Annotated in this window: 100 protein-coding genes and 1 pseudogene (2 of these 101 cut by a window edge); 40 read left to right on the top strand and 61 right to left on the bottom strand. The window is 60.2% G+C overall.

What is annotated here, in order from left to right:
- The 7 genes from htpG to V7747_RS10600 all read left to right on the top strand — a co-directional run.
- On the top strand, positions 1 to 247 hold the end of the coding sequence (htpG, locus tag V7747_RS10630; protein WP_335616011.1) for a molecular chaperone HtpG. 1,658 nt of this gene lie to the left of the window's left edge; 247 of the gene's 1,905 nt are visible here — the last part of the coding sequence; its start codon lies off the left edge, out of view; the stop codon is at positions 245 to 247.
- A 137-nt stretch (positions 248 to 384) separates the two neighbouring features.
- Positions 385 to 1,161, top strand: coding sequence for a dienelactone hydrolase family protein (locus V7747_RS10625; RefSeq protein ID WP_335616010.1), 777 nt, complete (start codon positions 385 to 387; stop codon positions 1,159 to 1,161).
- Between the two features lie 59 nt (positions 1,162 to 1,220).
- The gene (locus tag V7747_RS10620; protein ID WP_335616009.1) at positions 1,221 to 2,297 is read left to right on the top strand and encodes an efflux RND transporter periplasmic adaptor subunit; all 1,077 of its coding nucleotides are present in this window, start codon (positions 1,221 to 1,223) and stop codon (positions 2,295 to 2,297) included.
- A gap of 13 nt (positions 2,298 to 2,310) precedes the next feature.
- On the top strand, positions 2,311 to 5,418 hold the full coding sequence (locus tag V7747_RS10615) for an efflux RND transporter permease subunit (RefSeq protein WP_335616008.1): 3,108 nt from the start codon (positions 2,311 to 2,313) through the stop codon (positions 5,416 to 5,418).
- 177 nt (positions 5,419 to 5,595) lie between these two features.
- A complete protein-coding gene (locus V7747_RS10610; protein ID WP_335616007.1) occupies positions 5,596 to 6,951 on the top strand; it encodes a hypothetical protein in 1,356 nt (451 codons plus the stop codon).
- A 124-nt stretch (positions 6,952 to 7,075) separates the two neighbouring features.
- Entirely contained in the window at positions 7,076 to 8,887 is a 1,812-nt protein-coding gene (locus V7747_RS10605) for an ABCB family ABC transporter ATP-binding protein/permease (protein ID WP_335616006.1), read from the top strand.
- Positions 8,888 to 8,976: 89 nt separating this feature from the next.
- Positions 8,977 to 9,375, top strand: a complete 399-nt coding sequence (locus V7747_RS10600) for a nuclear transport factor 2 family protein (RefSeq protein ID WP_335616005.1) — start codon at positions 8,977 to 8,979, stop codon at positions 9,373 to 9,375.
- A 37-nt stretch (positions 9,376 to 9,412) separates the two neighbouring features.
- On the opposite strand, the gene cobA is transcribed toward V7747_RS10600, so the two are convergent.
- From cobA to pyrC, 13 genes and pseudogenes are all read right to left on the bottom strand, one after another.
- On the bottom strand, positions 9,413 to 10,195 hold the full coding sequence (cobA, locus tag V7747_RS10595; protein WP_335616004.1) for a uroporphyrinogen-III C-methyltransferase: 783 nt from the start codon (positions 10,193 to 10,195) through the stop codon (positions 9,413 to 9,415).
- A gap of 29 nt (positions 10,196 to 10,224) precedes the next feature.
- Complete coding sequence (locus V7747_RS10590; RefSeq protein ID WP_335616003.1) at positions 10,225 to 12,927, bottom strand: nitrate reductase; 2,703 nt, start codon at positions 12,925 to 12,927, stop codon at positions 10,225 to 10,227.
- Positions 12,924 to 13,253, bottom strand: coding sequence for a nitrite reductase small subunit NirD (nirD, locus tag V7747_RS10585; protein ID WP_335616002.1), 330 nt, complete (start codon positions 13,251 to 13,253; stop codon positions 12,924 to 12,926). The genes V7747_RS10590 and nirD (V7747_RS10585) overlap by 4 nt, the downstream gene beginning before the upstream one ends.
- A gap of 101 nt (positions 13,254 to 13,354) precedes the next feature.
- Positions 13,355 to 14,563, bottom strand: a pseudogene (locus V7747_RS10580) (NAD(P)/FAD-dependent oxidoreductase); the annotation flags it as partial.
- Positions 14,564 to 14,835: 272 nt separating this feature from the next.
- A complete protein-coding gene (locus V7747_RS10575) occupies positions 14,836 to 16,506 on the bottom strand; it encodes a bifunctional protein-serine/threonine kinase/phosphatase (protein ID WP_335616001.1) in 1,671 nt (556 codons plus the stop codon).
- 3 nt (positions 16,507 to 16,509) lie between these two features.
- Positions 16,510 to 17,721 carry a nitrate/nitrite transporter gene (locus V7747_RS10570; protein ID WP_335616000.1) on the bottom strand — a complete coding sequence of 404 codons (1,212 nt, stop codon included), beginning with the start codon at positions 17,719 to 17,721 and terminating at the stop codon, positions 16,510 to 16,512.
- Positions 17,722 to 17,907: 186 nt separating this feature from the next.
- Complete coding sequence (locus tag V7747_RS10565) at positions 17,908 to 18,486, bottom strand: ANTAR domain-containing response regulator (protein ID WP_335615999.1); 579 nt, start codon at positions 18,484 to 18,486, stop codon at positions 17,908 to 17,910.
- Positions 18,487 to 18,517: 31 nt separating this feature from the next.
- The gene (locus tag V7747_RS10560; protein WP_335615998.1) at positions 18,518 to 19,735 is read right to left on the bottom strand and encodes a CmpA/NrtA family ABC transporter substrate-binding protein; all 1,218 of its coding nucleotides are present in this window, start codon (positions 19,733 to 19,735) and stop codon (positions 18,518 to 18,520) included.
- 166 nt (positions 19,736 to 19,901) lie between these two features.
- Entirely contained in the window at positions 19,902 to 20,330 is a 429-nt protein-coding gene (locus tag V7747_RS10555; RefSeq protein ID WP_335615997.1) for a universal stress protein, read from the bottom strand.
- A 10-nt stretch (positions 20,331 to 20,340) separates the two neighbouring features.
- Positions 20,341 to 22,944 (bottom strand): TRAP transporter permease, encoded by a 2,604-nt coding sequence (locus tag V7747_RS10550; RefSeq protein ID WP_335615996.1) that lies wholly within the window; start codon positions 22,942 to 22,944, stop codon positions 20,341 to 20,343.
- 237 nt (positions 22,945 to 23,181) lie between these two features.
- Positions 23,182 to 24,153, bottom strand: coding sequence for a TAXI family TRAP transporter solute-binding subunit (locus V7747_RS10545; protein WP_335615995.1), 972 nt, complete (start codon positions 24,151 to 24,153; stop codon positions 23,182 to 23,184).
- A gap of 269 nt (positions 24,154 to 24,422) precedes the next feature.
- Entirely contained in the window at positions 24,423 to 25,103 is a 681-nt protein-coding gene (gene rnt, locus V7747_RS10540; protein ID WP_442909231.1) for a ribonuclease T, read from the bottom strand.
- 30 nt (positions 25,104 to 25,133) lie between these two features.
- Positions 25,134 to 26,168 carry a dihydroorotase gene (gene pyrC / locus V7747_RS10535; RefSeq protein ID WP_335615994.1) on the bottom strand — a complete coding sequence of 345 codons (1,035 nt, stop codon included), beginning with the start codon at positions 26,166 to 26,168 and terminating at the stop codon, positions 25,134 to 25,136.
- A 222-nt stretch (positions 26,169 to 26,390) separates the two neighbouring features.
- Here pyrC and V7747_RS10530 point away from each other — a divergent pair, with 222 nt between their 5' ends.
- The 8 genes from V7747_RS10530 (at position 26,391) to V7747_RS10495 (ending at position 36,128) form a co-directional block, all read left to right on the top strand.
- Positions 26,391 to 27,242: a flagellar protein MotY gene (locus V7747_RS10530; protein ID WP_335615993.1), complete on the top strand. Its 852-nt coding sequence runs from the start codon at positions 26,391 to 26,393 to the stop codon at positions 27,240 to 27,242.
- Positions 27,243 to 27,422: 180 nt separating this feature from the next.
- Complete coding sequence (locus V7747_RS10525) at positions 27,423 to 28,640, top strand: argininosuccinate synthase (RefSeq protein WP_335615992.1); 1,218 nt, start codon at positions 27,423 to 27,425, stop codon at positions 28,638 to 28,640.
- A 114-nt stretch (positions 28,641 to 28,754) separates the two neighbouring features.
- Complete coding sequence (gene gloA, locus V7747_RS10520) at positions 28,755 to 29,138, top strand: lactoylglutathione lyase (RefSeq protein WP_335615991.1); 384 nt, start codon at positions 28,755 to 28,757, stop codon at positions 29,136 to 29,138.
- Between the two features lie 39 nt (positions 29,139 to 29,177).
- Complete coding sequence (locus V7747_RS10515) at positions 29,178 to 30,056, top strand: hypothetical protein (protein ID WP_335615990.1); 879 nt, start codon at positions 29,178 to 29,180, stop codon at positions 30,054 to 30,056.
- Positions 30,057 to 30,500: 444 nt separating this feature from the next.
- Positions 30,501 to 33,059: a nitrite reductase large subunit NirB gene (nirB, locus tag V7747_RS10510; RefSeq protein WP_335615989.1), complete on the top strand. Its 2,559-nt coding sequence runs from the start codon at positions 30,501 to 30,503 to the stop codon at positions 33,057 to 33,059.
- Positions 33,059 to 33,448, top strand: coding sequence for a nitrite reductase small subunit NirD (nirD, locus tag V7747_RS10505; RefSeq protein ID WP_335615988.1), 390 nt, complete (start codon positions 33,059 to 33,061; stop codon positions 33,446 to 33,448). Before nirB ends, nirD (V7747_RS10505) begins: the two co-directional genes overlap by 1 nt.
- Positions 33,449 to 33,528: 80 nt before the next feature.
- Positions 33,529 to 34,338 carry a formate/nitrite transporter family protein gene (locus tag V7747_RS10500; RefSeq protein WP_335615987.1) on the top strand — a complete coding sequence of 270 codons (810 nt, stop codon included), beginning with the start codon at positions 33,529 to 33,531 and terminating at the stop codon, positions 34,336 to 34,338.
- Positions 34,339 to 34,400: 62 nt separating this feature from the next.
- Positions 34,401 to 36,128, top strand: a complete 1,728-nt coding sequence (locus tag V7747_RS10495; protein ID WP_335615986.1) for a bifunctional protein-serine/threonine kinase/phosphatase — start codon at positions 34,401 to 34,403, stop codon at positions 36,126 to 36,128.
- Positions 36,129 to 36,141: 13 nt separating this feature from the next.
- Here V7747_RS10495 and V7747_RS10490 read toward each other — a convergent pair whose 3' ends face one another.
- Positions 36,142 to 37,470 carry a deoxyguanosinetriphosphate triphosphohydrolase gene (locus V7747_RS10490; protein WP_335615985.1) on the bottom strand — a complete coding sequence of 443 codons (1,329 nt, stop codon included), beginning with the start codon at positions 37,468 to 37,470 and terminating at the stop codon, positions 36,142 to 36,144.
- Between the two features lie 157 nt (positions 37,471 to 37,627).
- Between V7747_RS10490 and V7747_RS10485 the strand changes: the two genes are divergently transcribed.
- Positions 37,628 to 37,882: a glutaredoxin family protein gene (locus V7747_RS10485; protein ID WP_335615984.1), complete on the top strand. Its 255-nt coding sequence runs from the start codon at positions 37,628 to 37,630 to the stop codon at positions 37,880 to 37,882.
- Between the two features lie 3 nt (positions 37,883 to 37,885).
- A complete protein-coding gene (locus V7747_RS10480; protein WP_335615983.1) occupies positions 37,886 to 38,338 on the top strand; it encodes a YcgN family cysteine cluster protein in 453 nt (150 codons plus the stop codon).
- Positions 38,339 to 38,401: 63 nt separating this feature from the next.
- Here the strand turns inward: V7747_RS10480 and V7747_RS10475 are convergent, their stop codons facing one another.
- From V7747_RS10475 to metG, 12 genes are all read right to left on the bottom strand, one after another.
- A complete protein-coding gene (locus V7747_RS10475; protein ID WP_335615982.1) occupies positions 38,402 to 39,211 on the bottom strand; it encodes an MlaA family lipoprotein in 810 nt (269 codons plus the stop codon).
- Positions 39,204 to 40,463 (bottom strand): serine/threonine protein kinase, encoded by a 1,260-nt coding sequence (locus V7747_RS10470; protein ID WP_335615981.1) that lies wholly within the window; start codon positions 40,461 to 40,463, stop codon positions 39,204 to 39,206. The genes V7747_RS10475 and V7747_RS10470 overlap by 8 nt, the downstream gene beginning before the upstream one ends.
- 170 nt (positions 40,464 to 40,633) lie before the next feature.
- The gene (locus V7747_RS10465) at positions 40,634 to 40,849 is read right to left on the bottom strand and encodes a DUF2061 domain-containing protein (protein WP_335615980.1); all 216 of its coding nucleotides are present in this window, start codon (positions 40,847 to 40,849) and stop codon (positions 40,634 to 40,636) included.
- Between the two features lie 160 nt (positions 40,850 to 41,009).
- Positions 41,010 to 41,189 carry a PA3496 family putative envelope integrity protein gene (locus tag V7747_RS10460; protein WP_335615979.1) on the bottom strand — a complete coding sequence of 60 codons (180 nt, stop codon included), beginning with the start codon at positions 41,187 to 41,189 and terminating at the stop codon, positions 41,010 to 41,012.
- 105 nt (positions 41,190 to 41,294) lie between these two features.
- Complete coding sequence (nth, locus tag V7747_RS10455) at positions 41,295 to 41,930, bottom strand: endonuclease III (RefSeq protein WP_335615978.1); 636 nt, start codon at positions 41,928 to 41,930, stop codon at positions 41,295 to 41,297.
- An 8-nt stretch (positions 41,931 to 41,938) separates the two neighbouring features.
- Entirely contained in the window at positions 41,939 to 42,652 is a 714-nt protein-coding gene (locus V7747_RS10450; RefSeq protein WP_335615977.1) for an electron transport complex subunit E, read from the bottom strand.
- Positions 42,642 to 43,295 (bottom strand): electron transport complex subunit RsxG, encoded by a 654-nt coding sequence (rsxG, locus tag V7747_RS10445; protein ID WP_335615976.1) that lies wholly within the window; start codon positions 43,293 to 43,295, stop codon positions 42,642 to 42,644. The genes V7747_RS10450 and rsxG overlap by 11 nt, the downstream gene beginning before the upstream one ends.
- A 2-nt stretch (positions 43,296 to 43,297) precedes the next feature.
- A complete protein-coding gene (gene rsxD, locus V7747_RS10440; protein WP_335615975.1) occupies positions 43,298 to 44,365 on the bottom strand; it encodes an electron transport complex subunit RsxD in 1,068 nt (355 codons plus the stop codon).
- On the bottom strand, positions 44,365 to 46,752 hold the full coding sequence (gene rsxC, locus V7747_RS10435; RefSeq protein WP_335615974.1) for an electron transport complex subunit RsxC: 2,388 nt from the start codon (positions 46,750 to 46,752) through the stop codon (positions 44,365 to 44,367). The genes rsxD and rsxC overlap by 1 nt, the downstream gene beginning before the upstream one ends.
- Positions 46,752 to 47,333, bottom strand: coding sequence for an electron transport complex subunit RsxB (rsxB, locus tag V7747_RS10430; RefSeq protein ID WP_335615973.1), 582 nt, complete (start codon positions 47,331 to 47,333; stop codon positions 46,752 to 46,754). Before rsxB ends, rsxC begins: the two co-directional genes overlap by 1 nt.
- Positions 47,334 to 47,335: 2 nt before the next feature.
- Positions 47,336 to 47,920 (bottom strand): electron transport complex subunit RsxA, encoded by a 585-nt coding sequence (gene rsxA, locus V7747_RS10425; RefSeq protein WP_335615972.1) that lies wholly within the window; start codon positions 47,918 to 47,920, stop codon positions 47,336 to 47,338.
- A gap of 111 nt (positions 47,921 to 48,031) precedes the next feature.
- Positions 48,032 to 50,086: a methionine--tRNA ligase gene (metG, locus tag V7747_RS10420; protein ID WP_335615971.1), complete on the bottom strand. Its 2,055-nt coding sequence runs from the start codon at positions 50,084 to 50,086 to the stop codon at positions 48,032 to 48,034.
- Positions 50,087 to 50,309: 223 nt separating this feature from the next.
- On the opposite strand from metG, the gene V7747_RS10415 reads away from it, so the two are divergent.
- Together V7747_RS10415 and V7747_RS10410 are read left to right on the top strand one after the other, a co-directional pair.
- Entirely contained in the window at positions 50,310 to 51,815 is a 1,506-nt protein-coding gene (locus tag V7747_RS10415) for an MFS transporter (protein WP_442909236.1), read from the top strand.
- Between the two features lie 75 nt (positions 51,816 to 51,890).
- Positions 51,891 to 53,027 (top strand): glutathione S-transferase family protein, encoded by a 1,137-nt coding sequence (locus tag V7747_RS10410; protein ID WP_335615969.1) that lies wholly within the window; start codon positions 51,891 to 51,893, stop codon positions 53,025 to 53,027.
- Between the two features lie 6 nt (positions 53,028 to 53,033).
- Here V7747_RS10410 and V7747_RS10405 read toward each other — a convergent pair whose 3' ends face one another.
- Positions 53,034 to 53,822 (bottom strand): substrate-binding periplasmic protein, encoded by a 789-nt coding sequence (locus V7747_RS10405; RefSeq protein ID WP_335615968.1) that lies wholly within the window; start codon positions 53,820 to 53,822, stop codon positions 53,034 to 53,036.
- Positions 53,823 to 54,103: 281 nt separating this feature from the next.
- On the opposite strand from V7747_RS10405, the gene V7747_RS10400 reads away from it, so the two are divergent.
- The gene (locus V7747_RS10400) at positions 54,104 to 54,982 is read left to right on the top strand and encodes a beta-1,6-N-acetylglucosaminyltransferase (RefSeq protein WP_092283193.1); all 879 of its coding nucleotides are present in this window, start codon (positions 54,104 to 54,106) and stop codon (positions 54,980 to 54,982) included.
- 12 nt (positions 54,983 to 54,994) lie between these two features.
- Here the strand turns inward: V7747_RS10400 and V7747_RS10395 are convergent, their stop codons facing one another.
- Positions 54,995 to 55,429 (bottom strand): SRPBCC family protein, encoded by a 435-nt coding sequence (locus tag V7747_RS10395; protein ID WP_335615967.1) that lies wholly within the window; start codon positions 55,427 to 55,429, stop codon positions 54,995 to 54,997.
- Positions 55,430 to 55,433: 4 nt separating this feature from the next.
- The gene (locus V7747_RS10390) at positions 55,434 to 56,042 is read right to left on the bottom strand and encodes a phosphoribosyltransferase (RefSeq protein WP_335615966.1); all 609 of its coding nucleotides are present in this window, start codon (positions 56,040 to 56,042) and stop codon (positions 55,434 to 55,436) included.
- A 62-nt stretch (positions 56,043 to 56,104) separates the two neighbouring features.
- Between V7747_RS10390 and V7747_RS10385 the strand changes: the two genes are divergently transcribed.
- Positions 56,105 to 56,668: a phosphoribosyltransferase gene (locus tag V7747_RS10385; RefSeq protein ID WP_335615965.1), complete on the top strand. Its 564-nt coding sequence runs from the start codon at positions 56,105 to 56,107 to the stop codon at positions 56,666 to 56,668.
- A gap of 177 nt (positions 56,669 to 56,845) precedes the next feature.
- Here V7747_RS10385 and V7747_RS10380 read toward each other — a convergent pair whose 3' ends face one another.
- Positions 56,846 to 58,528, bottom strand: coding sequence for a methyl-accepting chemotaxis protein (locus V7747_RS10380; RefSeq protein ID WP_335615964.1), 1,683 nt, complete (start codon positions 58,526 to 58,528; stop codon positions 56,846 to 56,848).
- A gap of 374 nt (positions 58,529 to 58,902) precedes the next feature.
- On the opposite strand from V7747_RS10380, the gene V7747_RS10375 reads away from it, so the two are divergent.
- Complete coding sequence (locus tag V7747_RS10375) at positions 58,903 to 60,207, top strand: methyl-accepting chemotaxis protein (RefSeq protein ID WP_335615963.1); 1,305 nt, start codon at positions 58,903 to 58,905, stop codon at positions 60,205 to 60,207.
- 63 nt (positions 60,208 to 60,270) lie between these two features.
- Here the strand turns inward: V7747_RS10375 and V7747_RS10370 are convergent, their stop codons facing one another.
- The gene (locus tag V7747_RS10370; protein ID WP_335615962.1) at positions 60,271 to 61,608 is read right to left on the bottom strand and encodes a DUF1329 domain-containing protein; all 1,338 of its coding nucleotides are present in this window, start codon (positions 61,606 to 61,608) and stop codon (positions 60,271 to 60,273) included.
- 300 nt (positions 61,609 to 61,908) lie between these two features.
- Entirely contained in the window at positions 61,909 to 63,165 is a 1,257-nt protein-coding gene (locus V7747_RS10365; protein ID WP_442909229.1) for a DEAD/DEAH box helicase, read from the bottom strand.
- 184 nt (positions 63,166 to 63,349) lie between these two features.
- Here V7747_RS10365 and V7747_RS10360 point away from each other — a divergent pair, with 184 nt between their 5' ends.
- From V7747_RS10360 to V7747_RS10345, 4 genes are all read left to right on the top strand, one after another.
- Entirely contained in the window at positions 63,350 to 63,958 is a 609-nt protein-coding gene (locus V7747_RS10360) for a LemA family protein (RefSeq protein ID WP_335615961.1), read from the top strand.
- Complete coding sequence (locus V7747_RS10355; RefSeq protein ID WP_335615960.1) at positions 63,955 to 64,707, top strand: TPM domain-containing protein; 753 nt, start codon at positions 63,955 to 63,957, stop codon at positions 64,705 to 64,707. The genes V7747_RS10360 and V7747_RS10355 overlap by 4 nt, the downstream gene beginning before the upstream one ends.
- A 19-nt stretch (positions 64,708 to 64,726) precedes the next feature.
- Entirely contained in the window at positions 64,727 to 65,344 is a 618-nt protein-coding gene (locus tag V7747_RS10350; protein WP_335615959.1) for a TPM domain-containing protein, read from the top strand.
- 175 nt (positions 65,345 to 65,519) lie between these two features.
- A complete protein-coding gene (locus V7747_RS10345) occupies positions 65,520 to 66,845 on the top strand; it encodes a glycerophosphodiester phosphodiesterase family protein (RefSeq protein WP_335615958.1) in 1,326 nt (441 codons plus the stop codon).
- Between the two features lie 77 nt (positions 66,846 to 66,922).
- Here the strand turns inward: V7747_RS10345 and V7747_RS10340 are convergent, their stop codons facing one another.
- Both V7747_RS10340 and V7747_RS10335 read right to left on the bottom strand, forming a co-directional pair.
- Positions 66,923 to 68,569, bottom strand: a complete 1,647-nt coding sequence (locus V7747_RS10340) for a methyl-accepting chemotaxis protein (protein WP_335615957.1) — start codon at positions 68,567 to 68,569, stop codon at positions 66,923 to 66,925.
- Positions 68,570 to 68,773: 204 nt separating this feature from the next.
- The gene (locus V7747_RS10335; RefSeq protein WP_335615956.1) at positions 68,774 to 70,678 is read right to left on the bottom strand and encodes an alpha/beta fold hydrolase; all 1,905 of its coding nucleotides are present in this window, start codon (positions 70,676 to 70,678) and stop codon (positions 68,774 to 68,776) included.
- A gap of 321 nt (positions 70,679 to 70,999) precedes the next feature.
- Between V7747_RS10335 and V7747_RS10330 the strand changes: the two genes are divergently transcribed.
- A complete protein-coding gene (locus tag V7747_RS10330; protein ID WP_335615955.1) occupies positions 71,000 to 71,545 on the top strand; it encodes a DUF411 domain-containing protein in 546 nt (181 codons plus the stop codon).
- A 310-nt stretch (positions 71,546 to 71,855) separates the two neighbouring features.
- On the opposite strand, the gene V7747_RS10325 is transcribed toward V7747_RS10330, so the two are convergent.
- A complete protein-coding gene (locus V7747_RS10325; protein WP_335615954.1) occupies positions 71,856 to 72,119 on the bottom strand; it encodes a YebG family protein in 264 nt (87 codons plus the stop codon).
- Positions 72,120 to 72,217: 98 nt separating this feature from the next.
- Positions 72,218 to 73,369, bottom strand: a complete 1,152-nt coding sequence (gene zapE, locus V7747_RS10320; protein WP_335615953.1) for a cell division protein ZapE — start codon at positions 73,367 to 73,369, stop codon at positions 72,218 to 72,220.
- A gap of 111 nt (positions 73,370 to 73,480) precedes the next feature.
- Here zapE and V7747_RS10315 point away from each other — a divergent pair, with 111 nt between their 5' ends.
- On the top strand, positions 73,481 to 73,744 hold the full coding sequence (locus V7747_RS10315) for a DksA/TraR family C4-type zinc finger protein (protein WP_335615952.1): 264 nt from the start codon (positions 73,481 to 73,483) through the stop codon (positions 73,742 to 73,744).
- A 6-nt stretch (positions 73,745 to 73,750) separates the two neighbouring features.
- Here V7747_RS10315 and V7747_RS10310 read toward each other — a convergent pair whose 3' ends face one another.
- Positions 73,751 to 74,356: an MliC family protein gene (locus V7747_RS10310; RefSeq protein WP_335615951.1), complete on the bottom strand. Its 606-nt coding sequence runs from the start codon at positions 74,354 to 74,356 to the stop codon at positions 73,751 to 73,753.
- Positions 74,357 to 74,543: 187 nt separating this feature from the next.
- Here V7747_RS10310 and V7747_RS10305 point away from each other — a divergent pair, with 187 nt between their 5' ends.
- Complete coding sequence (locus tag V7747_RS10305; RefSeq protein WP_335615950.1) at positions 74,544 to 75,410, top strand: MOSC domain-containing protein; 867 nt, start codon at positions 74,544 to 74,546, stop codon at positions 75,408 to 75,410.
- A 31-nt stretch (positions 75,411 to 75,441) separates the two neighbouring features.
- Here the strand turns inward: V7747_RS10305 and V7747_RS10300 are convergent, their stop codons facing one another.
- The 6 genes from V7747_RS10300 to V7747_RS10275 form a co-directional block, all read right to left on the bottom strand.
- Positions 75,442 to 75,888: a DUF3465 domain-containing protein gene (locus tag V7747_RS10300; protein WP_335615949.1), complete on the bottom strand. Its 447-nt coding sequence runs from the start codon at positions 75,886 to 75,888 to the stop codon at positions 75,442 to 75,444.
- A gap of 103 nt (positions 75,889 to 75,991) precedes the next feature.
- A complete protein-coding gene (locus V7747_RS10295) occupies positions 75,992 to 76,447 on the bottom strand; it encodes a hypothetical protein (RefSeq protein ID WP_335615948.1) in 456 nt (151 codons plus the stop codon).
- Positions 76,448 to 76,896: 449 nt separating this feature from the next.
- A complete protein-coding gene (gene dacB, locus V7747_RS10290; RefSeq protein ID WP_335615947.1) occupies positions 76,897 to 78,369 on the bottom strand; it encodes a D-alanyl-D-alanine carboxypeptidase/D-alanyl-D-alanine endopeptidase in 1,473 nt (490 codons plus the stop codon).
- A gap of 203 nt (positions 78,370 to 78,572) precedes the next feature.
- The gene (locus V7747_RS10285; RefSeq protein WP_335615946.1) at positions 78,573 to 79,697 is read right to left on the bottom strand and encodes a hypothetical protein; all 1,125 of its coding nucleotides are present in this window, start codon (positions 79,695 to 79,697) and stop codon (positions 78,573 to 78,575) included.
- Between the two features lie 46 nt (positions 79,698 to 79,743).
- Positions 79,744 to 80,541: a TatD family hydrolase gene (locus V7747_RS10280; protein WP_335615945.1), complete on the bottom strand. Its 798-nt coding sequence runs from the start codon at positions 80,539 to 80,541 to the stop codon at positions 79,744 to 79,746.
- Positions 80,542 to 80,552: 11 nt separating this feature from the next.
- Positions 80,553 to 82,256: a DEAD/DEAH box helicase gene (locus tag V7747_RS10275; RefSeq protein WP_335615944.1), complete on the bottom strand. Its 1,704-nt coding sequence runs from the start codon at positions 82,254 to 82,256 to the stop codon at positions 80,553 to 80,555.
- Between the two features lie 143 nt (positions 82,257 to 82,399).
- On the opposite strand from V7747_RS10275, the gene V7747_RS10270 reads away from it, so the two are divergent.
- Positions 82,400 to 83,350: a glutathione S-transferase family protein gene (locus V7747_RS10270; protein WP_335615943.1), complete on the top strand. Its 951-nt coding sequence runs from the start codon at positions 82,400 to 82,402 to the stop codon at positions 83,348 to 83,350.
- A gap of 116 nt (positions 83,351 to 83,466) precedes the next feature.
- Positions 83,467 to 85,368 carry a cation:proton antiporter gene (locus V7747_RS10265; RefSeq protein ID WP_335615942.1) on the top strand — a complete coding sequence of 634 codons (1,902 nt, stop codon included), beginning with the start codon at positions 83,467 to 83,469 and terminating at the stop codon, positions 85,366 to 85,368.
- Here the strand turns inward: V7747_RS10265 and greB are convergent.
- The 3 genes from greB to V7747_RS10250 are packed head-to-tail and all read right to left on the bottom strand — an operon-like array spanning position 85,362 to position 89,036.
- A complete protein-coding gene (gene greB / locus V7747_RS10260) occupies positions 85,362 to 85,856 on the bottom strand; it encodes a transcription elongation factor GreB (protein ID WP_335615941.1) in 495 nt (164 codons plus the stop codon). The genes V7747_RS10265 and greB overlap by 7 nt on opposite strands.
- 1 nt (position 85,857) lies before the next feature.
- Entirely contained in the window at positions 85,858 to 88,359 is a 2,502-nt protein-coding gene (locus V7747_RS10255) for an ABC transporter permease (protein WP_335615940.1), read from the bottom strand.
- On the bottom strand, positions 88,356 to 89,036 hold the full coding sequence (locus tag V7747_RS10250; RefSeq protein WP_335615939.1) for an ABC transporter ATP-binding protein: 681 nt from the start codon (positions 89,034 to 89,036) through the stop codon (positions 88,356 to 88,358). Before V7747_RS10250 ends, V7747_RS10255 begins: the two co-directional genes overlap by 4 nt.
- Positions 89,037 to 89,049: 13 nt before the next feature.
- On the opposite strand from V7747_RS10250, the gene V7747_RS10245 reads away from it, so the two are divergent.
- From V7747_RS10245 to V7747_RS10235, 3 genes are read left to right on the top strand one after another with little or no spacing between them, the layout of a single operon-like run.
- A complete protein-coding gene (locus V7747_RS10245) occupies positions 89,050 to 89,682 on the top strand; it encodes an arylesterase (protein ID WP_335615938.1) in 633 nt (210 codons plus the stop codon).
- 27 nt (positions 89,683 to 89,709) lie between these two features.
- On the top strand, positions 89,710 to 90,054 hold the full coding sequence (locus V7747_RS10240; protein WP_335615937.1) for a hypothetical protein: 345 nt from the start codon (positions 89,710 to 89,712) through the stop codon (positions 90,052 to 90,054).
- Positions 90,051 to 90,989 carry a L,D-transpeptidase family protein gene (locus V7747_RS10235; RefSeq protein WP_335615936.1) on the top strand — a complete coding sequence of 313 codons (939 nt, stop codon included), beginning with the start codon at positions 90,051 to 90,053 and terminating at the stop codon, positions 90,987 to 90,989. Before V7747_RS10240 ends, V7747_RS10235 begins: the two co-directional genes overlap by 4 nt.
- Before the next feature lie 25 nt (positions 90,990 to 91,014).
- On the opposite strand, the gene V7747_RS10230 is transcribed toward V7747_RS10235, so the two are convergent.
- On the bottom strand, positions 91,015 to 91,269 hold the full coding sequence (locus V7747_RS10230; RefSeq protein WP_092283259.1) for an Lpp/OprI family alanine-zipper lipoprotein: 255 nt from the start codon (positions 91,267 to 91,269) through the stop codon (positions 91,015 to 91,017).
- A gap of 262 nt (positions 91,270 to 91,531) precedes the next feature.
- Here V7747_RS10230 and V7747_RS10225 point away from each other — a divergent pair, with 262 nt between their 5' ends.
- A complete protein-coding gene (locus tag V7747_RS10225) occupies positions 91,532 to 92,929 on the top strand; it encodes a GntP family permease (protein ID WP_335615935.1) in 1,398 nt (465 codons plus the stop codon).
- 95 nt (positions 92,930 to 93,024) lie between these two features.
- Positions 93,025 to 93,300, top strand: coding sequence for a GNAT family N-acetyltransferase (locus V7747_RS10220; protein ID WP_335615934.1), 276 nt, complete (start codon positions 93,025 to 93,027; stop codon positions 93,298 to 93,300).
- A 66-nt stretch (positions 93,301 to 93,366) separates the two neighbouring features.
- Here V7747_RS10220 and V7747_RS10215 read toward each other — a convergent pair whose 3' ends face one another.
- On the bottom strand, positions 93,367 to 94,443 hold the full coding sequence (locus V7747_RS10215; protein WP_335615933.1) for a 3-deoxy-7-phosphoheptulonate synthase: 1,077 nt from the start codon (positions 94,441 to 94,443) through the stop codon (positions 93,367 to 93,369).
- A gap of 252 nt (positions 94,444 to 94,695) precedes the next feature.
- Here V7747_RS10215 and V7747_RS10210 point away from each other — a divergent pair, with 252 nt between their 5' ends.
- From V7747_RS10210 to cysB, 3 genes are all read left to right on the top strand, one after another.
- Positions 94,696 to 95,655: a putative 2-dehydropantoate 2-reductase gene (locus tag V7747_RS10210; protein WP_335615932.1), complete on the top strand. Its 960-nt coding sequence runs from the start codon at positions 94,696 to 94,698 to the stop codon at positions 95,653 to 95,655.
- Positions 95,656 to 95,666: 11 nt separating this feature from the next.
- Positions 95,667 to 96,584, top strand: coding sequence for a 5'-nucleotidase (locus V7747_RS10205; RefSeq protein WP_335615931.1), 918 nt, complete (start codon positions 95,667 to 95,669; stop codon positions 96,582 to 96,584).
- 251 nt (positions 96,585 to 96,835) lie between these two features.
- Positions 96,836 to 97,810 carry an HTH-type transcriptional regulator CysB gene (gene cysB, locus V7747_RS10200; protein WP_335615930.1) on the top strand — a complete coding sequence of 325 codons (975 nt, stop codon included), beginning with the start codon at positions 96,836 to 96,838 and terminating at the stop codon, positions 97,808 to 97,810.
- Positions 97,811 to 97,894: 84 nt separating this feature from the next.
- Here the strand turns inward: cysB and V7747_RS10195 are convergent, their stop codons facing one another.
- Complete coding sequence (locus V7747_RS10195; RefSeq protein WP_335616074.1) at positions 97,895 to 98,620, bottom strand: phosphoadenylyl-sulfate reductase; 726 nt, start codon at positions 98,618 to 98,620, stop codon at positions 97,895 to 97,897.
- Between the two features lie 215 nt (positions 98,621 to 98,835).
- On the opposite strand from V7747_RS10195, the gene thrH reads away from it, so the two are divergent.
- Complete coding sequence (thrH, locus tag V7747_RS10190; RefSeq protein ID WP_335615929.1) at positions 98,836 to 99,453, top strand: bifunctional phosphoserine phosphatase/homoserine phosphotransferase ThrH; 618 nt, start codon at positions 98,836 to 98,838, stop codon at positions 99,451 to 99,453.
- 80 nt (positions 99,454 to 99,533) lie between these two features.
- Here the strand turns inward: thrH and V7747_RS10185 are convergent, their stop codons facing one another.
- The 12 genes from V7747_RS10185 to tssF form a co-directional block, all read right to left on the bottom strand.
- On the bottom strand, positions 99,534 to 100,505 hold the full coding sequence (locus V7747_RS10185; protein WP_335615928.1) for a serine/threonine-protein kinase: 972 nt from the start codon (positions 100,503 to 100,505) through the stop codon (positions 99,534 to 99,536).
- Positions 100,506 to 100,522: 17 nt separating this feature from the next.
- Positions 100,523 to 101,254: a PP2C family protein-serine/threonine phosphatase gene (locus V7747_RS10180; RefSeq protein WP_335615927.1), complete on the bottom strand. Its 732-nt coding sequence runs from the start codon at positions 101,252 to 101,254 to the stop codon at positions 100,523 to 100,525.
- A complete protein-coding gene (gene tssM, locus V7747_RS10175) occupies positions 101,254 to 104,775 on the bottom strand; it encodes a type VI secretion system membrane subunit TssM (protein ID WP_335615926.1) in 3,522 nt (1,173 codons plus the stop codon). The genes V7747_RS10180 and tssM overlap by 1 nt, the downstream gene beginning before the upstream one ends.
- Positions 104,772 to 105,662 (bottom strand): type IVB secretion system protein IcmH/DotU, encoded by an 891-nt coding sequence (gene icmH, locus V7747_RS10170; protein WP_335615925.1) that lies wholly within the window; start codon positions 105,660 to 105,662, stop codon positions 104,772 to 104,774. Before icmH ends, tssM begins: the two co-directional genes overlap by 4 nt.
- A gap of 5 nt (positions 105,663 to 105,667) precedes the next feature.
- Positions 105,668 to 106,999 carry a type VI secretion system baseplate subunit TssK gene (gene tssK, locus V7747_RS10165; RefSeq protein WP_335615924.1) on the bottom strand — a complete coding sequence of 444 codons (1,332 nt, stop codon included), beginning with the start codon at positions 106,997 to 106,999 and terminating at the stop codon, positions 105,668 to 105,670.
- 3 nt (positions 107,000 to 107,002) lie between these two features.
- Positions 107,003 to 107,491 carry a type VI secretion system lipoprotein TssJ gene (tssJ, locus tag V7747_RS10160; RefSeq protein ID WP_335615923.1) on the bottom strand — a complete coding sequence of 163 codons (489 nt, stop codon included), beginning with the start codon at positions 107,489 to 107,491 and terminating at the stop codon, positions 107,003 to 107,005.
- A 5-nt stretch (positions 107,492 to 107,496) separates the two neighbouring features.
- Positions 107,497 to 108,675: a type VI secretion system-associated FHA domain protein TagH gene (gene tagH, locus V7747_RS10155; RefSeq protein WP_335615922.1), complete on the bottom strand. Its 1,179-nt coding sequence runs from the start codon at positions 108,673 to 108,675 to the stop codon at positions 107,497 to 107,499.
- Between the two features lie 20 nt (positions 108,676 to 108,695).
- Positions 108,696 to 108,806: a type VI secretion protein gene (locus V7747_RS10150; RefSeq protein WP_442909235.1), complete on the bottom strand. Its 111-nt coding sequence runs from the start codon at positions 108,804 to 108,806 to the stop codon at positions 108,696 to 108,698.
- Between the two features lie 88 nt (positions 108,807 to 108,894).
- The gene (locus tag V7747_RS10145; protein WP_335616073.1) at positions 108,895 to 110,439 is read right to left on the bottom strand and encodes a sigma-54 interaction domain-containing protein; all 1,545 of its coding nucleotides are present in this window, start codon (positions 110,437 to 110,439) and stop codon (positions 108,895 to 108,897) included.
- Positions 110,440 to 110,449: 10 nt separating this feature from the next.
- Entirely contained in the window at positions 110,450 to 113,008 is a 2,559-nt protein-coding gene (gene tssH / locus V7747_RS10140; protein WP_335615920.1) for a type VI secretion system ATPase TssH, read from the bottom strand.
- An 11-nt stretch (positions 113,009 to 113,019) separates the two neighbouring features.
- The gene (gene tssG / locus V7747_RS10135; RefSeq protein ID WP_335615919.1) at positions 113,020 to 114,027 is read right to left on the bottom strand and encodes a type VI secretion system baseplate subunit TssG; all 1,008 of its coding nucleotides are present in this window, start codon (positions 114,025 to 114,027) and stop codon (positions 113,020 to 113,022) included.
- Positions 113,991 to 114,796, bottom strand: partial view of a type VI secretion system baseplate subunit TssF gene (gene tssF, locus V7747_RS10130; protein ID WP_335615918.1) — the 3' end only. 985 nt of this gene lie beyond the right edge of the window; 806 of the gene's 1,791 nt are visible here — the last part of the coding sequence; its start codon lies off the right edge, out of view — the gene reads right to left on this strand; it ends in the stop codon at positions 113,991 to 113,993. Before tssF ends, tssG begins: the two co-directional genes overlap by 37 nt.

Below are 114,796 nucleotides of genomic sequence, written 5' to 3'. Positions count from 1 at the left end.
GGGCCTGCAGATGCGCAAGATTCTCGAGGCTACCGGCCAAAAGGCGCCAGAGAGCAAGCCGATTCTTGAGATCAACACCAGCCATCCTCTGCTCGACAAGCTGGATGCCGAGCAGGACGAGGCGCGCTTTGGCGATCTCAGCCGGATACTGTTCGACCAGGCGGCATTGGCCGCAGGTGAGTCCTTGCAGGACCCGGCCGCCTACGTGCGTCGTCTCAACAGCCTGCTGGTTGAACTCAGCCGTTAAGCCGCTGCAGGCTACTGGCGGACACCCCGCCAGTAGCCACAGACAATGTTACGAATGATGCCTGCGCAAGCAGGCATTTTTTATGCGTATAGGGTTATGCTTGGGCCTTTCTCGCAGATGCTGAAAGGAGATGGCAGATGAAAAAGACCCTGAGCACACTGGTAATGACCGGGCTGGCCAGCATGGCGCAGGCCGACATGACAGTGCAGGACGTGGCTTACGAGATCGATGGCGAGCCCTATGCAGGGCTGCTGGTGTTTGATGACAGCATCACCGAGCCGCGCCCGGGCGTGCTCATGGTACCGAACTGGATGGGCGTCACCGAGCAGGCGGCGGAGAAAGCCGCCAAGGTCGCGGGTTCCGATTACGTGGTTTTTGTCGCCGATATGTACGGCAAGGATATTCGCCCGGCCAATGCCGATGAGGCCGGCGCCGCTGCCACCAAGGTGCGCTCCGATCGCCTGTTGATGCGCCACCGCGTGAATGCTGCACTGAATGTGCTGCGTGAGCAGGCTGCCACTGTGCCGCTGCAGACTGATAACCTGGTCGCCATTGGCTTCTGCTTTGGCGGCGGTACCGTACTGGAGTTGGCGCGCTCGGGCACCGAGATCAAGGGCGTCGTTTCATTCCACGGTAACCTGGATACTCCCGAGCCAGCAGACGCCAAGGCCATCAAGATGCCTGTGCTGGTTCTGCATGGCGCCGACGACCCCTTTGTACCTCAGGAGCAGGTCCTGGCCTTCGAAGACGAAATGCGCAACGCCGGTGTGGATTGGCAGTTGGTCAGTTACGGTGGCGCAGTACACTCTTTTTCCGACCCCTACGCAAAAATGCCCGGCAAGGCCGAATATCATCCGCTCGTGGCAAAACGGGCCTTTGCGACGATGCGGCAATTCTTCAACGAGGTGCTCTAGTCAACTGGCCAGCCAGGCGGGTTAGTTCAAGCGATGTATGAGTAATCATGGGTAGCTCAATGTTTCAAAAGAATAAAATTGTTTTCATTGCGCTGCTCTTTACGCTCTTGCCCGCCCTGGCGGTGGCTCAGACGGCGCCCCTGCCGGTCATAGCGGCGGCGGTGGAGGAGCGAACGCTGAACAGCGATATTCAGGCGCTCGGCACTCTGCAGGCCAACGAGTCGGCGCAATTGACCAGTCCGATATCGGCGACCATTTCCCGCATTCACTTCGATGACGGCCAGCGCGTGACTGCCGGCGAAGTACTGGTCGAACTGACCAATCGCGAGCAGGTGGCAGAGCTGGAAGAGGCCAGGGTCGCGCTGGACGATGCGCGGCGGCAGCTGCAGCGCACCCGTCAGCTGGTGGATAACCGGTTTGTGTCGGCGCAGGAGCTGGATGGTCGGCAGCGCGAGTTTGAAGTTGCCCAGGCGCGTCTGGGCGCCGTGGAGGCACGGCTGGCCGACCGCCTGATCAAGGCGCCCTTTGCTGGCGTACTGGGTTTGCGGCAGATCAGTATCGGAACCTTGCTGTCGCCGGGCATGCCGGTCGCCACGCTGCTGGACGACAGCACCATGAAACTGGATTTCAGCATTCCGGAAACCCGTATGGCGCAGCTGCGGCCTGGCCTGGGCATCATTGCCGTGGCCAGCGCCTTTCCCGCTCGCCGCTTTACCGGCAGCATCGTTTCGCTGGATAACCGGGTAGACCCGATCACGCGGGCTATTCGCGTACGCGCCGAGCTGGATAACGAGGAACGTCTACTGCGCGCCGGCATGCTGATGAGCGTCAGCGTGGCCAGTGCGCCGCGGCAGGCGCTGGTGATCCCCGAGGAAGCCCTGCTACCGCTGGGCGACAAGCAGTTCGTGATGCGTATTGAAGGCACGCCGGAGGCACTGCATGCGCAGCGCGTGCGCGTGGACATTGGTGAGCGGCTGCCCGGCCTGGTGGAGATTACCTCCGGCCTGGCGCCGGGTGAGCAGGTAGTGACGCACGGGGGCTTTCGCCTGGTGTCCGGTCAGCCGGTGCTGATCAAGGCCGAACTGGCTGCGGGCGAGGCGGTACGACCGGCGCTTGGCGCGGCGGATCAACCCTGATGCAGCGACTGCCATGATTCTGTCCGATACTGCGGTGCTGCGGCCGGTCTTCGCCACCGTACTCTCCCTGTTGCTGGTGATCTTCGGCCTGGTGGCTTTCAGTGAACTGCCGCTGCGCGAGTACCCGGATATCGATCCGCCCGTGGTGACGATCGAAACCAATTATGTGGGTGCCAACGCCAGTGTGGTCGATTCGCAGATTACTCAGGTAATCGAGGAGCGTATCGCCGGCATCGAAGGCATCGAGTTTATCGAGGCGCGCAGCGAAGACGGCCGCTCGCAGATTACCGTGCGCTTCGCCATCGACAAGGATATCAACGAGGCGGCCAACGATATTCGCGACCGCGTCTCCAGCGCCGCCGGCAACCTGCCGGTCGAGGCCGACCCGCCGGAAGTACAGAAACTCGACGCCAACGAGGATGTGATCGTCTGGTGGAACCTGACCAGCGACCGCCTCAGCCTGCCCGAACTGACCGACTACGCAGAGCGCTATCTGGTAGACCGTTTCTCCACTCTTGATGGTGTTGCACGGGTGCGGGTTGGCGGGTCGCAGCGCTTTGCCATGCGTGTGTGGCTCGACGCCCAGGCGCTGGCGGCGCGCAATCTCACCACAGAAGATGTCGAGCAGGCGCTGCGCCGTGAAAACGTGGAGCTGCCGGCGGGCTCGGTGGAATCGATCAATCGACAGTTCACCGTGCGCGTCACGCGCGCGTTCAATGACGCCGAGCAATTCAGCCGGCTGGTGGTCGCCCGCGGTGAGGATAACTATCTGGTCCGCTTGGGCGAAGTGGCGCGGGTCGAGCGGGGTACCGAGGAAAGCCGCAACCTGTTTCGCGGCAACGGCGTACCCATGGTCGGCATTGGCCTGACGCGGCAGTCCACCGCCAACACGCTGGAAGTGTCGCGCAGTTCCAAGCAACTGGTCGATGAGCTAAACCCGACGCTACCTGAAGGCATGCAGATACTGCCCAGTTACGACAGCGCGATTTTTATCGAAGGCGCGGTAAAGGAGGTCTACAGCACCTTGCTGATTGCACTGGTGCTGGTGGTGATCGCGATTTTCATCTTCCTCGGCAGTCCGCGGGCGATTCTGGTACCAGCGGTGACCCTGCCGGTCTCCATCATGGCGACTTTTATTGCTCTGCTGCTGTTTGGCTTTACCGTCAATCTGCTGACCTTGCTGGCGCTGGTGCTGGCTATCGGGCTGGTGGTCGACGACGCCATTATCGTGCTCGAAAACGTGCGCAGACGCATCGACGAGCTGGATGAAACGCCTTTGGTAGCGGCCTTTTACGGCACGCGTCAGGTTGGCTTTGCGGTGGTGTCGACCACTCTGGTATTGATCGCCGTGTTTGTACCCATCGCTTTCTTGCAGGGTGATGTGGGGCGCCTGTTTTCCGAGTTTGCCCTGACCATGGCGGCGGCCGTGGCCTTCTCCAGTTTCGTTGCGCTCACGCTCTCGCCGGTGCTCGCCGCCAAGGTGCTCAAGCCCCACGATGAGGGGCGCCTGAGCCGCGTGGTAGAGCGTATATTGCACCACAGTCGCGCAGTCTATCGGCGTTTGCTGGTAGCGGTATTGCGGCTCCGTTGGCTGGCGCTCGCGGTGTTTGTGCTGTTGGCGGCTGGCACCGGCTGGCTATTCCAGACGCTGCCCAGCGAATACACCCCGCGCGAGGATCGTGGCACCTTTTTCATCATCGTCAACGGCCCTGAGGGCGCGACCTATGAGTACATGAACGATTACATGGGCGAGATCGAGGCGCGCATGTCGGAGTATGTCGACAGCGGCGAGGTTACGCGCATGCTGGTGCGGGCGCCGCGCTCCTTTGGCGGGGTCACCACCTTCAACACCGGTATGGTCATTGTGGTGCTGGATGACTGGGAGCGCCGCCGCTCCGGCTGGGAGGTCATGCAGCAGGTGCAACGCGACATGGCTGACCTGACCGGAGTACGGGTTTTTCCGATCATGCGCCAAGGCTTTGGTGGTCAGCAGTTGCAACCTTTCCAGCTGGTGATTGGCGGCGCCGGCAGCTACGACGAGTTGGCCGAGTGGCGTGATCTGCTGCTGGCAAAGATCCAGGAGAATAATCCTGGGTTGGAGAACATCGATACCGACTACAAGGAAAACCAGCCGCAGCTGCAGGTCGATATCGACTACGACCGGGCGGCTGACCTGGGGGTGAACATCAGCGTGGTGGGGCGTACGCTGGAGACCATGTTTGGCTCGCGGCGGGTGACCACTTATATCGATGATGGTGAAGAATACGATGTAATCCTGGAAGGTGAGCGCAGCCAGCAACGCAGTCCGGCAGCGCTGGAGAATATCTACGTTCGCTCCGATACCAGCGGGGAGCTGATCCCCTTGTCCAACCTGATCACGCTGCGCGATACGGCGGGCTCCACCACGCTCAATCGTTACAACCGCTCGCGCGCCATTACCCTCAGCGCCTCACTCGCCGAAGGGGTGCCGCTGGGGGTGGCCCTGACACAGGTAGAGCAGATGGCGCGCGAGCTGTTGCCGGAAACCCTGGTGCTGGATTACAAGGGCGACTCCCTGGATTTACGTAACGCCGGCAGCTCGATGGTGTTTATTTTCATCCTTGGGCTGCTGGTGGTGTTTCTGGTGCTGGCGGGACAATTCGAGAGCTTCGTGCACCCGCTGATCATCATGCTGGGCGTACCCATGGCGATTGGCGGCGCGCTACTGGGCCTGTGGCTGACCGGCAATACGCTGAACCTCTACAGCCAGATTGGCCTGGTCATGCTGATTGGCTTGGCGGCCAAGAATGGCATTCTCATTGTCGAGTTTGCCAACCAGCTGCGTGATCAGGGTATGGACTTTGATCAAGCGCTGACCGAGGCCAGTGTCCTGCGCTTGCGCCCAATTCTGATGACCGGTGTGACCACGGTGGCCGGCGCCGTGCCGCTGGTGCTGGCGTTTGGCGCCGGGGCGGAAACCCGCTCGGTAATCGGCATTGTGGTGATTTCCGGCGTGAGCATGTCGATGCTGCTGACGCTTTTTGTCATCCCGGTGCTCTACAGTTTTCTAGCCCGGGGCACCGGCTCGCCGGAGGCAACCGCCAAGCGGCTGGCGGCGGAGCAGGGCAGACCAAGCGAGTAGGGTGCGTGGCCAAGGCAACATAAGCGGGGTCAAGGTTGTGCCATAGGTCGGCGTGATATGCGCCGTAACCGCTGACGTAGAGCGTCTCGTCTGGGCATAATGGGTTAAGAAGTGCGGTAACAAAGGGCGGCTCGACTGTCCGCTACAAAAACAATAATCATCGACACGGAGAATGCAATGTCTCAACCCGAACAACCCGGCTGGCGCTGGGGCCCCTTTACCTTTCGTTTGCCGTTCTACCACACCCGATTCCACTGGCAGGAAGCACTGCAGGGCTTTTTTGTAGCAGCGGCCACCGGCCTGGCGCTGGTGCCCATCATGACCGGTGCCTTTGGTCTGAGCTTCGAAGAAGCCATTGCCGTATCGATGATTCACTCCATTCTGATCGGCTCGGCGCTGATCTTCTTCGGCGAACCCTACGCCCCCGGCTGGATCACGCCCGCGCTGCCGTTGGTACTCACCTTTGTGCTCACCGGTTATGAAGACCCGGTCAGTCGCTTCCAAGCCATGACAGCGCTATCACTCAATTTTGCGGTGTTGCTCATATTGCTGGGCATCACCGGGCTGGGGAAAAAGTTCGTCATCTGGCTACCGGATACGCTGAAGGCCGGCATCATTCTGGGCGCGGCGATTGCCGCGGTGTACCGGGTGTTTGTGGGTGATGAAAGCAGCCCCTCAATTCTTTCGCATCAGCCGGTCAGTATCATTCTGGCCTGTGGCGTGTGCCTGATCTTCTCGTTTTCGCTGCCGCTGCAGAAACTGCGTGAGAAGTCGCGCGCGATTGCCTTGATTGCTGCCCTGGGCCTGCTGCCGGGGTTCTTCGTGGCGGCGCTGGTTGGTCCCATGGTCGGCGAGATTGACTACAACCTGCAGTGGGGCATTCTGTTCCCGCCGGTGGCCGATGCCTTCGCCAAGATGTCGCCCTTTGCCATCGGCTGGCCGAGTGTCGAAATGTTTGTGCAGGCCATTCCGCTGGCGGTCATCACCTACGTTATCCTGTTTGGCGACATTGTCACCGGGAACGAGGTGATTCGTGACGGCATGACCAAGCGTAACGACGAGCATATCGACATCAACCCGACTCGCACGCACCTGTCGGTCGGTATTCGCAACGGCCTGCTGGGTCTGTTTGCACCTTTCTTCCCGACCCAGGGCGCCATGTGGACCGGTGTACAGGTGATCATCGTGCAACGTTGGGCGCAGGGCAAAGCCAGCATGGACAGCCTGCACAGCGGCCTGATCAGCTACTACATGATGGGCATCCCGCTGCTGTTCTTCCTCAAGCCGCTGCTCACAGGTCTGCAGCCGCTGCTGTACGTTGCCTTGGCGTTGACCTTGATGTTGACCGCCTTCGCCTGTGCCTATGTGGCTATGTCGATCCCGCGCAACAACACCTCACGCGGCACCGTATTGCTGATTGGCGCGGGGCTGGCATTTTTCGATCCCTGGACAGGCCTGGCGCTGGGCGTGCTGGCGACCGTGCTGATGGTTGGCTGGGATCGCAGCAGTGACCCGATTCCCCACGAGGATTGAGGTCGACGGCTAACCATGTCGACTGAGCCGGCAAGGGGCTTATTGCGTGGGCCAGGGTGCTTGACCCTGGCCCACGACATGACCACACTGCCGAGCTCCCCTTAATTCGCCCAGTGCGGTCATCATGCGCCCCCGTTCCGATAACCAATACGCCTCCGGCCCGACCAACTGGCGCATCATCCTCAGCCTGTTACCTTATCTGACCGAGTTTCGCGGCCGTGTGCTGCTGGCCATGCTGTGCATGCTGGTGGCCAAGCTCGCCGGTGTCACCGTTCCCTGGCTGTTGAAACTGATCGTGGATCACTTCGACTCCGCGGCCGATGCCCTGGTGCTGGTACCCGTGGCGCTGCTGGCAGCCTATGGTCTCGTTCGATTCTCCTCCGTCTTCTTTGGTGAACTGCGCGACGCGGTATTTGCTCGCGTGGCCGAACGTGCCATGCGGCGTATCTCGCTGCGGGTGTTCGAGCATCTGCACCGGCTTGATCTGAGCTTTCACCTGTCGCGGCGTACTGGCGGCCTGGCGCGAGACATTGAGCGCGGTACCACGGGCATCAGTTTTCTGCTGCGCTTTATGGTCTTCAATATTTTGCCCACGCTGATCGAGATTGGCCTGATCACGGTTATCTTGCTGATCAATTTCAGTGTCTGGTACGCGCTGGCGGTGCTGGGCGCCGTGGTGCTGTATTGCGGTTTCTCCATCTGGTGCACCGAGTGGCGCAACCGCTTCGTGCGTGAGAGCAACCAGCTCGACAACCTCTCCAATACCCGCGCCATCGACAGCCTGCTCAACTTCGAGACGGTCAAGTACTTCGGCAACGAAACCTTCGAGGCGCAGCAGTACGATCAGAACCTGCAGCGCTGGGAAGCGGCGCGCATGAAGAACCGTCTGTCGCTGGTGGCGCTCAACTCCGGTCAGGCGCTGATTATCGCAGCAGCGGTAATGCTGCTGATGTTCATGGCAGCCGGCGAGGTCAGTGCCGGCAGCATGACGGTAGGCGAGCTGGTGATGATCAACGCCTACATGATTCAGCTGTTTGTACCGCTGAATTTCCTCGGGTTCATTTATCGCGAGATCCGCGAAGCCCTGACCAATATCGAGCGCCTGTTCGGCCTGCTGGACGCCCCGGCCAAGGTAGTGGATGCAACGGATGCAGTGCCCTTGCAACTGCGTGGAGGCGAGGTAAGGTTCAAGCAGGTCGCCCATGCGTACGACCCGGCGCGGCCCATACTGGACGACGTCAGCTTTCACATCCCGGCTGGGCATACGCTGGCTATTGTGGGGCCAAGCGGCGCCGGCAAGTCGACCTTGGCGCGCTTGCTGTTCCGCTTTTATGACGTAGCGGCCGGCAGCATCGAGATCGATGGCCAGGATGTCCGCACCGTGACTCAGAACAGCCTGCGTCAGGCCATCGGCGTAGTGCCGCAGGACACCGTACTGTTCAACGCCAGTATCGGCTACAACGTGGCCTATGGCGCGCCGGGCGCGAGTGAAGAAGACATCTGGCGGGTACTGCGGCTGGCGCAGCTGGAAGACTTTGTGCGCGAGCTGCCACAACAGCTGGAGACGCCGGTCGGCGAGCGCGGCCTGAAACTCTCTGGTGGCGAGAAACAGCGTATCGCCATCGCCCGAGTGCTACTCAAGGACCCACCGATCCTGATTCTGGACGAAGCCACTTCATCGCTGGATAGCCACGCCGAACGGCGCATCCTCGATGCCCTGAATCTGGTTGCCAGCAAACGCACCACCTTGGCGATCGCCCATCGGCTCTCGACCATCGTACACGCCGAGCGCATTCTGGTGCTGGATCAGGGGAGCGTAGTCGAGCAGGGCACCCACGCCGAGCTGCTGGCACACCAGGGCGCCTATGCCCGCCTGTGGGCTGATCAGCAACGGGCGGAGCAACACGGCGAACAGACTGATCCGCGTGACGCCTGATTCAGCCGCTGAATCTCCCTTGCCGCGCCGCTAGATTGGCTCAAGAATGAGTCAACCCCAAAAACAACAAGGCGAGTCAGGAGCACAGCATGAGCAGCGTAATCGAACAATGGCACCACATCGTGGAAAATCTCGATGCCAACGGGCTAGATAAACTGCTGGCCGACGATGTGGTGTTTCACTCGCCAGTGGTGCATACCCCGCAAGCCGGCAAGCCCATCACCAAACTCTACCTGGCCGCCGCCATGCAGACGCTGAACGCGCCTGGCCACTTCAAGTACCTGCGCGAAGTGATTGATGGCAACAACGCGGTACTGGAATTTCAGACCGAGATCGACGGCATCACCATCAACGGTGTCGACATGATCCAGTGGAACGACGCCGGCCAGATCATCGACTTCAAGGTCATGGTGCGCCCGCTGAAAGCCGTCAACGCCATCCACGCAGCCATGGGCCGGATGCTGGAGGCGATGAAGCCGAAGGGTTGATGGTTGCAGCCCTGCCCGCGCGGGCAGGGCTGCAATGCTAGTTGGCTATAGGCAATATCTGCGCTGTTGCAGTCTGTGCGGCCAGCAGTTGTTCCAACTGACCACTTTGTATGGCGCTGGCCACTACCTCACCAATCACCAGCACCGCCGGGCTTTGCAGTTTAAAGGCCGCAGCCTGTTCGCAGAGCTTATCCAGGCGACAGGTATGCTGACGCTGCTGTGGTGAACTGGCCTGTTCGATCATGGCGATGGGTGTGCTGGCGGGCATACCGCCGTTGAGCAGGCCTTGCTGGATTTGCTGCAGGCGCGCGACGCCCATGTAAACCACCAGTGTGGTACCGCCCTGGGCCAGACCCTGCCAGTTCAGCTCGCTATCGTCCTTGGTATGGGCGGTGACCAGGGTGACGCCGCGGCTAACGCCGCGCAGCGTTAGCGGGATGCCGCACTGGGTGGCGCCGGCCAGGCCGGCGGTAATGCCGTTGATGATTTCCGACTCCACGCCGCGTGCGCGCAGCCATATGGCTTCTTCGCCGGCGCGGCCAAAAATGCAGGGGTCGCCGCCCTTGAGGCGCACCAGGCGCTTGCCTTGGCGGCCATAGCGCAGCATCAGGCAGTTGATGAATTCCTGCGGGGTAGAACGGCAGCCACCGCGCTTGCCCACGCGAATGATGCGTGCCTGCGGGCAGTGCTCGAGGATCTGCGGGTTTACCAGGTCATCGACCATGACGATCTCGGCCTGGCTCAGTACTCGCGCCGCTTTCAGCGTCAGCAGTTCCGGGTCGCCGGGACCGGCACCTACCAGCCATACAGTGGGGTTCATGGGCGCGTACTCCTTGGATTCGATGGTTTTCATGCCGGTACTGCCACGCTGCTGATCAATCGTTTGATTTCAGGGACGCAGGAACCGCATTGGGTGCCGCAACCGAGTTCCTGTTTCAGGCCATCCAGATTCAGCCCGCGTTCGATACCGGCGCAGATACGGCTCTGACTGACGTCCATGCAGTTGCAGAGCGTCTTGTCCTGCTGATTGCTGGCACCGCCGGGCGGCGCGCTGAGCGGCGCGAGGAACCAGCGGCGCAGCTCTGCATCGGCTTCGCCGCTTTGCCAGACGCTGCGCAGCCAGTTGCGTGCAGCGGTTTCGCCGCTCAGGCGGATGGCGGTAATGCGGCCGTCTTCGATTTTTACCCGTTTGCCAATGGCCCGGCCTGCGTCGTCGTAACGCAGTACCGGGCCGCTATCCAGACCGGTCAGTGCGTCTATCTGGGTCAGTAGGGTCGCATCGGGTGGCGTAGCGGCGGCAGCGCGTATCAGCAGCGCTGGGCGGTCACGCCCGATCAATCCCATGCCGAGGTAGTCGAGGCTTTCGCATAGCGGGCGAATCGCTTCAAAGCGTTGCTGTACCCGAGCTTCTACCAGAACGAACAACTCCCAGGGCAATTCTGCGCGGTGAATATTGACGCTGCTTTGTTTCAGCTCGGGCTGCTTGGATAGTGGATCGAAAGCGGGTTGGGTCAATACATTGCTGCCCAGTCCCTTGAGAAAGCGATCACCCCAGTGCATGGGCAGAAAGGCCTGGCCGGGGCGGACTTGCGCATCGCTTTCCAGCGGTAGAATCAGCTCGCCACGGCGGCTGGTGACGCGCACCAGATCGCCCTCGCTGAGGTTGCGGCTGCTCAACTCGTCAGGATGCAGGCTGAGTAGCGCTTGCTCCACGTGGCCGAACAATTGCGCTGCGGTACCGGTGCGGCTCATGCCGTGCCAGTGATCGCGCAGGCGGCCGGTATTGAGGATCAGCGGAAACTGCGCATCGCGCGTTTCCTGCGGGGCGCGGTAGGGTTCGGCGACAAACCGCGCATGGCCATTGTCGGTGGCAAAGATGCCATCACTGTACAGGCGTGCGGTGCCCTGGCCGGTCTCGGCGTTAAAGGGCCATTGTTGCGGGCCCAGGGTGTCGATCAATGCATGGCTTAAGCCGCTGTAGTCCAGATCGCGGCCTGCGGTGAGTGCCTTGTATTCGTCAAAGATCTGCGCGGGGCTGGTGAAATCGAACAGGCTGGGTTGCCCGGGGCGCAGCTGTTTTTCCAGCCGCCGGGCGAAGTCGCAGACGATCGCCCAGTCTGGCCGCGCGTCGCCGGGCGCCGGCACGGCTGAACGCACATGACTGATGCGCCGCTCGGAGTTGGTTACGGTGCCTTCCTTCTCGCCCCAGCTGGCGGCAGGCAGCAGCAGGTCGGCGTAACGGCAGGTTTCGGTGGTGAAGAAGGCTTCCTGCACTATGACAAAAGGGCAGGCGGCGAGGGCTTCGTGAATCAGCGTCTGGTTTGGCATTGACTGTGCAGGATTGGTACAGGCGATCCACAGCGCCTTGATGCGGCCGCTGCGTACGCCTTCAAACAGCTCAATAGCAGACAGGCCGACGTTGGCGGGCAAGGATTCCACCCCCCAGTAGTCAGCTACCTCGGCGCGGTGCTCGGCGTTGCCCGCCTCACGGTGTCCTGGCAACAGGTTCGACAGGCTGCCGGTTTCGCGGCCGCCCATGGCGTTGGGTTGGCCGGTGAGCGAGAAGGGACCGCTACCGACCTTGCCGATCTGACCGGTAGCCAGATGCAGGTTGATCAGCGCGTTGTTCTTGGCGCTGCCGGCGCTGGACTGGTTGAGTCCCATGCACCAGAGCGACAGAAAGCTGGGCGCGGTGCCGATCATTCGCGCGGCGCTGTGCAGGTCGTCTTCGCTGATGCCGCACAGCTGCGCAGTGATGGCCGGGCTGTAGTCACGCACCAGGGTTTTCAGTTGATCAAAGCCGTCGGTGTGAGCCTCGATAAAGTTGCGATCAATCCAGCCCTCCCAGAGCAGCAGATGCAATATGCCGTGGAACAGAGCCACATCGGTGCCGGGTTCGATGGCCAGATGCAGATCGGCGATCTCGCAGGTGTCGGTGCGGCGTGGGTCGATGACGATGACGCGTTTGCTCGGATCGGCCGCCTTGGCGGCTTCCAGCCGGCGGAACAGCACCGGGTGGGCGAATGCCATGTTGCTGCCAGCGATCAACAGGCAATCGCTCTGCTCAATGTCTTCGTAGGAGCAGGGCGGCGCGTCGGCTCCCAGGCTGCGCTTGTAACCCACCACAGCGCTGGACATGCACAGGCGCGAGTTGCTGTCGATGTTGTTGGTGCCGACCAGCGCGCGGGCCAGCTTGTTGAAACAGTAGTAATCCTCGGTCAGCAACTGACCGGAGATGTAGAAAGCGACGCTGTCGGGGCCGTGCTCGGCGATGGTGCGGCCGAATACCTCGGCGGCATGCCCCATGGCACTGTCCCAGTCGGTGCGGCTGCGGCTCAGGCCCTTGCCCAGGCGCAGCTCGGGGTATAACGCCCGGGCAGACAAATCGCCGGTCTTGTGCAGGGTGGCACCCTTGCTGCACAGGCGGCCGAGGTTGGCGGGGTGCGCCGGGTCGCCGGCCACATCCAGCACGCGCTCGCCGTCATGCTCAATCAGTACGCCACAGCCGACGCCGCAGTAGCAGCAGGTGGAGGCAGTGAACTGCGTGCTCATTGGCGGATGTCCTTGTGGTTGTTGATGGCTATCTGCACGCGCCCGGCTTCGATGCGGGCGGGGTACGTGTTGCTGCAACCGATGTCGGGCGTTAGGGCTCGGCCACTGTCGAGCTGGATTTGCCAGTTGTGCTGCGGGCACACCACGAGGTTTCCGATGACAACGCCTTGGGAAAGTGACGCGCCCTGGTGCGGACAGCGATCATCCAGGGCGAAGACCTGGTTGGCACTGGTGCGGAAGATGGCGATGTCGCCCTTGGGTGCCATAACCACGTGGACGCCTGATGGCGGGATCTCGTCGAGTGCGCAGATATCGACCCAGCTCATGCACTCACCCCTCTCAGGTCTGCTGAGACAGGGCGCTCGACGCCGAGCGTATGCTGATCCTCATGCTCGTTCTTGACGCTTGCATCGGTGCTGGTGGCCTCGATACAGGCCTGACCGAACATCATCTGGTCGCGAATCTGGCTGATATTCTGGTTGTCCCTGACCATACGGAAGTACCAGGCGCCGTCGCTGGTGTCGCCGTACAGGCAGGCGCCAACCAGCTTGTTATCCTTGACCACTAGTTTTTTGTACACGCCGCCGATGGGGTCGGACAGAGTGATGGTTTCGGTGCCCTCGGCGCCCATGAATTCGCCGGCGGAGAACAGGTCGATGCCGGTCACCTTGAGTTTGGTCGAGGTCACCGAGCCTTGATAGCGGTCATAACCGAGCATTGCCAGGTGGTTGGCGCAGACCTTGGCCTGCTCGAACAGGGGCGCGACCAGGCCGTAGGCGATACCCCGGTGGCTGGCACATTCGCCGATGGCATAAACGCGCGGGTCAAAAGTCTGCAGGGTGTCGTTGACCAGAATGCCGCGGTTGCAGGCCAGGCCTGCGCGCTCTGCGAGTTCGATATTGGGGCGTATGCCGGCGGCCATGACCACTAGATCGGCCGGGATGACGGTGCCGTCCTTGAACTTGACCGCGCAGACGCGGCCCTCGCCATTGTCGATGAGAGAGTCGGTAAATTGCGGCAGCAGAAACTTGAGGCCGCGTTCTTCCAGCGAACGCTGCAGCAGTTCGCCTGCGGTTGGGTCGAGCTGTCGGTCCAGCAGCCACTCGCCGATGTGCACTACGGTCACGTCCATGCCGCGCAATTTCAGGCCATTGGCCGCTTCCAGCCCGAGCAGACCACCGCCAATCACCACGGCGTGCTTGTGGGTGGTGGCGGTGTCCATCATCAGCTGGGTATCGGCAATGTCGCGGTAGCCGATCACGCCGTCCAGTTCATTGCCGGGGACCGGCAGCATGAACGGAGTGGAACCGGTGGCCAGCAGCAGGCGATCGTAGCTGGCTTCGGTACCGTCTTCGGCGATGACCTTGCGGGCACGGCGGTCGATCTTGCTCACGCGCTTGCCCAGGTGCAGGGTGATGCCGTTTTCCTGGTACCAGCTCAGATCGTTGAGCACGATCTCTTCAAAGGTCTGCTCGCCGGCCAGTACAGGCGAGAGCATGATGCGGTTGTAGTTCGGGTGCGGCTCGGCACCGAATACCGTTATGTCGTAAAGGTCTGGGGTCAGTTTGAGCAGCTCTTCCAGGGTGCGTACCCCGGCCATGCCGTTACCGATCAATACGAGTTTGAGCTTTTGCATTGTGCGTGCTCCGCCTGAAGCCAAAACAAAAAAAGGCGTCCCCCTGCTCACGCAGTAGGGACGCCTTTGTCCAGGTCCTGTTCGATCAGGAAGGCAGGGTCATCGCCGTTGACAGCCCCGCATTGTAGTCGTTGATTAACGATGCAGTAGTTAAAGCAGGTTCTGTGCCACTCCGGTCAACCCCGGTATTCAGGCGCCTGGCGCAAGCAGCAGAGGTCTGCTGCTGCGATTTTCTGCACTGTCATGCAGCGCTTCGCACCGGCTTGGGGCGGTTATTGATTCAGCAGCAGAATCGCCAGCAGCAGGTTCAGCGCCAGTGACGCCATAGCGAAGTAACGCCAGAAGCGCAGTGGGTCGCGCTGTAGCAGAGGCTGATGGCTGGTGTGCAACGGTCGGCTCTCGCCCTGGGCCAATTCCAGCAACCATTGCTCGGCGGTTTCAAAGCGCTCCCTGGGCTCAAGCGCGACGGCGCGCAGCAGCAGGTCATCAAGCCAGGGCGGCACGTCTGGGCGGTAGCGACTGGGGGGCACTGGCTTACCGAAACGCGGCCGCTGGAAGGCTTCGACTTCACCATAGGGATAGTGACCGGTCAGCAGAAAGTATAGCGTCACGCCGGTGCTGTAGATGTCCTGCTGGGCGTGCGGTTCGGCGCCGTTCAGTACCTCCGGCGCCATATAACTCGGGGTGCCCGGCGCCTTGCCGTTTTGCGCCTGGGTCAGCCCGGGGCAGAAGGTCAAACCGAAATCGAGCACACGCAACTGACCGTCATCACCCTGATGCAGGTTTTCCGGCTTGATATCGCGGTGAATCAGGTTGCGCTGATGCAGTTTGCCAACCGCCTTGATCAGTTGCGCTGCCAGTTCGCGCCAGGCTGGGATGCTCAGCAGCCCGTGCTTACGGCGCTGCTGCTCGAGTGTTACGCCAGCGTATTCACGCATCACGTAATACAGGTGGCGGCGCTGCGGCAACGGGTGCAGTTCCGGGATAAAGGCGCTGGCGACGCGGCGCATGAACCATTCTTCCAGCACCAGTGCCTGACGCGCCTGCTCGTCGTTGTGCAGTGCCGCGGGCAGGGTTTTCAGCAGCCAGGTCTGGTTGAGCTGATCCCGTACCCGGTAGAGCACGGATTGACGCGATTCCGCGCGTACGTTCACCACTTCCCAGCCTTCAAAATCCTGCCCGGTCTTCAGTAGCGGCGGCAGTGCGCGTTCATCCAGCGGTGCCAGGGCATCGCCCAGGGAAGCCTCGGGTAACGCATCGACACGCACCAGCAGGGCGCTAGCGTTGTCCTGGCTGCCGGCACGGTAGGCCCGTTCCAGCAGGTGGGTGCATACCTGCTCAAAGGGTTGCTCCTGCAGGCATTGTAGAATCTCGCTGTCCTTCAGTACCGCCCAGATGCCATCGCTGACGAGCAGCAGTTGGTCGTCGCCCCGCAGCTCACCCTCGCTGTAATCCATCAGCAGGTGTTCATCCAGGCCCAAGGCGCGTTTGAGTACGTGCTCCATGCCTGGCTGCTCCCACACGTGCTCGGTGGTCAGTGGCCGCAGTTTGCCGCTGCGCAGCAGATAGGCTCGGCAATCGCCGATATGCGCCAGGGTATAGCGGCAGCCGCGCAGCACCAGGGCGGTCAGTGTGGTGAGCAGGGGCTGGCCGCCGCCGTTTGCCCGCAGCCAGCGATTGTGAGCAGTCAGCAGCTTGTCCAGGGCCTGCGGTATGGCCCAGGTTTCTGGCGTGGAGTAGTAGTCCAGCGCCAATGCCTGCAGGGTCGCGTTGGCCGCCAGTCCGCCGTCCTTACATTGACTGACGCCATCGGCCAGCGCCAGCAAATGGCCTTTGCTGGCGGCCAGCCGTGGCGCTGGCGTGACCACCCGAATGGCATCCTGATTCTGCGCTCGTGGACCTTTGTCGCTGGCTTCGCTGATACTCAGTTGCAGCGCCGTCATGCGTCAGACCCGAGCAGCGGTGATGGACGAAGCGCCCCAGGTAGAGCGCCAGCGACGCTTGACATTGAACAGGCCAAACCAGGCGAGGATGCCCAGGCTGGCGAACAGCCACAGGCCGAGCTGATAGTCGCCGGTGTGCTGTTTGATCGCACCGAGACCGGCCGCCAGGATGAAGCCGCCCACACCGCCGGCCATACCAATCAAACCGGTCATTACACCGATTTCGCGGAAGAAACGCTGCGGCACCAGTTGGAATACCGCGCCATTGCCCGCGCCCAGGCCCAGCATGGCGCTTACGAAGAAAGTCAGTGCGGCGTACGAGCTGGACAGGTTGAAGCCGACGATGGCGATGCATACTGCGGCAATGCCGTACATGAACAGCAGTGAGCGAATGCCGCCGATACGGTCTGCCAACGCGCCACCGAGAGGGCGCATAAGGCTGCCGGCCATGACGCAAGCAGCGGTGTAATAACCGGCGGTGACCGGGCTAAGACCGTACTGGTCGCTGAAATAGCCGGGTAGGGCGCTGGCCAAGCCGATAAAGCCGCCAAAGGTCACGCTGTAGAAGAACATGAACCACCAGCTGTCGACATCCTTCAGCGCCATGGCGTAGTCCTTCAGGGCCTTGGGTGCCGGCCGGGTGGGTGAGTTTTTTGCCAGCGTGATAAACAGGATCAACGTGATGCCCAGCGGGATCAGCGCCAGGCCGAACACATTCTGCCAGCCGAACAGGTAAGCCAGGCCGGGCGCAAACACGGCGGCCATTACAGTGCCCGAGTTACCTGCACCGGCAATCCCCATCGCCTTGCCCTGGTGCTCCGGTGGGTACCACTGGGATGCCAGTGGCAAAGCTACCGCAAAGGAAGCACCCGCAAAACCCAGGCCCAGACCCAGCAGCAGGGTGTGCTCGTAGGTGTTAACGCCCAACTGCCAGGCTAGCAGTAGAGTAACGATGACAATAACCTGGCCGATGATGCCGGCCGTTTTCGGTGACAGGCGATCTGCCATGAAGCCGAGTACCAAGCGCAGCAGGGCGCCCGCCAGAATCGGCGTGGCGACCATGATGCCCCTTTCCTGTGCGCTTAGGCCCAGATCGGTCGCAATCTGCACCGCAAGTGGGCCGAGCAGGTACCAGACCATAAAGCTCAGGTCGAAGTACAGGAAGGCGGAAAACAGGGTCGGGGTGTGGCCGGCTTTCCAGAAGCTCGTGTTCATATGGCAGTCCTCTCAGCGCCGTCTGGCGCGTTTTGCAGCATGTACTACCCGCTACTTCGGGGCAAAAAAAACGCCATCCCCAACCCCAGAATAGCTCCGGGTTGAGGATGACGTCGTTGTCTGTGTAGGCAACCGCCGTTGGCTGCTTGTTACAGGCCAAGCAGGATACGTGCCAGTAACCCCGGTCTACTCTCCAAGCATCTCGTGCATGGCGATGATCTGCTCGGCCACCTGAATCAGCTTTTGCTGCCGGCTCATGGCCTGGCGGCGCATCAGTGTATGGGCTTCGGCTTCATCGCAGTTTTTCATTTTCATCAACAGGCCCTTGGCTTTTTCTACCCGCTTGCGCTCATTGAGCTGCTGCTCCCGGGCTTGCAGCTCGGCGCGCAGTTGCTGGTCGGTCTCGAAACGCGCCATGGCAACATCGAGTATCGCCTTGAGGCGCGAGCTTTCCACCCCCTCGACAATATAAGCGCTGACCCCTGATTGAATGGCCTGGCGCATGATCGCCGGGTCCTGCTCATCGGTGAACAGGGCGATGGGGTGGGGCAGGTCGCGGCTGAACAGGCAGACTTGCTCCATCACGTCTCGTCCGGGGGAGTCGCTGTCGATCAGGATGACGTCCGGTTTGGCACTTTGTACCCGTGCCGGCAGGTCGATGGTCAGGCCTGATTCGTCTATAACCTCAAAGCCTGCTTCCAGCAGGGCGCCCTTGAGCTTGCCGACTTTTTTTACGGTGTCGTTTATCAGCAGAATGCGCAGCATGATTTATCAAACAATCCTTGATGACAAAATGTCAGTTGGCCTGCTGCAGGGCAGCGGTATCGGTCATGGCGTGCAGTTCAAAGCTGCTGGCGTAGGCGGCGGGGTCACTGCCGTCCCAGATTTTGCCGTCCATCAGGGTACTGCTGCGTAACGGGCTTTCGGGCACCTTGATGCCCAGCGCGCTTGCAGCTTCACGGTAAAGCTGCAGTTGCTGAACCTGACGGGCGAGGCCCTGATAGTCGGGATCTTCGCGTAGCAGGCCCCAACGGCGGAACTGGGTCATGAACCAGGTTCCGTCCGAGAGGTAGGGCACGTTCACCTCGCCGTCGCCGTAAAAGCGCAGGCGGTGCTCATCGCGCCACTGGTTGCCTCGGCCATCCACGTACTCGCCAAGCATGCGCGGCTGCAGCGACTCCAGTGGCGCATTGACATAGTCGGCACCGCTGATCAGCTGTGCGGTGCTGCGGCGATTATCGTCGTTATCATCGATAAAGCGGCTGGCATCGAGGATTGACATGATCAGTGCACGCGCCGCGTTGGGGCACTCTTCGACGAAGCGTTGAGTGGCACAGAGCACCTTTTCCGGGTGGTTAGGCCAGACCGACTGACTGGTGGCCAGGGTGTAACCCATGCCGTCTTCAATCGCGTGGGCCCCCCAGGGCTCGCCGGCACAGAAGCCATCAATTCGCCGTGCGCGCAAATGCTCAACCATCAGCGAGGGGGGGACCACGCGGGTATCGACGTCGCGCAGCGGGTGAATGCCGTTGGCGGCCAGCCAGTAATACAACCACATGGCATGGGTGCCGGTGGGGAAGGTCTGGGCCAAGCAAAGGCGGGTATTGCCCAGCAGTGCGCGTTCAACCAGTGCCTGGCTGCTGTCGACGCCGGTCTCTAGCATGTTCTGCGACAGGTTGATGCTCTGTCCGTTCTGGTTCAGGCCCATCAGCACGGCCATGGGGGTTGCTGCGCTGCCGAGCCCCAGCTGAATGCCGTAGGCCAGACCATAAAGACCTTGCGCCGCATCTAGCTCGCCGCTGAGCAGACGGTCGCGCAGTGCAGACCAGGATTGCTGACGTTGCAGATTCAGGGTCAGCCCGTACGGCTGCGAGAAGCCCTGGGTTGCGGCGACGATCAGCGACGCCGAGTCGGTCAGCGGCATGAAGCCCAGATTCAGAGTGTGTTTTTCCGGGGCATCGCTGCCGTTGACCCAGGCGAGCACATCGTCGCGAGGCTGGTCTGTCTGCTTCATTTGTCGGTCCTGATGCTGCATGAAAAAAGCGCCGCACACCTGCCGGCAGCCGCGCATCTTATAGAGAGATGCTGCTTGCTGCCAGCCAGGGGTACGACGCCGTTGTCGTGGTCTATACCTCAATTAAGAGGCGATGGTTTCAAGATACCAGCAAAGGCTGTGCCAGTCAGCGCACTATCATCACCGAGCGCTTGGACTGCTGCACTACGCGCAGTGCGTTGGTCCCCAACAGGTAGTCTTCCAGACGCTTGCGTTTATGCGAGGCCATGATGATCAGGTCAACGTCGATTTTCTTGGCAACCCGCAAAATAGCCTCGTAGGCCTTGCCGTCGGCGACAATGCGCTGCACTTTCACATCCTTGGGTACGTGCTCCTTGACGAAGGCACGGAGGTTATCGGTCATGGTCTTCTTGGCCTGATCGGCGTATTCCTTGGGAAAGAAACCGCCGACCAGCGGCATGCCAAAATCCGGCAATACGGTAATCACGTGCAGCGAGGCATTGTAGGTCTGGCAGAAGTTCAGCGCGGTCGGCAGCGCCTTGTTCCAGGACTGTTTATGGTTCAGATCAATCGGCAGCAGAATCTTGTTGTACATGGCCGTTACCTCACGCAGTTTTGGCGGTGGCTTTGCTGGTGTCGGCGGGGCGCCGACGCCATTGCAGGCCGATAACCAGCAGGAACACCGCGAGACCTGGCAGCCACATCCATTCCTTGGCCCAGCGGTCTACCGGCGCAAGAATCTCGACGATCTCCTGGTCGAACTGGAAGCCAAGGTCAGCGGCTACGCTGCCGTAGGTGACCATGTCGACAATGGTGCGGTCGCCGTCTTCCATCAGCATCAGCCCCAGGTTGTCCATGCGCTCCTGCGCTGTCTCGCCCTCAGGCACGGGTACCAGTACGAAGAAGGTGCGCGGCTGACCAATATCGTCCTCGCCATTTACCTGTACGCGCAGGTTGCTGCCCTTGTCGACGTTGCCCAGCGCCTGTTCCAGCTGCGCTGGCGGAATGCTGCGATAGGGGTCATGCAGCATGTCCATCCAGAAGCCGGGGCGGAACAGGGTGAAGGCCACCAGCAGCAACAGCAGGCTTTCATACCAGCGACTCTTGACCAGCATCCAACCCTGGGTGCCGGCGGCAAAGATTAGCATGGCGATGGTGGCGACGATGAAGATCAGTATGCCTTGAGCCCAGCTCACATCGATCAACAAAAGATCAGTGTTGAAGATGAACAGGAACGGCAGCGCGGCGGTGCGTAAACTGTAGTAGAAGGCCTGAAAACCGGTGCGTATCGGGTCGCCCCCAGATACCGCGGCGGCCGCGAACGAGGCCAGCCCCACCGGCGGGGTGACGTCGGCCATGATGCCGAAGTAGAACACGAACAGATGCACGGCAATCAGTGGCACCAGCAGTCCGCTTTCCTGACCCAGGGTAACGATCACCGGCGCCAACAGCGCTGATACCACGATGTAGTTGGCGGTGGTCGGCAGGCCCATGCCGAGAATCAGGCTGAGTACTGCGGTCAGCGCGAGCATCAGCAGCAGGTTGCCCATCGACAGGATTTCGACCAGATCCGCCAATACCAGACCCACGCCGGTCTGCGATACCGCACCGACGATGATGCCGGCGGTGGCGGTGGCAATGCCGATGCCGATCATGTTGCGCGCGCCAGCAACCAGGCCTTGCCATAAATCGTCAGCACCGTGCAGCAGATCGGCCTTCATGCTCGACTGCTTACGGAACAGGGCCATCAGCGGTCGCTGGGTAAGAATGATCACGATCATGAACACCGTGGCCCAAAAAGCCGAGAGGCCGGGTGAGAGGCGCTCTACCATCAGACACCAGATCAGCACTATGACCGGCAGAATGTAATGCAGGCCCGACATCACCGTGGGCTTGGTCTGGGGCAGGTGCACCACGGGCGAGTCGGGGTCATCGAGCTCCAGCTCAGGGTAGCGCGAGCCGATCTTCAGCAGGCCCACGTAGACCGCCGCGAGGCCGCCGGCGATCACCCAACTGGCAGCGTCTCCCAGCACGGGTTTCAGCCAGCCCAGGCCGTAGTAGACGCCGAACGACAAAGCCATCAACAGCAGCAGGCCGGTCAGAAAACCGATGATCTTGCGCAGTAAGGGTTTGGGCGGGTTGCTGCTTTGCAGCCCCTGCATACCGGCTTTGACGGCCTCAAGGTGCACGATGTAAATCAGTGCAATGTAGGAAATAAGCGCTGGCAGGAAGGCGTGCTTGATTACCTCGACATAGGATATACCTACGTACTCGACCATCAAAAAGGCCGCGGCGCCCATGACCGGCGGCATGATCTGCCCATTGACCGAGGAGGCCACCTCAACCGCGCCGGCTTTCTCGGAGGAAAAGCCCACCCGTTTCATCATCGGGATGGTAAAGGTACCGGTGGTCACGGTATTGGCAATGGAGGAGCCCGAAATCAAACCGGTCATGCCGGAAGCCACTACTGCTGCCTTGGCTGGGCCGCCACGATAGTGACCCAGCAGCGAAAAGGCCACCTTGATGAAGTAGTTACCGGCACCGGCCTTGTCGAGCAGTGAGCCGAACAGCACGAACAGAAACACGAAGCTGGTGGAAACGCCCAGCGCGATGCCGAACACCCCCTGAGTGGTTAGCCACTGGTGATTGGCCAGCGATTCAAGGCTGACGCCGCGGTGGGCCAGAATGCCGGGCATATAGGGGCCGGCCACCGAGTAAATGATGAAAATGAGCGCCACTATCATCAAGGGCGGCCCGAGCGCGCGCCGGGTGGCCTCCAGCAGCGTCAACAGGCCGATTACCGCAATGACTACATCCTGGGTAATGGGCTTGCCCGGCCTGGTAGCCAGTTCGGCGTAGAAAAAGTACAGGTAGGACGCACAGAACGCGGCCACCAGGGCCAGTACCCAATCGATCACCGGGATATAGTCACGCGGAGAGCGCTTGAAAGCCGGGTAGGCCATGAAGCCGAGAAACACCGCAAAGGTGAGATGGATAGAGCGTGACTCGGTGCTGTTGAACACGCCAAAGCCGAGCATGAAGGGCAGCGGCGAAGCGATCCAGAGTTGGAACAGCGACCAGAGGGCGGCTATCGAGAGCAGGAGTTTGCGTGCCAGTCCTGTGGGTTTTCGCGCACCGGTGTCGCTGGTGGCGACCAGGTCTTCGAGGTCGGTTGAGGTATTGCCTGCTGCGTCGCTTGGTTGGCTCATGGCTGCGCGCTACTCCTGTTCTTTTATCTTATGGTGTCACGGTTGACTGATTTGGCAGACCCGGTCGGGATGGCTGCCACGCACACCGGATAGCCCTTGTGGAGCACCGGTTACTGCAATAATTCGTCGGCAAGAGGCCAACGAAACGAAAATCTGCGCTGCAAGCGCCAGTGATACTGAAAATGCCGTTTCTGAAACAAGCGAGCCGCCCCAGAGGGCGGCTCGCAGGTGCGTGGCTTACATCCAGCCACGTTCCTTGTAGTAGCGCACCGCGCCGTCATGTAGTGGCGCGGACAGGCCTTCCTTGATCATCTGCTCCTCCTTCAGGGTGGCGAAGGCGGGGTGCAGGCGCTTGAAGCGATCGAAGTTTTCGAACACGGCCTTGACGGTCTGGTATACGGTTTCGTCGCTGACCTGATCAGAGGCAACCAGGGTGGCGCGTACGCCGAAGGTGTTTACGTCTTCGTCGTTGCCGCGATACAGGCCACCGGGAATAACGGCCTTGGCGTAGTAGGAGCGATCACCGACCAGTTTGTCGATCTCCGGGCCATCAACCGAGACCAGTACCGAGTCGACTGTGGTGGTGGCTTCCTGAATGGAACCATTCGGGTGACCGGCCACGTAGACCATGGCATCAACGTTATTGTCACCCAGAGCAGCGGCTTGTTCGGCAGCGCCCAGTTCTGACGCCAGTGAGAAGTCCTTCACGCTCCAGCCGAGGGCTTCAAGTACCACGTCCATGGTGTCGCGCTGGCCGGAACCGGGGTTGCCGATGTTGACGCGCTTGCCTTTCAGGTCCTTGACGCCGGTGATCTCGGCATCGCGGCGGGCAACGATGGTCAGCGGCTCGCCATGCAGGGCAAAGAGCGCACGCATGCCTTCAAAGGGGCCATCCGCCTGAAAGTTCTGTACACCCTCAAACGCCTTGTACTGCACGTCGGACTGCACCACGCCCATGTCCATCTCGCCGCCACGAATGGCATTCACGTTGGCAACCGAGCCACCGCTGGAGGGGGCGTTGCAACGAATGCCGTGCTCTTCGCTGTTGCGGTTGAGCAGACGGCACACGGACTGGCCGACGACGTAGTACACGCCAGTCTGGCCACCGGTACCTATGGTGACAAACTCTTCAGCGACAGCAGGGGTGGCAGCGAGGGAGGCGTATCCAATGGTGGCCGAAAACAGCATGGCTAGGGATTTGCGCTTCATGTGAAATGACTCCTTTTTCTTTTCTGATTATTCATGACTGCAGACTAATGGACCGCAAGCCAAGGGGTTGATTCAATGCCGTTGTGCAGCAAAGGAAGCAATTGATCCTGTTCATTTTTGGTTGAATGAACAGTGTAGTGGATGATTTCACTTTCATCCGAACATACCCGCCCATGGCGGCATGGGCAAGCACGGAGGCGGTGTGGTGCCGTGACGGGCGTCTGCCGCGAGCCAGCGGCAGGCAATAACGGGGTTGCCGGCAAGGGTAGTCAGTCTACTGGTGGCCAGCCGCCCATCTCACGCCAGCGATTGACGATGGTGCAGAACAGCTCAGCGGTTTTTTCCGTGTCATACCGCGCGGAATGGGCCTCCCTGCCATCAAAGTCCATACCGGCTGCGTTACAAGCTTTGGCCAATACGGTCTGCCCGTAGGCGAGGCCGCCCAGCGTGGCGGTGTCGAAGCAGGAAAAGGGGTGGAATGGGTTGCGCTTGATCTGGATACGCTCGACTGCGGCATTGACGAAGCCGAGATCAAAAAAGGCATTGTGGCCCACTAGTACGGCGCGCTTGCAGCCGGCCGACTTCACTGCCTTACGTACATGCTTGAAAATTTCCGTGATCGCGTGTTCTTCGCTCACTGCCTGGCGCAAGGGGTGATCCAGCTTGATGCCGGTGAACTCGAGTGCGGCAGCTTCTATATTGGCGCCCTCGAAGGGCTCAACGCGGAAGAAGTGGGTCTGGTCGGGATAGACCATGCCGTCCTCATCCATGCTGATGGTGGTGGCTGCAATTTCCAGCAGCGCGTCTGTAGCGGCATTGAAACCGCCGGTTTCGACGTCGATGACGACCGGCAGAAACCCCCTGAAACGATAGGCCATCGGCGATTTTGGTTTGCCGGAAGCCGGGGCGTCCATGCTATCGCTGTCATTGTCAAAGTCGAACTCACTCACGCGTAATCCTTAGCATCGCAAAGAGGGGTATCAGGCCAGGCGCCATTGCAGGGTTTCGCCTGCGCGCAGCGGAATCACATTCTGATCACCGAAGGGTAGCTGTTCTGGCGCCTGCCAGCTATCGCGCAGCAGGGTTATCTGCTCGCTATTGCGGGGCAAACCGTAGAAATCCGGGCCGTGGAAACTGGCAAAGCCTTCCAGCTTGTCGAGTGCTCCCAGGCTGTCGAAGGCTTCTGCGTAGAGTTCAATGGCCGCATAGGCGGTGTAGCAGCCGGCACAGCCACAGGCCGCTTCCTTGGCGTGGCGCGCATGGGGCGCAGAATCGGTACCGAGAAAGAACTTGCTGGAGCCGGAAGCGACTATGTCACACAGGGCCTGCTGGTGCTTCTCGCGCTTGAGGATCGGCAGACAGAACAGGTGCGGACGAATGCCGCCGACCAGCATGTGATTGCGGTTGAACAACAGGTGATGTGCCGTGATAGTGGCGCCGACGTTGGCCGGCGCCTGCTTGACGAACTCGACGGCGTCGGCGGTGGTGATGTGCTCAAACACGACTTTAAGAGTAGGGAAACGCTCTACCACTTTGACCAGTTGCTGATCGATAAAGGCCTTTTCACGATCGAAAATATCGACCTCGGCGTGGGTTACCTCACCGTGTACCAGCAGCGGCATACCGACCTCGGCCATGGCTTCCAGTGCGGGGTAGATATTCTCCAGTGCGGTCACGCCGGACTGCGAGTTGGTGGTCGCGCCTGCGGGGTAGAGTTTTGCGGCAATCGCCTGACCGCTGAGCTTGGCTTCACGGACAATCTCGGGGCTGGTCTGGTCGGTCAGATAGAGCACCATCAATGGCTCAAACTGCGAGCCGGTCGGACGAGCGGCGAGGATGCGCGCCTTGTAACCCGCAGCTTCCTGGGCGTCACGCACTGGCGGTACCAGGTTCGGCATGATGATGGCACGGCCAAAGGTGCGTGCAGCATCGGCAACGGTGTGGCCCAGAACCTCCCCATCGCGAAGGTGAATATGCCAGTCGTCTGGCCGGGTGAGCGTGAGGCGGTCAGTCATGCAGGGGCTTCCAGAGCAGGGTAGTGCTGCAATGCTACCGTAAACGCGGTGTGTTTCACACAGCCTCGCAGTGCGCTATCTGTGGTTGCTGAACCGCTGGGCGCCTGAATTTCAGAATTTATCGGTTTTGCATGGTAAAGAATTGCCGCGCGCCGCCGATGAGACTGGCAAGAGAGATTAGCGACGCCGGGTCCAATCCGGCGTCAGACGAGGTGAACCAGCGTGATAACGCGATCCTGTCCGGCCCTGTTGTTGGTGCTGGCGCTTCCAGTCCAGGCATTGACCTTCCAGACCCGCATGGAGGATGTGCAGTGGCAGGTGGCGGGCGACCAATTTGCCTGCCGGCTGAGCCAGTCGGTAGCGGGTTATGGCGAGGCCAGCTTTGTGCGTCACGCAGGCGAGCCTGCGGCGTTCGAGCTCAAAGCTTGGGATAGCACCATGAGTCCGGGTGCGGCGCAGCTCTACAATGAGGCGCCGCCTTGGCGGCCGGGTACGGCGAGTATGCCGGTCGGGCAGGTAACGGTGAAGCAGGGCACTGGTGTCATGCTGGTGCCCTATCAGCAGGCGAATCGCATGCTCGCCGGTCTGGCCTCCGGGTTGCAGCCGACCATTCAGCGGAGCGGGTACGCGGGAAGCGCGCCGGTGAGAGTGGTGGTCTCCAGCGTCGGTTATCAGCAGGCCTGGCTGGATTTTCAAAAATGCATCAGCGGCCTGCTGCCTGTCAGTTACGCGCAGATCTCCGAGAGCCTGATCAGCTTCGCCTCAGGCGGCGATAGCCTGAGCCCGCAGGCCAAATCCATGCTGGATGCGGCGGTGCTGTACATAAAGGCGGATGAGGATATCAAGGAAATCCTGCTCGACGGTCACTCCGACAATCAGGGGAACCGCCTGGATAACCGCGAACTGTCGCGTCAGCGCGTGCTGGCAGTGAAAGACTATCTGGTCGAGCAGGGCGTGAACGAAGACCTGTTTGCCATGCGCTTTCATGGCGACCGCTATCCGGTGGCAAGCAATCGAACCGAACAGGGCCGCGCCGCCAACCGTCGGGTGATGCTGCGCCTGGAAAAGGACTGACCTGACATCGGCCGGCATTGCGCGGTTTTCCGCCGCGGCCCTGTGATCGGCAGATCAGGGCTGCAGAAGCTATAAACTAGCGGCCACTCCCCTGTGATTCCTTGTGCCTAGGCGCTAGAATAGCTGCCTTTCGTCCGCTCCTGCGTGAGTGGCGGTACAGTCTTGTTAAGGGAGCTCCTCATGGCAGAAGTTAATAAAGTCGTCCTCGCCTATTCTGGCGGCCTGGATACCTCGGTCATCCTCAAGTGGCTGCAGGAAACCTACAACTGCGAAGTGGTGACCTTCACCGCCGACCTGGGTCAGGGCGAGGAAGTGGAACCGGCGCGTGCCAAGGCTCAGGCCATGGGCGTAAAGGAAATCTACATCGACGATCTGCGTGAAGAGTTCGTACGTGACTTCGTGTTCCCGATGTTCCGTGCCAACACCGTCTACGAAGGTGAGTACCTGCTGGGTACTTCTATCGCTCGTCCGCTGATTGCCAAGCGCCTGATCGAAATCGCCAACGAGACCGGCGCTGATGCTATTTCCCACGGTGCCACCGGCAAGGGTAACGACCAAGTACGCTTTGAACTGGGTGCCTACGCGCTCAAGCCCGGCGTTAAGGTTATTGCCCCGTGGCGTGAATGGGATCTGTTGTCGCGTGAGAAGCTGATGGACTACGCCGCCAAGCACGATATTCCGATCGAGCGCCACGGCAAGAAGAAGTCGCCTTACTCCATGGATGCGAACCTGCTGCACATCTCCTATGAAGGTGGCGTGCTGGAAGACACTTGGGCCGAACACGAAGAAGATATGTGGCGCTGGTCGGTTTCGCCGGAAAATGCCCCGGATCAAGCGACCTACATCGAACTCAGCTACCAGAATGGCGATATCGTTGCCATCGATGGCAAAGAGATGAGCCCGGCCACTGTGCTGGCTTACCTGAACAAGGTAGGTGGCGATAACGGCATCGGCCGTCTCGACATCGTCGAGAACCGCTTTGTCGGCATGAAGTCGCGCGGCTGCTACGAAACCCCCGGCGGCACCATTATGCTCAAGGGGCACCGCGCCATCGAGTCCATTACTCTGGACCGTGAAGTTGCCCACCTGAAAGACAGCCTGATGCCCAAGTACGCCGAGCTGATCTACAACGGCTTCTGGTGGAGCCCTGAGCGCGTCATGCTGCAACAGATGATTGATGCCTCACAGGCTCAGGTAAACGGTGTAGTGCGCCTGAAACTCTACAAGGGCAACGTGATTGTGGTCGGCCGCAAGTCGGATGACTCGCTGTTTGATGCCAATATCGCGACGTTTGAAGATGACGCCGGTGCCTATGACCAGGCGGATGCGGCCGGTTTCATCAAGTTGAATGCGCTGCGCATGCGCATTGCTGCCAACAAGGGCCGCAAGCTGCTTTAAGCGGCTACTGCCCCAAGCAAAACGCCCGGCTTGCCGGGCGTTTTGCTGTCAGGCTGGCAGAACTTTCAGGAAGCTTGTAGCTTTACTCTTATCCTTCAAGCAAAGGCTGCGAACATGCGAATTCTTCACACCATGCTGCGTGTCGGTAATCTGGAAAAATCCATCGCCTTCTATACCGAGGTGCTGGGGATGACTCTGCTACGCCGCAAGGATTATCCGGAAGGGCGATTTACCCTGGCCTTTGTCGGTTACGGTAACGAGGCTGAGCATACGGCGCTGGAACTGACCCATAACTGGGATACCAGTGAGTATGATCTGGGCACCGGATACGGCCATATCGCGATTGAAGTGCTGGATGTATACAAGGCTTGCGAGCAGATAACATCGGCGGGCGGCAATGTCGTGCGCGCGCCGGGGCCGATGAAGCACGGTCAAAGTGTGCTGGCCTTCGTTGAAGATCCGGACGGTTATCGCATCGAGCTGCTGTGCAAAAAATGATGTAAACATTGCCCCCAGGGCACTCAGGGAAGCACTGGCATGATATGGATGCTGTTCATCGCCATAGTCGCACTGTCGGCCATTGGCCTATATCGACTGCGGCTCGTACGTCAGCGTGCCAGGCATGAAAGGCGCTTGCAGGCCATTGTGCTGATCGGCCTGTTACGCCAGTTGCTGGAGCAGGTACAGCGCCATCGCGGCTTGTCGTTTGGTGCCATGTCGGGCGAGCACGCACTGGAGGCGCGGCGCTGGTCGGTACACCAGCAATTGTTGCAATTGCTCAAGGTAATCGCAGAGCACGAGGCCACGCTGTACTGGTATGACAGCTGGCACCAGACACGTGATCTATGGCAGCAGATAGAGGCCGGTTTCGAGCACGAAAGCGCTGAGCATCTGCTGACATTGCACAACCGCATGACCGCCAGTCTACTGGACACCATCGCCGCCTTGGCCAATCGCTTCGATCTGGTCTGCCTCGGCAGGTTGGCACCGCAGGCTGAGGGCCTGTGGCTGGAGTTATTAGAGAATATCGAGTTAATCGGGCAGAGTCGTGCTGTGGGCACCGGCATTGCAGCGAACCGTCAGAACCTCCCGGTATGGCGCGAGCTGCTGCAATCATTGAGTGAACAGATCAACGAACAAGCCTATTCCGTGCTCGCGCGCCTGATCTCCGACCCCGATCTGCGTGTGTTGGTCAGCCAACCGGTCCGCGACGCCGAAGACGCGCTGGATGTGCTGCTGGAAAATATCCGTGCGTTGCTGGAGCGACAGCATGCACAGCGTGTGCATTCGGTTGAATTCTTTCAGTTGGCTACCCGCGCGATCAGTGCGCAGTTGCTACTGGTAGACCTTTTGCTGGAACGCCTCGCGTTAGCCAGCGGCGCTGTCAGGTCGTCGTCTTCTGAGGCTGCAGACTGAAAAAGTCTGCACCAAAACAGTGTTTATAAAGGGTTTCGCACTTTTCTGGGTCACTCTTGAGCTGTCTTTTTTTGGCCAATGCGTCGTCTGCCAACCTCGTTTCGATTTTTCTTTCTGCGCTTTAGCTCTTTGTAATAATTGATTTTTATTGCTGCCTATCAGTGCGGCGGTCGCCGCCTTTTTTCTCCTTTCCTCGCGCTGGCATGCCTATTGCTTTTGCCTGACCAACGGCTGTTTCTTCTCAGCTAATACTTCCCGTGGTCATCGTCGACCAGAGGCTTATGCCGGGAAGCGGGCGAACCGAGCAACGAAGCTCAGGCTAACGTCCATCACAATCCAGTGAATACCAGGCAACGGCGCCTGGAGTCCCGAAAGGGACTCCAGGCGTTTTTTTTTGTTTTTTTGCCGGCCCGTGCCGGCTACGGCTTCGACTGAGGAAAGGCGATGAACTCGAATGTGACCCCGATCAAGAACGAAACACTGGTCATCATCGGTAACGGGATGGTCGGCCATCATTGCGTCGAGCAATTGACCGAGCAAGGCGCGCTTGCCCATTTTCAAGTGCACGTGTTTGGTGAGGAGCGTCAGCGGGCATACGATCGTGTACACCTGTCCGAGTACTTCGGTGGGCGTGATGCCGAGTCTCTAGCCATGTGCGAAGCCGGTTTCTATGCGCAGCACGGCGTGCATCTGCATCTGGGCGTGGCGGTGCTGGAGATTGACCGTGAGCGCAAGGAAGTGGTTACCAGCGAGGGCCGTCAGCCCTATGACCGACTTGTGCTGGCAACCGGTTCCTATCCCTTTGTTCCACCCATTGCCGGCGCAGAAGGCAACTCGCGGCTGGTTTACCGCACGTTGGACGACTTGGACTCGATTCGTGCGGCCGCCAAGGGGGGGCGTCGCGGGGTGGTGGTCGGTGGCGGCCTGCTGGGGCTGGAAGCGGCCAACGCGCTCAAGTCTCTGGGCCTGGAGGCGCACGTCGTTGAGTTTGCACCACGGCTGATGCCGGTGCAGCTGGATCCCGACGGCGGCGCGGCGCTCAAGGCGCGTATTGAAGAGTTGGGTGTACGTGTACACCTCAATCGCGCCACCAGCGAAATCGTTGCCGGCGATGATTATGCCTACCGTATGAATTTCAGCGACGGCGAGTCGCTGGAAACCGATCTGATTGTATTTTCTGCCGGTATCCGCCCACAGGACGCGTTGGGGCGCAATGCCGGCCTGGCGATTGCCGACCGCGGTGGCGTGGTGATTGACAGCGATTACCGCACCAGCGATCCAGACATCTTCGCTATCGGCGAGTGTGCCTCCTGGAATGGCAGCATCTTCGGCCTGGTCGCACCGGGCTACACCATGGCGCGCAACCTGGCGGCGCTCCTGGTAGGCAAGCCGCATGAGAGCTTCATCGGCGCCGACATGTCCACCAAGCTGAAGTTGCTGGGTGTAGATGTGGGTTCCATTGGTGATGCCCACGCGGCAACACCGGGGGCCAAGAGCTACCGCTTCAACGATGAGGTCAACTCCAGCTACCGCCGTCTTGTCGTGTCGCCGGATGGCAGCCAGGTGATTGGCGCCGTGCTGGTGGGTGACAACAGCTACTACGACACACTGCTGCAGTACGCGCAGAACGGCATCAAGCTGCCGGCTGATCCCGCCAGTCTCATTTTGCCTGCCGGGGAGGGCGCACCTGCGTTGGGCGCCGATGCGCTGCCGGATACCGCGACTATCTGTTCCTGCCACAACGTCAGCAAGGGCACGGTGTGCTGCCAGGTGGATGCCGGTTGTACCGACCTTGGCGATCTGAAGGCAGCGACCAAGGCCGGCACGGGTTGTGGTGGCTGCAGTGCGTTGCTCAAACAAGTGTTCGAGCACGAGCTGAGCGCCCGCGGGGTCGAGGTCGACAAGAGCCTGTGTGAGCACTTTGCCCACACGCGTCAGGAGCTGTACGGCATTGTCCGCGTGGAAGGCATCGACAGCTTCGAGGAGCTGCTGGCCAAGCACGGCCGTGGCCATACCGGTTGTGACATCTGCAAACCGGCGGTGGGATCTATTCTGGCCTCCTGCTGGAACCAGCCGATTACCGATCCTGGGCTGATTCCGCTGCAGGACACCAACGATACCTTCATGGCCAACATGCAGAAGAACGGTACCTACTCGATCGTGCCGCGCATCGCCGGCGGCGAGATCACACCCGAGAAGCTGATTGTGCTTGGCCAGGTAGCCCAAAAATACGACCTGTACACCAAGATCACCGGCGGGCAGCGTATCGATCTGTTTGGCGCCGAGTTGCACCAGTTGCCGGACATCTGGGGCGAGTTGATCGCCGCGGGCTTCGAGACTGGTCACGCCTACGGCAAGTCGCTGCGCACGGTCAAATCCTGCGTCGGCAGCACCTGGTGCCGGTACGGCGTACAGGACAGTGTCGGCATGGCGCTGATTCTGGAGAACCGCTACAAGGGCCTGCGCTCGCCGCACAAGATCAAGTTCGCCGTTTCCGGTTGTACCCGTGAATGCGCCGAGGCGCAGAGCAAGGACGTGGGCGTGATTGCCACGGAAAAGGGCTGGAACCTTTACGTTGCGGGCAACGGTGGCATGCGCCCACGCCACGCCGAGCTGTTTGCGACTGACCTCGATGATGAGACGCTGATTCGCTACATCGACCGCTTCCTGATGTTTTATGTGCGTACCGCCGACCGGCTGCAGCGCACCTCGGTGTGGCGCGAAAGCCTGGAGGGCGGTCTGGATTATCTCAAGGAAGTCATCATTGATGACAGTCTGAGCCTGGGCGCGGAGCTGGAGTCGCAGATGCAGCTGGTGGTGGATCGCTACGAGTGCGAGTGGGCCAACGCCATCGGTGATCCGGAAAAGCTCAAGCGTTTCCGCACCTTCGTTAACGCAAGCGGTGGCGACCCGGATATTCAATTTGTCACCGAGCGTGACCAACGTCGCCCCATACAGGCGCATGAACTGAGCCTGATTCCCGTTGCTGAGGAGGTAGTCTGATGAGTCAGTCCAATACCCAAAATACCGCGTCCGGCACGGCTACCAACCTGGCCTGGCGTGCACTCTGCTCGCGTGACGATCTGGTGGCCAACTCGGGGGTGGTGGCCCTGTTGGATGACGCTCAAGTCGCGTTGTTTCATCTGCCCCATACCAGCAACGGTGAGCAGGTTTTTGCGATTGAAAATCGCGACCCGCAATCCGGCGCCAACGTGATTGGGCGCGGCATTATTGGGCACCTCAAGGGTGACCTGGTGATTGCATCGCCCTTGTACAAACAGCACTTTCGCCTGGCCGATGGCAGCTGCGTCGAGTACCCCGAGCAGCGCTTGCGGATCTGGCCGGTGCGCTTGAACGGAGACCTGGTTGAGGTGGCCTTGCAGGTGGAATAAAACGGCAATGCTGGCGGGCCGCCGCCTGCCACGCACTGCGGCGGCCACCTTTAACGAATGCATCGAGAGAGAATCACACCATGTCCTATCTAGTTCCTTCAGAGTTTGTCACCAAGATGGTGGATGCCGGCGAGTCCAAGGTGTTCATGTCGACCCGCGATACCCTGATTCGCGCTTTCATGGCGGGCGCCATCCTGGCCCTGGCCGCGGTCTTTGCCATTGCGATCACCATACAAACCGGCAACCCGCTGGTGGGTGCCATGCTGTTTCCGGTCGGTTTCGTCATGCTTTACCTGATGGGATTTGACCTTCTCACCGGAGTTTTCATGCTGGTGCCGCTGGCGTTGCTCGACAAGCGCCCCGGTGTCACCATGAATGGTTTGCTGCGCAACTGGGGCCTGGTTTTTGTCGGCAACTTTGCCGGTGCCTTGACCGTCGCCTTCATGATGGCGTTCATGTACACCTATGGCTTCTCGACCGAGCCGGGTGCCATTGGCGAGAAGATTTCACATATTGGTGAAGCCCGGACCCTGGGTTATGCAGAATACGGTGTGGCAGGCTGGGGAACCATTTTTCTGCGCGGCATGTTGTGCAACTGGATGGTGTCGATGGGCGTGGTAGGGGCGATGATTTCCACCTCGGTCAGCGGCAAGGTGATCGCCATGTGGATGCCGATCATGCTGTTCTTCTACATGGGCTTCGAGCACTCGGTGGTCAACATGTTCCTGTTCCCTTCCGGGATCATCATGGGCGGCGACTTTTCGATCATGGATTACATGATCTGGAACGAAATCCCCACGGCCCTGGGTAACCTGGTTGGCGGTCTGGCCTTCACCGGCCTGACGCTTTACACCACCCACGTGCGTACCGCACCGAAGCGCGCTATCTAAGTCGCGCTGTTCCGGCAACCACCCCGGCACCGCAAGGGCCGGGGTTTTTGGGTTGATAAGGCATGACAAAGCAACTGGTAGTGCGGGTTGGGCAATACTCGGATAAAGGCCGCAAGGCGATCAATCAGGACTTTCATGGCGCCTGGCTACCTGCGGAGCCGCAGCTCAGTGCCAAGGGCGTGGCGGTGGCGCTGGCCGATGGTATCAGTAGCAGCAGCGTCAGTCAGATTGCCAGCGAGTCGGCCGTGTCAGGCTTTCTGGCCGATTATTACTGTACATCAGAGGCCTGGACGGTGAAGAAATCGGCCCAGCGCGTGCTCATGGCCACCAACTCCTGGCTGCACGCCCAGACCCGCCAGAGCCAATACCGCTACGACCGTGATCGCGGTTACGTGTGCACGTTCAGCGCTTTGATCATCAAGGCGGCAACGGCCTATCTGTTTCATATAGGGGATGCACGCATCTACCGTGCGGCAGGCCAGCAGCTGGAGCAACTTACCCAGGATCACCGGCTGTGGATTTCTCAGAATCAAAGCCACCTGTCCCGAGCGCTGGGCGTTAACCAACAGCTGGAGATCGACTATCAGGCCTTGTCGGTAGAGCAGGGCGATACCTTTGTACTGGCCACCGACGGTGTCTACGAGTTTGCCAGCCCGGCCTTTATCAGCCAGACCATCGCAGCGCAGCAATCTGATCTGGATAACGCCGCGCGCCTCATCGCCGCCGAGGCCTTGGCCCAGGGCAGTGACGATAACCTTACGGTGCAGATCGTGCGGGTGGAGCAGCTGCCAGCCGCCGATGCGCAGCCTCACCGCATGGCCGATCAGCTGGCAGCGTTGCATCTGCCGCCACTACTGGAGCCGCGCATGCAGTTTGACGGCTATCGTATTCTGCGTGAAGTGCATAACAGCAGCCGTAGTCACGTATATCTGGCTGTGGATGAGCACAGCGGCGAGCAGGTGATCCTGAAAACACCGTCTATTGATCTGGGTAATGATCCGGTCTACCTCGAGCGCTTTCTGATGGAGGAGTGGATTGCGCGGCGGTTGAACAGCCCGCACGTGCTTAAACCCTGCGCTGCAGAGCGTCGCCGCGAGTATCTGTATGTCGCCACCGAGTACGTTGAAGGGCAGACCCTGCGGCAATGGATGGTCGACCACCCCAAGCCGTCGCTGGAACAGGTACGCAATATTGTCGAGCAGATCGCCAAGGGGCTGCAGGCCTTTCATCGCATGGAGATGCTGCATCAGGACCTGCGACCCGACAACGTCATGATCGATAGCTCCGGCACGGTGAAGATCATTGATTTTGGCTCCACTCGTGTGGCGGGACTGATGGAGATGGGCACGCCTCAGCTGCAGGAGCAAATGCTGGGCACCGTGCAGTACTCGGCGCCGGAATATTTCTTGGGCGAGAGCGGCACGCCGCGCTCGGATCTGTTCTCGTTGGCCAGCATCACCTACCAGATGCTGACGGGACGGTTACCCTACGGCACTCAGTTGGCCCGAGCACGTACTCGTGCGGCGCAGAACAAGCTGGTTTATCAGACTGCCTTGCACGCGGAGCGGGACATTCCAAGCTGGATCGACGATGTGCTCAAACGAGCGTTGCAGCCCAACCCGTTGAAGCGCTACGAGGCGCTGTCGGAGTTTGTTTTTGATTTGCGGCAACCCAATGCTGCCTTTCTCAGCCGCACCCGGCCGCCGTTGTTGGAGCGTAACCCTTTGCTGTTCTGGAAGAGCCTCAGTTTTGTGCTGGTGATGATCATTGCCGCGCTGCTGGCCTGGTAAGCGCGGCACACAGTCAGGTGGGGCCAATGCCGCGAATACGTGTGGCCAGGTCGGCGGCGTAGAGGTCGGTCATGCCGGCGATAAAGTCCACTACCCTCAGGTAGCTGCGGTAAGGGTCCCAGTCGGGCTGCGGAATGGTGTGGCCGAGCAGGTCGAGGATGCGCTGGTGCTTGAAGCTCAGGTTCTGCCCCGCATGCAGTTCGGTCACCGCGCCACAGAAAGCATCCAACAGGGTTTCCAGTGTGCTGTAGGCGCCGATCTCGACCACCGTCTTGCGTTTGTCCTGGAAGATGCGCTTGCGCGCCATCTGTTTGGCATCCAGTACGCAGCGTCGTGCAGCGCCGTGCATATGCTCCACCAGATCGCCCTGCAGTTCGCCGGCCAGCAGCGCGGGCTGTTGCTCGATAAAGGCTTCGGCAGCGGCGTTGACCAAATGCTCGATGGCCTTGCCGCGCAGAATCGCCAGGCGGCGGCGTTGCGAGTCCTGAGGGCCCAACTGGCGGTAAGTTTCGGGCAGGTCGTCGCCCACCAGATCAAGTAATACTCGTTCGACCTCGGCGTAGGCCAGCAGGTCCATTTCCAGGCCGTCTTCCAGATCAATCAGGCCGTAGCAGATGTCGTCAGCCGCCTCAACCAGATACACCAGCGGGTGACGGCTCCAGCTTTGCTCACCTTGGGCGGGCAGGCCCAGTTTTTCGGCAATCTGCTGCAGTAGCGGATACTCGGCCTGATAGCAGCCAAATTTGTGTTTTTTGTAGCCCTGGCTGTCAGCATGCTGCGCGGTCCAGGGGTACTTCAGATAAGCACCCAGAGTCGCGTAAGTCAGGCGCATGCCGCCCTCGGCCTGGTGATACTCAATTTGCGTCAGGACGCGAAAGCCCTGCGCGTTGCCTTCAAAGTGCAGAAAATCCTGCCGCTGGGCCTCGCTGAGGTTGTCGAGCAGGCCGCCTGCGGCCGCCTGGCGAAACCAGTGGCGAATGGCGTCTTCACCCGAGTGGCCGTAGGGCGGGTTGCCGATGTCGTGCGCCAGACAAGCGGCCTGCACGATAACGCCCAGATCGGCAGGCTCGCACCAGTCCGGCAGTTCGCTGCGCAGCATTGAGCCCACGCGCATCCCCAGCGAACGTCCGACACAGCCGACTTCCAGGCTATGGGTCAGGCGGGTGTGGATGTGATCGTTGCTGGAGACTGGGTGTACTTGGGTTTTTTTGCCCAGCCGGCGGAAGGCGCCGGAGAAAATGACGCGGTCGTGGTCCTTGTGGAAGGGGGTACGCCCCAACTCGTCGGCACTGGCCAGCGGTTTGCCCAAGCGTTCGCGGCACAGCAGTGTTTCCCAATCCATAGTGGTCTCCGTGATGATGCCCTGAGTATGTGGGATGCGGCAGTCGCTGCCAAGGCTGAAGACAGTGCGGTTTCGCGCCGGAAGGTGGTCGGCAGCGGCGGCGCAAAGAGGTAGAATGACGGCCCATTTCAGCTATATGCGAGCAGCCTGGTCCGGCATGACACTTCTTACTCTCTACGGCACCAGTGCCTGTCATCTGTGTGACGCGGCCTTGGCCGAACTGTCGCCGCTGCAGGCCAGCGGCGTGCAGGTGCGCGAGCAGGATATTACCGAGTCGGATGAACTGATGCAGCGTTACCAGCTGCGTATTCCGGTGCTGCGCCGTGAAGACACCGGCGCCGAGCTGGACTATCCCTTTGACCTCAACCGTCTGCTCGATTGGTTGCGAGATGTACTGGTAGAGGAGGGCTGAGCCATGGCCATGCGCGTAGTGCCGTTCTGGCAACGCAAGACCCTGACGGAGATGGATCAGCAAGAGTGGGAATCGCTGTGCGACGGTTGCGGGCTGTGCTGCCTGCAGAAGCTGGAAGATGAAGACGAGCCGCAGGTGTTCTACTACACCCGTATTGCCTGCAAGCTGCTCGATCACAAAAGTTGCCAGTGCAGTGACTACCCGAACCGTCAGGCCAAGGTACCGGATTGCATTCAGCTGACGCCGGGCGACGCGGCCGACTTCGCCTGGCTGCCACCCACCTGCGGTTACCGTCTGGTTGCCGAGGGTACCGACTTGCCGCCATGGCATCACCTGGTCTGTGGCGACCGCAACGCGGTGCACAAGGCCGGTATCTCATTGTCGGGTCAAATGCTCGCCGAGGGCAGCGTGCATGATGATGACTGGGAAGATCACATCATCTTTCGGGTTGGCTGATTCAGCTGCTTGTTAAGCCAAGGGCGGCCGATCAGCCGCCCTGCAGGGTGCATAGCGGTTGTCTCAGTTATCGACCTGAAACTCGCGTAGCTTGGTGTACAGGTAACGTACCTGGTCATACTCGAACGGACTGTCCAGCGCGCCATAGCGGAATGGCGTTTGGTAGCGCAGATCAATGGCCCATAGGCCCCAGGTGTAGGGCTGCTCGTTCATGTAATCACGATGCTCCATGAAGTTCACCTGATCGTCGATTACCCAGTCCATCGCATACCCTGTGCCATCGCGCAGGCTGGACGGCCCAAGAAAAGGAATGATCAGGTAGGGCCCTGGCGGCACACCGTAGTGTCCCAGCGTCTGGCCAAAATCTTCCTGCTGTTGCGGCAACCCCATGGCACTGGCGACATCAAACAAGCCGCCAACGCCCAGGATGCTGTTGAACAGCAAGCGCGCCGTAGTGCTGGCACTGCGCTCGAATTTAAGCTGCAACAAGCTGTTGGCCAGGTGCGGAATGTCGCGCAGATTGTTCGTGACGTTGGAGACTCCAGTGCGCACGAAGCCGGGCGTAGCCCATACATAGCCGCGTACCACGGGCAGATAGACGTATCGGTCAAACTCGGCGTTGAAGCGGTAGGTCATGCGGTTGAGGCCTTCCAGCGGGTCCTGCACATTGAGTGCACGCAGACTGGAGCGTTCAAACTGGTAGCGATTGTCTCGCTCGTCAATATCGAGCTCGGTCAGCGGATCGCTATAGGCCGGGAAGCTCAGGCGGTTGCCGTCTTCGGTGGCGGTAGACAGGTACTGGCTGTCGTCCGCCGCGTACAGGGCGCTGCAGCTCAGGCAGCTCATCAGGCCCAGCAGACCAAGCTTATTCATGGGCGCCTCCTTGCAGGAATGTCATATAGCGCTCGACGACCGGTTGGTAGTCGAGATTGCCGCCGTGGCCGCCATGCGGATACAGGTAGGCGCGTTCGCCGAAGGTGTCTGCCAGAAACTCATAGTCCTCGCGCGTCAGAATCAGATCGTCTGCGTTGCTTACGGCTGCGATGTGCGGGTTGCTCTGCAGGAACTCGTGCAGGCTGCGCAGACTGGTCTCATAGGCCATGTCATCAATGCTGCGACCGGCGTTCTTGGCTTCCCAAGCCGGCCACAACTGGCTGTTGACGTAACAGGTGAAGTCACAGAACAGGGCTCGGCGCAGGTACGGCGTAAGGGAAGTGCTGACTTTCAACTCTTTCCCCACGGGAGCAAAGCGACCGCCGTTGTTGATCAGATCGCTCATAAAGTTGAGGTCGGCTGCCGAGAAGCGGAACACCGCGCCAATCAGCATGGCCAGCTCCGGGTCGGTCAAGGCTTCGGGCGAGTTCTGAATCTCATAAAACAGGCTGGCCTGGATGTCGCTGTTGCCGCGTTCGGCAAAGTGGCGTGAGAGTTTCTCGAAGATGTGCTCGTAGAAGCTCTCGGTATCGCTAACCCCATCGACACGCGTGTAAGACAGCTCGTCGAGGCGCCCGACCGAGGCGTAGAGATCGACCGGCGGGTTGAGCAAGAGAACCTTGTCGAAGTTGAACTGGCCAAGGTGCGAGTCCAGCTCGGCGACGAAGGCCGCATGCAGGGCGCCAAGGCTGAAGCCGGCCAGGCGGTAATCGGTCACTTCAAAACCCTTCGCGTCCTGTGCTTTCTGCAGCGCCAGCGTCATGGCGGTGTGCAGATCACGTGCATCTTCAGCGCCTACGCCAGGCATTCCGCTATTGGAGGCCGCGGCGATGAAATCGTGATTGGATGGCGAGGAAAGTACGATTACATGCATGCCAGCCTGCCAGAACAGGCGCTTGAGATAATCCATGCGACTGCTGTCATAGCCCGACCCGGTACCGGCGATGAGAAAGATGAGCGGGGCAGGTTCGTCTTGCCAGGCAACGCGAAAATGCAGATCGCGATAGCGCGACAGGGCAGGCGGCAGTTTACGGTCCGGTAGCACGCGAACCGAAAGGTCATCCTGCTGCACGTCTATTTCGTCGGGCACGGGGGCCTTGAGCTTGTCTGGAGTGCCAGCAACCGTGGCCATGAAGGCGTTGGTCTCTGGGTAGGCGAAAGGCTCAGCCGAGGCGCTTAGGGCAAAGCTCATAAAGAGTCCTGCGCAGAGCTGGAGCGTGCGGTGCGGCATAATTCGGGTCATAGACGTTTCCATGTGGCTACATCATCTATACCCCCTAAATGGCAATAAAGTTCCGCAAGATGCTGCCAAAATACCGTTAAATTGCCATGACGTGGCGTGCGGCAGTGGTGCGGGGCCATTCAAGCCGTCATGGGCGGCGAACCGGTGCTGTGCTGTAGCGGCTTGCGTCGCTCAAAACGCTGCCAGACCTTTTCGTGGAAATAGAAGGCCACGGTGTTGACCGCGGGCTCCACCAGGGCGACAGCGCCGCCAATAAGCATGCTGCCGGTCATCAGGTAGACCACGCCAAAGGCGATGGAGAAGTGCATGCAGGCGAAGGTGAGAGTTTTCAACATGGTAGGCCTCGGCTATACAATGAGAATCATTAGTGTTTAGCGCAAGGTTACTGGCCTTCTTCGATAGTGCAAAGCGAAAATCGATAATTTGTTTGATAGGCGCAGTCAATAACGAGGAAGCCCGGGCTGTGCTGGCAGCGCACAGCCCGGTGTACTGAGGTCAATCGAAATCGAAGTCCGACAGTTCGCGTTGCAGGCGGCGCTCTTCCAGATAATTGTCGATCAAGCGGCGCTTGGTCAGACTAGCCTTGGAATTCGGGGCGCTGTCGGTATCGGGGGTGTCATCGTCTTCGATGAAATCATCATCATCCAGTTCGATGTCGCTTTTTGCTTTGGCCATGACTCAACTCCACACTGAAGATGCCATTTGCGCACCTTATAAACGGAGTCTGAGATTTGCGGAAATAGTTTTTTTCAATTAAATCCGCAGAAATACACAAGAAAGTCAGTCGCCGGTTTTGTGCTTGTAGTCACACAGGTCTTCAATGCGGCAACTACCACACTGGGGGGTGCGGGCCTTGCACACGTAGCGGCCGTGCAAAATCAACCAGTGGTGGGCGTCAACCAGAAACTCCTTGGGCACAAACCGCATCAGCTTCTTCTCGACTTCGAGCACATTCTTGCCCGGAGCAATACCGGTGCGATTGCTGACACGGAAGATGTGTGTATCCACCGCCATAGCGGGATGGCCAAAGGCGGTATTGAGTACCACGTTGGCAGTTTTACGACCCACGCCGGGCAACGCTTCCAGCGCTTCACGGTTATCCGGTACTTCGCTGTTGTGCAGCTCGATCAGCATCTTGCAGGCGGCAATCACGTTGCGCGCCTTGCTGTTGAACAGGCCGATGGTCTTGATGTATTCCGAGAGCCCCTCGACCCCCAGCGCATAGATCGCCTCCGGCGTATTGGCTACCGGAAACAGCTTGGCGGTCGCCTTGTTAACGCCCACATCGGTGGCCTGGGCAGAGAGGGTGACGGCCACCAGCAGCTCGAAGGGCGAGCTGAAGTTCAGCTCGGTGGTGGGCGTGGGATTGTCTTCGCGCAGGCGACGGAAGATCTCAAAGCGTTTTGCCTGGTTCATCCGGCGCCTCAGCTGATGGTGCCGGTGACGCGAACTCGCTTACTGCCGGCGGCTGGCTTGGCCTCGCGGGCGGCAGCGCGTTCCTTGACCTTGGCATCGATTACGTTTTTGAGCGCAATCAACAGCCCCATGAACAGGAAGGCGCCGGGCGGCAGAATAACGAAGAGCACGTCCTTGTAGTTGGGGAATACCACCAGTTTCCAGTCTGCTGCCAGCGGGCCCAGCAGCAGGTCCATGCCTGCAAACAGGGTGCCGTGACCTACCAGCTCGCGCAGGCCGCCGAGTACCACCAGCACCAGCGCAAAGCCAAGGCTCATCATGAAGCCATCGACCAGTGAGGGCAGTATCGCGTTTTTCGAGGCAAAGGCATCAGCGCGCCCCAGGATTACGCAGTTGGTCACAATCAGCGGGATGAATATGCCGAGGATTTGATACAACTCGTAGGTGAAGGCCTGCATCAACAGTTCGATACAGGTCGTCAGCGCGGCGATGATCATCACGAAGGCCGGCAGGCGCACCGCGTCGGTTACTGCACTGCGGATCAGGGACACGGCGAGGTTGGAGCCGGTCAGCACCAGCATGGTGGCAATACCCAGCCCCAGCGCGTTGACCACCGAGCTGCTGACGCCCAGCAGCGGGCAGAGGCCCAGCAGCTGTACCAGTCCGGGGTTGTTGTGCCAGAGGCCGTCGGCGGTGATTTCGGACAGCGACTTAGTTGCCATTGCTTGACTCCTCGGCGGACAGCAGCAAGCTGTCGCGATGCTCTGCAAAGTAGTTCAGGCTCTGATACACGGCCTGGACTACGGCGCGCGGGGTAATGGTGGCACCGGTGAATTGGTCGAACTCACCGCCATCCTTTTTTACGGCCCAATTTTCCGGTACCGGCATGCTCAGGCTCTTGCCGTTGAAATCCAGTATCCACCGGCTTTTGCTGATCTCGATTTTGTCACCCAGGCCCGGTGTCTCGCGGTGGTTGACTGCGCGCACGCCAGCTACCGCGCCATTGGCGTAAATGCCTACCAGCAGGTCAATGCGCCCGCTGTAACCTTCTGGGGCAACCGCCGGCAGTATTACCGCCACTACCTCACCATTCTGACGGGCACGGTAGGCCTGGCGTGGCTCGCTCAGGCGCAGGTGTTGATAATCGTCAACGCTGAAGCTGTCTGCCAGCAGGTCGTTGTCATGCTGTTCGTGCGGCAGGATTTCGTTCAGTGCGCTGAGTTGTACGCGGCGCTGGGCTTCGCTGATGCGCTCGGCAGTGCCTTGCTGGGTGATGGCGATCATACCCACAGTCGCCATGGCAAACAGGCCCAGGATGATGCTGTTGCGCAGAACCGAGCTGCGTGTGCTGTCAGGGTTGTCCATACTCAGTCCGTTTTGCCCATGCCGCGCTTGGCCTTGCGGTGGCCATAGGTGCGCGGCGTGCTGTAATAGTCGATGGTCGGTGCGGCCAGGTTCATCAGGAGTACCGCGAAGGCCACGGCATCGGGGTAGCCGCCCCAGGCACGAATGCAGTAGACCAGGATGCCAACACCGGCGCCAAAGATCAGACGACCCTGCTTACTGGTGGCGCCGGAAACTGGATCGGTAACGATAAAAAAGGCCCCCAGCATGGTCGCACCACTGAGCAGGTGAAACAGCGGCGAGCCATGGGATGCCGAGCCGCTGCCGTTCCAGAATAGCAAGCTCATGACGGCCAGCGCGCCAAGCATGCCGACCGGTGCATGCCAGGTGTAGATGCGTTTGTAGAGCAGGGCGATGCCGCCGGCCAGATATGCCAGGCTGACCCATTCCCAGCCGTGCCCGGCCAAACTGCCGAACACCGGTTTGCTGGCCTGCAGCTCAGCCATGGTCAGGCTGGTGTTGGTCTTCAACACATCCAACGGCGTGGCCATGGTCCAGGCATCAATCGCTTGGCTGGCGGGCAGAAAGATACGCGAGAGGCCTTCAAAAAAACCAAGTGTGGCCTGCACATCGGGGAGTACGGCTTCTACACCGCGCCAGGCGGGCCAACTGGTCATTTCGACGGGGAAGGAAATCAGCACTACAGCGTAGCCCAGCATCGCGGGGTTGAAGGGGTTCTGGCCCAGGCCGCCATAGAGTTGCTTGCCGAAGCTGATGGCGAAGGCGGTAGCGACCAGGGTCAGCCACCAAGGCGCGTAGGGCGGCAGAGCGAGGGCCAGCAGCCAGGCAGTGACCAAGGCGCTGCCGTCACGCAAATAGAAGGCAATAGGACGCTTGCGGATCCACAGGATCAGACTCTCGACCGCGAGTGCCACGACGCTGGCGAAGCAGATGTTGATCAGGGTGCCGAAGCCGAAGAACCAGGTCATTGCCAGCACGCCGGGTAGAGTGGCGCCCAACACCCAGAGCATGATGGTCTGGGTGTGGTTATTACCCTTTGCGTGGGGCGAGGTCATGCGTACCAGTGCCATCAGTCGGTCTCCTTGCTGGCCATGTAATCGGCGAAGGCCTTGGCAGCGGCATCCAGTTTGGCGCGGCTGGCGGTGAGCTGTTCCTGCGCGGGCGCGGTATCGGTGTCTGCGTCTTTGGCGGCCTGCAATTCGCGCTCGGCGCGCTTGAAATCGGCCTTGCTGGTGGCGAGGTTGGTTTTCAGTTCGCGCAGGGTTTCATCCACCGGTTTCTTGTCGACCTTATGGCGTTCGGGCGGCGGGATGGGGCTGTTGTTTTCAGCCTCATGCAGGGCCTGTTCGGCGGCCGAGAAACTGTGCTGCTGCGTCGCCAGCTGCGCCTGCAGTGCCGCATCCTCCGGGTTGTTGGCCAGTTCGCGCTCGGTCTTTTTCACCGCCGCACGGGCCATGGCCAGATCCAGTTTGGCTTTTTTCAGGTTTTCATCGACCGGCTTTTTGGCTGTCGCCGTGGCCGGTACCCGCGCCTCCGCAGCCTCGGCCTCTTCGCGCAGCTTGGCCAGCTCTGCCTGCTGTTCGGTGCTCGGATTCTCACCGGCTGAACGTTCGGCCTTTTTCAGGTTGGCGCGTAGCATGGCGGCTTCGATCTTGAGTTTCTTGGCGTCGTCGGCGCCGGCGCTGGGTTCTGCAGCGGGCTGAGTGGCAACCTCGCCCTGAGCCTTGTCGAAGGCCTCCTGAGCGTCGCGTGCGGCTTGTTCCAACTCGGGAATCTGCGCTTGCAGATCAGTGTTGTCCGGGTTGGCGGCGAGCTGCTTGTTGGCTTTTTTCAGTGCCATCTGCGCAGTAGCGGCGGCGATCTTCAGCTGTTTCTGCTCGGGGCTAAGGCCGCTTGGCTTTTGCGCTTGCAGGCGTGCGACGTCTGGTTCGGCCGAAGCGCTGTCGCTGTTGGCGCTTTCGGAGCTTGGTTTGGCGGCTTCGGCTTCCTTGGCGGCCTTCAGGCGAGCGGCTTTCTCCGCGCGGGCCTGGCGGTCACGTTCCTTCTGCTCGGCTTCACGCTGCAGTCGCTCTTGGCGATGCTCAAAGCGTTGCTTGGAGTGGTCGGACTTGTGCTGTTGCAGGTCCAGCGCGCGAATGTCGGACTTGGCTGCGCGGTAGTACTGCACCAGCGGAATGCTGCTGGGGCAGACGTAGGAGCAGGCGCCGCACTCGATGCAGTCAAACAGGTTCTGCCGTTTGAGCTGATCGTAGTCCTTGCCCAGCGCAAAGAAGTGCAGCTGTTGTGGCAGCAACTCGGCCGGACAGGCCTCGGCACAAAGGCCGCAGCGAATACAGGGCTGCGCCGGAGGGGGCGGCGGCAGCTCATCCTGCGTGCCGGCGAGCAGACAGTTGGTGGTCTTGATGATGGGCGCAGCCGTGCTTTGCAGAGTAAAGCCCATCATCGGGCCGCCCATGACCAGGCGGTAAAGGCGCTCGGGCTGCAGGCCGGCAAATGTCAGCAGGTGGCTGATGGGGGTGCCGATCAGCGCTTCCACATTGGTGGGGTGGCTCAGCGCATCACCGGTCAGCGTGGTGATGCGCTTGATCAGTGGCTGCCCCAGCAGAACGGCATCGTGAATCGCCAGCAAGGTACCGATATTCTGGCAGACCATGCCGATGTCAGCTGGTAGGCCGCCACTGGGTACTTCCTTGCCGGTCAGAATCTGAATCAGCTGCTTCTCGCCGCCCGAGGGGTATTTGGTCGGGAAGACCACCACCTGCAAGGCGCTGCGCTCACCGACCGCTGCGCGCATCGCGGCGATGGCTTCTGGCTTGTTGTCTTCAATGCCGATCAGAACCTGCTCGGGGTGCAGGATGTGCTGCAGAATCTCGATGCCCGCAACGATCTGTTCGGCACGATAACGCATGGCACTGTCATCGGCGGTGATGTAGGGCTCGCACTCGGTGCCGTTGATGATCAGGGTATGAATTTTCTGCTCGGGACGGGCCTTGAGCTTGACCGAGGTCGGAAAGCCAGCGCCGCCCAGACCGCTAATACCGGCCTGCCGTATAACTTCCAGCAGCGTGGCAGCTTCCAGCAACCGGTAGTCGGTAATGGGGGCGAGTTCTGTCCATCCATCCTGGCCGTCCACTTCCAGGGTAATGGCCCACTCTTCCAGCCCGGAGGCGTGCGGGTAGGGCGCCGGGCCAATAGCGGTGACCGTCCCGGAGGTTGGCGCATGCAGCGGGCAACTAATCATGCCGCTGGCTTCGGCGATCAGCTGCCCCTTGAGTACACGCTCGCCAATCTGCACTGCGGGCTCGGCGCGTGCACCGAGATGCTGCTGCAGCGGCAGAATCAGTTGCTTGGGCAAGGGCGGGGCTTCTATGCCGTGCTGGGTGGACTGGTGCTTGTTTTCTGCGGGGTGAATACCACCGGGAATGTCCCAGATGCGGATGGGGCTGGCAGCGCTCATCAGGCAGCTCCTCGCTGGGCGTCGGTGGCAATCACGGCGGCGCCGGGCAGGGGAAAGTCCCATTTCCAGTTCTGCGGTGTGGTGGGCAGCGGCAGCATGTCGATGCAGTCTACGGGGCAGGGCTCAACGCATAAATCGCAACCGGTACACTCATCCACGATGACCGTGTGCATCTGCTTGGCGGCGCCAAGGATGGCATCGACCGGGCAGGCTTGAATACACTTGGTACAGCCAATGCATTCGGCCTCACGGATATAGGCCACCATCTTGGGCTTTTCTTCGCCGTGCTCTGCGTCCAGCGGGAGTACCTCCACATCCAGCAGATCGGCCAAGGCCTGAATGGTGGACTCACCGCCGGGCGGGCACTTGTTGATCGGCTCACCGTTGGCAATACCTTCGGCATAAGGTTTACAGCCGGGATGCCCGCACTGTCCGCACTGGGTCTGCGGCAACAGCTCGTTGATCTGATCCACGATGGGATCACCCTCGACCTTGAAGCGAATGGCGGCGTAACCGAGGATGGCGCCGAAAATCAGCGCCAGCCCCAGCAGGACCAAGACGGCAGTCAGAATCATCGACATGCTTACAACCTTATCAAGCCGGTGAAGCCCATGAAGGCGAGAGACATCAGGCCGGCGGTAATCATGCCGATGGCGGCGCCACGGAAAGGCGCGGGCACATCGGCGATGGCAATACGCTCACGCAGGCCGGCAAACAGAATCAGGATCAAAGAGAAGCCGATCGCCGCGCCCAGACCGTAGGTGGCGGACTTCATGAAGGTCTGTTCGGCGCGATTGGTATTCAGCAGAGCCACGCCCAGAACCGCGCAGTTGGTGGTGATCAGCGGCAGGAAAATACCCAGTACGCGGTACAGCAGGGGGCTGGTCTTGTGCACCACCATCTCGGTGAACTGCACCACCACGGCGATCACCAGGATGAAGGAGATGGTACGCAGAAACTCCAGATCTAGGGGAACCAGAATGTACTGGAAGGTCAGGTAACTGAGGATAGACGCCAGCGTCAGTACAAAGGTGGTGGCCGCCGACATGCCGATGGCGGTTTCCAGCTTGCCGGACACGCCCATGAACGGACAGAGCCCGAGAAACTGCACCAGTACAAAGTTGTTGACCAGAATGGTACTGACCAGAATAAGGGCAAATTCAGCCATGTTACCCAACCCCATATGTGAAATCGGCTTGCGATTCTGCTGACCGCTGCGGCCGACTCCGGCTAATCAGAGCGGCAACGGCCGCTCCCGGTTTTGTCGTTGTGTTCGGTTTTACTTGACCCGTTGGCCCGGCTTAGCGCCCTCATCTGGGCTCAACAGGAAAATATCTTCGCCGCCAGGTCCCGCCGCCAGCACCATACCTTCGGAAACACCAAACTTCATCTTGCGCGGTGCGAGGTTGGCCACGTAGAGCGTCAGCCGGCCTTCGAGCTTGCTCGGGTCCGGGTAGGCGCTCTTGATGCCGGAGAACACGTTGCGCTTAGCATCGCCGATGTCCAGCGACAGGCGCAGCAGCTTGTCTGCACCTTCAACGAATTCACACTTCTCGATCAGTGCGACGCGCAGATCGACCGCAGCGAAGGCGTCGAAGTTGATTTCTTCGGCCAGTGGCTCCTTTGTCAGCTCGCCGTTGCCAGTAGCCGCGGCGGGGGCTTCGCTGGCGGCGGCCAGATCTTCCCTGGATGCCTCGATCATGGCTTCGATCTTCGCGGGTTCAATTCGTGCCATCAGCGGTTTGAAGGCGTTCAGCTGGTGGTTGGCCAGCAGTGTCTGGTGGTCGTCCCAGCGCAGCGGCGCGACATTCAGAAAGGCCTCGGCGTCGGCGGCTAGGTTCGGCAGCACCGGCTTGAGGAAGATCACCAACTGACGGAAAAGGTTGATGCCCAGTGAGCAGATGGCCTGGACTTCGTCTTGCTTGCCTTCCTGCTTGTTCAGCGACCAGGGCGCCTTGTCGGCGATCCAGGCGTTGGCCTTGTCGGCCAGGCCCATGATTTCGCGCATGGCGCGGGAGAAGTCGCGCTTCTCGTAAGCATCGGCAATCAGTGGCGCACCGGCCGTGAAGGCGGCGGTCAGCTCGGGCGCCGGGTTGGCATCGACCATCACGCCGTCGTTGCCTTTGTGGATGAATCCGGCGCAGCGGCTGGCGATGTTCACTACCTTGCCAACCAGATCGGAGTTGACCTTCTGCACGAAGTCTTCCAGATTCAGGTCGAGGTCTTCCACGCCACGACCCAGCTTGGCTGCGTAGTAGTAGCGCAGGTATTCCGGCGACAGGTGGTCCAGATAGGTGCGTGCCTTAACGAAGGTGCCCCGCGACTTGGACATCTTCTGACCGTTGACCGTCAGGTAGCCATGCACGTTGACCGCGGTTGGCTTGCGGAAGCCCGCGCCTTCCAGCATGGCTGGCCAGAACAGCGTGTGGAAGTTGACGATATCCTTGCCGATAAAGTGATACAGCTCGGCCGTGGAGTCGGCATTCCAGAAGGCATCAAAGCTCAGTTCCGGGCGACGCGCGCAGAGATTCTTGAAACTGGCCATGTAGCCGATAGGTGCATCCAGCCAGACATAGAAATACTTGCCAGGCTCGCCCGGAATTTCAAAGCCGAAGTAGGGCGCATCACGGCTGATGTCCCATTCATGCAGGCCGCTGTCGAGCCATTCGGCGATCTTGTTGGCAACCGCCTCCTGTAGGGTGCCGCTGCGGGTCCACTGCTTGAGCATGTCGCTGAAGTCTTGCAGGCGGAAGAAGAAGTGCTTGGAGTCCTTGAGCACCGGCGTGGCGCCGGAAATGGCCGAGCGCGGGTCTTTCAGCTCGGTCGGCTCGTAGGTGGCGCCGCATTTTTCGCAGTTGTCGCCGTACTGATCTTCGGCCGCGCACTTGGGGCAGGTGCCCTTGATGAAGCGGTCGGCAAGGAACATTTCTTTCTCTGGATCAAAATACTGGGTCACCGAGCGGGTGCTGATATGGCCGGCGTCTTTCAGACGCTCGTAAATCAGGGATGACAGCTCGCGGTTCTCCTCCGAGTGGGTGGAGTGAAAGTTGTCAAAGTTCACCAGGAAGTCGGCAAAGTCCGTCGAATGTTCCAACTTGACGTTGTCGATCAGCTGCTCGGAGGTAATGCCCTCTTTTTCGGCGCGCAGCATGATGGCCGAGCCGTGGGCGTCATCGGCGCAGACGTAGATCGCCTGATGGCCACGCAGCTTCTGGAAGCGAACCCAGATGTCGGTCTGGATGTACTCAAGCATGTGCCCCAGATGAATCGAACCGTTGGCATAGGGCAGGGCACTGGTAACGAGGATCTGGCGAGATGGGGCGTTGCTGGACATGGGTTCTCGGCTTCTGTTGGGTAGACGGTAGAAAGCCGGTAATGATACCTGTTTGACTGGCGGGGGTCATCAGGCAAGGCGGGCTGGTCGGACTGCGTTTCCGAGCCTGCACTGTTTTTGTGCAACTGTATCTTGTCGCCTGATTTGCTGCGGCGTATAAGAAGCGCTCGCCCCGCAGGAAGCCAAGCCCGTGATACCGTCCCAGAGCACCGTTGCCCACTTGATGCCAAAAGCCACCCGCCGCGAATGGTGGGGTCTTGCCGTGCTGGTGCTGCCAACCCTGTTGCTGGCACTGGACATGACGCTGCTGCACCTGGCGGCGCCGCACCTGAGCGCCGACCTGCAACCTAGCAGCGCGCAACTGTTATGGATTCTCGATATCTACGGCTTCATGGTGGCGGGCTTTCTGATCACCATGGGCACGCTGGGAGATCGCATCGGTCGGCGTCGCGTGCTGTTGGCCGGGGCTTTTGCCTTTGGTGTGGCGTCGGTTGCTGCTGCATTCTCGACCTCCGCAGGCATGCTGATAATCACCCGTGGGCTGCTCGGTGTGGCAGGCGCCACGCTGATGCCTTCTACGTTATCGCTGATCCGCAATATGTTTCACGATGAGCGTGAGCGTACGCTGGCGATTACCGTGTGGATGACCGGCTTTATCGTTGGCAGCGCCATCGGCCCCTTGGTGGGCGGCGTGATGCTGGAGTTTTTCTGGTGGGGCTCGCTGTTTCTGCTGGGCGTGCCGGTTATGGCGCTGTTGTTGGTGGCGGGGCCCTTGCTGCTGCCGGAATGCCGTGAGGCAAAGGCCGGACGACTCGATATTGCCAGTGCATTACTGAGTATCGGCGCCTTGCTGCTGGTGATCTATGGCCTGAAGGACACGGCGCGCGATGGCTTCAACCTGCTGGCCAGCCTCGCCGTGCTGGGAGGGCTGGTGCTCGCGCGGGTGTTCGCGTTGCGTCAACAGCGCCTGGCCGACCCGATGCTGGACCTGGCGCTATTTCGGCGCCGCGCTTTCACTGTCTCGGTGGTGTCGATGCTGTTGGCCATTTTTGCGCTTTCCGGTGCCTGGCTGATGATTTTTCAGTATCTGCAAGGCGTGGCCGGGCTGAGCGCGCTCGAGGCGGGGTTGGTGATGCTGCCGGCGGCTGCCTTGCAGACTGCAGCGTCGCTGTTGGTACCACGCATTGCTTGCCGTCTTAAGCCTTCGGTATTGGTCAGTCTGGGCTTGGTATTGGCCGCAGTTGGCTTGCTCATGCTGCTGTGGGTACAGGGCAGCCAAGGCGTGGCGCTCCTGGTGATCGGCGCGGTGCTGCTGGGCGTTGGCATCATGCCGGTGATGATCTTGGGGACTGACCTGGTGGTGAGCTCGGTACCGCCCGAGCAGGCAGGCGCTGCGGCGGCGACCTCGGAGACCGCTACCGAGTTGGGCATGGCGCTGGGGATCGCGGTGATTGGCAGCATAGGAGCAGCCATTTACCGACAGCATGTCAGCGAGTCTCTGCCAGCCGGGCTCAGCCCGGCACAGGTGCAGGTGACCACTGACACGATCGGCGGGGCGCTGGGCGTCATTCAGCACCTTCCGCCAGCACTGGCGGACGGAGTGCTGGTGGCGGTGCAACAGGGTTTCACAGACGCGCTGCACGTCAATGCGCTGATCGGGGCATTGGTGATGGCGGGTGCCGTTGTGCTCACCGCCACCGGTCTGCGACAGGCTCGGCTGGACAGCTGATTGCGCCAGGGTTGCCGTCAGCGCGGAATATGGCTAGCTTTTGCGGTTGTCTTCCAATCATAAAAACGGTTTTTCATGACTGTCTCCAATACCCGCTACACCCTGTATGGCGCCTCGCACTCACTGTATACGGGCAAGGCGCGCTGTTATCTACGCAACCAGGGCATCGCTTATGTAGAGGTGCCGACCTCGCATCCGGACTTTGCCACACGCATTCTGCCGCAGATTGGGCGGGGGATTATTCCGGTTCTGGAAACCCCGGACGGTCGTGTAATCCAGGATACGGTCGATATCATCGACTTTTTCGAAGCGCAGGGTGTGCCTTATCCGGTTTACCCCACCACGCCGTTGCAACGCGTGGTCGCCGTGATCATCGAGTATTACGGCAGTCAGGCAATGCTTAAGCATGCCATGCATTACCGCTGGTCTTACCGTGACGAGCAGGAGGCCTTTCTGCGCCATGCCTTCGCTAGCGGCTCCGGTGAGGCCATGGCGGACAAGATCATGGGCCGCATGAACTCCTATTTGCCACGCTTGGGCGTGAGCGAGCAGAGCGCTGCGTTGATCGAGCAGTCCTTCGAGCAGCTACTTGAGGTGCTAGAGGCGCATTTTGGGATGGTGCCCTATTTACTGGGAGGCCGACCTTCGATCGCCGACTACGGCCTGATCGGGCCCATGTTTGCCCATTTGGGCCGTGATCCGGTGCCGCTGGGCATCATGCAGCGCCGTGCACCGCGGGTACATCGCTGGGTTGAACGCATGACGGCGCCCGGCCTGGATGTGGTTGAGTACGCCGATAGCCTTCCCGAGTTCTGGCCAGATGATGCCTTGCCGCCAACGCTGTTGCCGGTACTGCAGCACATTGCCCGGGATATCTTCCCCGAGCTTACCGACAAGCTGGCCTATATGGATCAGTGGGTCGCTGATGTGCAGCCGGCCGATGGCACCCCGGTGACGGAAAAACCCGCGTTGCGGCAGATTGGTATGGTTTCTACACAGTTCCGTGGTGCTGTGGTGGACGTCGGCGTAGAACCCTACCTCCTGTTTCTGCTGCAGCGCGCTGCCGAGGTGGTGAACGCCTTGCCGCCGGCGCAGGCAAACGCCTTGATGGCGACGCTGGATGAGTTCGGCCTGGCGGGTGCGGTGCCGCTGGGGCGGGATTACAGCGTGGCACGCGCAGGCAATATCGAGGTATGGCGGCGTAGCAGCTGAGCTGTCTCAGCGCTGCTCATGGGCAAGGGGTTCGGCCGTCGCTTCAATGGCTTGATGCGCCGCCAGGCGACGTTGATAGGCCGCGTCCAGGGTGTCGGCAAGCTGCTGCGCCTGCGGGTTGCGCCGTGATACCACGTATACCAGCGGCCACTCATCCAGCGTATCGCAGTGTGCGCCTTGCAGCGGATAGTCCTTCATGGCTTCCTGCATGGGGTGGCCATAGCTGATCAGGTAGTCGCCACGGCCGCGTTGCAGTAGTTCCAACGCGGCAGGATGGTTTGGCGCCACTATCGGCTGATGCGGGTTCTCCTGAAATAGCGTGTTCAACTGGTCGCGGTAGGTATAGCCGCGAATCAGCACCAGTTGTTTGTCGCGCAGCTGGTCTGCCCCGGTGATGGTCTGGCTACCCGCCAGCGAAAACGCACAGAGCCTGACACTGATGCCAAGGGGTTGCGAGGACAGGGTGAAGTCCTTCAGGGCCGGCACATTCGGTGAGCCTGGCCAGAAGTCGATATCGCCGCTTCTAAGGCTATGGTAGATGCGGTTGATTGGATAGTTTATCCAATTGATGCGGTAGCCACTGTCGGCGGCCAACTGATTGGTGAGTTCGATGATGCTACCGTGCGCCTGGCCGTTTTCGTCCATGTAGGCAATCGGGGGGAAGCTGATATAACCGGCGTTCAGGACAGGTGGTGCTTCCTCTGCATGGAGTGGCCCGGCCCACAGCACGAAGGCGGTCAGTGCAGCGAGTGCCGATGCGCGGCAGTGCTGTTCAAGCAGTTGATACATCATCATGTTGTTATTTTTTTAGGTGTAATTGGGGTGTCGCAAAACCAAGACTAGTCGGATTTTGTGAACTGGTCGAGGTTGGGTAAATTGTTCTGCCCCTGACCAGGGCGATTGCTACAGACGCTGAGGGCCCTTTGTCTATTTACTTGCCGGCAATCATTGCAAACGCGCACTTCGCCCCCATCAAGGCGTAGACAAGAATGCGCCTTGCCAATAGGTACCCTCTACCAAATCGGAACAGGAGCGCGGTACTGTCACTATTCCTGTCTCGTTCAGGAATACTATTTATGATTGCCTACCTCATTCTGGTTCATCGTTATCCAGAACAGTTCAAGCGCCTGTTCAAGGCTATTTATCACCCGCTGAATCATTATCTCGTTCATATTGACAAGAATTCGGGCGCCGCGCTGGCAGACGATATTCAAGAGTTTCTGAGCGAGTATCCCAATGCCCGTATGTTGAAACCGCAAAAGGCGCTCTGGGGCGGCTACAGCCTGGTCAATATCGAGCTGCGTGGTATGGCGCAACTCTTGGAGGAAAATAGTGCCTGGACTCACTTCATCAACCTCAGTGGCCAGGATTTCCCACTGAAAACTCAGGAGTTCATTCGGCAGTTTCTGGGCAAACACCCTGAGCGTGAATATATCCTCGCGGCCAATCAGCGGGATATTCGCCCCGATACCATGCACCGCGTGCTGGATATCTGCTTCGAGTTTGGCAGCCGCATATTTCGGCCCAAGCTGTCGCGCAAGTTTCTTGAGGGTGTAACGCCGCACATAGGTACCCAGTGGATGATCGTAAGCCGGCGTTTTTGTGAGTTCGTTTGCACCGCGAAGGCGGCCAGGCGCTACAAGCGTTTTTATAGAAACAGCTTTATCGCCGACGAAGGCTTTTTTCAGACGGTGATGATGAACAACGATTGTCACGGCCAGATCGTGCAGGATGACCTTCGGCTGATTGACTGGATTCCTGATGGTGATATCAAGTTACGGCCGCGCACCTTTACCTCAGCCGACACCAAGCACCTTATCGCCAGTCATCACCTGTTTGCTCGCAAGTTCGACGCGACCGAGGATGACGTGGTGTTGCGCGACATCGAGCGGCATCTGCAGGCGGTGCCAGCCGTTTTCCGCCAACCGCAAGCTCAGCCAGCAGTGCTTTGCTGATCTAGCAGTACCCTATGGCGGCTGACGTTGGTTGCTACCGGGTGCCTCGAGCAGTTGCTTGAGCCGCTTGAGGTCGGCCTCTATGGCTTGCCTGTCTGCAGCGAACTCTGCGTCAGTCATCTCTGGCTGGCGCAGCAGGGTGAAAATGAACTCGCTGCCATCGCCATTGGCGACGACCCGCATGGGGTTATGGAAAATCTGCCCCGATTCAAGCTCCACAGCATGGTCCAGCACGCCAAAGGTATTTCGCGCAGCGAAGCTGATGCGGACTCGCCCGAACGGCGCCTGGGCGATCCAGTCTTCACCGTCCTGCAAGATTTCCGAGCTGGCCAGGCCGGCCGCCCAGCGCGGCAGGTTCCGCGGATCGGCGGCATACGCGTAGACCTGCTCCGGCGGACAGGCAATGGCGATGCTGAGGTGGCTGCAGGGCAGCAAGGCGCCGGGCATAGGGTTACTTGACTGCGTCCAGAATCGGGCTCAGGTACGGCTTGTGTTTGTCTATATCGGCACGGCTGAGGCCGTTCATTTCATACGGGAAGACCAGCCAGTCCTCGGTCGTGTGCAGGCAGAAGTTCGGTTCCAACTGAGTCTGGCCTGCACCCAATCGCTTGTAGAGCGTTGCCAGGCGTGTGTCGGTGGGCATGTTGCGCTTGAGTTGCTGCTGCAGCTTGTTGAGTACCGCCTGCATGCTGTGACCGGTGCCAAAGGCGTCGTCCACGATCAGCAGCCGGTCGTCCTGGTTGATGTTGTCCAGCAGGTAATGGGTGCCATGCACGCGAATCTCGGCGTCGGGGGAGGCGATCATGGCGTCGTAGTGATCCATGCCGCGGTAGGAAGTGCGCAGCGCGATATGGTCGGTCTTGACCCCCAGCGTCTGCAGGCATTCCTGCACGTAGATACCCACGGCACTGCCGCCCCGCCACAGGCCCACAATGAAGTTGGGGCGGAAGCCGCTTTCGAAAACCTGCACGCCGAGGCGAAAGGCATCTTCGATGAGTTGGTTTTCGTCAAGAAAGCGGCGATTACGGGCAGGTGTTTGCATGCTGCTGGGCTGGGTCATGGCTTGCCAGAGGGCTCCGTCTGGTGGGACTATGTCGCGAATTCACAAACGCTAACGGTCTTATGGCTGATAAACAATACCTTAGTGCACAAAGCCTGCTGGAAGACGCCTTTCATCTGGGTGCGCAGATACTGAATTCCGGGTTTCGCCCGACCTTCATCATTGCCGTGTGGCGCGGCGGCGTGCCCATGGGTATTGCCGTGCAGGAGTTCCTTGATTACCACGGTGTGCATACCGACAACATCGCCATACGCACCTCGTCTTATCACGGTATTGATCAGCAAAGCAGAGAGGTACGCGTGCACGGCTTGAATTACCTGGTCAAGCACGTTACCCATGAAGACTCGCTGCTCATCGTCGACGATGTGTTCGACACCGGCCGCTCGGTCGAGGCGATTATTCAGGAGCTGAAAAACAAGGCGCGTTTGAATACCCCGCACGACATCCGCGTGGCGGTGCCTTACTACAAGCCCAGCCGTAATGAAGTGGACTGGGAGCCGCATTACTTCCTGCACAGCACCGACGCTTGGCTCAAGTACCCGCATTCGCTTGAAGGGTTGACGGTAGAAGAGATCGCCGCCAACCGGCCGGCCTTGTACGAGATTCTCAAGCCGCATCTGGGCTGAATGGCAGTCCGGAACACTTTGCGCCAGACGCGCTGATTTGGTCGTTAGGCCTGCGCGCGAGAGCGTCTTGATCAGTCTTTTTATCCTGTGCAGAACCCCGTCGCGGCGAGCCAGCCCCGGCGTTGCAGCCATCGCCCGGGCGCCTCTTGCCTAAGGGCGCCCGCGAAACGGCAGCAGTTAAATCCTGAACTGCCTGACCAGCGCGCCCAGGCGCTCGCCCACGCCGGATAGGCTGCGCGCTGTCTCTGCGCCGTGGCGGGTTTCTTCTGCCACGCTTTCCACTGCCATGGCGATCTGGTGCACGCTGCGGTTGATTTCCTCGGCGACGGCGGTCTGTTCTTCTGCCGCGCTGGCAATCTGCGCGTTCATCGAATTAATGGTGCCGATCAGGTTTGCGATGGCGTCCAGCGAGGTGCCAGCCTTGTTGGCGTGTTCGCTGGTCAGCTCGCCGGTATCACTGGAATGGCGCATGGACTTGACCGCCGTCTCGGTGCCCTGCAGCAGCCGGTCGGTCATGCTTTGAATCTCTTCGGTACTGGTCTGGGTGCGGCTGGCCAGCGCGCGAACCTCATCTGCTACTACGGCAAAACCACGCCCTGCCTCGCCTGCGCGGGCTGCCTCAATGGCAGCGTTCAGCGCCAGAAGATTGGTCTGGTCGGCGATCGAGCGAATGACGCCCAACACGCCTACGATGGATTGTACGTCGTCATTCAGCTTGTCCAGAGAGCCGCCGCTGGCGCGCAGCTCGGTTACCAGAGAATGGATCTGCCTGATGCTGCCATCGACTACCCGCTTGGCGTCTTGTCCCTCACGGTCGGTTTGCTGCGCCGCCTCGGAGGCTCCCTGGGCGCTACGGGCAACTTCGTGCGCCGCCGATGACATCTCGTTGATTGCGGCTGCTACCTGATCAGTCTCATGCCGTTGCTGCGACATGGCTTGCTCCGAACGTTGTGCCTGTGCACTGACCTCGGCCACCAGCTGAGTCAACTGCCCCGTCATATCGACTGTCTGGCGCACCAGAACATGTACCTTGTCCACGAAGCGGTTGAAGGCACTGGCCAGATCGCCCAGCTCGTCATTGCTGCTGACCGGCAAACGGCGCGTCAGATCGCCATCACCTTCGGCGATGTCGTCGAGGTTTTGCTTGAGCCGCTGTAGTGGGCGCAGCAGAGTGTTTGCGAGCGTTACGCCGATCACGCCAAAGACAATCAGCATGACCAAGGCCACCAGCAGGATGCTGGTCACGATATTGCGGATACGCTCTTCGATGGCGGCTTCCACGGCGGCCACCTGCGTTTCGATATTGTTCAGGTTAATCGCCGTTCCAAGCGCCATGTCCCATTTGGGCAGGTAGTAGCTGTAGGCCAGTTTAGGCACGGAAACCGATTCGTTGCCTGGCAGAGGCGAAGCGTAGTTGACGTAGTAGGTGTTGTTCTTGGCTACCCGCACCAGTTCGCGGTTGATGTAAACGCCGTTGGGATCTTGGCGCTCGCTCAGGTTGGTACCCACGTCGGTGGAGCTGGTACCGCGGAAGAGCCGTACCACGTTGGAATCATGGGCAAAGAAGTAGCCGTCTTCACCGTACTTGATCTGCGACAGGATGCGAATGGCTTCGGCGCGGCTGGCCATGTCGCCTTCAGCTGATTGGGCGTAAAGCGTCTGGATCGATCCCAGGGCAATTTGAATATAGCTTTGCAGCTCATCGCGGCTTTCTTGCAGCAGGCGTTCGCGAGTCTGCTCAATCTCCACTTCGGCCAGGCCGTGAAGGATCTTTACTGCAGCACCGCTGATGACCAAGGCAAACAGCACCGTGGGGATAACAGCCAAGAGAACTACTTTGGTTTTCAGTGTGAGGCGCATGGCCGTCTCCTTAAAATGCTTGGGCGGCGCATGCCGTTACCTGCGCTCTGTGCAATATCGGCTGCGCGCTAGGTAACTGTAGGCGGCGCTAACAAAAAAAGGCGATCCAGACGGGCGCAATGGCGTCGATGGCACGTCGTCTCCAGCGCACTGTCTACAATTGCTTACATTCTGTAACTTAAAATGCTGGGCTCAGGCAAAAGGTACGACGGGGAGTGTCGATAACCTGCCTAGTTGCCTTGGTTCTGCATAAGCAGCAGCGCCATTCGTCTGGTATTTTTTTTGTACAAGGTAATTTGTTTTGTACAAGTATTGTGCTTGTCTGGATTGCCGTTATCATGGCTACCCGCCATTACTTGGAGCGACGAATTCCCATGTTTAACTCAAAGCTGAAAAAGCTGTACACCTCGCAAGGCCTCGATCTGGCGGATAAGCAGCAGCAGTTGCAGGCGTTGAGGGAACATGTGGCGTTTATCGAATTCACGCCCGAGGGAGAGATCGTCGATGCCAACCCATTGTTTCTAGCGCTGATGGGCTACTCGCTGGCGCGCATTGCCGGCCAGCACCATCGCCTGTTCTGCTCTGCCAACGATGCGGCTGCGCCAGCCTACCAGCGTTTCTGGGCGGAGCTGGCGCAAGGCAAGGCCCACACTGGTGTATTCAGGCGCATACGGGCTGATGGCGAGGGCGTTTGGCTGGAAGCGACCTATTTTCCGGTGCGCAATGAGCAAGGCAAGGTGACCAAAATCTTCAAGATTGCCTATGACGTGACCGCGGAAAGAAGTGAGCTGATGGGCAGGGAGGCGCTGTTCGCGGCTCTGGACAAGTCGCTGGCGGTCATCGAGTTCAGCCCCTCAGGCGATATTCTGGGTGCGAATCGCAACTTCCTCAGTGTTATCGGCTATTCGCAGGACCAATTGCGCGGCAAGCATCACCGGCTTTTCTGTACCGATACCTTCTACAAGGAACACCCGCATTTCTGGGCCGAGCTGGCGAAAGGCGAGTTCAAGTCGGGGCAGTTTGAACGGATCAACAGTCATGGCCAGACCGTCTGGCTTGAGGCGACCTATAACCCGGTATTCGATGAAGCCGGCAAGGTGGTTAAGGTGGTCAAATTTGCCAGCGACATCACTGCCCGCATCGAGCAGGGTCTGGCCATCCGTCAGGCCGCTGAGGTGGCCAGCAGCACCTCGGAAGAAACCGCACTGATCGCCCAGCAGGGCATGAGTTCACTGAAGTCTGCGGTGGATACCTCGGCGCGCATTGCGGCGCAGGTAGCCGACGCGACCAGTCTGATCGGTCAGTTGAATGCGCAGTCGAAAAATATCGAAGAGATTGTTGCGACCATTTCGGCGATTGCCGATCAAACCAATCTGCTGGCGCTCAATGCGGCTATTGAGGCGGCGCGGGCTGGCGAGCAGGGCCGCGGGTTCGCCGTGGTGGCCGATGAGGTGCGCAGCCTGGCGGCGCGCACCAGCAAGTCGACGTCGGAAATTGCTGCGGTGGTACAGAAAAACCGTGAACTGACGCAGAAGGTGACCGAGACGGTGCACTCGGTCAGCGTGACCGCCGAGGAGGGGAGTGAGCGCACCCAGCAGGTGTCGTCGATTATGGATGAGATTTATCAGGGCGCTGAAAACGTGTGCCGCACGGCCTCTGGCTTGCTTAACGCCAACTGAGGTTGCGGATCAGGCCACCAGTGCGCCTGACAGGCGCTGTTGCTTGATCCGCGTGGTTCAGACTCAGTTCCCTTCGCGGCGCAACGCCTGGGGCGAAAAGTCGCGTGGATTGATGTTGGCATTGAAATCGTACATCGGCTCGTTGTTGTCCAGACCGTCGACGAAGTAGTTGCCATCCTGCAGGTGATACAGGGTTTCCAGGGTGCTGCTGACCATGGGCACGTCGTAATAGTTGATCGGGTGTGCTTCCTGCAGGCCGATCAGCTCACCTTCCTTGTCGCGCAGGTCCACGGCCAGAATCTGCCAGCTGTCTTCATCCACATAAAAGCGTCGTGCTGCATAGGGATGACGGTAGCCAGTGCGCAGCACGGCATCGACGATCCATACGCGGTGCAGCTCGTAGCGCAGCAGCTCTGGGTTGAGGGTTTTGGTCTGCACTATCTGGTCATAGGGGATGCCTTTCTGGTGCACCTGATAGCTGTTGTAGGGCACCAGCATTTCCTGTTTGCCGACCAGGCTCCATTCATAGCGATCCGGCGCGCCGTTATAGGTGTCCAGCACGTCGGCAGTGGCCAGGTCGCTGGTGTCGGGCTGTACCGAGTCATAGGCCAAGGTGGGCAGCCGGCGTACGCGGCGGTTGTCCGGGCTGTAGCGCCAAGCCTTGCGGGTGGCCAGAACCTGATCCAGCGGGTCCTGCACTACGAGGGCGGTGTTGGCGAGCTTGGCGGGGGCCGTCACCACGTACTTGTACAGGAGCAGCGTGTTGTCCAGTTGGGCAGTCGTCATACCCTCGCGGCCGTAGACGTAGTAGATCTGGCGATCGCGTTTGATCAGGTTAGGGTTGCCATTGATCACTACGGCCTGGTTGTTGATGAAGTGATTCTGGTCACCCTTGTAATGCAAGATGTGGTTCCAGATGATTTCGATGCCGTCCTGCGGAATCGGGAAGGGAACACCTGCAGCGGCGCCGCGCAGGCCGTTGCCGTTGGCAATCAGCTCGGCCTTGACCGCATTGGCCTTGGTCGCATCGTAGATGCGCTGCGGTGCGGAGGCACTGCGGCGCGTAGGGAATACCCGCATGGCGTAGTCAGGATGGCGCTGCAGCAGGTCGCTCAGGCCGGCAGGCAGTTGCGCCTGGTATTGCGCCTGATTCTGTGCGGTGACGCGGAACAGTTCGCCGTCGGCGGCGTACGGGTCGGGGTGATGCATGCCGGGCCGGTAGCTGGAGGGCGCGCTGACGCCGCCGGTCCACGCCGGGATGGTGCCTTCGTTGTTACCGGCTTGCTCAGCACCCAGCGGCGTCAGGTCGCGTCCCAAGCGGTCGGCCTGCAGCGGATCGACCTTGGCCACGACCTGGCTGGTGGCAACGCTCAGCAGCACTGCCGCAAACGTCCTGTACATGATTCTGCTCCTTGCAACACGCCAAATGGGCGCGGCGGTGATAGAAATAGGGAGGCCGGCGGCACAATTTGGCCGCGTCTTGGCCGCGTCGCACGCCTCGCGAGCGCGCGCCGATTGTAACGCCAAACGGCAATCGGCGCGGGGTGGGCTACAAAATGCTACAAAGCCGAGGCTTGCCCTGCATACCGGTTGCAGCGCAGCCCCGGCAGGCCTAACGTGGGCTCGAATAGGCTGTATACCGCAGCAGAAGCTCTAGTGACTACAGGGTGGTTTACGCCCTTGGTGCGCTGAAAGTCGGCCTCAAGATTCATCGAACCAGGTACCCAGATGAATTTTTTTCTTGCCACCGGCCTGCTTCGACTTTTTCGGCTTCTTGGGTTTTTTCACCAGTTGACCGCCGATGCGGGTTTCCGGCACCCGGTGCTCGGGTGAGAATCCGCTTTCTTCACGGCGTTCCAACAGTTGTTGGGTCAGGGTCTCTATGGCGGCCAGCTGACGCACCTCGTCGGCACTGACCAGCGAGATCGCCTGCCCGCTGCTACCGGCGCGGCCACTGCGGCCAATGCGGTGAATGTAGTCTTCGGCGTTGATTGGCAGATCGAAGTTGATCACTAATGGCAGTTGCTGAATATCCAGGCCGCGGGCGGCAACATCGGTGGCGACCAGCACCTGGACCTCGCCAGCTTTCAGCCTGGCCAACGCCCGCAGGCGGGCGGGTTGCGGGCGGTCACCGTGGATCGCATCGGCACTGAGTCCTGCGCTTTCCAGCCGTTCTACCAACTGCTCAACCCCCTTGCGGGTGTTGAGAAAGACCAGTGCCTGGGCGCCGCTCTGCCGCGTTAGCAATTGCAGCAACAGCTCACCTTTGCGCTTCTTGTCGACCGGTATCAGCCATTGCTCGACACTGCTGGCCGCGCTGTTGCGCGGGCTGATATCGAGCACCAGCGGGTCGCGCAGCAGGCCGTCGGCCAATTGCCGCACGGGTGCGGCGAAGGTTGCGGAGAACATCAGCGTTTGCCGCCGGCTTGGCAGCGCGCAAACCACCTGATCCAGCTCGTCGGCGAAGCCCAGGTCGAGCATGCGGTCGGCCTCATCCAATACCAGTATCTGTAGCTGGCTGAACTTGACCGCGTTCTGGCGATAGAGATCGAGCAGGCGACCTGGCGTGGCAATCAGCACATCCACACCTTTGCGCAATGCCATCATCTGCGGATTGATTGAAACGCCGCCGTACACCGCATAGCAACGCAGCGGCAGGCTTTCGCTGTAGCGTTGGAAGCTCTGTAACAACTGCTCGGCCAGCTCGCGTGTGGGCACCAGTACCAGGGCGCGCGTGGCGTTGCTGGCGACCTTGGGACCCTGATGCACTAGGGTTTGCAGCACGGGTAGCGCAAAAGCGGCGGTCTTGCCGGTACCGGTTTGCGCGCTCGCCAGAAGGTCGCGGCCCTTGAGCACGGCAGGTATGGCCTGGGCCTGAATGGGTGTGGCGCTGCTGTACTGTAGCGCCTCCAGCGTGCGTAGCAGAGGGTCGATCAGGCCGAGGGCGGCAAAGGTCATAGTGGCGTCATGGCAAGAAGTAGGCAGGCTAGTTTACCTGTTGCGGATGCTGAGCGGTTAATCGGTCTTACCGGCGGTGCGGCAGGACGGGGGTTTTAACTGGTCGGTATTCGTGTTTTGCTAGCGGGCGAACTGCGGCTTACGCGCAGCAGCGGCCAAAAACACCCGAACGGACGAGTAGACAATGGACACGCAGCGTTTTCGCACTACCTGGCAAGTGGCAATTCTCCTTCTGGTCAGCAGCCTGTTGGCAGGTTGCGGCATCAACAATATTCCCACCTATGATGAGCAGGTAAAGTCGGCCTGGTCGCAGGTGGAAAACCAGTATCAGCGGCGTGCCGATCTGATTCCCAACCTGGTTGAAACTGTCAAGGGCTTCGCCCGGCAGGAGCAGGAGACCCTGACCGCCGTGGTTGAGGCGCGCGCCAAGGCAACGTCAATCAATATCAGCGCCGACGATCTGAACGATCCGGCCAAGATGCGGCAGTTCGAGCAGGCCCAGAGCCAGCTGACCGGCGCGTTGAGTCGGTTGATGGCGGTGTCGGAACGTTACCCCGATCTCAAGTCGAATCAGAACTTTCTGGCCCTGCAGTCCCAGTTGGAAGGCACGGAGAACCGCATTGCCGTGGCGCGCCGCGACTTTATCGCCGCGGTCGAGCGTTACAACACCGAGATTCGCACCTTTCCGGGCCGAATCTGGCATAGCCTGATGTACAGCGACATGCCGATCCGTGAAAACTTCAGCGCTACCACGGAGAACGCCGAGCAGGCGCCGCAGGTTAACTTCGAATGAGGTTGTACCTACCACTGTTGCTGAGCCTGTTGCTGGCGCCACTGCTGTGGATTGGCAGCGCGGCGGCCCAGTCAGACGAGGCGGCCTTGCCCGCGCTGACCGGCCGCGTGGTTGATCAGGCCGAGTTGCTGGGGCAGGGCGCCGAGCAGCAGCTGACGCAGATGCTGGCGGCCCACGAGCAGGCGACCACCGAGCAAGTGGTGGTTGTCACTGTGCCCAGCCTGCAAGGTCAGAGCATTGAGCGCTTTGGTGTGGAGCTGGGTCGCGCCTGGGGTATCGGGCAGAAGGGCGAAGACAACGGTGCACTGCTGATTGTTGCCCGTGATGACCGCAAGATCCGCATCGAAGTGGGTTACGGCCTGGAGGGGCGGCTGACCGATGCGCAGGCGTCCACCATCATCAATGGCATTATCACGCCGGCATTTCGTCAGGGGCAGTTTGAGCAGGGCATCGTACAGGGTGCCGGCGCGATGATTCAGGTGCTGGGCGGCAATCCCCTGGCAGTTGCCGAGCGTAGTGAACGTGCGGAGGGCAAGAAGAAACCGGCTGGTGCGCTCTTGCTGGTCATCATCATTATTGTCATGTCCATGCTGGGCGGTGGCGGTCGCGGCGGTAGTGGTCGTGCGCTCTTGGCTGGCGCGCTGCTGGGTGGCATGAGCGGTGGCTCGCGCAGTGGTGGTTTTGGCGGTGGCGGGTTCGGCGGCGGTGGCGGCGGCTTTGGCGGCGGCGGGGCCTCGGGCGGATGGTGATTTCAATCAAGGATGCACAATGACGCTTCTTTCTAGTAGTGAACAGCAACAGGTTGCCGAGGCGATTGACCGCATCGAGCAGCGCACCGACGCCGAGGTGGTCACGGTGCTGGCGCGTCAGGCCGACGACTACCGTTACATCCCGCTGCTCTGGGCCAGCCTGATTGCACTGGTGTTGCCGGGCGCGGTGGTTTTCTTTAGTGGTGGGCTGGATTTGAGCGAGTTGCTGCTGGCGCAGTGGCTGACCTTTGCCGTGCTGGCGGTGGTGTTTCGTCTGCCGCGCATTACCAGTCGGCTGATCCCGCGTGCGGTACGGCACTGGCGCGCCTCGAATCTTGCCCGGCGACAGTTTATAGAACTCAACCTGCACCACACCGAGGGCGAGACCGGCATGCTGATTTTCGTCTCCGAGGCCGAGCGTTATGTCGAGATCATGGTAGATCGCGGCATTTCCAGTCGCATTGACGATGCCCATTGGGAATCGGCCGTGGCCAGGTTCACCGCGCAGGTGGGGCAAGGGCAGGTGCTCCAAGGCTTTCTGGAGTGCATCGACGCCTGTGGCGAGCACCTGGCGCAGCACCTGCCGGCGACCCATGAACGCAACGAGCTGCCCAATCGACTGGTGGTGCTTAACTGAAAGTGATGACGGTTTTTGGCGCCGTTGCAGCACTAGCCAGCGGGTTGTCTGGATTCTGCGACCCGGTGCGCAATTCTGATCAGTGAGCTTGTTTGCCCGAGTGGCTGTCACGTGACCGTCACCCTGGCGAGTAAGGCTGTGCAGGCACATCCACTCACTTCAGAAGGAGTCTGGTATGACCTCTCGCAGCATCACAGCAACGCTGATACTGGCCGGCAGCCTGATGGCGGCCAGCAGCCTGGCGGGCGCGCAAGGTTGGTATTCGAATCACGGGCAGGATCACCAGGAGCGCGCCACCCGCGGTCTTGAGCGGCTGCACGAAAAACTCGCCGAGCTGAAACAGCGGCATCAGCGCCGGGCCGATGCTCAGGTGGGGCCGCGCCCGCAATGGCTGGTTGATGACATGGACGACGGCCCGCTGAAGACCCGTCTGCAATCGTGCCGTACCGATAATATGAAGCGCACCGATTTCTCGATTGGCCATCGCGGCGCACCGCTGCAGTTTCCCGAACATACGCTGGAGTCCTATGTGGCTGCGGCACGGATGGGTGCAGGGATTCTTGAATGTGATGTAGCCTTCACCAAGGACCGCGAGCTGGTTTGCCGTCATGCGCAGAATGACCTGCACACCACCACCAACATCGTGACCATTCCCGAATTGAACGCAAAATGTACCCAGCCCTTCGTGCCGGCGGACCCCGCCAGCGGAACGCCGGCACAGGCCGAATGCCGCACCAGCGACATTACCCTAGCCGAGTTCAAGCGCCTTGAGGGCAAAATGGATGCTGCCAACGCCATGGCCACCACGCCGCAAGAGTATGTCAAGGGCACAGCGGACTGGCGCACCGATCTTTACGCCAGCCGTGGCACGCTGTTGAGCCACCGCGAAAGCATTGAGCTGTTTCAGTCACTTGGCGTGAAATTTACCCCCGAGCTGAAAACCCCGGTGGTTGAGATGCCCTATGAGGGGGAATACAGCCAGCAGGACTACGCGCGGCAGATGCTGCAGGATTACCGTGACGCCGGGGTGAACCCACGCGACGTCTGGCCGCAGTCGTTCCAGTTGGCGGATGTGACCTTCTGGATCAACGAAATGCCGGACTTTGCCGATCAGGCGGTTTTCCTCGACGAGTCGCCGATTACCCCCGAGACTTCGTCTCTGGCCTACATGGAAGGTCTGTACGCCCAGGGCGTGCGCGTGCTGGCGCCGGCAATCTGGAAAATGCTGACCCTGGATGGGCGTGGCGAGATCGTGCCATCAGAGTACGCTGAAAACGCCCGCGCGGCGGGGCTGGATCTGATTGCCTGGTCGATGGAGCGTTCCGGCCCCCTGGCCAACGGCGGTGGCTGGTATTACCAGAGCGTCAACGATGCGATCAACAACGATGGTGACATGCTGACGGTGATTGATGTGCTGGCGCAGGATGTCGGCGTGATCGGGATCTTCTCCGACTGGCCTGCTACCACTACCTTCTACGCCAACTGCATGGGCATCAAGTGACGCCTTAGGTTTTGCGGCATTGCAAGCATGGGGAAACGCCGGGAGTGGTTCACACTGCCCGGCGTTTTCATCTTCGCTTATCGACTGCGACTGGTTTTGAACTGGCTGATCAGCCGGTCGAGCTGGGCTGCGGCGTCGGTCAGTTGTTGGGTATTGCGCGCGGTATCCTGCAACTCCAGCATGACTCTGTCGCCCAGGTTGCTGAGCTGGCTGAGACTGGCCGAGATTTCGGTGCTGGTGCGCGATTGTTGTTCCGCTGCGGCGGCCACCTGACTGGTCATGTCAGAGATGGTGTCGACCGAGCCGGCAATGGACTGCAAGGCGCTGCGCGAGCTTTCTACCTGCAGCTGCATATCCTCGGATTGCTGATAACTGCCTTCCATTGAGCTGACAGCTTTGGCGGTACCGTTCTGCAGGGTGTCGATCATGCTGCGAATCTCATCGGTCGAGGCCTGGGTGCGGCTAGCCAGGGTGCGAACCTCATCGGCGACCACGGCAAAACCACGACCTTGCTCGCCCGCGCGGGCGGCTTCGATGGCAGCGTTCAAGGCCAGCAGGTTGGTCTGTTCGGCGACCGAGCGAATGACGCCCAGCACTGAATCAATGGTGTGCGACTGGGCGTTCAGCTCGGCTACGGCCTCGCCGGCCTGAGCAATGTCGCGCGCCAGCCGCTCCATGGTCAGCGAGGTGGTGTCAGCGGTCTGCTGGCCTGCCAGCGCCTGCTCATTGGCCTGGCGGGCGGCATCGGCGGAGTTGGACATGCGCTGGGCGACCTCGTCAGAGGTGGCGCTCATTTCTTCTACCGCTGAGGCAATGGTGTCGAGTTCGCTGTTCTGCTGGTTGTAGGAGGCTTCGGCCTTGCCCATCGCATCGCCCACGGCGGTGGCAATGCTGTGATTATGGGCGACCACATCGCGCAAATCGTCGATCACTTGGGCCAGCTTATCGGTAAAGGCGTTGAAACCGCGCGCCAGGCCGCTAACTTCATCGCTACCGCTGGTGTCCAGGTGCTGCGACAGGTCACCATCGCCCGTGGCGATGTCATTCATGGCGGCAACGGCATGGGCGATGGGGCGGCTGATGCTAAGGGCAATCAGCAGGTTGATGGCCACTAGCACCAGCAGGCCAAGCGCGGCGAGGGTCAGCTTGGGAATCATGTCGGCCCAGAAGGCCTGGTTGACGTCGTCCAGATAGATACCTGAGCCGAGTATCCAGCCCCAGGGCTGGAACCCGGCCACGTAGGATATCTTCGGCACCGGGTCGGTGACGCCGGGTTTGGGCCACATGTACTCGACAAAACCGGCGGATTTGGCCTTCACCACCTCGACCATTTCGCGGAACAGGTACTTGCCGTTAGGGTCCTGTATGTCGGCCACACTGTTGCCCACCAGTTTGGTACTGAAGGGGTGCATGATCATCTGCAGGTCGTTGGAGTGTATCCAGTAATAGTCGTTGTTGCCGTAGCGCAGCCCCTGCAGGGTATTGGCTGCAGCGGCTTTGGCTTGGTCTTCGGTCAGCTCACCGCTTTGCTGCAATTGATGGAAATGCTTGATCACTCCCAGCCCGGCTTCGACCAGATGCTGGGTTTTCATTGCGCGGCCATCCAGCAGGCCGTTGCGGTGGTCCACCGCGAAGGCGGCTACCAAGCTCAGTACGATAATCAGAACCAGCGTGGTTACGGCAATCAGCCGTTGGAAGATGGAAAAACGGCGCAGCATAGACATGGCAGAAGCTCCGGGCCAGCTTGGCTTTAATGCGGCACAGCGCGACGGAAAATAGCGCAACGCCATTATTCTTATGGTTCTTTCAGCCTAGCAGGCAGCGGTAAAAGCGCTAACGTCGCTGCTTGGACAAAGCAGATAGGACAACGCAGCGCTACCGGTCGGTAGCGCTGCGTCAGTTACGGCGGGAGGGTAAAGCGGCTGGCGTTACTGCACGTAGTCCCTGAATTGCACCGAGTTGGAGCGGATCGCGTCAGACGGCCAATTCGGAATGTTGATAGTCTGCACTGCGCCGTTGCCGCCTCGCGGCTTCAGCTCGATGCTGATGGTCTCGTTGGCCGCTGGTGACGCTGGGATGAACAGGTCCAGTCCTGAAATGAAAGGCAGTGCATTGAAGAATGGATCCGGGCCGGGCAGGGTGCTCGCGCCGTCCCTGTTGCGATCGTGCAGGAACAGGCTGCTGGTACGCTTGAGCAGCGGTGCCGTGGCGCTGGTAACGATCTGAGTGTCGTTGACGGTCAGGCTGTCATTGGCCTCACCTTGGTCTCCCCAAAATTCGCGATCACGGGCAATCATGATGTTGGTGTGATTCGGACTGCGGTGCAGATAGGCACCAACCCCGGCGCCCGGCAGTGAGGTATTGAGGCGCACAAACAGGCTGTCCTGCAGGTAGCCCTCACGGTAGAAGTAGTGATCGGCACCCGCCAAGTCGCGGTCCAGGCCAAACTCGTAGGTGGCACCCTTGCTCAGCTGCACGGGCCCCCAGTTGCCATCTTCGCCAATAGCGCTGCTGTGGTCCGGGGTGTCGCTCAGGCGTATGCCGGTTGCCGGGTCCACCTCAAAGATGCGTAGCTCGGTCCCTTCCGCGCCAGTGTTCTGCGGGAACAGGCTGGCACGACCGGCAAGCCAGACATAGTCGTTGGCCGTTTCGGGTATTTGCGTGGTCTGCGGCGCCTTGCCGTTGAAATGACGGTAGATACGAGCGAAAGAGTCTGCCGAGGTGGCAACCTCGATGTGCCCAATGGCCTGTTCTGCTGCAGGGTAGACGTTTTCAGCGCCGGCCACCTCGCGGTCCACATACTGCCCCCAGAGTGCCAGCGTCGGCACGTTACCCGGTGGCGCTGTCAGGTCGGCGCCATCAATGCTGGTGTAATGCGCAACCTTGGCGGCGTTGTCCGGCTCGCTCAGGTACATCAGGCTGACCCCGGTGCCCATGGAATGCGCCATAAGGTCGACCTGCTCGGCACCGGATATCCGGCGCAGACGATCAATCATGGCATTGATGCCGATATTGCGCTCTGCCGCCTGGGTCGGATCAAGCGCGCTTTGCCCGGTGTTGGTGTTGTATTCATAGACCGCCAGATAACTGCTGGGGTAACCATTGGCGCGAAAACGCATGGCCTGTGACTCGAACTGCGAGGCTGAGCCGGCACCGCCGTGAATGAACAGCACCGGGCGTAGGGTGAAGTCAACCGGCTCGCCTGCTGCGTTACCCAGAGAGTCGAGCAGATGATTGAAGGCATCAAGTCGGCTGGTAAGGGCGCGGGTGCCTGCGCTGGCATTTTCACTGAACACTGCGTCAGTGTTGAGTGCGGCCAGCAGGCCTGCCATAGCATTTTCGAAACTGTCGGTGTCACTGAAGTCCAGGGTGACGGCGGGATTCGCGGCGAGGTAATCGCTGATGGCGGTGCGGACCTGCTCGCTGATGTCGATTCCATTGCTCAGATTGCCGTCGGCATCCAGCGATTGCAGCAAGCGCGACAGGTTGAGCACGGCGGGGTCACTTAGGTCACTGGCGCCGCTGACCAGATCCAGCGGGCTCAATTGGCTGGCGCCGGTTGCAGAGCCCAGCTCAATGCCGGCCAGCGAGAAGCTCACGATTTCGCTACCGCGATACTCGAAGCGACCTTCGGCGTCGGTTTCGCCCTTGCGGCTGGCGGTCTCGTACTGCAGCCCAGCTACCGGCGCATCAATGAAGACGCCGCTGGAGACTTTAGGGTCGGAATCACCGCCGCCGCCCGATAGGCAGCCGCTTAACAACAGGGAAGATGCACTCAGCAGCGGCAGGGCGCCGCCGCGCAAGGCGCGGGTGAAGCGAGAATGGCACGTCATGGTAAACCTCTTGTTTTTCTAGGCTTGGTCTGTGAGTCAGCGGCTGTGGTCTGGCGCGTCTATGACGTGAGCCCGCCCGTACCCGCGATCAGGCGTCGTTTTCTTCCTGCGCAACCTGGGCATGACGACAACGGCAGCGGAAGTTTATCTGCGTACACTTGTATACTGTCAAGTGGTTTGTGAATGATTGTTCATGTGCGGCTTTAGCGGAGTACCCCTACAATGGCAGGACATGCATGGTTACAGTTGCCAAGGCCATGGGCGGATCTGACGTGCTAGTCTGCCGACGCTGATTTTTGACCTGGTTGCCTGGAGGTAGCGATGTACAAATGGAATACACGCCCGTGGTTACTGATGCTCGGGATGGCGCCATTGCTGGTCGCCTGTGGTGAGCCAGAGCCCCCCGCACCGCAGACCAGCAGTGCTGGAGCGGTATCGGACAGTACCGCGCTGCTCACTGCTCCGCACCGCACAACACTGCTGCAGGTATTCAAAAGCCCTACCTGTGGCTGTTGCGAGGGCTGGATTGAACACGCAGATCAGGCAGGCTTCAGCACCGAGGCGCAGCATCCGGCGGATCTGGCTGGCTTGAAAACGGAGTACGGCATAGCGCCGCAATACCGCTCGTGCCACACCGCGGTATCTGCCGATGGCTACGTGTTTGAAGGCCACGTGCCCGCGCGTTACGTGCAGGCCTTTTTGGCCGAGCCGCCGGAACAGGCGATTGGCCTGGCAGTGCCGGGTATGCCGGTGGGAAGTCCAGGAATGGAGATGGGCGATGACTTCATGCCCTATGCAGTCATGCTGCTGAAGCGCGATGGCGGCGCTGAGGTGTATGCCCAGATAGACAGCCCAGCTGACCAGTAAAAGATCGATAGCTTTTTACTAATCAACGTTATAGCGCTAATCCATTTCAACAATCGATGGCGCTAACCGATGATGCTCCCTGTCGCCAACATAACCAACAGGGAGCATGCCCATGGCCATACTCAAGCGCATTATCAAACGCAGCACCAGACCTGCCGAGGCAGCCGGCACTTTAGCGCATCCAAATTTCTGGATGTATGAGTGAGGACGTCGGCTGGCCTGCCAGCCGCTAGGCAAAAAAGCGCCCTGCGGCACATAGCAGGGCCAGGTTTCAGCTTCTAAACGTGCGTCTTGCGGCTCTGCGTTGGCCTCAAGCCTCAGCGTTATCTTCGCTAAGGCTACTGAGCACGTCGGGATTGCTCTTGAAGGCCTTGGCAAAGACATCGCGGTGCCGCGCCATGTAGATACTCACTTCCTCGGCCAGTTTTTCACCCAGCTCCGGTACCGCCTGTTGCAGTACCTCGCCCAGGGTTTCTGCCAACTCCAGCATCTTGTCGTGACGATCGGCTTCGGCTTTATCCATGAACAACTGCTCCGGGTCTCTGCTGCTGCGATACACAATTTCAACGGCCATACACACCTCAGGCTTGAACGCGATTTTCAGATTGTGCGGCCTGGACTGACTAGCCGGCAGGGCACGTGAGCGCTATTGTACTGGATGAAAATACAGTATCAAGTGCTTTGCGCTGCGGGGGCCTCTGACTCGCCGTCTTGACCAAAGCGCTGCAGCTGCATCTCCTGCAGCCGGCTGCGCGTGCGCTCAAAGGCGAAGGCCAGATAACCCTCGGTATAAAGCGCTTCGAGCGGCACGGCGGCTTCGATATACAGTGGAATACGCCGGTCGTAGCACTCATCGACCAGGGCGATGAAGCGCCGCACGCTGTCGTCATGTACCGACAGTTGCGGCAGCTCGCGGTCGCCGGCGGCCACTCGCTCCGCGCCGTCTTCGGTGCCACGGGCGATGATGCCGGCGCGTTGGGGGCTACTCAGATTCGGCACCTCACTAAGCAGCAGCGCGGGAAAACGATCAGCTAGGCTGATAAAGTCCAGTGCCGATAACGAGCTGCTGCACAATGCGCGGAAGGTGAACCAGCCGGCCTTGCTGCAGCGTTTTACGCAGGGGATCTGCTGATGGCCGAGCAGTAGCGGGCCGCTGCTGACGCTGCGTTCACCACATAGCTGGTCAAACACGGCACTCAGCGGGTCTGGCTGTGCCTGCTGATCACTGACCCAATAACGCTTAAGGGCTTGGCCGGGATGCAGGCGATGATCCTCTGCACCATCCAGCCTGGCGATCCACATGTGCTCTTCGATGGCCGTGATAGCGGGCGTGAAGCGATCGCGGTTGAAGCCGTCGGCATACAGCTCCTTGGGCGGCTGGTTGGAGGTGCAGACCACCACCAGGCCTTGCTCGAACATGTGGCGCATCAGCCCGCCTAGCAAAATGGCATCGCCAATGTCGCTGACAAAAAACTCGTCGAAGCAGAGCACCTGAACCTTTTGCGCCATCTCGCGAGCCAGCGCCTGCAGCGGGTTGGCGGTGCCGGTAATCTGAAATAGCCGCTTGTGTACCCAGCCCATGAAGTGGTGAAAGTGCAAACGTTTGCTAGGCACGGTGAGGCTGGCGTGAAAGCGGTCCATCAGCCAGGTCTTGCCACGCCCCACGGGTCCCCAGAGATACACGCCGCGGGTTGCTCGTCCGGTTTGCAGGGCCTGCCAGCAGTCTTCCAGCATCTGCGCTGCCTGTTGCTGCGCAGCGTCTGCCGTAAAGCCCTGATGTTGCAGTGCGTGGTGGTAAGCGGTAAGCGGGGAGGCTGAGGTCATGGTCATGATACTGACGGAAAGCTCGCTTGCACCGCAAGAGGGGTGGGCTTTGACGTGCGTCGGTTTTGCGGTAATGCTGTGTAGCAGTGGCAGCAACAGTGGAGAGTCGCAATGGCAACCGGTTGGGCGCATGAAGGAGCGGTGCAGGAACAGATCGACGATACCGTCGATGAGGCGGTGGCGCGTGCCCGCAGTCAACTGCCCAAGGGCGAGAGCCTGACGCATTGCGAGCACTGTGAACAGCCGATTCCCGAGGCACGCCGGCGTGCTCTACCCGGCGTGCGTCTGTGTGTGGCTTGTCAGTCTGCGCTTGACCAGGACGCGCGCACTGCCGGTATCAACCGGCGCGGCAGCAAGGACAGCCAGCTGCGCTGAAGCAGGTCAGTTGACGCTCTTGCAGTGCATGGGCGTGGCCTCATAACCCCACACCACGACGGCCTCATCCTGGTTGAAGGCAATGCTCTCATTGCGCCCGCGATACTGGCTGCCCTCGTTGGAAGTCTGCTGATACATCAGCGAAGTGCTGTCGCCGTAGTCGGCTATCAGGGTTGGCGGTGTGGTGGCGAAGTGCGTCACTACAAGTTCGTTGGCCGGGTTGTTGTCACAGGCGTAGGTAAGCACCCCGGTCATGTCGGCCAAGCGGTAACGGGCCTGCAGTTCAGCGATACGCAGCCTGTAGGCGTTACTGACGCAGGCGTTTTTGTCCTCCTCCTTCCAGCACTCGTTGCGCCCTGAGAGCCAACCGCGTTGTTCTGCCTTCAGCATGGGAGGCTGCTCGTTTACCGCTTCTTTTTGTGCCGCGCTGTAGATCTCGACCAACTGAAGATCCAGTGCTGCCAGGCTGCTGTCGTCGCAAATCATCTGCTCGATGCTATCTGCTTGCGCTTTGCTGCAGTCAAAGGAGGGGCCTTCAGCGGCGTGCAGGGGTTGAGTGGCGGTCAGGACCAGGAGAGTGGCGATGGTGCTACCGGCAGTTGCCTTGTTCATTGGCGTTCCTTTTGCTCGTGTAGAGGGTGCTGGGTTACAGCATAGCCTCCTGATAGAGGCCGCACCGCGCGAGTGGTTCCGCGATGGTGCCGAGGCTGCGGCGCCTATGGTCTGATTATTGCTTTTTGATCTAAATAGCGGGGCCGCTAATGCGACCCAAAAGAGGTAGGTATAGGGGAGGTAATGCATGCGAATGCTGGGGCGGATCAGCCAAGTCTGGCGTTACCCGGTCAAAGGGATGGCCGGCGAGTCGCTGTCTGCCTGCCTATTGACCGACAGGGGGCTGCAGGGCGATCGGTGTTGGGCGGTTCGCGACATCAAACGTAACGAGATTCAGAGCTGCAAGTTTCGGCCAGACCTGCTGCGGGTAATAGCTCAGTCGCGGATAGAACAAGGCGCTACAGCTGATCAGGAGGTAGAGTTGTTGATGCCTGATGGTGCACGGGTGAACTGTCATGCGCCTGAGGTGCATGAGTTGATATCCCGCCTGGTCGGCCATGAGTCACGTTTGGAACCGCTGGCGGCGCAGCGCGACCTGAGCGCATTCAAGCGCTATAAGGCCAAAGGACATGCCTGGCTCGAGGAGCTGAAGGCGACATTCGAGCGTGAGGCAGGGGAGCCGCTGCCGGACTTTAGCGAGCTGCCGCAGGATATGGTCGACTACGTATCCTTGCCTGGCAGCTTCTTTCTGGTCTCGCCGTTGCACCTGTTGACCACCGCGAGCCTGGATTACCTGCGTGCCCGCCAGCCGCAGGGCGATTGGGATCCCCGGCGTTTTCGTCCTAACCTGGTGATCGACACTCTTGCCGCCGAGGCGGGTCTGATCGAGCAGGCGTGGCTGGGTGGGCGCTTGCAGCTGGGCGAGGCAGAAGTGCGCTGTACTGCGGCTGCGCCGCGCTGTGGTGCAGTCACCCGCGCGCAGCAAACCTTGCCTGCCGATACAAGCCTGCTGCGCACTGTAGTGCGCGACGCCGATCAGAATCTGGGTATCTATGCCAATACGCTGGAGCCTGGATTGCTGCAGATTGGCGACCCGGTGTACTTGCACACTTGAGCTAAGCGCTGCTGCGCCGCGAGACCTCGGCTTACTGATAGGTTTTGCCATCGTGGTTGAGCCAGCCGTTGGGGTGTTTTCCTGCTGGATCATGGTGAGTCCAGTGCAGCACGCCGCCTTGCTGATTCCATTCATACTCGCCCATAAACCCGACGTAATCTTTCACCTGCAGGTCGTTTATGCGCGGTGCCAAGTCGATATTGTGCGCTACCAGCAAGGTATGCCCGTCGCTTAGGCGCAGAATGAATTTCTGATGGCGGCTGCCCCGGGTATCGTCTGGCAGCAGCTTGATCACCACACCCTGACCGCGCACCTGCACGTTGCTTGCGTGCGTCTCAAAAGCGTGGGTTACCTGCTCGGTAACCGTGCCTGGGGCCGTCGTTGGCCCATGCGCCTGCCGTCCGTCAAGCGGCAATGGCGCCTCGCTCAGGACAAGGGCGAGACCACAGATAGCGGCGAGATAGACTGCTTTACGCATGGAGTAACTCCGGCACCGAACCCTACCGAGGCGACTTCAGCATAGCTTCGGTTGCTCTGGACGCAAAAGTAGAGCGCGTTGCACGGCAGGCGAGCTACCTGCTTCAGGAAACATCAAACAGCGAGTTGCGCTTGTTCTCGTTCAGACGCGACAGAGTCGCCTGCAACTGTTCGTTGGCTTGTCGGGCAGACAGGGCTGCGTTGCTACTGTCGCTGGTATTGTTGCGGTCAGCGATCCGTTCTGCGATCTGCTCTTCAATTTTGGCCTTCTCCTCCGGTGGCAGGGCGTCGAACTCCTCCTCGGTCAGCCCCATTTCCAGCAGCATACTGTGCTTGATCTTGTCGGCCACCGACATGGCCATGTAACGACTGAATTCGTCTGCCGCGCTGACAGTGCTATCTTCCTGCTCCGGCGTGGTTTCGGCCTCGCCGGCCTTGCTGACGGTTTCCATGATCTGCCGAAATGCCTCTGCCGAGGTGCTGCGGCTGGTGCTGGCGCTGTCGCGTGGCAATGCCGGGTCGCTGCTGATACTGGAATTGACTGTGTTGATGAGATTCATGGTCTGCTCCAACTCTGTGGTGCCCCGCCCCTCGGCGGATGGTTAAAGGCATGGCCATTACTGGCTGCACAAAACAGGCCAGTTGTTACGCCGCGGTATTTCGGGCTGGGCAACCTTATGCCGTTCGTGGGGCAAGATCACACCGGCAAAGTCTGGCCGCCGTCGGCAGGTCATTGCCGGCAGATTTGCGGCCCCGATCTGAGTTCGCGCGGCAGGCCAGGGCGGCGCTACGCGCCAGCCAGACCGGCAAATAAAGGAGCTGCGGCCGCAATATCCAGACGCGATGTCAGTGTGACGCGCAGGGTGAAATCTCAAGCAGCTTTAACACCCTTACCCCTCAGCACTGGAGTACCGACAGCGCGCTGTTGGAGTGGCGCGCAGCTAGGCAACGGAAAAAGAAAAAGGCGCCTTGAAGGCGCCTTTTTCTGCTGCATTGACTACCAGCGGTATCAGGGGGCATGACTGGCGATATCTGTCGGCCCGCGCCGATACACATCCTGCAGCACCAGATCCAGTGCCTGACGGCTCACGCCAGCGTAGGTGTGGTTGACGATGGCGGTCACTGCCCAACTCTGGCCATTGTTGTCACGGGTAATACCGGCGATGGCCTTGACGTTACGCAGCGAGCCGGTCTTCACGTGCGCCTGACCGGCCACCGGTGTGTTCCGCAGACGTCGGCGCATGGTGCCATCCATTGCCGCCAGGGGCATGGAGGCAATGAACTCGGCGCGGTAGGGGCTGGCCCAGGCGGCTTGCAGCAGTTTGGTCATGTCTCTGGCGGTGAGCCGTTCCATGCGCGATAACCCGGCACCGTTCTCCAGTACCAGACCGGTCGGATAAATACCTTTTTCCGCCAGCCACTGGTTGATGACGCGTACTGCTGCCTTGTGGTCGTCGCGATCTGCTGGCGTGCGCTGGTCGCGGCCGATGGTCAGGAACAGCTGTCGGGCCATGGTGTTGTTGCTGTATTTGTTGATGTCACGCACCACTTCAACCAGATCGGGTGAAGCACTCTGGGATACCAGGCGCGAGCTGGCGGGCGCGCGGCCGATGCGGGTGGCGCCGCGAATGGTGCCGCCCATGTCCTGCCATAGTGTGCGTAAGGTGCTGGCGGTGTAGGTGGTCGCGGTCAGTGCTGACAGATAGCGCTGGGCAATGCAGTTCTCGTGCAGGCTGCCGGTCAGTGTGATGGTGGCCTGATAGCCGCTGTCCTGGATGCTGTAGGCAACATTCGGGCGCGGGCAGGAACGCACTGGCGGCAGCAGGGTGAGCTGGTTGTTGATGGTCACTTCCGGCAGCTTGGGTTCAAGATTGATGCGCACGCCGTTCTGCTCGCCGTAGCTGCTGAGCACAAAAAGTTTCAGGTTGGTCAGCAGCGGGTCGGGTTCGACCAGAAAGGGCTTGTTGGGGTCGCCACCGTCGTCGACAAAGGGGGGGACGTCGCTCGGGAAGCGCATGTCCGCCGGTTGCAGCACTAGGTCGCCGGTAATGTCGCGTACGCCGGCTGCTTTCAGGTCGCGCATCATCAGCCACATGCGCTCGATCGTCAGCTTGGGGTCGCCGCCGCTGCGGAAAATAAGATCCCCCTGCAGGGTGCCATTAACCACCGGACCGTCGATAAACAGGTCGCTGCGCCATTGATAGGTTGGTCCGAGTATTTCCAGCGCGGCGTAGGTGGTAATCAGCTTCATGGTGGAGGCTGGATTGACCGGGATGTCGGCATTGACGAACTGTGCCATGCCTTGGCCTTCCAGTGGAATGACCGCCAGCGACAGCGCGTCGGCAGGGATTTTCGCGGCGGCGAGCGCAGAGCTGACCTTGGCCGGCAAGGTGCCGCTGTCGGCAGCAAATGCGGGGGCAGTAATCAGCAGGCTCGCAGCGGGCAGGAGGCAGAGCAGGGCACGTTTGAATCGGTTAGGCATGAAGACCAGCTCCGTAGGGATCGAGGTGGCTGAAAGCTATGGCGTTTTCATTCATTCCCTTGTAGAGCGCATCATCACTCAAATAACTGCTTACGCCAAGTACTTAAAGTAAATTGTTATGTAGGGTGTTTTGCGCGCGCGATGTTTGTGAGTAAAGGCGCTGCTTACTTCGCCTGTAGGGCGCAAATTACCCGGTTCGCCTGCTAGTCCAGGTTGCGGCGAATGCGCCCAGAGAACCACAAAAGTGGCAGTAATACCAGACAGATCGTCAGGGAGATCCAGACGCTTTCGCTGCGAATGCGGTAGGCCTCGGCGAGCAGCTGGTCCTCGGGTACCAGTACGGCCAGATAGGTATCGGGCATGCCACGTAGCCCTATACGACGCTGCTGAATAATCCAACGGCGGCCTTCCAGCTCGCGGGTAATGCGGCGCTCTTGGCGATAGCCATCCAGTGCGAGGGTGGCCAGAAGCGTGCTGCCTAGCTGGTTGAAGCGCTTGAGGTGCAGGCTGCTGCCCTGCGCCGTGTGCAGTAATCGCTGTACGTCATGATAGGCAATGACAGTGCCATCGGCGGTGTAGATCAGCAACTGGGAGTCAGGCGTGATCTTCTGCTCCTCCAGCGCCTGTGACAGTCGGCCAAGAGTCAGATCGGCGCCCAACACAGCACCATTTTGCGCGCGCTTCGCCAGCGTGGTACCGAACTCGTGGGTAGAAAAGAACACGTAGGGCAAGGTGACAATCTGCTGGTCGACCGCTGTCGCCTCCTCATACCAGGGACGTTGCCGTGGATCAAAGCCGTCATCGACCATCAAGCGCGCCTCAATAATGCCGAGTTGTCGGTTCAGGAAGAGATAGGTGACGTTGCGCTCGCCGTTTTCGTTATGTACGTGCCACACCATCCAGCGCGCTTCCTGTGGTGCGTCAAAGCGGTTCTGATTCTCGGCCACGTCGAGTGACCTCAGCATCAGATAGTCGCCGTCGTTCCAGCCCAGATACAGGGAGTTGAGCTGCGGGTTATCTGTCAGCACCTGCGCGAGCGACTTCAAATGCGGCAGGCGTTGGGCGAGGGAGCGAGTGTCGGGCAGGGAGCCAAGGCTCAACAGGTTCAATGCCTGGCTGGGTGGCCGATAAATGTTATCCAGCTGGGTCTCGACATTCAGGCTTAGGCGTTCAAAGAGTTCGTCGCCGGTCGACAGCATGACCCGTGACAGCTGCTGGTATTGAAACAGCGTCAGTAGCGTTCCGGTTAACAGCAAGGTCGTCAGTGTGATGAGAGCTGTCAGGCGGTAGGGCCTGGCGGTGAGCTTCCTTCCTGGATCGTCCGGCATGGAATTCCTGTGTTACTGCCTGTCGGGATGAGGTCAATATAGACCATTACGCCGGGGTTGGCAGGGCAAACAGGGAGCGAGCGGTTGCCGTGGTATGGGTTGCCAATTGCTGCAGGGACTCACCGCGACACTGTGCAACGCACTGCGCTACTTCGATCAGAAAGGCGGGTTCATTGCGGCGGTTCTTCGGCTTGTTGCTCATGCTGCGCGGCAGCAGCCAGGGAGCGTCGGTTTCCAGCATCAGGCGGCCAGCGGGAATGTCGCGCATCAAGGGATGCAGGTGGGTGCCACGACGCTCGTCACAGATCCACCCAGTGATGCCGATATGCAGATCCAGATCGAGATAGGCGTAGAGTGCTTTCTGGTCGGCGGTGAAGCAGTGCACCACCGCGCCACTGAGTTGATCGCGGTAGTCGCGCAGCAAGGGCAGCAAAGTCTCGCTGGCATCGCGTTCGTGAAGAAATACCGGTAAGCCGGTTTCTACGGCAATGGTGAGCTGATCCTCCAGTGCCTTGAGTTGTGCAGTGCGCGGGGAAAAATCACGGTTGAAATCCAGGCCGCACTCACCAATGGCTTTCACCGCGGGCTGCTGGCTTAGCTGGGTAAGCTGGCGGCTGCTGTCGGTGTTCCAGTGGCGAGCTTCGTGGGGGTGAACCCCTGCGGTGGCAAACAGCCGGCTGGGTTCATCGACGCAGAATTCGAGTACCTGATCGGCATGATCGAGTGAAGTGGTGGTCAGCAGCAACTGGCTGACATCGGCCTGCCAAGCCCGCTCCAGAACTTCAGAGCGGTCTTTGGCAAAGGCCTTGTCAGTCAGGTTGACGCCAATATCGACCCATTCCATGGTGCGAAGGGTCAGTCCTTGCGGGGCGGTCTGGCGGCGCGCGGCTTGCTGGCGAAGTCACGCTTGGGCTTGCGCGCCGGACGTGATTCAGTCTCACCAGGCGGTAGCGGCCAGGCGCGGATCTGCAGCGGAACGCCGTTGATTTCGGCGCTGGCCAGACGGTTGAGGATGTCCTGATCGAGCTGCGGCAGATAAACGCCGGTGTGCTCGGGGAACATCTTGATGTGACCGATCTGCTGGCGTTGCAGTTTGCCGACCTTGACCAGTACATCCACCAAGGGCTTGGGCATCAGCCCGCTCTTGCGGCCGCCCTGCACCTTATAGCGGGTCAGGCCGCTGTCGCGGTCAAACTGGTTTTCCTGGCGTGCAGGCGCGCTGGGTAGCTCGGAAACCGGCTCCAGCAGCGTCTTGGCGCTAGGCAGAATGGCCAGCAGCGCTGCAGCCAGTTCGGTGGCGTCAAGGCTGGTGAGCTCCTGCAGATCGGTAACCAGCTGCTGGTGCAGCGAGGTCGCGTTCTCACGGGCGCTATTGAGACGGGTTGCCAGCTTGTTCAGACGACCGCTACGCACGGCATCCGCCGATGGCAGTGCCTGGGGCTCGATCTTCTGGCCAGTGGCCTTCTCGAGTACGTGCAGCAGGCGACGCTCGCGCGGGGTGGCGAACAGAATTGCCGTGCCCTGGCGACCAGCGCGGCCGGTACGGCCAATGCGGTGCACGTAGCTTTCGCTGTCGTGCGGCAGATCGTAGTTGAGGACGTGGGTGATGCGCTCCACATCCAGGCCGCGGGCGGCAACATCGGTGGCCACGATGATGTCGATCAAGCCGCGCTTGATGCGATCGACCACCTGCTCACGCAGTTGCTGGCTGAGGTCGCCGTTCAGTGCGGCGGCAGCAAAGCCGCGCGCTTCCAGCCGCTCGGCCAATTCCAGGCTGGCGGTCTTGGTGCGCACGAAGACGATCATGGCTTCGACCGGCTCGACTTCGAGCAGCCGGGTCATGGCGTCCAGCTTGTGATGGTTGGACACTTCCCAGACTTTCTGGGTGATGGTATCCAGGCTGCTGCTGGAGCCACTGTGCAGGCGGATCTCCTTGGGCTCTTTCATGTGCTTGCGTGCGACGGTGCGCACGCCAGGCGGCATGGTGGCTGAGAACAGCGCCTTCTGGGTTTGCTCAGGGACTTCTTCGAAGACGGCTTCGAGGTCGTCGGCAAAACCCATCTTGAGCATTTCGTCCGCTTCATCGAGCACCAAAAAGCGCAGGTCCTGCAGCTTCAGGCTGCGACGGCGCAGGTGATCGGTCAGGCGGCCAGGGGTGGCGACGACAACATGTGCGCCACGCTCCAGTGCTTTGAACTGCGGCGCAAAAGCTGAGCCGCCGTAGAGTGCCAGTACGGAAAAGCCACGCATGTTCTGCGCATAGCGCTGAAACGCTTCGGCGACTTGCAGTGCCAGTTCACGGGTTGGCGTGAGGATCAGCGCCTGTGTGGCACGCAGGCTGACGTCGATGCCGGCCAGCACCGGCAGTGCAAAGGCGGCGGTCTTGCCCGTGCCGGTTTGCGCCAGACCGAGCAGATCATCACCGCTTAGCAGGGTGGGGATGGCCTCGGCCTGGATGGGGGAGGGTGTTTCATATCCGAGGCTGTTGAGGGCCTCGAGAAGCGGAGCAGGTAAGCCAAGATCGGCAAACTGCTTGGCCGCCGGAGCGGTATCGGACATACGGGAAGTAAACCTTGGGGGATATGTAGATCGGGCATTATACGCGGTTTACAAGAAAATTGCCGCAGCCTTTTTTGCCACCCTGTTCATTCGCCTGCCGAAGTGGCAGGCTAAAGCCCAAATTTATGAGAGAGGACAATCAGATGGGTCGTTTGGTTGAGGGGCAGTGGCACGACGAATGGTATGACACCGAGTCAACTGGCGGCGCGTTCAAGCGTGAAGACGCCGGCTTTCGCGAGAGCGTAGGTGAAGGTTCGCGCTACCCGGTGGAGTCAGGCCGCTATCACCTGTACGTGTCGCTGGCATGCCCGTGGGCTCATCGCACCTTGATCATGCGCAAGCTCAAGGGTCTGGAGTCGCATATCGGCGTTACCGTGACCCACCCGCACATGCTGGAGCAGGGCTGGCGTTACGAGCCGGCCGAGCCGCTGTACGGCCTGCAGTTCCATCATCAGCTGTACACCAGGGCCAAAGCAGATTACACCGGCCGGGTTACCGTCCCGGTGCTCTGGGACAAGGTGACCGAGAGCATCGTCAATAACGAATCGGCCGACATTCTGCGACTGCTCAACAGCGCTTTCGAGGAGCTGGCCGACAATCAGGATGATTATTACCCGTCAGCGTTGCGCGAAGAAATCGACCAGGTCAACGAACGCGTCTATCACGACATCAACAACGGTGTGTACAAAACCGGCTTTGCCACGCAGCAGTCGGTTTATGAGCAAGCCTGCGAGACCCTGTTTGCTGCGCTGGACTGGGTCGAGGAGCGGCTGACTACCCAGCGTTATCTGGTAGGGGAGCGTATCACCGAGGCTGACTGGCGCCTGTTTACCACGCTGGTGCGCTTTGACGCGGTCTACCACGGCCACTTCAAGTGTAATCTGCGCCGCATTCAGGACTATCCTGCGCTCTCGGGCTACTTGCGTGAGCTTTATCAGTGGCCGGGCGTCGCCGAGACCGTCAACTTCGAGCATATAAAGCAGCATTATTATTACAGTCACGACACCATCAACCCCACGCGCATCGTGCCTTTGGGTGCTGGGCAGGACCTGAGCCTGCCGCATGAACGCAGCCACCTGCCGGTACTGAACTAGTACTACCGTCTCTTTCCGCGCCTGCTACCATACGGCGCCTGCCCGTTGACCTGTCGGCGTGGTGGCGCTGTATACAATAAACTGCCCTTACTGACTGCCTGAACTGTGGAGACGTCGTGATCGACCTAGCAAACCTGATACCGCCAGCACTGACACTGGCGGGCATCGCCCTGGTCAGCCTGATTTGCCAATTGATGGCCTGGCGTTTGCGCTTGCCCGCAATTTTGTTTCTGCTGCTCAGCGGTATTATCTGCGGCCCGGTACTGGGGATGATCAATCCGGACGAATTCCTGGGCGATCTGTTGTTTCCGATAGTCTCGTTGTGCGTGGCGCTGATTCTGTTTGAGGGTAGCCTTACCCTGAAATTTGAGCAGCTGAAGGAAACCGGCCCGGTGGTGCGGCGGTTGGTGACCGTTGGTGCGCTGGTTACCTGGGGCGTCATCAGCGTCGCCTGTTACTGGTTGATCGGTCTGGATGTGGCGCTCTCGGCGCTCTTCGGTGCGCTGGTGGTGGTCACCGGTCCGACCGTGGTAGTGCCTATGTTGCGCACCCTGCGCGCCACGCCAAGGATCTCCAAGGTACTGCGCTGGGAAGGTATTCTGATCGACCCGATCGGCGCCTTGTTAGCGGTCCTGGTCTACGAATGGATCGTCTCGCAGGCAGCAGGGCACAACGGTTTTATGGCCAGTTTGCTGATCTTTGTCGAGGTCATCGGGGTGGGCACCATCGCCGGTATACTGGGTGGTTTTGTCATGGCAACCGCCATGCGCCGCCATTGGATACCGGAGTATCTGGAGGTGCTGGCCTCCCTCACGCTGGTGCTGGTGATGTTCGCGGTCTCCAACGAGATTGCTCATGAATCCGGCCTGCTGACCGTCACCATCATGGGGATCTGGCTGGCTAACGCCAAGGGCATCGATATCGAAGAAATTCTGGTGTTCAAGGAGCACCTGTCGGTATTGCTGATTTCCGGTCTTTTCATTCTGCTCGCCGCCCGTCTGGACCTAGATGCGCTGCTGGCGCTGGGTTTGCCAGCGCTGGCACTGCTGGCGGTTATACAGTTTGTTGCTCGACCCTTGGCGGTTTGGATCAGCAGTATAGGTAGCGAGCTGACCTGGCCGGAACGCGCCATGGTGGCGTGGGTTGGGCCGCGCGGTATTGTGGCGGCGGCGGTGTCTGCGCTCTTTGCCCTGCGGCTTGAGCAGGCGGGTTATGAGGACGCGGCCTTGGTCAGTGCACTGACCTTTGCGGTGATCATCGGCACTGTGGTGTTTCAGAGTGCGACTGCGCGCTCTGTCGCCAGCCTGTTGAAGGTGACCGAGCCAGAGCGTCGCGGCATTCTATTGATTGGTGCCAACCAGGTTTCACGTGCCTTGGGGGAGGTATTGCAACGCCTGGAAGTGCCGCTGTTGGTGGTCGACACGCACTGGGATTCGATCCGTCAGGCCCGCATGAAAGGGCTACGCACCTTGCGCGGCAATCCGCTGTCTGCAACGGTCGACAGTAACCTCGATCTGGCGGGCCTGGGTACGCTGCTGACATTGACCCCTGAACGGGAATGGAACGCGCTGCTGAATCAGCATTTTCGCCGCGACTTTCCGGGGCATCGCATTTTTACCGTGCGCAACGAGCGCGCCGGGGCCAATGAGCGGCTGCAAATTTCGTCCAAACACGAAGGGCTGCCCTTTGGTCAGGAAGGGATGACGTTCAGCAAGCTCTCCAGCCTGGTCAGCCAGGGCGCGCGTTTCAAGGCCACCACGCTGAGCGAAGGCTTCAGCTATGAGCAGTGGCAGCAAGATGCCGGCAAGACGCGCATCGCGCTCATGGCCCTGACGCCGGAGCGCCGCTTGCGGATACTCAGCCCAGGCCTGGAGTTGGTACCGGAAGCAGGCTGGACGCTAATCTATCTGGCGACCAGTCAGGACGAAAAGCCCGGTGATACCGCAGCGCTGGTGGCGCGTCGTGAGAATGGTCAGAGTGAAGAGGCGGCCAAGCCGGCGTTGCCTGACCCTCAATAATCGACAGCTGTAATCCAGTACAGGCGCTCACCGCCGGGTGCCTGTACACAGATTTCATCGTCCAGCGTCTTGCCCAGCAATGCCCGCGCCATGGGGCTGTCAATGCTGATGTGTTGCTGTTTCGGGTCAATTTCATCGGGGCCGACGATACGCAGTAGCAAGGGCTTACCCTCTTCATCCTCGAGTGTGACGCGGGCGCTGAAATACACCTTGCTGGGGTCACTCGGTGGCTGATCTACCACTTTCAGCGCTTCAAGACGCTTGCGCAGAAAGCGTACCCGGCTGTCGATTTCGCGCAACATCTTCTTGCCGTAAATGTATTCCGCGTTCTCCGAACGGTCGCCAAGGGCGGCCGCTTCGCTGACTGCCTGGGTAACCGCTGGACGCTTCTGCAGCCACAGATGGTCCAGTTCTTCGCGCAGGCGCTGAGCGCCGGCGGCGGTGATCAATGGCGTGCCGGCACTGCGCGGTGGGCGGTAACGGCTCATCTCAATGGCTCCGATTGATCAGGCGCATGGGGCTTTGATGTACCACGGCGCGGGTGCCCAGCGCGCCGGCGACACCGATCAGCAAGGCGCCGGCCAACGGCGCCAACAGCCAGAACAGCAGATGCGGCTGCCATTCGAGATCCAGGGCGAAGCGGTACAGGGCCCAGGTGGCCAGTTCGCTGGCGACGATTGCCATCAGACCGGCAAGGGCGCCCAGTAGTGTGAATTCCAACCGATTGGCGCGCCGCAACAGCGCTTTTTGCGCGCCCAGAGTGCGCAGTAGCGCGCCTTGATACAGGCGTTGGTCCAGCGTGGCCTGCAGCGCGGCAAAGAGTACGGTCAGCCCCGCCAGCAACACGAATATCAGCACGTACTCGACTGCCAGCGTTACCTGCGCGAGGATGCTGCGAATCTGCTCAAGTATGGGCTCTACCTCCAGCAGGGTCATGGCCGGAAAAGCGCGGCTCAAGTCGCGCAGCGCCGCACGCTCGCTGCTGGGCAGGTAAAAACTGGTCAGCAGCGTGGCGGGTAGGTCGTTCAGGCTGCCGGGCGAGAAGATCATGTAGAAGTTGGGCGTGAAGTTGTCCCAGTCCACTTCGCGGATGCTGCTCACGCGGGCACTCAAGGTTTGCCCGGCGATGACGAAGCCCAGTTGGTCGTCCAGTTTGATGCCAAGGCTGTCGGCCAGCTCGGATTCGATCGAAACCAGAGGTTGCTCGTCTGGCGCTGCGGGCCACCAGGTGCCCTCACGCAGATGGTTGTCGGCCGCCGGCTCGGCCGCCCAGGTCAGGCTCAGATCGCGGTTGATGGCACGCTCGCCCTGACTCTCCTTGGTGACTTGCTCGCGCACCGGTTGATCATTGATGGTAACCAGTCGGCCCGGCGTGACCGGGTAAAGGGGCGCGCTGCGTGCGCCAATGGCAGTCAGCTGCGCGGCAAAATCATCGGCCTGATCGGGCAGAATGTTCAGGGCGAAGTGGTTGGGGGCATCGGCGGGAAGCTGGTCTTGCCAGTTACTGAGCAGCTCGGTGCGCAGGATGATCACCACCAGCATGCTCATGAAGATCAGCCCAAAGGCGAGAATCTGCGTCGCCGCAGCGGCGGGTTGCTTCAGCAGTTCACCGCTGCCCAGTCGCCAGGCCAGACTGGCGCGTGCCAGCGGAGCGGCACTGGCACGCAGCAGCAGCCAGGCTAGCAGCCCCATAACCAGCGCCGCGGCTGCGCCGCCAAAGACCATCGACAGGGTCAGCTTGAGGTCACCAGTGAATTGCCACATCAGCAGGCAAAGCGCAGTCAACGCCAGGCCGTAGATGAACCAACTGCTGCTGGGCATGGGCGCCAGGTCGCGGCGCAGTACGCGTAGTGGAGCCACGCGGCCCAGCCGCAGCAGCGGCGGCAGGGCAAATCCGAACAGCGCCGTCAGGCCGGTTGCCGCGCCGATCCAGAGAGGTTGCAGGCCGGGCGCTGGCAGGTCGGGTGGTAGCAAATCCTGTAGCAGTACTATCAATCCCCACTGCACCACCCAGCCGAGCAGCAGGCCTGCCAGCGTGGCCAGGGCGCCCAGTATCAGCAGCTGAGAAAGAAACAGTTGCAGCACCTGCCGGCGTGACAAGCCCATGCAACGCAGCAGGGCACTGGCATCAAAGTGCCGCACGGCAAACCGCCCGGCAGACAGCGCCACGGCGACCCCGGCCAACACGACTGCGGCAATACTGGAAAGCCCTAAAAACTGATTGGCGCGGCCCAGCGCGCGGCCGACCTGGCGGTTGTCGTCGTTGACCGTGGTCAACCGCTGGTTGACCTCTAGCTGAGGTTCGAGCCAATCGCGGTAACCCTGTAATGCCGGACTCTCACCGCTGATCAGCAGACGGTAGGTCACTCGGCTGCCAGGCTGCACTATACGCGTTGCGGGGATGTCGGCGAGGTTCATCAAGACGCTGGGTGAGAGGCTGTAAAAGTCGGCTGCGCGATCAGGTTCATGGGTGATCAACGCGCTGATGCGCAGGCTGGCGTAGCCAACCTCCAGGGAATCACCGACCTCCAACGCCAACTGGTTCAGCAGCCGTGGTTCTATCCACACCTCTCCCGCAGCGGGGATATCTTGGGTAGTGCGCTCCTCGCCAAAAGGCTGGTCGGTGATACGCAGTTCGCCGCGCTGCGGGTAGCCGGCTTCAACCGCCTTGACGCTGCTCAGCTGCATTTCGCTATCGCTGGCCATTACGCTGGAGAAGCCCACCTGGGCGCTGGTTTGCAATCCCTGCGCACTGGCCTGTTGCGCATAGAGTTCAGGTAAGGCGCTGCGCGAGGACACCACCATGTCGGCCCCGAGAAACTCGGCGGCGCGACTAGTCATACTGCGTTCAATACGGTTGGTGAAGAAGCTGATGGCGGTGCTGATGGTGACGGCGATCAGCAGCGCCAGGATCAGTACCCGCAGTTCGCCCGAGCGCCACTCCCGCCCAAGCAGACGCAACGCCAGGGCAGGGGAGTTGAAGCCACTCACGCTTCAGGCTCCAGCAGTTTTCCGGCTTGCATGTGCAATGCGCTGCTGCAGCGCTCGGCCAGTCGCGCATCGTGTGTCACCAGGACCAAAGTGGTCTGCTGCTCGCGGTTGAGTTCAAAAAGCAGGTCGGTGATGCGCTCACCGGTGGCGGCATCCAGGTTGCCGGTGGGTTCATCGGCAAACAGGATGGCTGGCTCACTGGCAAAGGCGCGAGCGATGGCTACGCGCTGCTGCTCGCCGCCGGAGAGCTGCTGTGGGTAGTGGCTGGTGCGGGCAGCCAGACCAACACGATCCAGCAGTTCCGCAGCGCGCTGGCGAGCGTCGCGCCGACCGGCCAGCTCCAACGGTAACATGACGTTTTCCACGGCGGTGAGGCTATCAAGCAGCTGGAACGACTGAAACACGAAGCCGACCTGCGCGCCGCGTAATGCCGCCCGTTGGTCTTCATCCAAGTCATTGAGCACCTTGCCGGCCAACTCGACTTCGCCGCTACTGGGCAGGTCCAGGCCGGCTAGCAGGCTCAGCAGTGTCGACTTGCCGGAGCCCGAGGCACCGAGAATGGCAACGCTGCTGCCGCGGCTGATCTGTAGGCTGACGTTATCGAGGATGGTGAGTTCGGCTTCCGAGCTGGATACGACTTTGCTAAGGTGGCGAGCGATTATCACATTGTCTGACATGGTATCTGGCCTGATGAAACCCTGGAAAAACTGCCTTGCGGCAATCCTGTTGTCGCTGCTGACGCTGCCTGTCTCCATGAGTGCTTCTGCACAAGGCATTTTGATCCTGGGTGATAGTATCAGCGCCGCTTTCGGTCTGGAACTTGAGCGCGGCTGGGTGAGTCTGTTGCAGGCGCGTTTGCGCGACCAAGCGGTTGCGCTGCCGGTGGTCAATGCGTCGGTCAGCGGCGATACTACCGCAGGTGGTCTGGCCCGCTTGCCACGCCTGCTGCAGGAGCACGAACCCGATCTGCTGATCATCGAATTGGGTGGTAACGATGGCCTGCGTGGTCTGGCTCCGGATAAAATGCAACAGAATCTTTCTGCCATGGTTGATGCCGCGCACGCGTCCGGCGCCGAGGTACTGCTGTTGGGCATGCGAATACCGCCGAATTACGGGGTGCGCTATACCGAGGCCTTCGAACAGGTGTTCCGCGAGCTGGGTGATCAGCCTGATGTCGCTCTGGTGCCCTTTGTGCTTGAAGGGGTAGCGGGCGTGCCGCAGCTGATGCAAGCTGATGGCATACACCCGAATGCCGACGGCCAGCCGGGGATTCTGGAAAACGCCTGGCCGCTGATCAGCGACTGGCTTGAAACGCAGCTCTGAGCTGTTTCTTATTGTTGGGAGCTTGCTGTGGCTGTAAGTGTGTCCTGGATTGCCAGGCTCTGGTGTATTGTTGAACAGGATGAGCAGCAGGACCTGTTCGTGCAGGATCCCTGGCATCTTCATCTGGTGGATATCAATCTGCGTCTTGATGTGCCGCGTGAACGTACGTTGTGCGGTGACCTGTTGCCCTCCCGGCCGCTGTATCGCGAGGTGGCGCGGTCGATGATGGCGGCGATCTGTCCCGCCTGCATGCGACTGGTCAACGAGTTGCGCCAGGGTCAACAGCGCTCACGCTCTGCCGTGCAGAAGGCGCCCGCGGTCGACAGCGGCCAAGTTGCCATGACTATCTTTCTAGCAGGAGTTGATGCATGAGTGTATTTCGTCCGACCCTGACGGTGTTGGCTCTGGCTAGTGGGCTACTGAGCGCTGTACCGACGACTCAGGCCAACGATTACGTGCTGCACAGTGCAGATCAGGATGTCATTGGCCAGGTGGAGACGCACAAGGCGCGTTACGAAGATACCTTCGCTGACCTCGGTAGCTCGCTGGGTTTTGGTTATTTGGAAATGGTCGCTGCCAACCCGGCGATCGACCCTTGGTTGCCGGGGGAGGGAACCAACATCACGCTCCCGGGGCAGCATGTGCTACCGATCGCCCAGCGCGAGGGCGTGGTGATCAATCTGCCCGAGTTTCGCATGTACTATTTCCATAAGGGGGGAGAGATAGTCTCCAGCTACCCGGTGGGCATCGGCCGCGAGGGCTGGTCGTCGCCGTTGGGGCAGACCCGTATTCTGCGCAAGCAGGAGAAGCCGTCGTGGTATCCGCCCAAGTCGATCCTTGAAGAGCACGCCGCCAATGGCGATCCGCTGCCAGCGGTGGTGCCGCCGGGCCCGGATAATCCCATGGGGCCGTTCAAGATGAATCTGGCCATGAGTGGTTATGTGATTCACGGCACCAACAAGAAGTTCGGCATCGGCACGCGGGTCAGCCACGGTTGCTTCCGCATGCGCAATGAAGACATCACCGAGCTGTTTCCCCAGGTGCCGGTGGGCACCACAGTGACTATTGTCAACCAGCCGTACAAGCTGGGTGTGATTAATGGCGAGCTGTATCTGGAGGTGCATACGCCGCTGGATGAGCACGGTATGCCGTCAACATTGGACAAGCAGGGTGCGATTCAGGCGTTGCTGGCGGAGCAAAGTGAGAAGGTGAGCGGGTTCAAACTGGATTGGGAGGCGATTCGCGATCTGGTGTATGCCGAGAGCGGGATTCCCGGGCGTATCGGACAACCTGTCCGGTCCATGTGAGCCGGACAGGTAACAAGCCGGCTGCTTACTTCTGGCTGGCTTTGTCGAGCATGCGCATGGCGCGCTCGTTAGCTTCGTCAGCAGTTTGCTGCGCGCGTTGTGCAGCAGACAGTGCTTCTTCAGCCTTGCGATAGGCTTCATCAGCACGCGCCTGAGCGCTGGCAGTTGCGTTTTCGTTAGCGGCTACACGAGCGCTCATTTCCTTTTCCATGCTGTTACCGCAACCGGCAGCCAGCAGGGTAGCGAGAGCGACGGCAGATACTTTCAGTGCAGTTTTCATATACTTTCCCCTTGTGTAAAAGTCCTTGCTATAAGAACGCACTGCTAAGGACTCGGTTATTAAAGCTGAGTTCCCGAGCCCTCGGCAGTGCGTTCTTCGCTAGCGTTGTTAATAGTAGCAGGTGGCTTGGCGGATGAAAGTCGAGCGCGGATAAATCTCTTCTTATGAATGGCAATCAACCGTTGTAATGCGGGGCGTATTTGCTTGTTTTGATGAACCACTGAGGTAATGTGTCGCAGGCAAATAACTATAAGGATTGACCATGCTCGGAAATCTCGGCTTGCTCGCCGGCCTTGCGCTACTGATCTTCATGGCCCTGCGCGGCATCAACATCTTCATTGCATCCCTTATCTGTGCGCTGGTTGTGGCCCTGACCAATGGCCTTCTGGTATCGCAGACGTTGCTGGAGTTCTACCCCTTCGGCGCGCTGGGTGCCTTTACCTTCGCCGGCAAGTTCTTTCTGCTGTTTCTCTGTGGGGCGATTTTCGGCAAGGTCATGGCGACCAGCCAGGCTGCCAAGAGTATCGCCCTGGCGATCACTCGCAGCCTGGGCGTCAAGCACACGCTGCTGGTAGGCATGGTGGTCTGCGCGCTGCTGACCTACGGCGGGGTTGTGGTCTTTGTGGTGGTGTTCACCATGTATCCGCTGGGCATCACGCTGATGCGCGAAGCCAACCTGCCCAAACGCCTTTGGGTCGCGGCGACGTCAGTCGGCGCCGGTACCTTCACCATGACGGCACTGCCGGGCACGCCCTCGATTCATAACGTCATTGCTGCCAGTTCGCTGGGTACCGACCTATTCGCTGGCGGCTGGATTGGCATATTTGCAGCCTTGGTAATGGCAGGCCTGGGTATGTGGTACGTCGAATGGGAGTGGAAGAAAGCCAGACGCACTGGCGAAGGCTTCGTCGAGAATGCGCAGGATTTGCGTATGGAGCAGTTGGCCGATAACACCACCGAAGCGCCGCCGTGGATGATGGCAATGGTGCCTATGATGGTTGTTTTGGGCGTTATCATGCTGCCACGTCTGGTGCTGGGTTTGGCTGACTGGTCGGATAGCAGTCTGTTGGGCCGGGTGCTGCTTTTCAGCGCATCACAGCCGATCGTTTGGCCCAGCATGGCGCTGATTCTGGGTTCGTTGACCTGTGTGGTGTTGTTTCCCCGCTTGCGCCGTAACGCTGCCCAGGTATTTGGCCAAGGCGCCGATGATTCGATCATGCCGCTGCTCAACACTGCAGCGGTAATCGGCTTTGGCGGTGTGGTGACCCAGACTGCCGGTTTTGGCCACTTCGCCCAATGGATTCTGAACGTCGATATGCCGCCGCTGCTGTCGGTTTTCGCATCGGTCAGTGTGGTCTCGGCGATTGTCGGCTCCTCCTCCGGCGGCCTGCAGATTTTCATGCAGACCCTGGCGCCAAAATATCTCGAAATGGGTATCGAACCGGAGATTCTGCACCGTATTGCCGCCATCGCGGCGGGTGGTCTGGACTCGTTGCCGCACTGCGGCGCGGTGATCGCGACACTGATGATCATGGGGCTGACACACAAGGAGGCTTACAAGAACCTCTTTGTGGTTACCGTGGTGATACCGGTGATCGCCTGTCTGCTGTCGATTGCTGTGCTGATGGCGATGGGTATCGGCGTTAATCCGACGACCTGAGGGTATTTTTTGCTCGGACAGGAATCATTCTGTCCGAGCAGCGTCTATAGTGGATAACTCGTGTAACGCCTATCCAGCAGCCTGGGAGACTGACAATGACCATGAATGCCACCGTCCAGCATGACCCGGAAGGCAAACAGTTCTACGTTGTCGTTGAGGGCACTAAGGCTTATCTGGCCTACATGGATCTCGGCAAGCAGACGCTCGATATCTACCGCACCTTCGTGCCCAATGCCCTGCGCGGCAAAGGGCTGGCGGCGCAACTGACCGAGCATGCACTGCGTTATGCCGATGAGCAGGGGTATACCGTCATACCCTCATGTTCTTACGTTGAATGGTATATGGATCGCCAGTCGGCCAACGCCGAATAAGCTCAACTTCAGCCATAAAAAAACCGCCTTTCGGCGGTTTTTTTATGGCTGTCTCACAGCAAGGGGTTATCCGCGGTTGCGCTTGGGCAATACGTCCTTCAGCTTGTCATGCATGCTGCGCACGCTGCTGACGGTGGTATCCCAATCGATGCAGGCATCGGTGACGGAAACGCCGTACTGCAGCTGTGACAGGTCTTTGGGAATGGACTGGTTGCCCCAGCCAATATGGCTTTCAACCATCAGGCCAACAATGGAGTTGTTGCCTTCCAGAATCTGATTGGCCACGTTGTCCATCACCAGCGGCTGCAAGCCGGGATCCTTGTTGGAGTTGGCGTGGCTACAGTCAACCATGATATTGGGAGCAATCGAGGCTTTCTCCAGCTCTTTCTCGCACAAGGCAACGCTGACCGAATCGTAATTCGGTTTGCCGTTGCCGCCGCGCAGGACCACGTGACCGTAGGGGTTGCCCTTGGTGGTGACGATGGAAACCTGACCCTGCTGGTTGATACCCAGGAAACGGTGTGGGCTGGAGACCGACTGCAAGGCGTTGATGGCAACCGAGAGGCTGCCATCAGTGCCGTTCTTGAAGCCCACAGCCGAAGACAACCCGGAAGACATCTCGCGGTGGGTCTGCGACTCAGTGGTGCGTGCGCCAATGGCCGACCAGGAAATCAGATCCTGCAGGTACTGCGGCGAGATCGGGTCGAGTGCTTCAGTGGCCGTCGGCAGGCCCATTTCGGCCAGGTCGCGCAGCAGCTGACGACCGATATGCAGGCCGTCTTCAATCTTGAATGAGTCATCCAGATAGGGATCGTTGATCAAGCCTTTCCAGCCAACCGTGGTGCGCGGCTTTTCGAAGTAAACACGCATCACCAGATAGATGGTGTCTTTTACTTCATCGGCCAGCACTTTCAGGCGCGCGGCGTAATCCTTGGCGGCGTCGATGTCATGGATGGAGCAGGGGCCGATGACGATAAACAGGCGGTGGTCCTTGCCATCGAGAATGTCGCGGATAACCTGGCGACTTTCGACTACGGTTTTCTGCGCCGCTTCACTCAGCGGAATCTTGGCTTTCAGCTGTTCTGGGCTGATAAGAATTTCGTTGGAAGTGACGTTTAAATCATCAATTGGTAAATCGGCCATCATTCATCCCGGGAAAGTCGTGCCGGCCGCTGTTCGGCGCGACCGTTTCAAAAGAGTTCCACAGCTTAATCAAGCTTGCCCGCTTAGGCTACCCCGCAGCTCTCTATTACCCTGAAAAACAAAATTAATCGTGCCTCAGCTGAATATTCGTCTATTCATCACCGGCTTTGTCGTGTTGTTGACTGTCTTGCAGTGCCGCTGCGGATTAACATCGACCTATATCAACAACACACCCGTTTGAATGAGGCTTGTATGGATAATAAGAAACCGCGTATCGGCATTATCGGCACTGGCGCCATCGGTGGCTTTTATGGCGCCATGTTGGCAAAGGGCGGCAACGATGTGCATTTTCTGCTGCGCAGCGAGTATGACGCGGTCGTGGAAAAAGGCATCACCATCAATAGTCTGGTCAACGAGACGCTGCACCTGCATCCGGTACAAGCCTATAAAAACGCCGCTGACATGCCGGCCTGTGACTGGATATTTGTGGGTGCAAAGGCCACCAGCAATGACCTGGGCGAATTGATCGCAAAGGCAGCTGCTCCAGACGCCAAGGTCGTGCTGTTGCAAAATGGCTTGAACAACGAAGACAAGCTGCGGCCATTCCTGCCGGACAGCGTGCACCTTATTGGTGGCCTGTGCTACGTCTGCCTTTTCCGCGAAGGTCCGGGTCTGGTCAAACACCAGTTCAACGGCATGATCGATCTGGGTTATCACTCCGGCCCGGCAAACAGCGAGCAGCAGCAGGCACTGCTGGAAGAAGGTGCCGAGCTACTCAAAACCGGTAGCATTCCCACGCGCATCCTGCCCGGTGTGGATGCCGCGCGTTGGCAGAAGCTGGTGTGGAACGCACCTTTCAACGGCACCTCGGTCGTATTGAATGCCGGCACCAAGGCGCTGCTGGCCAGCGACGCCAGCCGCAAGCTGATTGGTGACATGATGGAAGAGGTCGTCAGTGCAGCCAAGGCGTGCGGTGTTGAAATGCCCGATGGGCTGGGGCAGAAGCTGCTGGCAGGCACCGCGATGATGCCGGACTATCATCCCAGCATGTACCACGACTGGCTGCACAAGCGGCCCATGGAACTCGACAGTCTGTACGGTGAAATGCTGAGCCAGGCCTCTGCTGCCGGTTGCAGCATGCCGAAAACCGAGGCATTGTTGGATCAACTGACGTTCATACAGAACGGATACCTCAACGCTGACCCAGCCTGATAAGGACCACCATGCCTGCGCTACTCGGTGACAAACTGGTAATCGCCATTTCATCGAGGGCGCTGTTCGATCTGGACGAAAGTCATCAGGTCTACGAACAGGAAGGGCTGGAAGCCTATCGGCAGTATCAGATTGCCCGCGAGGACTCACCCCTAGAACCCGGTGAGGCCTTTGCACTTGTGCAAAAGCTGTTACACATCAACAGCTTGCTTGAGGGCGATAGTCGCGTCGAAGTAGTGCTGCTGTCGCGCAACAGCGCCGATACCGGCCTGCGGGTATTCAACTCCATTCAGCACTATCAGTTGGGTATTACGCGGGCTGCCTTCGCCGGTGGCCGCAGCCCATTTACCTATATTCCTGCCTTTGGTTGCCACCTGTTTCTCTCGACTCACGCAGAAGACGTGCGTGCCACGCTGGAAGCCGGATTTGCCGCGGCCACCATACTGCCTTCGCGGCTGCGCCGCGAGACCCGCGATGAGCTTCGTATTGCATTTGACGGCGATGCAGTGCTGTTTTCCGACGAGTCCGAGCAGGTCTTTCAGCGCGAGGGGTTGGCCGCATTTCAGGCCAGTGAGCAGGCGGCAGCCCGGCAACCGCTGGGGGGTGGACCGTTCAAACCCTTTCTGGCTGCGCTCAATCGGATTCAGACCGAGTTTGCCGATGCGCCGTGCCCCATCCGCACAGCGCTTTTTACCGCGCGCAGTGCGCCGGCGCACGAACGGGTAATCCGGACCCTGCGTGAATGGAACATTCGCCTCGATGAGTCGCTGTTTCTCGGAGGACTGGATAAATCCGACTTTCTTCAGGCGTTCGGCGCTGACTTGTTCTTTGACGATCAGGAAGGCCATTGCCAACGCGCTGTGGGCGTGGTGCCCACCGGCCACGTTCCGCACGGCATCAGCAATTTCAAGGCGCCTGAATCAACCTAGGCGTGGTGCCGTAACATTGTGACAACAGGCGGTTCGTGCTTTTTACCTTTCCCTGCCGCCAAGCCTGGCTGGCAATTCTAAACTTTGCTGTATCACGTAGGTTTTATCGTCTAACCTAACTCCAATAACAACTAATCCGGTTATAAGCGGTCTACCCCCAAGCTGCACCTGTACTCCGCTGCAAAGGTGTTACGCCCAATACCAAAGCGAGGCGACCCGGGGTCGCTGAAACCGATAGAGGAACACCTGACATGAAGCTGCAGCAACTGCGCTATATCTGGGAAGTGGCCCACCATGAGTTGAATGTGTCCGCCACCGCGCAGAGCCTGTATACCTCGCAGCCGGGTATCAGCAAGCAGATTCGCCTGCTTGAGGACGAGTTGGGTGTCGAGGTCTTTTCCCGTAGCGGCAAGCATCTCACTCGTATTACCCCCGCCGGTGAGCGCATCATCGCCACTGCTGGTGAAATTCTGCGCAAGGTCGACAGCATCAAGCAGATTGCTCAGGAGTTCAGCAATGAGCGCAAGGGCACCCTGACACTATCGACCACCCACACCCAGGCGCGCTACGCCTTGCCGCCGATCATCAAGAAGTTCATCAGTGCTTATCCGGATGTGTCGCTGCACATGCATCAGGGCACACCGATGCAAATCTGTGAGATGACCGTGGATGGCACCGCCGATTTCGCCATTGCCACCGAAGCGCTCGAGCTGTTTTCCGACCTGGTGATGATGCCTTGTTACAAGTGGAATCGCTGCGTGATCGTGCCCAAGGGGCACCCGCTGACCCATATCGACGAACTGACGTTGGAAGAGTTGGCCGCGCATCCGCTGGTAACCTACGTCTTTGGCTTCACCGGGCGCTCGAAACTGGATGAGGCTTTCAGCAACCGCGGATTGTCACCCAAGGTGGTTTTTACCGCGGCCGACGCCGATGTGATCAAAACCTACGTGCGATTGGGGCTGGGCGTTGGCATCGTGGCGCACATGGCCGTTGATCCGGTGGCTGATCCCGACCTGGTGGTCATCGACGCCAGCAAACTGTTTGAGGCCAGCGTCACCAAAATCGGCTTCCGCCGTGGCACCTTTCTGCGCGGTTACATGTATGACTTTATCGAAACCTTTGCACCGCACCTGACCCGAGAAATGATTGATCGCGCACTGCAATGCAGCAGCCGACTGGAGCTGGATGAGTTGTTTGCCGAGGTGGAACTGCCGGTGTTGTAATCGCGACTGGCAACAACGCAAAATGCCGGAGCATCAAGCTCCGGCGTTTTGCTTTCTGACCTGCTGATCCTGAGGTATTGCTACTTAGCTTTTGGCAATCAGGTTGCCGGCGTGCAGTCCACATTCCTTCTGGGTGGACTCTTCCCACCACCAGCGGCCCTCGCGCTCATGCTGGTTGGGCAGTACTGGCCGGGTGCAGGGCTCGCAGCCGATGCTGATAAAGCCTCGTTCGTGCAGCGGGTTGTAGGGGATCTCGAGCATGCGAATGTAGTTCCACACATCTTCGCTGGTGTAGTTGGCCAGCGGGTTGAACTTGATCACATCGTGCTCGGCGGTGGAGAACGCGGCATCGCGCTCGATCACCGGTACGTCGGCACGGGTGGGGCTCTGATCCTTGCGCTGGCCAGTGATCCAGGCATCGACAGTGGCTAGCTTGCGGCGCAGCGGGGCGATCTTGCGGATACCGCAGCACTCGCCGTGACCACTTTCATAGAAGTCGAACAGGCCCTTTTCACGTACGTAGGCTTCGAGTTGCTGGTGATCAGGCGACAGTGCCTCGATCTGAATGCCGTAGTGCTTGCGCACCTGCTCCAAGAACCGGTAGGTCTCGGGGTGCAGGCGGCCGGTATCCAGGGTGAATACCTTGATGTTGGGGTTGATCTTCCAGGCCATGTCGAGCACGACTATGTCGTCGGCGCCACTGAACGACAGCCACAGGTTATCGAAGTGTCCCAGGGCCAGTTCGAGGATTTTTTGCGGCGACTGCTTGGCGTAGTCCGCCGCCAGTTGTGCGGTATCAAAATTTTTCATGGGCATCAGGCTCTCTATCCCGCGGTGTCTGTATTGTTCACCGTTCTATGGGCTGGAAGTCTAACAAAGGGTCTTTAGTCCATCCTCTTTTATTTGGTTATATTTTTATGCAGTTATGGTAGGTGGGCGAGGCTTACGCAGGCTTTCTCGTTGCGCCTTGGGGCGCTTGCCGGTAGATTGTGCGGCATTGAAATTACCCTGATCAGGAGAGTTACGTGGAAATTGCCTGCCTTGACCTTGAGGGCGTATTGGTCCCCGAAATCTGGATAGCCTTCGCCGAAAAAACCGGCATTGAAGAACTCAAGGCGACCACCCGGGATATTCCTGATTACGATGTGCTGATGAAACAGCGCTTGTCCATTCTTGATAAACACGGACTCAAACTGTCTGACATTCAGGAAGTGATCGCGACCTTGAAGCCGCTGGATGGCGCGATTGAATTCGTCAACTGGCTGCGTGAGCGCTTTCAGGTGGTGATCCTGTCGGATACCTTCTATGAGTTCTCGCAGCCATTGATGCGCCAGCTGGGCTTCCCGACACTGCTGTGCCATCGCCTGATTACCGATGAAAACGACCGGGTTGTCGATTACCAGCTGCGCCAGAAAGACCCCAAGCGTCAGTCGGTGATTGCCCTGAAGAGCATTTACTACCGCATTATTGCCGCGGGTGATTCCTACAACGACACCACCATGCTCTCTGAGGCCCACGCCGGCATTCTGTTCCACGCGCCGGACAACGTGATTCAGGAGTTCCCGCAGTTCCCGGCGGTGCACACCTTTGAAGACCTGAAGAAGGAATTCATCAAGGCATCCAATCGCGAGTTGGCACTCTAAGCCGGTTACGCGATAAGCAGCAGTAACAACAAGGCCCCCGCAAACCGTGTTTGCGGGGGCCTTGTTGTTTGCGCTAACGGCTACCCGTGACGAGCGAACAGACGTTGAAGCAGCCCGGTGGGTTGATAGCTGAATGCGTTCAACAGCTCCGCTACCGTGGTTTGACGCTGTTCCTCATCGAATGCCAGAGCGGCTTTGAGTTGGGGCCAGCAGTGGGCAGGCAGTTTGTCTGGTTTGCGCAGCGAATCGCCTTGTTCCATGCATTTCGCCTGTTTGGCGGTCAGTCTGCTGTAAGGATGATGGCCGCTGCTCAGCTCATACAGAATCACTGCTATCGCGTAGAGATCGGTGGCTTCACTCAGTTGCCCGCCTTCCAGTAGTTCAAGCGCTGCGTAGCGGGGCGTCCAGGCGGCAATGCGCTTACGGCTCAGGCGGGGCAGGCCCGGCAGCAGGCCTTGCACCGGCTGCCCCAGGCCGTAGTCAAATAAACGCAGGCCATCGGTTGAGAGCATCACATTGCTGGGCTTGAGGTCGCCATGCAGCACGCCCAGGCCGTGCGAGGCCTGCAGTGCCTCCAGTAGCGGCACCGCAATCTGTTGCAGTTCAGTCCATTCCAGGCCATCCGACCGCTCGCTGATCAAATGGTCCAGCGTCGGACCCTTGAGCAATTCCATGGTCATGAAGGCGCGCTGGCTGGTGCGGTCGACGTTGAACGCATAGAAGCGGATGACGTTGCTGTGGCGCAAGCGGCTGGTCAATGCAAATTCGCTGTAAAGCAGCGCATTGGCGTCCGGGTATTCAGCAAACTCTTCGTTGAGTGTTTTCAGTGCTACGTAAGGATCGGGATCACCGTACTGCTCGCGCAGCAGGTCGCGCGCGCGGTAGACGGCGCCCATGCCGCCAACGCCGAGCAAGCGTTCAATGCGATAGCGGTTGCTCAGTACGTTCGGCAGTTCACCGTGGGGCTTTACGGCTGGCACGGCCGCTTTTGCGGGCTTTCCGGCCAGATGCGATCCGGCGGGGCTGTTGACGGAATCTAATGCAGTATCCATTGCGTGCTCCTTGTGCATTATCGGCGCATGACCACCGCGCTGATGTTGTCGCGCGCGGGGCCGGAAAGGGCATGAGAGAAGAGGTAGTCGACTGCCGCCTCAGGCGACAGCAGGCCCAGGGCGTGGCTGAGAATTCCGGTTGAGACCGATTGGTAGAGACCGTCGCTGCAGAGCAGCAGGGTGTCACCGGGCTGCACGCTGAACTCGAGAATATCGAGCACCAGCCGCTCGTGCGCCCCCACGGCGCGGGTCAGCGCGTTGGCTGCCGGGTGCCGGGCCGCCTCCAATGGGTCGACCTGCTCCTCGTGAATCAGCTGCTGCATCAGCGAATGGTCACGTGATAGTTGATACAACCTTTGGTTGCGCCATAGGTAACAGCGGCTATCGCCGGCCCATAGACAGACGGCGCGCTCCTGATTGCCGAGCAACGCCACGACGGTGCTGCCCATCACGGCATCCGGTTGATCGGCCGTGACGGTGACCTCATGGCCGAGCCGGCGGTTGACCACGTGCAGCGCCTGACGCACGCGGCGCACCTTTTGGTCGAGATTGCCATTGAGCGAAAGTTCGGCAATCTCCTCGACTATCAGTCGGCTGGCCAGGGCGCCATTGAGGTGGCCCCCCATGCCGTCGGCAACCAGCCAGATACCGCGTTCGGGCTGCGCCAGCACCGAGTCTTCATTACGCTCACGTACCTTGCCGCGGTCGGTGCGGGCGGCGCTTTTCCAGCAGCTTTGCAACGCCTCCATCAGAGCCGCGCCGGCAGTTCAAAACCACGCAATACAGCGACATCGAACGGGTTCGGCGCGCGCTGGCTGTGCAGTAGGTAATTGGCGCGCAGGCCGCCAAGACTGGCTTTTAGCAGCATCACGTCGCGGTCGGTGTGGTAGTCGACTTCCATTTGGTCAAGCAGGCGGAACAGCGACCAGGCGCCGGAGCGTTGCTCCATACCCATGCGACGCCCGCCAAGGTCTTCGACCACCAGGCTGATGCGTTCTTCCTCGCCACGCGCGGGCCAACGGAAGGCACTCTGCACGATGGGACCGTGGCGATATTCCATCTGCTGGTCGCCGTAGCGGAAGCTCGCCCGGCCCAGGCTGGAATCGAGTGAATAGGGCTCCAGTTTGAAGACAATACTCGGCTCGTTCGGATCCTCGGCAAAGAAGCTGCGACGAATGGTCTGCACCCGGTTCATCTGGCCGAGAAACTCGCGCGAAATGGGCAGCGAACGACCATCCACCCGGCGCAACTGGTACTGCCCAGAGGTACCGCTGACAAAGGGCGACAGGTAGCGCTCAAAGAAGGCATCGGCGATGCCCTGATCCTTGAAGAAGGCGCGGAAATCAGCCAGATCAACATCGCTGTCGGTGTCGGTCGCGAAGGGATAACGCTGCCGCAATGAGGTGCGGTACGCGCTGTACAGCTCGGTCCGGTAACGCTGATTGAGATACTTATGCGCGTCTGACAACACCAGCATCCAGCCATCCTCTGCCACCAGCGATACCCAATTGCTGACCGGGCTGGGCAGGCTGCCGGCGCTGGCGCGTACCTGATTGATGGCATCGCGTTGGCCCTGCATGCGCGCTTTGGCCATCTCGAACGCCTCTTGCTGAGGTGTACTGGAGTTGGCCAACTGAGCCAGTTGTATCTGCAACGCGCCCATCGCCTGCAGCGCGGTGGCCAGTTGCGGACCAGGGTTGCCATCGGCATCGAGCAATTGATGCAGGGTGCCGAAGCGCTGTTGCAGTGCGGTCTGACCGGCCGTTTGCGTCAGCTGGTCGGCGGCGGCTTCGGCGCCCAGTTCGGCGACTTTCTGCAGTTGGCGCGCGCGTCGGGAGTTGCCGATGGTGCCGACTTCGTCCGGGATATCGGGTAGCTCAGGCGGCAGGAACAGGGTGTTTTCCCTGACTTCCTGGAGCAGGCGAGTGATCGGCGAGTTGGCCGCCGCCAGGCCGGACAGCTTCTCGGCGCCGGCGCCGGGCGCACCGAGCGGATCAAGCTGCAATCTGGCGATAGCATTGATCCACTGGTCGGCGTAATCCTGGAAATACAACGCTTCCATCTCGGTGCTCAAGCGCGCCAGATCGCGCGGACTGAGGTCATCGCTGTTGCCCAGCACCCAGTTGTCCTTGAGCATGTTGCGCACCAGATCGGCGCCCTGGGCGAGGAACATCTGCTCGTAGCCGCTTTTGGTGTAGAACCCGGGAATGCTGTTGCTGCGCAAGGTGAGCAGCAACGCCTGCGGACCCAGATGCTGGTCCAGGCGGTATTCGGGCAGACGCCGTGCCTGTTCCCGCAGCATACGATAGATAACGCTGGCCAGCGATTCTCCGCGCAACTGCTGGCGGGCGTCGGCGACCAAGCGTGGGTTAAGCGTGTAGGCGCTGAAGCCCGACGCCAGCAAACGCTCAAAGTGGCTGTCCAGACTGCTTTGCACGCGGTTGTTGTTGGGGTAGCGCATGGCCCATTCGTCGGCCATCCAGTCTTGCAGGTAGGCTGGGTCGCGACGCTCTTCTATGTTCAGCATCAGATAGGCGCGCAGACTGCCCAGCAGCAGCTCGCGGTCATGCATGTCGTTGCGAATTTGCGCCTCCAGTTGCTTGCCGATCAAGGGCAGGAGGTAGGTCTGCAGTGCTTCATGGTAAGCCGCTTTCAGTTGTGGGTTCACCTCGTTAGCGGGGTAGAGGCCGGCTTTCTCGTGCCAGCGCACCTCATCGGTTGGTGGAAATACCAGGGTAGCGGCATAGCGGGTGTCCAGTTGCTTGAGCAGCTGCGGGGCGTTGCTATGCGCACTGATGCTCGCCGGTTGGGCGTCGAAGAACTCACTCAGCTGGCGCAGCTGTTCAAAGCGGTCATGGTTGGCCGAAAAGCTCAGAGCCCAACTGGTGCCCAGCACAGCCAGACCGGCAAAGGCCGCTGCGTAAAGCACGCGCTGGCGTCGATGCAGGCGTTTTATTTCCCGCTCGTCCAGTCCGGCCAGCGCCGACTCGGGAAAAACGACTTCACTCAACAAGCGCTGAATGAAGTAACCCTGCTGCCGTTGCAGCGCGGGCATGGGCGGTGCCGGCATACCCAGGCTACGGCTGAACTCGTTATGTAACGGGTTATGCGCATCGGCCAGCTGCGGAGCACTGGTCAGGTAGAAGCCGCGCAGCTGGGTGGCGCGTTGATAGCGGTTGCCGGCAAAGGCCAGCTCAATGAACAGCCCCAGGTGTTCGCTCAGGCTGCCAAGCTGATGCGGAAAGTCGAGGATGCGGCCACGGCGCTGGTTGTCACGCTCCAGGTGCAGGCGTGGAATAATCTGGCTGTTTAGGCGTTGCAAGAGGGCGTCGAACTCGCTGCGTACCACGCTGGCGTCGGTGCCGTCCTGCACCGTGGTGAAGCTGGCGCCCATGACCTGATGCCGCTCATCCTGGCTGAGGTGATCGAAAAACTCGTCAAAGCCCAGGACCTGATCCGCCTTGCTGAGCACCAGATACACGGGCACATCCACGCCGAGCTGCTGGTTGATTTCAAGCAGGCGCTGGCGGGTCTGCCTTGCCAGGGACTCCAGTGCCATCTCGTTGCCGCTGAGTAGCAGGTCGCTCGGCAGGGTGACCAGAACGCCATTGAGGTGGCGACCGCGACGGCGTTGCAGTAGTTTCAGCAGGGTGCGCCAGCCGAGTGCATCCAGGTCGCTGTCGGGCTGGGTAAGGTAACGGCCGGCGGTATCGACGATGACTGCGTGCTCGGCAAAGTACCAGTCGGCGTAGTCGGTGTCTTGGATGCTGCGGGGCATGCGTTGTTCGGTGTGCTTGTTGAGTGGAAACTCCAGGCCAGAGTAATCCAGCAGGCTGGTCTTGCCGCTGGCTTCCGGGCCCAGCAGCAGATACCAGGGCAGGTCGCGCTTCCAGCGCTCGCTGCGACCGCGATACAGGCTCGAGGTGCGCAGGGTGCGCATGGCGTCGCGGAAACGCTCGTGCAGCGCCAGCTGCTGCTCGACAATCTGCTCTTCGCGGCGCAGGCGTGCCTGGGCCTGCTCGTCATCTTCTTCGGCCTTTTTGCGTCTGTCCCGTCGCCAGTTAAAGAAGACCATAGCCAGCCCCCAGCTCAGGAATAGCAGGCTAATGCTCAGCAAGCGACTGCCGGTAGACTCCCAGAAGCGGTAATCACTGACCGCCAGCAGTGGGCCAGCAGTCCAGATGAACAGGGCCAGCAGCAAGACGCAGAGCAGCGTCCAGACCCAGGTTTTGCGCAGCGTGGCTGCGGCTTTGCGTGCTAATCCCTTCATTGTGCATTCTTCCCTGCAACAGATGACGTTGTGGCCGGCGCCGCCTCGTGAATGGAATACGGCGGCATTACCTGCTCGCGCTGAGCGTCCAGCACCCAGGCGAAGCCGCCGTACAGCACCGCCAGACAGGTAAGGGTGAGGGCAGCGACCAGCCACCAGGGCGCGTAACGCACCAGACGTCGACCTTCGCTCTTGATCCCTTGCCAATGGGGCGAGATCTCGCGGGGCACGTCACCGCGAATCTGCCGAATCTGACGGAACAGGCTGTCGCGGATATTCTCCAGTTCGAGCAGGCCGCGGGGCAGTACGCGATACTTGCCCTCAAAGCCGAGCGACAGACAGACGTACATCAGCTCCAGCATATCCAGGTGCTTGACCGGGTTGCGTGCCAGCCGATCGAGCAGGATGAAGAACTTCTCGCCACCGAAGGTCTCGTTGTGAAAGCTGCTCAGCAGGCTCATCTGCGACCATTCGCTTTCGTTGCCCCAAGGCGTGGTGACCACGGCCTCGTCGAGTGCGGTGCACAGCACATAGCGGGCCCCCATGACCTGGCCGCTGTCGGTACTTTCCTGCAGAGCGCGATGTTCGAACAGCTTGATCTCGCTGACCAGTTTTTCCTTCAGCAGATAGAGGTCTTCGGACTGGTGGCTGTGCTTGAGGCGAACAATCTCCGACAGCAGGCTGGTAGCCATGCCTACCAGCGGATTAAGTCCTTGATGGGACTGTTCCGCCGGCTTGAGCCTGGCCGCATAGACCATACGCTCTTCGAGTTTTTCATAGCGCGGCGGAGCGGCAAAGTCGGTCAGTGTGCTGTTGGCCGGGCTGTGGCCCTGGCGGCTGAGGATGACGGTTTTGTCGTCCTGACTGTATTCCATTTCCCTGATCATCTTTATTAGCTCCTGATGGCCCAGAAGGCCAGATTCAATCCGCTGATTTCACCCGACACATGGAAGGCGAAGCCGCCGGAGCGTTCGAGCTGGGCGAGTTCTTCGGACGTGAATTCGAGGGCAAAATAGGTTTTGCTTGAGTGGAACGGGATCTGCCGTGGTGCCACTGGCAGGGGTTTGACCTTGATGCCCGGCAGGTGCAGGTTCACCAGCTGGCGAATGCGTTCCACTGCGCCCACCTTGAGATGCGCCGGCAGACGTTTGCGCAGTTCTTCCGAGTCGCACTGAGCGCTGGCCGCGAGTACGAAGGAGGCGCTGCCCAGCAACTGGGCATCGTTGATCGGCGATACCTTGATGCCGTACTGGCGCTGCTGCAATGGCAGCTCTACGGCGTGCTGTTCCAGGACCATCGACAGCACCTGGCGGATGGCATCCATCAGCTTGCGGAAGCTCTGGCCTTGGTCGCTGTGCTGGTAGCGGCTATCGTGCTTGGGGCGTTTGCTTTCGCTGGAGTAGGTCGACAGTTCACCGAGCAGACCCAGCAGTTCACGGTAGATTTGCTCGGGATGTACTTGCTCCAGGTTCAGCAGATGGCGCAGCACCGGCTCGCTGCGGTTGATCAGCTGCAGCATCATGAAATCACCCACCTCAGAGCTGCCCATCTTGCCGGTAGCTCGGATGCGTTCGGCCAGCATGTCGCCACGGTGCGCCAGCATGCTGACCACTTCCTTCAGGCAGGAGAGCAGATAGCTGCTGGCGTGGCTGTGCAGGTAGGTGGCGACATAATCGGGGTTCAGACTGATGACTGCATCGGGAGTGCTGTCCTGAATCTCGCACACCTGCAGGCGCACAAACGCCTGCTCGTTCGGGTGCTGGCCCAGCAGCAGCTTGAAGTCGGGCTGGGCGCAGCTGACCTGGCTGGCGCTGCCGTCGCCGGCGTTGGAGTCTGCCACCTCGCTTTCGTGGGCGGTATAGCGTGCCAGCACGTCTCTCTGGTTGGGGCGGCGGGTTTCCACGTGGTTGCTGGTCACCAGCGGCAAGGCAAGGTAGATCGGTGTGCTGCTGGTGTTGGGCGGCACATCGAGCGCTAACGGTTCCTTTTCATTGCCGATTTCAAACAGGCTGCCGTCGGGCAGTACGCCGCTGGCGTGGCTTATCACCAACTTGCCCATGTTGAGAAACTGCGCGTCTATCTCCAGGCTGAAAAAGCCCCAAGCGTGGCTCAGCAGCTTCTGGGTGCGGCTTTTCAGTTGCTGGTCGTAGTACCTGTCGTTTTGCTGGAAATGCTGCGGGCGCAGCAACATGCCTTCCTGCCAGACCACTTTCTGCACGCTCATGTTTCAGTCCTCATCCCGGCTGGCGGCCAGCGAGCGAATGCCGTGCTCGTCGAGCAGCAGGGCTACCGAGTTGCGCTCTTCGTTTTGCAGCGGTACGACGATGCGCCACTGTGCCTGGGGTAGATCGCGGTACGCGGCCAGCACCGCGAGGTAGCGGCTCTCGGGGGCGGCGGCCAGCTTGTAAGTGCGCTCTTCGCCGGGGCGCAATTCGAGCTCTTCGATAGCGACCAGATCGGGCGCCAGCACTTCACGCGGACGCTGATACAGCGAGAAAAAGTCGGCGTGCTCGAAGGCCACCGGGTTCTTCAATTCGATCAACTGCAACACGATGGGCGAGGGGCGGTCATTGATGTCGGGGTTGAGGCGCTCGCTGCCCTGCAGGCTGAGATCAACCTTGGTCAGATCGGAGTAGGGCGACAGGCTGGAGCAAGCGCTGAGCAGCGCACTGCAGAGCACGGCAAGCAGGCCGCGGGTAACTAATGATGAAGACATGGCAATCATCCTTGATAAGAACTGTTAAGAGAGGCGAGCAGGCGCAGCTGCTCTTGATAGGCCTGGTTGAAGTCGGCGGCATAGAGGGTTTTATGCCACTGCTCGTCGCGCTGCAGGCCTTGATGCAGGCGGCTATACGCACGCCATTGGGCGCCGGAGGTGTTGAGTAACTTTCCGCCGCCGTCCTGCTCAAAGCGCAACTTGAGTTGCTCGGGCCCCAACTGTTCGAACAGCCCTTTGCTGGCCGCGCGGCTGGCGGCAATCAGCGCCACCTGATGGGTTTGCAACTCGCCGAACGCGGACGAGAGCAGCTGATGCGCCGCTTCGTCCGTGCCGGTTTCGCGCAGCAGGCGATGTAACGCGCCCGCGGTGTCCTGAGCCTGGGCCAGCGGTTGTGCTTCAAGCGAGTCGGTGCTTAGTTGCAGGTCACGTTTGAGCTGTGTCTGGGTATGCAGGCTCTGGCGCAGCAAGGCCAGGTTTTGCTTTAGCAATTTGGCACTTTTCAATGCCAAAGCTTCGCGTTGTGCCTCGCTCAGGTTGTCCATGTTGATGCCCAGCGCTGTAGCCAAGCTATCCCAGAAGCCCGAGGCCATGGGTGCCGGAGGTGCGCTGCTGGCGGGTTGCTCGGGTTGGCGCAGTTCCGGGATCGGCAGGCTCTCCATATCCACGCGGGCGTAATCAGCGCGCTGATCGGCATAGCTCGGCTGGGCTTGGTTGAGCAGGGCAAAGTCGTCGTTGCCGCGGTAGGCCTGCTCTGGCTGGTCCATCGCATTGAGTGGATCCAGGTCGAGAAAGGCGTCATCCGGGATCAGGCTTTCCGGTTGCTCGATCGGGTCGGTGGGTTCGGCAAAGACGCTCGGGTCTTGTGCAAGCCGGGCGCGGATATCAAAGTCGCCAAGAGAGTAGACCTGGCCGTGCTCGACAGCCTGCGCTTTGCCCTTGGGCAAGGCGGTTTCGCTGTCCTTGAGCAGTATGCCGTTGCTGCTGGTATCGGTGATATAGAACACGCCGTTGTGAAAGCTCACCTCGGCGTGCCGGCCTGACACAACGCGTTTGCGGTCGGGGATTACCCAGTCGCAATCTTCTGCTCGGCCGATCACTCCGCCGGCCTGGCGAAAGGTCTTGCTGACCGGCAATCCCGGTTCAAATTGCTGCGCACTGACCACATCAAAGACCAGTTCCATTGCGTTATTGCTCCTTGCGACTAGAAGTCGCGTGCTGCTGTCTTGGGGTCACCCAGGGGGCGATATTCATCATCATCAAACTTGTGGTTACCGGCGCAGGCGGCCAGCAGGGCGCTCAGCGCCAGGGCCATCAGGCAACGGGTAATGCGGGCAGTCATAGCCAGGTTCCTTCGAGTTGACCGAGTTGTAGGGAATGGGAAAATCCGTGTTCTGTTGTCATCAGCGGGCTTGAGCCTGAGCTCGCTCCTTCAGCCTTAAGTCGGCTGCATTGATTTTCAGGCGCTGCATGCGGTAAAGCAGGGTGCGGCGCGGCAGGCCCAGTTCGCTGGCGGCACTGGTCTGGTTACCTTGGTTCTTGCGCAGGCAGTCGAGCAGCAGGTTGCGTTCAACCTGTTCCAGCCGTTCACGCAACGAACTGCTGCTGTTGGGCTGGTGGTGGCCTGGCAGGCTGAAGTGCTCGGGTAGCAGCACGTTGCCCTCGCACAACAGCAGGGCGCGGGCGATCAAACCTTTGAGTTCGCGAACGTTGCCAGGAAAGTGGTAGCCGGCCAGGTGTTCCAGCGCTTCGTCCGACCAGCGGCAGGCTCCGCGTTGCAAAAAACAGCAAGCCTCTTCAGCGAAATGCGCGGCCAACAGGGGAATGTCCGTGCCGCGTTCGCGCAGCGGCGGAATTTCAATCGGAAAGTGACCCAGGCGATAGAACAGGTCTTCGCGAAACTGGCCCTTGTCGACCAGCGTGCGCAGGTCGTGATGGCTGGCCGCGATGATGCGTACGTCCACCTTGTGCGTACGGTTGCTGCCCAGGGGGCGTAACTCACCCTCCTGCAGTACACGCAGCAGCTTGGCCTGAAGGTCCAGCGGCATATCGCCTATTTCATCGAGAAACAGGGTGCCGCCGTCGGCGGCGTCGAACAGCCCGGCTCGGTCCTGGTTCGCGCCGGTGAAAGCGCCTTTGACGTAGCCGAACAGCTCACTCTCCAGCAGCGCTTCGGGCAGTGCACTGCAGTTCTGCGCGATAAAGGCCTCGGAGCGACGCAGGCCGTAATCGTGAATTGAGCGCGCTACCAGTTCTTTGCCGGTACCGGTTTCACCGGCGACGATCACGCTGACCGGGTTGTGCAGCACCTTACTGATCAGCCGGTAGACCCGTTGCATGGCTGGGCTGTCGCCGATCAGCCCATAACCGCGCTGGTGGCTGATGGTGCTGGTAGCAGCTTCTGTCGGCATGCTCGCGGTGTTATCCAGGCGCTGCAACAACTGCAGTTGGCCCATGGCAAAGTCGCCCAGCAAGCGCAGCGAGTCGGCAAAGGCGTCGAGTTGCTGGTTATCACGTTGGGCGATCAGCAGCAGGCCACCGAGCTGCTGTTCGCGGTCGTGCAGCGGGAGGCAAAGCAGACTCCGCCAGCTGCGGCCGGTCGTGGGCAGGAAGGGCGTGGCGTAGAGGCTGTTATCCAGCGCTTCGACGTGCAACACCTGATTCTGGAACAGGCAGTATTGCAGCAGTTGCTGGTCCTTGTAGTCGCTGGGCAGCGTGGATTCCTCGCGTTGCAGCTGTGCGCCATCAAGCCATTCGGCGCACAGCGTCAGCTCGGTATGGGTCTTGTCCAGCAGATACAGCTGGGCCAGCGGGCAGTGGCTGAGCGTGGCAGCGGCAGCGACCAGTTGCTGTTGCAGGCTGCGGCTGTCGCGGCTGGCGGCCAGATGGCTGAAGCGCGCCAACAGGGTCTCGGCGTACACCAGCGGCTGCGCCACCTGATCGAACAGGCTGGGGTGCTTAAGCGAACTCACAGACAATGGCTCCTGCGCTGCCGAGGGTGGCGGTTACCTGCTGTACCCGCTGGCCGCTGGCCATGGCCTCGAGCAGCCGGTCGACTACCTGCGGTTGCAAGTGCTCGTCGATCAACTGGTCGATGAGACGGGCTCCGCTGTCAGCGCGCAGACAGCGTTCAGCCAGGTGGCTGATCAACTGCTGGTCGTGGGCAAAGCTGAGTTGGCGGCGTTGCAGGCGCTGGGCAAAACGCTGCAGCTTGAGCTCGACCAGTTCCTCAAGCACCGCGCCGGCAATGGGGTAATAGGGCACGATGCGCATGCGCGCGAGCAGCGCGGGTTTGAAGTGGCGGGTCAGGGCAGGGCGGATGGCCTCCTCAAGCTGCGCACTGTCAGGCTGGGTGCCGCTCGCACATAGCGCAGAGATTTGTTCGCTGCCCAGATTGGAGGTCATCAGAATCAGCGTGTTGCGGAAGTTGATCTCGCGGCCTTCGCCGTCGTTGGCAATACCCTTGTCGAAGATCTGATAGAACAGGTTGAGTACGTCAGGATCAGCTTTCTCGACCTCGTCGAGCAGAATTACCGAGTAAGGCTTTTGGCGTACGGCCTCGGTCAGCATGCCACCTTCGCCGTAGCCAACGTAGCCGGGAGGCGAGCCAATCAGGCGCGAAAGGCTGTGCTTTTCCTGGAACTCGCTCATGTTGATGGTGGTGAGAAAGCGTTCACCGCCGTACAGCAGGTCGGCCAGGGCCTGTGCGGTTTCGGTTTTGCCGACGCCGCTGGGGCCAACCAGTAGAAATACACCGACCGGTGCGTCAGGCCGGTTCAGGCCCGCGGCTGCAGCGCGTATGGCGCGGTCGAGTGCAGCGACCGCAGGCTCCTGCCCGCGCAGGCGCCGACGCAAATCCTCGGCAAAGGCGGTGGCCTTGGCGTTGTGCTCGCGGGCCAACTGCGACAGCGGCACGCCGGTCCAGTGGCTGATGACTTCGGCCACCAGCCGCGGGCAGACCTCATGGCTGACCAGACGCTCGTCCCGCTGGGACTGCTGCAGTTCCAGTTGGACTTGCTGCAGCTCCGCCTGTGTGGCGTCGTCAGCGCCGCTCTCGGCACAGGCCTGACGCAGCGCCAATAGGCGTTCTGCCAGCTCGCGTTGCTGCTGCCAGCGCTCGCCCAGTGCCTGGGCCTCACTACGCGCGGCGTGAAGCCGCGTTTCCAGCGCGTCCAGCGCGGGAGCATCTACCTCCAGCCCGGCGCTCAGATCGCGCTGTACCGCTTGCAGCTGGCGCTCGCCTTCGGCGATTTCGCCGCGTAACGCTTCAAGCGTGCCGGGTTCCGCCGCCAGGCTGATGCGTACCCGCGCGCAGGCGGTATCCAGCACATCGACTGCTTTGTCAGGCAGCTGACGCCCGGCAAGATAGCGTGCCGAGAGTTCCGCCGCAGCAACCACCGCATCATCTCGCAGGTAGATGCCGTGGCTACGCTCATAGACGGGGGCCAGGCCGCGCAGAATGGTCACGGCTTCCGCGGGGGTGGGTTCAAGCAGCTGCACCGGTTGAAAGCGCCGCGCCAGCGCTGGATCCTTTTCGAAGTACTTTTTGTATTCGCTCCAGGTGGTGGCGGCGATGGTGCGCAGCTCGCCACGGGCCAGGGCCGGCTTCAGCAGATTGGCCGCGTCGCCGCTGCCGGCCTGTCCGCCGGCGCCAATCAGCGTGTGGGCCTCATCGATAAACAGCACTATGGGTTTAGGCGAGGCCTTGACCTCGTCGATAACGCCTTGCAGGCGACGCTCGAACTCACCCTTGATGCTCGCACCGGCCTGCAGCAGGCCAAGGTCCAGGCACAGCAGCTCAACATTGCGCAGTGCTTCGGGCACGGTGTCGTTGGCGATACGTAGCGCCAGGCCTTCAACCAGTGCGGTTTTACCCACGCCGGCCTCACCGACCACGATGGGGTTGTTCTTGCGGCGCCGGGCGAGGATGTCGATCATCTGCCGGATAGATTGGTCGCGGCATAGCACCGGATCGAGCTTGCCGTCGCGCGCCTGCTGGGTGAAGTTGTGGGTAAAGCGCAGCAGGGCAGATTCGCCCTGTGGCGCATTGGCACTGCCGCTCTCGGCCTGTTGAGACAGCGCAAAGTCGCGCAACCGCTCCGCGTTCAGACCGCTTAGAAGGGCCTGATACGGGGTGCCCGCGTAACGCATGGGGTTGCGCAATAGCGCCAGTAGCAGTGCTGCCTGATCAATCCGGCTGCTGGCCAGTTCCAAGTTGGCCACCAACAGCGCATCCTGCAGCCATTGCACCAGTTCGGCAGAGAAACTGGGGTTGCTGCTGCTCTCGTGCTGACCGCGAGGGACCAGGGTTTCGGCCAGGCGTCCAGCGGCAATCTCGGCGTCCTGCAGGGCGCGGCTCAGCAGGCCGTCCGGGCGTTCGAGCAAGCCCAGCAACAGGTCTTCTACCAGTACCTTGTTGCCACCGCGTTGCATGCAACGTTCGGCCGCTGCTTCGAGGTCCTGCCGGCTGGCTGCATCCAGCGCCTGCACCAGTTGCTGTAGATCGAGTTGCATCATGTCATCAGTCCTTAATGAGTTACTGTGCCGAGCGTAACGCTGGGCTGTGCCTGCTGGTGACCGAGCCAGCTGGTCCAGCCGAGACGGCAGGGGTTGCTTGCGCCAAGCCGAAGTTCACGGATTTCGTCCTGACGCAAACGCAGTTGGATGTCGTATTCCAGTGGTTCGCGCAGGGTGAAACGCAGCAATGCGCGCAGCGGTTTGAAGTGCTGGCCTGGCGGCAGAAAGCCATGGAAGCCATCCCAGTCCAGCGCGCGAATGTGCAGGCGAAACTTGCCGCTGCGATCGGAGACCGTTTCACCCAATACCAGGTCGTGTCCCAGGCGGCTGTTGGCGCGGCCCAGCTGGCTGCGTTGATCCGGCTGAATGCTGACGTGGCGCTGCATGCATTGCTCTATCTGCATGGCGGGGTGGCGGAAGTAGTAACGCAATACCGCTTCGATCAGCTCGGCCGACTGGGCGCGCATGCTCAGCAACCCCAGGTAGGGCAGCAGGCGCTTCCAGTTCAGCTCGGGCGCCTGGGCCATGCGGTCCGGGCGCAGGCCAACCAGCGACAGCAGTTGTGCCGAGAAGGGGTCCTGCGCGCCCTTGGTGAAGCGCGCCCGGTAACGGTACTTCTGCCAGATGGGCAGCAGCAGGCGTTGCAGGCGATCGTTGAACAGGTCTAAAAACTCGCGGGTCGGATTGCCGTCGGGGCCATCACCCAGCGCCTGTTCCCCGTAGAACGCCGGCAGCGGCGAGCCGGCGCCGCTGAGGCTGATCAGGTTGACCTGCAGGCGTGCGCGCAGGCCGTCGGTATCCTGAATGAAATCCACGCCTTCAATGTCGCTGCCGGGGAAACCCATACTCGGGTTGGCGACGAATTGCAGGCGCTCGTAGAGCGCTTGGTCATCCAGCTCAGGGTGGGCCAACTGCAGGCGTTCGAGTACCAGCAGCACACCCTGAAACAGACTGTACTGACGGATGTCGCGTTTTATTCTGGTTAGAACAGGGGCTGTTGGCCCATGCGCGGCGCCCATTGGTACACCTCTCCCTGTGTGCTGTTGACGGAAAATTCGTGGTAAGAGTTGAGGCTGGAATACAGCGACAGAAACTCGTTCAACACTGAGGCGAACAGATACATGTCGCCTTCACCCAGATAGCTCTCCAGGTCCATGCTGAGTTCGGTCTTGATGCCGCGTACCGGCAGGCCGCGCAGCAGGCGATCCACGTGCACATGGCGCACATGCTTGATGCCTTCCAGCCGGCGCTTGCTGACGCGCGCAGCGTGCTGATCGTAATGGCGCGGCAGGTCGTAGGTCTCAAGCACCAACTTGAGCGCGTTGACGTCCTCGAGCGAGAGATAGTTGAGCGACATGTTGCTGATCAGCTTCCAGAGAAAATCCTGATGCAGCGGCGGTGCGTAGGTCGGCGTAACCGTGCTGATATTGCGGAAGCTGAGAAACTCCGGGGTGTCTTCGGTCGGTCGGCAAATGTCGCCGAGCGCCAGTTGCCGTGGCAGGTCCTGATTGGTACAGGTTAGTTCGATCGACAGGGTCTCGTGCTGATCGATATTGCGCAGGCCAAAGCTCAAATAGGTGTCCTGACCTTCGCCCAGCATCGAAGGGTATTGGCGCAGGCTGTAATGCGGGCGCGACTCGCGGTTGTCAAAGCTGACGTCGTGCTCAAAGGATTCAAAGGGCACGTAATCTTCGTACCCCATGCCGCCCGGCTTCCAGCCGGTTACCCGGTCGATCGAGAAGATGCCGCAGTGATCTGCCGGGTACTCGGCCGGGCGCAGCAGGTACT

This window comes from Halopseudomonas sp., assembly GCF_036960865.1.
In the GTDB taxonomy this organism is placed as follows: domain Bacteria; phylum Pseudomonadota; class Gammaproteobacteria; order Pseudomonadales; family Pseudomonadaceae; genus Halopseudomonas.
The sequence above is the reverse complement of the archived record's forward strand: the minus strand, read 5'-3'. Positions and strand labels throughout refer to the sequence as shown.

Excerpts from the sequence above, each read along its gene's own strand:
- V7747_RS10625 (WP_335616010.1), top strand. The coding sequence starts at position 385 with ATGAAAAAGACCCTGAGCACACTGGTAATGACCGGGCTGGCCAGCATG.
- V7747_RS10620 (WP_335616009.1), top strand. The coding sequence starts at position 1,221 with ATGTTTCAAAAGAATAAAATTGTTTTCATTGCGCTGCTCTTTACGCTC.
- V7747_RS10615 (WP_335616008.1), top strand. The coding sequence starts at position 2,311 with ATGATTCTGTCCGATACTGCGGTGCTGCGGCCGGTCTTCGCCACCGTA.
- V7747_RS10610 (WP_335616007.1), top strand. The coding sequence starts at position 5,596 with ATGTCTCAACCCGAACAACCCGGCTGGCGCTGGGGCCCCTTTACCTTT.
- V7747_RS10605 (WP_335616006.1), top strand. The coding sequence starts at position 7,076 with ATGCGCCCCCGTTCCGATAACCAATACGCCTCCGGCCCGACCAACTGG.
- V7747_RS10600 (WP_335616005.1), top strand. The coding sequence starts at position 8,977 with ATGAGCAGCGTAATCGAACAATGGCACCACATCGTGGAAAATCTCGAT.
- cobA (WP_335616004.1), bottom strand. The coding sequence starts at position 10,195 with ATGAACCCCACTGTATGGCTGGTAGGTGCCGGTCCCGGCGACCCGGAA.
- V7747_RS10590 (WP_335616003.1), bottom strand. The coding sequence starts at position 12,927 with ATGAGCACGCAGTTCACTGCCTCCACCTGCTGCTACTGCGGCGTCGGC.
- nirD (WP_335616002.1), bottom strand. The coding sequence starts at position 13,253 with ATGAGCTGGGTCGATATCTGCGCACTCGACGAGATCCCGCCATCAGGC.
- V7747_RS10575 (WP_335616001.1), bottom strand. The coding sequence starts at position 16,506 with ATGACGGCGCTGCAACTGAGTATCAGCGAAGCCAGCGACAAAGGTCCA.
- V7747_RS10570 (WP_335616000.1), bottom strand. The coding sequence starts at position 17,721 with ATGAACACGAGCTTCTGGAAAGCCGGCCACACCCCGACCCTGTTTTCC.
- V7747_RS10565 (WP_335615999.1), bottom strand. The coding sequence starts at position 18,486 with ATGCTGCGCATTCTGCTGATAAACGACACCGTAAAAAAAGTCGGCAAG.
- V7747_RS10560 (WP_335615998.1), bottom strand. The coding sequence starts at position 19,735 with ATGAAGCAGACAGACCAGCCTCGCGACGATGTGCTCGCCTGGGTCAAC.
- V7747_RS10555 (WP_335615997.1), bottom strand. The coding sequence starts at position 20,330 with ATGTACAACAAGATTCTGCTGCCGATTGATCTGAACCATAAACAGTCC.
- V7747_RS10550 (WP_335615996.1), bottom strand. The coding sequence starts at position 22,944 with ATGAGCCAACCAAGCGACGCAGCAGGCAATACCTCAACCGACCTCGAA.
- V7747_RS10545 (WP_335615995.1), bottom strand. The coding sequence starts at position 24,153 with ATGAAGCGCAAATCCCTAGCCATGCTGTTTTCGGCCACCATTGGATAC.
- pyrC (WP_335615994.1), bottom strand. The coding sequence starts at position 26,168 with ATGACTGACCGCCTCACGCTCACCCGGCCAGACGACTGGCATATTCAC.
- V7747_RS10525 (WP_335615992.1), top strand. The coding sequence starts at position 27,423 with ATGGCAGAAGTTAATAAAGTCGTCCTCGCCTATTCTGGCGGCCTGGAT.
- gloA (WP_335615991.1), top strand. The coding sequence starts at position 28,755 with ATGCGAATTCTTCACACCATGCTGCGTGTCGGTAATCTGGAAAAATCC.
- V7747_RS10515 (WP_335615990.1), top strand. The coding sequence starts at position 29,178 with ATGATATGGATGCTGTTCATCGCCATAGTCGCACTGTCGGCCATTGGC.
- nirB (WP_335615989.1), top strand. The coding sequence starts at position 30,501 with ATGAACTCGAATGTGACCCCGATCAAGAACGAAACACTGGTCATCATC.
- nirD (WP_335615988.1), top strand. The coding sequence starts at position 33,059 with ATGAGTCAGTCCAATACCCAAAATACCGCGTCCGGCACGGCTACCAAC.
- V7747_RS10500 (WP_335615987.1), top strand. The coding sequence starts at position 33,529 with ATGTCCTATCTAGTTCCTTCAGAGTTTGTCACCAAGATGGTGGATGCC.
- V7747_RS10495 (WP_335615986.1), top strand. The coding sequence starts at position 34,401 with ATGACAAAGCAACTGGTAGTGCGGGTTGGGCAATACTCGGATAAAGGC.
- V7747_RS10490 (WP_335615985.1), bottom strand. The coding sequence starts at position 37,470 with ATGGATTGGGAAACACTGCTGTGCCGCGAACGCTTGGGCAAACCGCTG.
- V7747_RS10485 (WP_335615984.1), top strand. The coding sequence starts at position 37,628 with ATGACACTTCTTACTCTCTACGGCACCAGTGCCTGTCATCTGTGTGAC.
- V7747_RS10480 (WP_335615983.1), top strand. The coding sequence starts at position 37,886 with ATGGCCATGCGCGTAGTGCCGTTCTGGCAACGCAAGACCCTGACGGAG.
- V7747_RS10475 (WP_335615982.1), bottom strand. The coding sequence starts at position 39,211 with ATGAATAAGCTTGGTCTGCTGGGCCTGATGAGCTGCCTGAGCTGCAGC.
- V7747_RS10470 (WP_335615981.1), bottom strand. The coding sequence starts at position 40,463 with ATGAGCTTTGCCCTAAGCGCCTCGGCTGAGCCTTTCGCCTACCCAGAG.
- V7747_RS10465 (WP_335615980.1), bottom strand. The coding sequence starts at position 40,849 with ATGTTGAAAACTCTCACCTTCGCCTGCATGCACTTCTCCATCGCCTTT.
- V7747_RS10460 (WP_335615979.1), bottom strand. The coding sequence starts at position 41,189 with ATGGCCAAAGCAAAAAGCGACATCGAACTGGATGATGATGATTTCATC.
- nth (WP_335615978.1), bottom strand. The coding sequence starts at position 41,930 with ATGAACCAGGCAAAACGCTTTGAGATCTTCCGTCGCCTGCGCGAAGAC.
- V7747_RS10450 (WP_335615977.1), bottom strand. The coding sequence starts at position 42,652 with ATGGCAACTAAGTCGCTGTCCGAAATCACCGCCGACGGCCTCTGGCAC.
- rsxG (WP_335615976.1), bottom strand. The coding sequence starts at position 43,295 with ATGGACAACCCTGACAGCACACGCAGCTCGGTTCTGCGCAACAGCATC.
- rsxD (WP_335615975.1), bottom strand. The coding sequence starts at position 44,365 with ATGGCACTGGTACGCATGACCTCGCCCCACGCAAAGGGTAATAACCAC.
- rsxC (WP_335615974.1), bottom strand. The coding sequence starts at position 46,752 with ATGAGCGCTGCCAGCCCCATCCGCATCTGGGACATTCCCGGTGGTATT.
- rsxB (WP_335615973.1), bottom strand. The coding sequence starts at position 47,333 with ATGTCGATGATTCTGACTGCCGTCTTGGTCCTGCTGGGGCTGGCGCTG.
- rsxA (WP_335615972.1), bottom strand. The coding sequence starts at position 47,920 with ATGGCTGAATTTGCCCTTATTCTGGTCAGTACCATTCTGGTCAACAAC.
- metG (WP_335615971.1), bottom strand. The coding sequence starts at position 50,086 with ATGTCCAGCAACGCCCCATCTCGCCAGATCCTCGTTACCAGTGCCCTG.
- V7747_RS10415 (WP_442909236.1), top strand. The coding sequence starts at position 50,310 with ATGCCAAAAGCCACCCGCCGCGAATGGTGGGGTCTTGCCGTGCTGGTG.
- V7747_RS10410 (WP_335615969.1), top strand. The coding sequence starts at position 51,891 with ATGACTGTCTCCAATACCCGCTACACCCTGTATGGCGCCTCGCACTCA.
- V7747_RS10405 (WP_335615968.1), bottom strand. The coding sequence starts at position 53,822 with ATGATGATGTATCAACTGCTTGAACAGCACTGCCGCGCATCGGCACTC.
- V7747_RS10400 (WP_092283193.1), top strand. The coding sequence starts at position 54,104 with ATGATTGCCTACCTCATTCTGGTTCATCGTTATCCAGAACAGTTCAAG.
- V7747_RS10395 (WP_335615967.1), bottom strand. The coding sequence starts at position 55,429 with ATGCCCGGCGCCTTGCTGCCCTGCAGCCACCTCAGCATCGCCATTGCC.
- V7747_RS10390 (WP_335615966.1), bottom strand. The coding sequence starts at position 56,042 with ATGACCCAGCCCAGCAGCATGCAAACACCTGCCCGTAATCGCCGCTTT.
- V7747_RS10385 (WP_335615965.1), top strand. The coding sequence starts at position 56,105 with ATGGCTGATAAACAATACCTTAGTGCACAAAGCCTGCTGGAAGACGCC.
- V7747_RS10380 (WP_335615964.1), bottom strand. The coding sequence starts at position 58,528 with ATGCGCCTCACACTGAAAACCAAAGTAGTTCTCTTGGCTGTTATCCCC.
- V7747_RS10375 (WP_335615963.1), top strand. The coding sequence starts at position 58,903 with ATGTTTAACTCAAAGCTGAAAAAGCTGTACACCTCGCAAGGCCTCGAT.
- V7747_RS10370 (WP_335615962.1), bottom strand. The coding sequence starts at position 61,608 with ATGTACAGGACGTTTGCGGCAGTGCTGCTGAGCGTTGCCACCAGCCAG.
- V7747_RS10365 (WP_442909229.1), bottom strand. The coding sequence starts at position 63,165 with ATGACCTTTGCCGCCCTCGGCCTGATCGACCCTCTGCTACGCACGCTG.
- V7747_RS10360 (WP_335615961.1), top strand. The coding sequence starts at position 63,350 with ATGGACACGCAGCGTTTTCGCACTACCTGGCAAGTGGCAATTCTCCTT.
- V7747_RS10355 (WP_335615960.1), top strand. The coding sequence starts at position 63,955 with ATGAGGTTGTACCTACCACTGTTGCTGAGCCTGTTGCTGGCGCCACTG.
- V7747_RS10350 (WP_335615959.1), top strand. The coding sequence starts at position 64,727 with ATGACGCTTCTTTCTAGTAGTGAACAGCAACAGGTTGCCGAGGCGATT.
- V7747_RS10345 (WP_335615958.1), top strand. The coding sequence starts at position 65,520 with ATGACCTCTCGCAGCATCACAGCAACGCTGATACTGGCCGGCAGCCTG.
- V7747_RS10340 (WP_335615957.1), bottom strand. The coding sequence starts at position 68,569 with ATGTCTATGCTGCGCCGTTTTTCCATCTTCCAACGGCTGATTGCCGTA.
- V7747_RS10335 (WP_335615956.1), bottom strand. The coding sequence starts at position 70,678 with ATGACGTGCCATTCTCGCTTCACCCGCGCCTTGCGCGGCGGCGCCCTG.
- V7747_RS10330 (WP_335615955.1), top strand. The coding sequence starts at position 71,000 with ATGTACAAATGGAATACACGCCCGTGGTTACTGATGCTCGGGATGGCG.
- V7747_RS10325 (WP_335615954.1), bottom strand. The coding sequence starts at position 72,119 with ATGGCCGTTGAAATTGTGTATCGCAGCAGCAGAGACCCGGAGCAGTTG.
- zapE (WP_335615953.1), bottom strand. The coding sequence starts at position 73,369 with ATGACCTCAGCCTCCCCGCTTACCGCTTACCACCACGCACTGCAACAT.
- V7747_RS10315 (WP_335615952.1), top strand. The coding sequence starts at position 73,481 with ATGGCAACCGGTTGGGCGCATGAAGGAGCGGTGCAGGAACAGATCGAC.
- V7747_RS10310 (WP_335615951.1), bottom strand. The coding sequence starts at position 74,356 with ATGAACAAGGCAACTGCCGGTAGCACCATCGCCACTCTCCTGGTCCTG.
- V7747_RS10305 (WP_335615950.1), top strand. The coding sequence starts at position 74,544 with ATGCGAATGCTGGGGCGGATCAGCCAAGTCTGGCGTTACCCGGTCAAA.
- V7747_RS10300 (WP_335615949.1), bottom strand. The coding sequence starts at position 75,888 with ATGCGTAAAGCAGTCTATCTCGCCGCTATCTGTGGTCTCGCCCTTGTC.
- V7747_RS10295 (WP_335615948.1), bottom strand. The coding sequence starts at position 76,447 with ATGAATCTCATCAACACAGTCAATTCCAGTATCAGCAGCGACCCGGCA.
- dacB (WP_335615947.1), bottom strand. The coding sequence starts at position 78,369 with ATGCCTAACCGATTCAAACGTGCCCTGCTCTGCCTCCTGCCCGCTGCG.
- V7747_RS10285 (WP_335615946.1), bottom strand. The coding sequence starts at position 79,697 with ATGCCGGACGATCCAGGAAGGAAGCTCACCGCCAGGCCCTACCGCCTG.
- V7747_RS10280 (WP_335615945.1), bottom strand. The coding sequence starts at position 80,541 with ATGGAATGGGTCGATATTGGCGTCAACCTGACTGACAAGGCCTTTGCC.
- V7747_RS10275 (WP_335615944.1), bottom strand. The coding sequence starts at position 82,256 with ATGTCCGATACCGCTCCGGCGGCCAAGCAGTTTGCCGATCTTGGCTTA.
- V7747_RS10270 (WP_335615943.1), top strand. The coding sequence starts at position 82,400 with ATGGGTCGTTTGGTTGAGGGGCAGTGGCACGACGAATGGTATGACACC.
- greB (WP_335615941.1), bottom strand. The coding sequence starts at position 85,856 with ATGAGCCGTTACCGCCCACCGCGCAGTGCCGGCACGCCATTGATCACC.
- V7747_RS10250 (WP_335615939.1), bottom strand. The coding sequence starts at position 89,036 with ATGTCAGACAATGTGATAATCGCTCGCCACCTTAGCAAAGTCGTATCC.
- V7747_RS10245 (WP_335615938.1), top strand. The coding sequence starts at position 89,050 with ATGAAACCCTGGAAAAACTGCCTTGCGGCAATCCTGTTGTCGCTGCTG.
- V7747_RS10235 (WP_335615936.1), top strand. The coding sequence starts at position 90,051 with ATGAGTGTATTTCGTCCGACCCTGACGGTGTTGGCTCTGGCTAGTGGG.
- V7747_RS10230 (WP_092283259.1), bottom strand. The coding sequence starts at position 91,269 with ATGAAAACTGCACTGAAAGTATCTGCCGTCGCTCTCGCTACCCTGCTG.
- V7747_RS10225 (WP_335615935.1), top strand. The coding sequence starts at position 91,532 with ATGCTCGGAAATCTCGGCTTGCTCGCCGGCCTTGCGCTACTGATCTTC.
- V7747_RS10220 (WP_335615934.1), top strand. The coding sequence starts at position 93,025 with ATGACCATGAATGCCACCGTCCAGCATGACCCGGAAGGCAAACAGTTC.
- V7747_RS10215 (WP_335615933.1), bottom strand. The coding sequence starts at position 94,443 with ATGGCCGATTTACCAATTGATGATTTAAACGTCACTTCCAACGAAATT.
- V7747_RS10210 (WP_335615932.1), top strand. The coding sequence starts at position 94,696 with ATGGATAATAAGAAACCGCGTATCGGCATTATCGGCACTGGCGCCATC.
- V7747_RS10205 (WP_335615931.1), top strand. The coding sequence starts at position 95,667 with ATGCCTGCGCTACTCGGTGACAAACTGGTAATCGCCATTTCATCGAGG.
- cysB (WP_335615930.1), top strand. The coding sequence starts at position 96,836 with ATGAAGCTGCAGCAACTGCGCTATATCTGGGAAGTGGCCCACCATGAG.
- V7747_RS10195 (WP_335616074.1), bottom strand. The coding sequence starts at position 98,620 with ATGAAAAATTTTGATACCGCACAACTGGCGGCGGACTACGCCAAGCAG.
- V7747_RS10185 (WP_335615928.1), bottom strand. The coding sequence starts at position 100,505 with ATGGATACTGCATTAGATTCCGTCAACAGCCCCGCCGGATCGCATCTG.
- V7747_RS10180 (WP_335615927.1), bottom strand. The coding sequence starts at position 101,254 with ATGGAGGCGTTGCAAAGCTGCTGGAAAAGCGCCGCCCGCACCGACCGC.
- tssM (WP_335615926.1), bottom strand. The coding sequence starts at position 104,775 with ATGAAGGGATTAGCACGCAAAGCCGCAGCCACGCTGCGCAAAACCTGG.
- icmH (WP_335615925.1), bottom strand. The coding sequence starts at position 105,662 with ATGATCAGGGAAATGGAATACAGTCAGGACGACAAAACCGTCATCCTC.
- tssK (WP_335615924.1), bottom strand. The coding sequence starts at position 106,999 with ATGAGCGTGCAGAAAGTGGTCTGGCAGGAAGGCATGTTGCTGCGCCCG.
- tssJ (WP_335615923.1), bottom strand. The coding sequence starts at position 107,491 with ATGTCTTCATCATTAGTTACCCGCGGCCTGCTTGCCGTGCTCTGCAGT.
- tagH (WP_335615922.1), bottom strand. The coding sequence starts at position 108,675 with ATGGAACTGGTCTTTGATGTGGTCAGTGCGCAGCAATTTGAACCGGGA.
- V7747_RS10150 (WP_442909235.1), bottom strand. The coding sequence starts at position 108,806 with ATGGCCCTGGCGCTGAGCGCCCTGCTGGCCGCCTGCGCCGGTAACCAC.
- tssH (WP_335615920.1), bottom strand. The coding sequence starts at position 113,008 with ATGATGCAACTCGATCTACAGCAACTGGTGCAGGCGCTGGATGCAGCC.
- tssG (WP_335615919.1), bottom strand. The coding sequence starts at position 114,027 with ATGGGCGCCGCGCATGGGCCAACAGCCCCTGTTCTAACCAGAATAAAA.